General features: G+C 70.9%; 113 protein-coding genes, 2 pseudogenes and 2 riboswitches (1 of these 117 running past the window's edge). Of the genes and pseudogenes, 58 read left to right on the forward strand and 57 right to left on the reverse strand.

Features of this window, described 5'->3' with window-relative positions:
- The coding region (locus tag AB0N03_RS03000; RefSeq protein WP_364364452.1) for a DUF3027 domain-containing protein at positions 1-1316 on the reverse strand (1316 nt) is incomplete at its 3' end.
- A gap of 50 nt (positions 1317-1366) precedes the next feature.
- Between AB0N03_RS03000 and AB0N03_RS03005 the strand changes: the two genes are divergently transcribed.
- The 3 genes from AB0N03_RS03005 to AB0N03_RS03015 are packed head-to-tail and all read left to right on the forward strand — an operon-like array spanning position 1367 to position 4577.
- Entirely contained in the window at positions 1367-2134 is a 768-nt protein-coding gene (locus AB0N03_RS03005) for a glutaminyl-peptide cyclotransferase (protein WP_364364455.1), read from the forward strand.
- A 49-nt stretch (positions 2135-2183) separates the two neighbouring features.
- Positions 2184-4091, forward strand: a complete 1908-nt coding sequence (locus AB0N03_RS03010; protein ID WP_364364458.1) for an MFS transporter — start codon at positions 2184-2186, stop codon at positions 4089-4091.
- 9 nt (positions 4092-4100) lie between these two features.
- Entirely contained in the window at positions 4101-4577 is a 477-nt protein-coding gene (locus AB0N03_RS03015; RefSeq protein WP_284743009.1) for a DUF2771 family protein, read from the forward strand.
- 4 nt (positions 4578-4581) lie between these two features.
- Here the strand turns inward: AB0N03_RS03015 and AB0N03_RS03020 are convergent, their stop codons facing one another.
- Complete coding sequence (locus AB0N03_RS03020) at positions 4582-4971, reverse strand: cold-shock protein (RefSeq protein ID WP_364365340.1); 390 nt, start codon at positions 4969-4971, stop codon at positions 4582-4584.
- A gap of 132 nt (positions 4972-5103) precedes the next feature.
- On the opposite strand from AB0N03_RS03020, the gene AB0N03_RS03025 reads away from it, so the two are divergent.
- Positions 5104-5346, forward strand: a complete 243-nt coding sequence (locus AB0N03_RS03025; RefSeq protein ID WP_364364462.1) for a hypothetical protein — start codon at positions 5104-5106, stop codon at positions 5344-5346.
- Here the strand turns inward: AB0N03_RS03025 and AB0N03_RS03030 are convergent.
- The gene (locus AB0N03_RS03030; protein ID WP_364364465.1) at positions 5343-5966 is read right to left on the reverse strand and encodes an HAD family hydrolase; all 624 of its coding nucleotides are present in this window, start codon (positions 5964-5966) and stop codon (positions 5343-5345) included. The genes AB0N03_RS03025 and AB0N03_RS03030 overlap by 4 nt on opposite strands.
- Before the next feature lie 95 nt (positions 5967-6061).
- On the opposite strand from AB0N03_RS03030, the gene AB0N03_RS03035 reads away from it, so the two are divergent.
- Together AB0N03_RS03035 and AB0N03_RS03040 are read left to right on the forward strand one after the other, a co-directional pair.
- Entirely contained in the window at positions 6062-6661 is a 600-nt protein-coding gene (locus AB0N03_RS03035) for a TetR family transcriptional regulator (protein ID WP_364364468.1), read from the forward strand.
- Positions 6658-7638, forward strand: coding sequence for a R2-like ligand-binding oxidase (locus AB0N03_RS03040; protein WP_364364471.1), 981 nt, complete (start codon positions 6658-6660; stop codon positions 7636-7638). Before AB0N03_RS03035 ends, AB0N03_RS03040 begins: the two co-directional genes overlap by 4 nt.
- A gap of 59 nt (positions 7639-7697) precedes the next feature.
- Here the strand turns inward: AB0N03_RS03040 and AB0N03_RS03045 are convergent, their stop codons facing one another.
- The gene (locus AB0N03_RS03045) at positions 7698-9356 is read right to left on the reverse strand and encodes an AMP-binding protein (protein ID WP_364364474.1); all 1659 of its coding nucleotides are present in this window, start codon (positions 9354-9356) and stop codon (positions 7698-7700) included.
- Positions 9357-9485: 129 nt separating this feature from the next.
- On the opposite strand from AB0N03_RS03045, the gene AB0N03_RS03050 reads away from it, so the two are divergent.
- From AB0N03_RS03050 to AB0N03_RS03105, 12 genes and pseudogenes are all read left to right on the forward strand, one after another.
- Positions 9486-10667: an AAA family ATPase gene (locus tag AB0N03_RS03050; protein WP_364364477.1), complete on the forward strand. Its 1182-nt coding sequence runs from the start codon at positions 9486-9488 to the stop codon at positions 10665-10667.
- Between the two features lie 73 nt (positions 10668-10740).
- Positions 10741-10842: pseudogene (locus AB0N03_RS03055) on the forward strand (ribonucleoside-triphosphate reductase activating protein); the annotation flags it as partial.
- A 28-nt stretch (positions 10843-10870) separates the two neighbouring features.
- Positions 10871-11314: pseudogene (locus tag AB0N03_RS03060) on the forward strand (4Fe-4S cluster-binding domain-containing protein); the annotation flags it as partial.
- Positions 11311-11754 (forward strand): hypothetical protein, encoded by a 444-nt coding sequence (locus tag AB0N03_RS03065; protein ID WP_364364480.1) that lies wholly within the window; start codon positions 11311-11313, stop codon positions 11752-11754. The pseudogene AB0N03_RS03060 and the gene AB0N03_RS03065, both read left to right, overlap by 4 nt.
- The gene (locus tag AB0N03_RS03070) at positions 11751-12368 is read left to right on the forward strand and encodes a hypothetical protein (RefSeq protein WP_364364483.1); all 618 of its coding nucleotides are present in this window, start codon (positions 11751-11753) and stop codon (positions 12366-12368) included. Before AB0N03_RS03065 ends, AB0N03_RS03070 begins: the two co-directional genes overlap by 4 nt.
- Entirely contained in the window at positions 12341-12979 is a 639-nt protein-coding gene (locus AB0N03_RS03075; protein WP_364364485.1) for a hypothetical protein, read from the forward strand. The genes AB0N03_RS03070 and AB0N03_RS03075 overlap by 28 nt, the downstream gene beginning before the upstream one ends.
- 33 nt (positions 12980-13012) lie before the next feature.
- Positions 13013-13705: an ESX secretion-associated protein EspG gene (locus AB0N03_RS03080; RefSeq protein ID WP_364364488.1), complete on the forward strand. Its 693-nt coding sequence runs from the start codon at positions 13013-13015 to the stop codon at positions 13703-13705.
- A gap of 44 nt (positions 13706-13749) precedes the next feature.
- A complete protein-coding gene (locus tag AB0N03_RS03085; RefSeq protein ID WP_364364491.1) occupies positions 13750-14274 on the forward strand; it encodes a hypothetical protein in 525 nt (174 codons plus the stop codon).
- Complete coding sequence (locus AB0N03_RS03090; RefSeq protein ID WP_364364494.1) at positions 14271-14828, forward strand: DUF3558 family protein; 558 nt, start codon at positions 14271-14273, stop codon at positions 14826-14828. Before AB0N03_RS03085 ends, AB0N03_RS03090 begins: the two co-directional genes overlap by 4 nt.
- Before the next feature lie 14 nt (positions 14829-14842).
- Positions 14843-16243, forward strand: a complete 1401-nt coding sequence (locus AB0N03_RS03095) for a hypothetical protein (protein WP_364364497.1) — start codon at positions 14843-14845, stop codon at positions 16241-16243.
- Between the two features lie 65 nt (positions 16244-16308).
- Positions 16309-17058 (forward strand): PhzF family phenazine biosynthesis protein, encoded by a 750-nt coding sequence (locus AB0N03_RS03100; RefSeq protein WP_364364499.1) that lies wholly within the window; start codon positions 16309-16311, stop codon positions 17056-17058.
- Complete coding sequence (locus AB0N03_RS03105) at positions 17058-17432, forward strand: YccF domain-containing protein (RefSeq protein WP_364364502.1); 375 nt, start codon at positions 17058-17060, stop codon at positions 17430-17432. Before AB0N03_RS03100 ends, AB0N03_RS03105 begins: the two co-directional genes overlap by 1 nt.
- Here AB0N03_RS03105 and AB0N03_RS03110 read toward each other — a convergent pair.
- Together AB0N03_RS03110 and AB0N03_RS03115 are read right to left on the reverse strand one after the other, a co-directional pair.
- Positions 17429-18229, reverse strand: a complete 801-nt coding sequence (locus tag AB0N03_RS03110; protein WP_364364505.1) for a metallophosphoesterase — start codon at positions 18227-18229, stop codon at positions 17429-17431. The genes AB0N03_RS03105 and AB0N03_RS03110 overlap by 4 nt on opposite strands.
- Before the next feature lie 37 nt (positions 18230-18266).
- Positions 18267-19061, reverse strand: a complete 795-nt coding sequence (locus tag AB0N03_RS03115; protein WP_364364508.1) for an HAD-IIA family hydrolase — start codon at positions 19059-19061, stop codon at positions 18267-18269.
- Between the two features lie 191 nt (positions 19062-19252).
- On the opposite strand from AB0N03_RS03115, the gene AB0N03_RS03120 reads away from it, so the two are divergent.
- The gene (locus AB0N03_RS03120) at positions 19253-21034 is read left to right on the forward strand and encodes a multicopper oxidase domain-containing protein (RefSeq protein ID WP_364364511.1); all 1782 of its coding nucleotides are present in this window, start codon (positions 19253-19255) and stop codon (positions 21032-21034) included.
- 103 nt (positions 21035-21137) lie between these two features.
- Here AB0N03_RS03120 and AB0N03_RS03125 read toward each other — a convergent pair whose 3' ends face one another.
- Genes AB0N03_RS03125 through AB0N03_RS03145 form a run of 5 tightly spaced genes read right to left on the reverse strand, consistent with a single transcriptional unit; the run spans position 21138 to position 24772 of the window.
- Positions 21138-22205, reverse strand: coding sequence for an ATP-binding cassette domain-containing protein (locus tag AB0N03_RS03125; protein ID WP_364364514.1), 1068 nt, complete (start codon positions 22203-22205; stop codon positions 21138-21140).
- Complete coding sequence (locus tag AB0N03_RS03130; protein WP_364364516.1) at positions 22202-22969, reverse strand: ABC transporter permease; 768 nt, start codon at positions 22967-22969, stop codon at positions 22202-22204. The genes AB0N03_RS03125 and AB0N03_RS03130 overlap by 4 nt, the downstream gene beginning before the upstream one ends.
- 58 nt (positions 22970-23027) lie before the next feature.
- Positions 23028-23858 carry a molybdate ABC transporter substrate-binding protein gene (gene modA / locus AB0N03_RS03135; RefSeq protein WP_364364519.1) on the reverse strand — a complete coding sequence of 277 codons (831 nt, stop codon included), beginning with the start codon at positions 23856-23858 and terminating at the stop codon, positions 23028-23030.
- A complete protein-coding gene (locus AB0N03_RS03140; protein WP_086675206.1) occupies positions 23855-24259 on the reverse strand; it encodes a helix-turn-helix transcriptional regulator in 405 nt (134 codons plus the stop codon). The genes modA and AB0N03_RS03140 overlap by 4 nt, the downstream gene beginning before the upstream one ends.
- 33 nt (positions 24260-24292) lie before the next feature.
- A complete protein-coding gene (locus AB0N03_RS03145) occupies positions 24293-24772 on the reverse strand; it encodes a MarR family transcriptional regulator (RefSeq protein WP_364364522.1) in 480 nt (159 codons plus the stop codon).
- 150 nt (positions 24773-24922) lie between these two features.
- On the opposite strand from AB0N03_RS03145, the gene moaA reads away from it, so the two are divergent.
- The 3 genes from moaA (at position 24923) to AB0N03_RS03160 (ending at position 27801) form a co-directional block, all read left to right on the forward strand.
- On the forward strand, positions 24923-25930 hold the full coding sequence (gene moaA, locus AB0N03_RS03150; protein WP_364364525.1) for a GTP 3',8-cyclase MoaA: 1008 nt from the start codon (positions 24923-24925) through the stop codon (positions 25928-25930).
- Between the two features lies 1 nt (position 25931).
- Positions 25932-26192, forward strand: a complete 261-nt coding sequence (locus AB0N03_RS03155; protein ID WP_364364528.1) for a MoaD/ThiS family protein — start codon at positions 25932-25934, stop codon at positions 26190-26192.
- Between the two features lie 976 nt (positions 26193-27168).
- Positions 27169-27801 (forward strand): transglycosylase family protein, encoded by a 633-nt coding sequence (locus tag AB0N03_RS03160; protein WP_364364530.1) that lies wholly within the window; start codon positions 27169-27171, stop codon positions 27799-27801.
- 358 nt (positions 27802-28159) lie between these two features.
- On the opposite strand, the gene AB0N03_RS03165 is transcribed toward AB0N03_RS03160, so the two are convergent.
- The gene (locus AB0N03_RS03165; protein WP_364364532.1) at positions 28160-28615 is read right to left on the reverse strand and encodes a MarR family transcriptional regulator; all 456 of its coding nucleotides are present in this window, start codon (positions 28613-28615) and stop codon (positions 28160-28162) included.
- A 54-nt stretch (positions 28616-28669) separates the two neighbouring features.
- Between AB0N03_RS03165 and AB0N03_RS03170 the strand changes: the two genes are divergently transcribed.
- The gene (locus AB0N03_RS03170; protein ID WP_364364534.1) at positions 28670-29116 is read left to right on the forward strand and encodes a nitroreductase family deazaflavin-dependent oxidoreductase; all 447 of its coding nucleotides are present in this window, start codon (positions 28670-28672) and stop codon (positions 29114-29116) included.
- On the opposite strand, the gene AB0N03_RS03175 is transcribed toward AB0N03_RS03170, so the two are convergent.
- From AB0N03_RS03175 to AB0N03_RS03195, 5 genes are all read right to left on the reverse strand, one after another.
- Complete coding sequence (locus AB0N03_RS03175) at positions 29103-30023, reverse strand: molybdenum cofactor biosynthesis protein MoaE (RefSeq protein ID WP_364364536.1); 921 nt, start codon at positions 30021-30023, stop codon at positions 29103-29105. The two genes, AB0N03_RS03170 and AB0N03_RS03175, sit on opposite strands and share 14 nt — an antisense overlap.
- On the reverse strand, positions 30020-30490 hold the full coding sequence (moaC, locus tag AB0N03_RS03180) for a cyclic pyranopterin monophosphate synthase MoaC (protein WP_364364538.1): 471 nt from the start codon (positions 30488-30490) through the stop codon (positions 30020-30022). The genes AB0N03_RS03175 and moaC overlap by 4 nt, the downstream gene beginning before the upstream one ends.
- A gap of 158 nt (positions 30491-30648) precedes the next feature.
- The gene (locus AB0N03_RS03185; RefSeq protein WP_364364540.1) at positions 30649-32145 is read right to left on the reverse strand and encodes an alpha/beta hydrolase; all 1497 of its coding nucleotides are present in this window, start codon (positions 32143-32145) and stop codon (positions 30649-30651) included.
- Positions 32146-32242: 97 nt separating this feature from the next.
- The gene (locus AB0N03_RS03190; protein ID WP_364364543.1) at positions 32243-33631 is read right to left on the reverse strand and encodes an NAD-dependent malic enzyme; all 1389 of its coding nucleotides are present in this window, start codon (positions 33629-33631) and stop codon (positions 32243-32245) included.
- 204 nt (positions 33632-33835) lie between these two features.
- A complete protein-coding gene (locus AB0N03_RS03195; RefSeq protein WP_364364546.1) occupies positions 33836-34015 on the reverse strand; it encodes a hypothetical protein in 180 nt (59 codons plus the stop codon).
- 91 nt (positions 34016-34106) lie between these two features.
- Between AB0N03_RS03195 and AB0N03_RS03200 the strand changes: the two genes are divergently transcribed.
- Positions 34107-36353 (forward strand): helicase-associated domain-containing protein, encoded by a 2247-nt coding sequence (locus AB0N03_RS03200; protein WP_364364548.1) that lies wholly within the window; start codon positions 34107-34109, stop codon positions 36351-36353.
- On the opposite strand, the gene AB0N03_RS03205 is transcribed toward AB0N03_RS03200, so the two are convergent.
- From AB0N03_RS03205 to AB0N03_RS03230, 6 genes are all read right to left on the reverse strand, one after another.
- Positions 36350-37267 (reverse strand): DUF742 domain-containing protein, encoded by a 918-nt coding sequence (locus tag AB0N03_RS03205; protein WP_364364550.1) that lies wholly within the window; start codon positions 37265-37267, stop codon positions 36350-36352. The genes AB0N03_RS03200 and AB0N03_RS03205 overlap by 4 nt on opposite strands.
- A gap of 108 nt (positions 37268-37375) precedes the next feature.
- Positions 37376-37798 (reverse strand): roadblock/LC7 domain-containing protein, encoded by a 423-nt coding sequence (locus tag AB0N03_RS03210; RefSeq protein WP_364364552.1) that lies wholly within the window; start codon positions 37796-37798, stop codon positions 37376-37378.
- 493 nt (positions 37799-38291) lie between these two features.
- On the reverse strand, positions 38292-38900 hold the full coding sequence (locus AB0N03_RS03215; RefSeq protein ID WP_155540652.1) for an ATP/GTP-binding protein: 609 nt from the start codon (positions 38898-38900) through the stop codon (positions 38292-38294).
- Positions 38881-39663, reverse strand: a complete 783-nt coding sequence (locus AB0N03_RS03220; RefSeq protein WP_364364554.1) for a DUF742 domain-containing protein — start codon at positions 39661-39663, stop codon at positions 38881-38883. Before AB0N03_RS03220 ends, AB0N03_RS03215 begins: the two co-directional genes overlap by 20 nt.
- Positions 39664-39688: 25 nt before the next feature.
- Complete coding sequence (locus tag AB0N03_RS03225; RefSeq protein WP_364365342.1) at positions 39689-40150, reverse strand: roadblock/LC7 domain-containing protein; 462 nt, start codon at positions 40148-40150, stop codon at positions 39689-39691.
- A gap of 14 nt (positions 40151-40164) precedes the next feature.
- Entirely contained in the window at positions 40165-43410 is a 3246-nt protein-coding gene (locus tag AB0N03_RS03230) for a nitrate- and nitrite sensing domain-containing protein (RefSeq protein ID WP_364364557.1), read from the reverse strand.
- Between the two features lie 715 nt (positions 43411-44125).
- On the opposite strand from AB0N03_RS03230, the gene AB0N03_RS03235 reads away from it, so the two are divergent.
- From AB0N03_RS03235 to AB0N03_RS03255, 5 genes are read left to right on the forward strand one after another with little or no spacing between them, the layout of a single operon-like run.
- Complete coding sequence (locus AB0N03_RS03235; protein ID WP_364364560.1) at positions 44126-45133, forward strand: ABC transporter substrate-binding protein; 1008 nt, start codon at positions 44126-44128, stop codon at positions 45131-45133.
- 1 nt (position 45134) lies between these two features.
- The gene (locus tag AB0N03_RS03240) at positions 45135-45905 is read left to right on the forward strand and encodes an ABC transporter permease (RefSeq protein ID WP_364364563.1); all 771 of its coding nucleotides are present in this window, start codon (positions 45135-45137) and stop codon (positions 45903-45905) included.
- A complete protein-coding gene (locus AB0N03_RS03245; RefSeq protein WP_364364566.1) occupies positions 45902-46735 on the forward strand; it encodes an ABC transporter permease in 834 nt (277 codons plus the stop codon). The genes AB0N03_RS03240 and AB0N03_RS03245 overlap by 4 nt, the downstream gene beginning before the upstream one ends.
- A gap of 20 nt (positions 46736-46755) precedes the next feature.
- A complete protein-coding gene (locus AB0N03_RS03250) occupies positions 46756-47631 on the forward strand; it encodes an ABC transporter ATP-binding protein (RefSeq protein WP_364364568.1) in 876 nt (291 codons plus the stop codon).
- 18 nt (positions 47632-47649) lie between these two features.
- Positions 47650-48594, forward strand: coding sequence for an ABC transporter substrate-binding protein (locus AB0N03_RS03255; RefSeq protein WP_364364571.1), 945 nt, complete (start codon positions 47650-47652; stop codon positions 48592-48594).
- Here AB0N03_RS03255 and AB0N03_RS03260 read toward each other — a convergent pair.
- The 9 genes from AB0N03_RS03260 to AB0N03_RS03300 all read right to left on the reverse strand — a co-directional run bounded on the left by AB0N03_RS03260 (position 48591) and on the right by AB0N03_RS03300 (position 58613).
- Positions 48591-49025, reverse strand: a complete 435-nt coding sequence (locus AB0N03_RS03260; protein ID WP_364364574.1) for a hypothetical protein — start codon at positions 49023-49025, stop codon at positions 48591-48593. The genes AB0N03_RS03255 and AB0N03_RS03260 overlap by 4 nt on opposite strands.
- A gap of 30 nt (positions 49026-49055) precedes the next feature.
- Positions 49056-50642 carry a benzoylformate decarboxylase gene (gene mdlC, locus AB0N03_RS03265; protein WP_364364577.1) on the reverse strand — a complete coding sequence of 529 codons (1587 nt, stop codon included), beginning with the start codon at positions 50640-50642 and terminating at the stop codon, positions 49056-49058.
- Positions 50643-50651: 9 nt separating this feature from the next.
- Positions 50652-50813, reverse strand: coding sequence for a DUF397 domain-containing protein (locus AB0N03_RS03270; protein ID WP_364364580.1), 162 nt, complete (start codon positions 50811-50813; stop codon positions 50652-50654).
- A gap of 1 nt (position 50814) precedes the next feature.
- Positions 50815-51657, reverse strand: a complete 843-nt coding sequence (locus AB0N03_RS03275; protein ID WP_364364583.1) for a helix-turn-helix transcriptional regulator — start codon at positions 51655-51657, stop codon at positions 50815-50817.
- Between the two features lie 81 nt (positions 51658-51738).
- Positions 51739-53385 (reverse strand): S53 family serine peptidase, encoded by a 1647-nt coding sequence (locus AB0N03_RS03280; protein ID WP_364364586.1) that lies wholly within the window; start codon positions 53383-53385, stop codon positions 51739-51741.
- A gap of 167 nt (positions 53386-53552) precedes the next feature.
- Positions 53553-54515 (reverse strand): hypothetical protein, encoded by a 963-nt coding sequence (locus AB0N03_RS03285; RefSeq protein WP_364364588.1) that lies wholly within the window; start codon positions 54513-54515, stop codon positions 53553-53555.
- Positions 54516-54556: 41 nt separating this feature from the next.
- Positions 54557-54769, reverse strand: a complete 213-nt coding sequence (locus AB0N03_RS03290) for a hypothetical protein (RefSeq protein ID WP_364364591.1) — start codon at positions 54767-54769, stop codon at positions 54557-54559.
- Positions 54770-55184: 415 nt separating this feature from the next.
- Positions 55185-55862 (reverse strand): copper homeostasis protein CutC, encoded by a 678-nt coding sequence (locus AB0N03_RS03295; RefSeq protein ID WP_364364594.1) that lies wholly within the window; start codon positions 55860-55862, stop codon positions 55185-55187.
- Between the two features lie 12 nt (positions 55863-55874).
- Positions 55875-58613: a nitrate- and nitrite sensing domain-containing protein gene (locus AB0N03_RS03300; RefSeq protein WP_364364597.1), complete on the reverse strand. Its 2739-nt coding sequence runs from the start codon at positions 58611-58613 to the stop codon at positions 55875-55877.
- A 186-nt stretch (positions 58614-58799) separates the two neighbouring features.
- On the opposite strand from AB0N03_RS03300, the gene AB0N03_RS03305 reads away from it, so the two are divergent.
- Entirely contained in the window at positions 58800-59765 is a 966-nt protein-coding gene (locus AB0N03_RS03305; RefSeq protein ID WP_364364600.1) for an ABC transporter substrate-binding protein, read from the forward strand.
- A gap of 19 nt (positions 59766-59784) precedes the next feature.
- Here the strand turns inward: AB0N03_RS03305 and AB0N03_RS03310 are convergent, their stop codons facing one another.
- Positions 59785-60411 carry a hypothetical protein gene (locus AB0N03_RS03310; RefSeq protein ID WP_364364603.1) on the reverse strand — a complete coding sequence of 209 codons (627 nt, stop codon included), beginning with the start codon at positions 60409-60411 and terminating at the stop codon, positions 59785-59787.
- 88 nt (positions 60412-60499) lie between these two features.
- Between AB0N03_RS03310 and AB0N03_RS03315 the strand changes: the two genes are divergently transcribed.
- The 3 genes from AB0N03_RS03315 to AB0N03_RS03325 all read left to right on the forward strand — a co-directional run bounded on the left by AB0N03_RS03315 (position 60500) and on the right by AB0N03_RS03325 (position 64482).
- Positions 60500-62146 carry a DNA repair helicase XPB gene (locus tag AB0N03_RS03315; protein ID WP_364364606.1) on the forward strand — a complete coding sequence of 549 codons (1647 nt, stop codon included), beginning with the start codon at positions 60500-60502 and terminating at the stop codon, positions 62144-62146.
- 184 nt (positions 62147-62330) lie between these two features.
- A complete protein-coding gene (locus AB0N03_RS03320; RefSeq protein WP_364364609.1) occupies positions 62331-63092 on the forward strand; it encodes a DUF4253 domain-containing protein in 762 nt (253 codons plus the stop codon).
- Positions 63093-63636: 544 nt separating this feature from the next.
- Complete coding sequence (locus AB0N03_RS03325; RefSeq protein WP_364364612.1) at positions 63637-64482, forward strand: DUF72 domain-containing protein; 846 nt, start codon at positions 63637-63639, stop codon at positions 64480-64482.
- Between the two features lie 109 nt (positions 64483-64591).
- Here AB0N03_RS03325 and AB0N03_RS03330 read toward each other — a convergent pair whose 3' ends face one another.
- Together AB0N03_RS03330 and AB0N03_RS03335 are read right to left on the reverse strand one after the other, a co-directional pair.
- On the reverse strand, positions 64592-66394 hold the full coding sequence (locus tag AB0N03_RS03330) for a tetratricopeptide repeat protein (RefSeq protein ID WP_364364615.1): 1803 nt from the start codon (positions 66392-66394) through the stop codon (positions 64592-64594).
- Entirely contained in the window at positions 66395-67378 is a 984-nt protein-coding gene (locus AB0N03_RS03335; RefSeq protein ID WP_364364618.1) for a BTAD domain-containing putative transcriptional regulator, read from the reverse strand.
- 72 nt (positions 67379-67450) lie between these two features.
- On the opposite strand from AB0N03_RS03335, the gene AB0N03_RS03340 reads away from it, so the two are divergent.
- The 3 genes from AB0N03_RS03340 to AB0N03_RS03350 all read left to right on the forward strand — a co-directional run bounded on the left by AB0N03_RS03340 (position 67451) and on the right by AB0N03_RS03350 (position 69261).
- On the forward strand, positions 67451-68380 hold the full coding sequence (locus AB0N03_RS03340; protein ID WP_364364621.1) for an o-succinylbenzoate synthase: 930 nt from the start codon (positions 67451-67453) through the stop codon (positions 68378-68380).
- Positions 68381-68481: 101 nt separating this feature from the next.
- Positions 68482-68697, forward strand: coding sequence for a PspC domain-containing protein (locus AB0N03_RS03345; protein ID WP_364364624.1), 216 nt, complete (start codon positions 68482-68484; stop codon positions 68695-68697).
- A gap of 240 nt (positions 68698-68937) precedes the next feature.
- Positions 68938-69261 (forward strand): hypothetical protein, encoded by a 324-nt coding sequence (locus AB0N03_RS03350; protein ID WP_364364627.1) that lies wholly within the window; start codon positions 68938-68940, stop codon positions 69259-69261.
- 51 nt (positions 69262-69312) lie between these two features.
- Here AB0N03_RS03350 and groL read toward each other — a convergent pair whose 3' ends face one another.
- The 5 genes from groL to AB0N03_RS03375 form a co-directional block, all read right to left on the reverse strand.
- Positions 69313-70941 carry a chaperonin GroEL gene (gene groL / locus AB0N03_RS03355; protein WP_364364630.1) on the reverse strand — a complete coding sequence of 543 codons (1629 nt, stop codon included), beginning with the start codon at positions 70939-70941 and terminating at the stop codon, positions 69313-69315.
- Positions 70942-71364: 423 nt separating this feature from the next.
- Positions 71365-72846: a serine/threonine-protein kinase gene (locus tag AB0N03_RS03360; RefSeq protein WP_364364633.1), complete on the reverse strand. Its 1482-nt coding sequence runs from the start codon at positions 72844-72846 to the stop codon at positions 71365-71367.
- Between the two features lie 57 nt (positions 72847-72903).
- Positions 72904-73119: a cold-shock protein gene (locus tag AB0N03_RS03365; RefSeq protein WP_364364636.1), complete on the reverse strand. Its 216-nt coding sequence runs from the start codon at positions 73117-73119 to the stop codon at positions 72904-72906.
- Between the two features lie 112 nt (positions 73120-73231).
- Complete coding sequence (locus AB0N03_RS03370) at positions 73232-73855, reverse strand: AIM24 family protein (RefSeq protein ID WP_364364639.1); 624 nt, start codon at positions 73853-73855, stop codon at positions 73232-73234.
- Positions 73855-74532, reverse strand: a complete 678-nt coding sequence (locus AB0N03_RS03375) for a TIGR00266 family protein (RefSeq protein ID WP_364364642.1) — start codon at positions 74530-74532, stop codon at positions 73855-73857. The genes AB0N03_RS03370 and AB0N03_RS03375 overlap by 1 nt, the downstream gene beginning before the upstream one ends.
- 74 nt (positions 74533-74606) lie before the next feature.
- On the opposite strand from AB0N03_RS03375, the gene glp reads away from it, so the two are divergent.
- Positions 74607-75800: a gephyrin-like molybdotransferase Glp gene (glp, locus tag AB0N03_RS03380; RefSeq protein ID WP_364364645.1), complete on the forward strand. Its 1194-nt coding sequence runs from the start codon at positions 74607-74609 to the stop codon at positions 75798-75800.
- Here glp and AB0N03_RS03385 read toward each other — a convergent pair.
- Together AB0N03_RS03385 and AB0N03_RS03390 are read right to left on the reverse strand one after the other, a co-directional pair.
- A complete protein-coding gene (locus tag AB0N03_RS03385) occupies positions 75754-77007 on the reverse strand; it encodes an MFS transporter (RefSeq protein WP_364364648.1) in 1254 nt (417 codons plus the stop codon). The genes glp and AB0N03_RS03385 overlap by 47 nt on opposite strands.
- Positions 77004-77564 (reverse strand): helix-turn-helix domain-containing protein, encoded by a 561-nt coding sequence (locus AB0N03_RS03390; RefSeq protein WP_364364651.1) that lies wholly within the window; start codon positions 77562-77564, stop codon positions 77004-77006. The genes AB0N03_RS03385 and AB0N03_RS03390 overlap by 4 nt, the downstream gene beginning before the upstream one ends.
- 73 nt (positions 77565-77637) lie before the next feature.
- Between AB0N03_RS03390 and AB0N03_RS03395 the strand changes: the two genes are divergently transcribed.
- Positions 77638-77922, forward strand: coding sequence for a GlsB/YeaQ/YmgE family stress response membrane protein (locus AB0N03_RS03395; protein WP_364364654.1), 285 nt, complete (start codon positions 77638-77640; stop codon positions 77920-77922).
- A gap of 39 nt (positions 77923-77961) precedes the next feature.
- Here AB0N03_RS03395 and AB0N03_RS03400 read toward each other — a convergent pair whose 3' ends face one another.
- A complete protein-coding gene (locus tag AB0N03_RS03400) occupies positions 77962-78174 on the reverse strand; it encodes a hypothetical protein (protein ID WP_364364657.1) in 213 nt (70 codons plus the stop codon).
- 259 nt (positions 78175-78433) lie between these two features.
- Here AB0N03_RS03400 and AB0N03_RS03405 point away from each other — a divergent pair, with 259 nt between their 5' ends.
- From AB0N03_RS03405 to AB0N03_RS03415, 3 genes are all read left to right on the forward strand, one after another.
- Positions 78434-79159 carry a phosphatidylserine decarboxylase gene (locus tag AB0N03_RS03405; RefSeq protein WP_364364660.1) on the forward strand — a complete coding sequence of 242 codons (726 nt, stop codon included), beginning with the start codon at positions 78434-78436 and terminating at the stop codon, positions 79157-79159.
- A gap of 3 nt (positions 79160-79162) precedes the next feature.
- Entirely contained in the window at positions 79163-80113 is a 951-nt protein-coding gene (gene pssA, locus AB0N03_RS03410; RefSeq protein ID WP_364364663.1) for a CDP-diacylglycerol--serine O-phosphatidyltransferase, read from the forward strand.
- A 294-nt stretch (positions 80114-80407) separates the two neighbouring features.
- Positions 80408-82675: an AAA family ATPase gene (locus AB0N03_RS03415; protein WP_364364666.1), complete on the forward strand. Its 2268-nt coding sequence runs from the start codon at positions 80408-80410 to the stop codon at positions 82673-82675.
- A 41-nt stretch (positions 82676-82716) separates the two neighbouring features.
- Here the strand turns inward: AB0N03_RS03415 and AB0N03_RS03420 are convergent, their stop codons facing one another.
- Together AB0N03_RS03420 and AB0N03_RS03425 are read right to left on the reverse strand one after the other, a co-directional pair.
- Positions 82717-83340: a LytR C-terminal domain-containing protein gene (locus tag AB0N03_RS03420; RefSeq protein ID WP_364364669.1), complete on the reverse strand. Its 624-nt coding sequence runs from the start codon at positions 83338-83340 to the stop codon at positions 82717-82719.
- Positions 83337-83645, reverse strand: coding sequence for a DUF3263 domain-containing protein (locus AB0N03_RS03425; RefSeq protein WP_364364672.1), 309 nt, complete (start codon positions 83643-83645; stop codon positions 83337-83339). Before AB0N03_RS03425 ends, AB0N03_RS03420 begins: the two co-directional genes overlap by 4 nt.
- Positions 83646-83800: 155 nt before the next feature.
- Here AB0N03_RS03425 and AB0N03_RS03430 point away from each other — a divergent pair, with 155 nt between their 5' ends.
- Positions 83801-84379 (forward strand): peptide deformylase, encoded by a 579-nt coding sequence (locus tag AB0N03_RS03430; RefSeq protein WP_364364675.1) that lies wholly within the window; start codon positions 83801-83803, stop codon positions 84377-84379.
- A gap of 73 nt (positions 84380-84452) precedes the next feature.
- Here AB0N03_RS03430 and AB0N03_RS03435 read toward each other — a convergent pair whose 3' ends face one another.
- Positions 84453-86618 (reverse strand): glycoside hydrolase family 15 protein, encoded by a 2166-nt coding sequence (locus AB0N03_RS03435; RefSeq protein ID WP_364364678.1) that lies wholly within the window; start codon positions 86616-86618, stop codon positions 84453-84455.
- Positions 86619-86822: 204 nt separating this feature from the next.
- On the opposite strand from AB0N03_RS03435, the gene AB0N03_RS03440 reads away from it, so the two are divergent.
- From AB0N03_RS03440 to thiD (AB0N03_RS03450), 3 genes are all read left to right on the forward strand, one after another.
- Positions 86823-87734: a trypsin-like peptidase domain-containing protein gene (locus tag AB0N03_RS03440; RefSeq protein WP_364364681.1), complete on the forward strand. Its 912-nt coding sequence runs from the start codon at positions 86823-86825 to the stop codon at positions 87732-87734.
- A 48-nt stretch (positions 87735-87782) separates the two neighbouring features.
- A riboswitch (TPP riboswitch) is annotated at positions 87783-87904 on the forward strand.
- The gene (gene thiC / locus AB0N03_RS03445; RefSeq protein ID WP_364364684.1) at positions 87898-89532 is read left to right on the forward strand and encodes a phosphomethylpyrimidine synthase ThiC; all 1635 of its coding nucleotides are present in this window, start codon (positions 87898-87900) and stop codon (positions 89530-89532) included. Its footprint overlaps the riboswitch before it by 7 nt.
- Entirely contained in the window at positions 89529-90326 is a 798-nt protein-coding gene (gene thiD, locus AB0N03_RS03450; protein ID WP_364364687.1) for a bifunctional hydroxymethylpyrimidine kinase/phosphomethylpyrimidine kinase, read from the forward strand. The genes thiC and thiD (AB0N03_RS03450) overlap by 4 nt, the downstream gene beginning before the upstream one ends.
- Here thiD (AB0N03_RS03450) and AB0N03_RS03455 read toward each other — a convergent pair.
- A complete protein-coding gene (locus tag AB0N03_RS03455) occupies positions 90323-90718 on the reverse strand; it encodes a helix-turn-helix domain-containing protein (protein WP_364364690.1) in 396 nt (131 codons plus the stop codon). The two genes, thiD (AB0N03_RS03450) and AB0N03_RS03455, sit on opposite strands and share 4 nt — an antisense overlap.
- Before the next feature lie 91 nt (positions 90719-90809).
- On the opposite strand from AB0N03_RS03455, the gene AB0N03_RS03460 reads away from it, so the two are divergent.
- Positions 90810-91733, forward strand: a complete 924-nt coding sequence (locus AB0N03_RS03460; RefSeq protein WP_364364693.1) for an NADP-dependent oxidoreductase — start codon at positions 90810-90812, stop codon at positions 91731-91733.
- On the opposite strand, the gene AB0N03_RS03465 is transcribed toward AB0N03_RS03460, so the two are convergent.
- Entirely contained in the window at positions 91730-92740 is a 1011-nt protein-coding gene (locus AB0N03_RS03465; RefSeq protein ID WP_364364696.1) for a phosphatidylinositol-specific phospholipase C domain-containing protein, read from the reverse strand. The two genes, AB0N03_RS03460 and AB0N03_RS03465, sit on opposite strands and share 4 nt — an antisense overlap.
- A 112-nt stretch (positions 92741-92852) precedes the next feature.
- On the opposite strand from AB0N03_RS03465, the gene thiD (AB0N03_RS03470) reads away from it, so the two are divergent.
- Positions 92853-93680 carry a bifunctional hydroxymethylpyrimidine kinase/phosphomethylpyrimidine kinase gene (gene thiD, locus AB0N03_RS03470; RefSeq protein ID WP_364364699.1) on the forward strand — a complete coding sequence of 276 codons (828 nt, stop codon included), beginning with the start codon at positions 92853-92855 and terminating at the stop codon, positions 93678-93680.
- A 58-nt stretch (positions 93681-93738) separates the two neighbouring features.
- The gene (locus AB0N03_RS03475; protein ID WP_364364702.1) at positions 93739-94545 is read left to right on the forward strand and encodes an ion transporter; all 807 of its coding nucleotides are present in this window, start codon (positions 93739-93741) and stop codon (positions 94543-94545) included.
- Here AB0N03_RS03475 and AB0N03_RS03480 read toward each other — a convergent pair.
- From AB0N03_RS03480 to thiO, 4 genes are all read right to left on the reverse strand, one after another.
- Positions 94542-94970: a MarR family transcriptional regulator gene (locus AB0N03_RS03480; RefSeq protein ID WP_364364705.1), complete on the reverse strand. Its 429-nt coding sequence runs from the start codon at positions 94968-94970 to the stop codon at positions 94542-94544. The two genes, AB0N03_RS03475 and AB0N03_RS03480, sit on opposite strands and share 4 nt — an antisense overlap.
- A 161-nt stretch (positions 94971-95131) precedes the next feature.
- Positions 95132-95890, reverse strand: coding sequence for a thiazole synthase (locus tag AB0N03_RS03485; protein WP_364364708.1), 759 nt, complete (start codon positions 95888-95890; stop codon positions 95132-95134).
- Between the two features lies 1 nt (position 95891).
- Entirely contained in the window at positions 95892-96092 is a 201-nt protein-coding gene (gene thiS / locus AB0N03_RS03490) for a sulfur carrier protein ThiS (RefSeq protein WP_364364711.1), read from the reverse strand.
- The gene (gene thiO, locus AB0N03_RS03495; RefSeq protein WP_364364714.1) at positions 96092-97168 is read right to left on the reverse strand and encodes a glycine oxidase ThiO; all 1077 of its coding nucleotides are present in this window, start codon (positions 97166-97168) and stop codon (positions 96092-96094) included. The genes thiS and thiO overlap by 1 nt, the downstream gene beginning before the upstream one ends.
- Positions 97163-97268, reverse strand: a riboswitch (TPP riboswitch). It overlaps the preceding gene by 6 nt.
- 133 nt (positions 97269-97401) lie before the next feature.
- Between thiO and thiE the strand changes: the two genes are divergently transcribed.
- Complete coding sequence (gene thiE, locus AB0N03_RS03500; RefSeq protein ID WP_364364717.1) at positions 97402-98061, forward strand: thiamine phosphate synthase; 660 nt, start codon at positions 97402-97404, stop codon at positions 98059-98061.
- A 56-nt stretch (positions 98062-98117) separates the two neighbouring features.
- Here thiE and AB0N03_RS03505 read toward each other — a convergent pair whose 3' ends face one another.
- Entirely contained in the window at positions 98118-98840 is a 723-nt protein-coding gene (locus AB0N03_RS03505) for a hypothetical protein (protein WP_364364720.1), read from the reverse strand.
- A gap of 147 nt (positions 98841-98987) precedes the next feature.
- On the opposite strand from AB0N03_RS03505, the gene AB0N03_RS03510 reads away from it, so the two are divergent.
- Positions 98988-99938 carry a threonine/serine dehydratase gene (locus AB0N03_RS03510; protein WP_364364723.1) on the forward strand — a complete coding sequence of 317 codons (951 nt, stop codon included), beginning with the start codon at positions 98988-98990 and terminating at the stop codon, positions 99936-99938.
- Between the two features lie 94 nt (positions 99939-100032).
- On the opposite strand, the gene AB0N03_RS03515 is transcribed toward AB0N03_RS03510, so the two are convergent.
- Together AB0N03_RS03515 and AB0N03_RS03520 are read right to left on the reverse strand one after the other, a co-directional pair.
- Entirely contained in the window at positions 100033-101559 is a 1527-nt protein-coding gene (locus AB0N03_RS03515; RefSeq protein ID WP_364364725.1) for an MFS transporter, read from the reverse strand.
- Positions 101560-101601: 42 nt separating this feature from the next.
- A complete protein-coding gene (locus tag AB0N03_RS03520; RefSeq protein WP_364364728.1) occupies positions 101602-102357 on the reverse strand; it encodes a GntR family transcriptional regulator in 756 nt (251 codons plus the stop codon).
- A gap of 148 nt (positions 102358-102505) precedes the next feature.
- Here AB0N03_RS03520 and AB0N03_RS03525 point away from each other — a divergent pair, with 148 nt between their 5' ends.
- Together AB0N03_RS03525 and AB0N03_RS03530 are read left to right on the forward strand one after the other, a co-directional pair.
- Positions 102506-103552 (forward strand): SIS domain-containing protein, encoded by a 1047-nt coding sequence (locus AB0N03_RS03525; protein WP_155540596.1) that lies wholly within the window; start codon positions 102506-102508, stop codon positions 103550-103552.
- Positions 103549-104505 (forward strand): BadF/BadG/BcrA/BcrD ATPase family protein, encoded by a 957-nt coding sequence (locus AB0N03_RS03530; RefSeq protein WP_364364732.1) that lies wholly within the window; start codon positions 103549-103551, stop codon positions 104503-104505. The genes AB0N03_RS03525 and AB0N03_RS03530 overlap by 4 nt, the downstream gene beginning before the upstream one ends.
- Positions 104506-104614: 109 nt before the next feature.
- Here AB0N03_RS03530 and AB0N03_RS03535 read toward each other — a convergent pair whose 3' ends face one another.
- A complete protein-coding gene (locus tag AB0N03_RS03535) occupies positions 104615-105277 on the reverse strand; it encodes a DUF3159 domain-containing protein (RefSeq protein ID WP_364364735.1) in 663 nt (220 codons plus the stop codon).
- A 252-nt stretch (positions 105278-105529) separates the two neighbouring features.
- On the opposite strand from AB0N03_RS03535, the gene AB0N03_RS03540 reads away from it, so the two are divergent.
- The 6 genes from AB0N03_RS03540 (at position 105530) to AB0N03_RS03565 (ending at position 110411) form a co-directional block, all read left to right on the forward strand.
- Positions 105530-106348, forward strand: a complete 819-nt coding sequence (locus AB0N03_RS03540; RefSeq protein WP_364364737.1) for an SGNH/GDSL hydrolase family protein — start codon at positions 105530-105532, stop codon at positions 106346-106348.
- A 573-nt stretch (positions 106349-106921) separates the two neighbouring features.
- Complete coding sequence (locus AB0N03_RS03545; protein ID WP_364364740.1) at positions 106922-107659, forward strand: OmpA family protein; 738 nt, start codon at positions 106922-106924, stop codon at positions 107657-107659.
- A gap of 4 nt (positions 107660-107663) precedes the next feature.
- A complete protein-coding gene (locus tag AB0N03_RS03550; RefSeq protein ID WP_364364742.1) occupies positions 107664-108077 on the forward strand; it encodes a hypothetical protein in 414 nt (137 codons plus the stop codon).
- 57 nt (positions 108078-108134) lie between these two features.
- A complete protein-coding gene (locus tag AB0N03_RS03555) occupies positions 108135-108611 on the forward strand; it encodes a hypothetical protein (protein ID WP_364364745.1) in 477 nt (158 codons plus the stop codon).
- Entirely contained in the window at positions 108608-109492 is an 885-nt protein-coding gene (locus AB0N03_RS03560; RefSeq protein WP_364364748.1) for a hypothetical protein, read from the forward strand. The genes AB0N03_RS03555 and AB0N03_RS03560 overlap by 4 nt, the downstream gene beginning before the upstream one ends.
- A gap of 250 nt (positions 109493-109742) precedes the next feature.
- A complete protein-coding gene (locus AB0N03_RS03565; protein ID WP_364364751.1) occupies positions 109743-110411 on the forward strand; it encodes a DUF4190 domain-containing protein in 669 nt (222 codons plus the stop codon).
- 304 nt (positions 110412-110715) lie between these two features.
- Here AB0N03_RS03565 and AB0N03_RS03570 read toward each other — a convergent pair whose 3' ends face one another.
- Positions 110716-111664: the end of a BTAD domain-containing putative transcriptional regulator gene (locus AB0N03_RS03570; protein WP_364365345.1), read on the reverse strand. The gene runs 1799 nt beyond the window's last position; the window shows 949 of its 2748 coding nt (coding positions 1800-2748); the start codon falls outside the window, past its right edge — the gene reads right to left on this strand; the stop codon is at positions 110716-110718.

The raw sequence follows: 111664 nt of genomic DNA on the forward strand, positions 1-111664 counted from the left end.
GGAACCACCGGCACAGCGGCCTCAGCCGACTGCGGCTCGACGACCGCATCAGTCACCTCAGCCTGAGTCGGCTCAGCCTCGGCAGGCTCAGGAACCACCGGCACAGCGGCCTCAGCCGACTGCGGCTCGACGACCGCATCAGTCACCTCAGCCTGAGTCGGCTCAGCCTCGGCAGGCTCAGGAACCGCCGACACAGCGGGTTCAGCCTGCTCCGCAACCACGGGTGCGGCGGCTTCAGCCTGCTGCAGCTCGGCAACCGCATCGGTCACCTCGGCTTGCTCCGGCTGCGCCTCCGCCGGCTCCGCCGCGGCAACTTCGACCGGCTCGGCCTCGGCGGCCGCCTCGCTCCGCTCAGCCTGGTCGGCATCGGCCGCAACCGGCTCGGCGACCACATCGGCCACCGCGACCGGCGCGGTGTCAGACTCAGCCGCAGCCTCCGCGATGACCTCCGGCTCCACCTCCGCCGGCGAGACGTCCGCCTCCGCGATCGCCGTCTCCGGCTCGGCCGCCGCCGTCTCCACCACCTCCGACGACGACGATGACGACGCCGCCGACGCCTCCACCGGGGTGTAGTCCAACAGCGAGTCGTCGTAAACCAGCTCTGCCACCGGGACCGACGACGTCACCTCGACCTCGACCTCCGAGTGCGCTCCGCACCCGTACTCCACGTCCACCACGTGGCCGTCCGCCGGGGCGATGTCGTTGCTGCACACTCCGAACACCCCGCGCAGCGAGCCCGCCAGCGGCACGAAGAACCCGCACGTCCCGCACACGTCCGGCGCACTGCGCGCCATGTCCGAGCGCGGTCCGAACTCGCCGCCGTGCCAGCGGGACGCCGCCTCGGTACGGCCATAACGAGACAACACGTGGACGCGCCCCAGGCCGGCGTCGCGGGAGACCTCCTCCACCGCCGGGTCGTCCGACTGCAGGTACGCCGGGGCCAGGCGGGGGTCGTTCTCGTCCGTCGGGAAGATGTCGCCGACGCCGAGGTCGCCCGCGCGGACCCGGCGCCCCCACGGCACCCACGCCGGGGCGACCAGCGCCTCGGGCCCGGGCACCAGCACGACCTCGCTGACCGTCACCGGCTCGTCGTCGCCCGCCAGGGCGACCGTCACCGACCAGCGCCAGCCGCGATGGCCGGGCACCTGGGCCTCGAACAAGTGACTCGCCGTGACTGCGTCCTCACGAGAGACACCCACGTGGGTGCCGATCTGCTCCCCGGGCGTTTCGTCGAGCACTGCCGCGCGCGCGAACTCCACCGCATCGGCGAGCTTGCGCTGCACGGAACCGTCATCGAGGGTCAGCAGCAGCGTCATGCAGCCAATTGTGCCGCACGCATCATCGGCGCCCGTGCCAGGCTGTTCATGTGCGCACGCCGATCATCACCACGCTGCTGGTGGCCGCCGCGCTCGGCGGCTGCGCCGGTGCCCCCGGCCAGGAGACAAGCCCGGAACAGCTCACCGTCCAAGTGGTCGCGACCCTGCCGCACGACCCCGCCGCCTTCACCGAAGGCCTCGAGTTCGCCGGCGACACGCTCTACGAGAGCACCGGCCTCGCCGGGCAGTCGACGCTCACCGCGGGCCCGCCCGGCGGACCGCCGAAAACCACGGCCACGCTCCCCTCGCCCCTCTTCGGCGAGGGCGTCACGGTGCTCGGGCCGACGCTGTGGCAGCTCACCTGGCAAGACGGCTTCGCCATCGAACGCGACTCGCAGACCCTCGCCGAGCTGCGCCGGGTCAGATACGAAGGCGAAGGCTGGGGACTGTGCCACCAGGCCGGCGGACGGCTCGTCATGAGCAACGGCTCCGCCCGGCTGACCTTCCGCGACCCGAAGACCTTCGCCGTCACCGGCGGCGTCGACGTCGGGCGCGACCAGCTCAACGAACTCGAGTGCGTCGGTGGCGACGTCTACGCAAACGTTTGGCACACCGACACCATCCTCCGCGTGGACGCCGCCACCGGACACGTCACCGGGACGATCGACGCAGGTCAGCTGCGCGCACAGCTGAACAGAACCGGCTCCGAGGACGTGCTCAACGGTATCGCCGCCGTGCCGGGCACGGACGAATTCCTCCTCACCGGGAAGCAGTGGCAGGTCACGTTCCGGGTGAGGTTCGTCCCGAAGAACCCGTAAAGCACGGATGAGCAGGCGGAACCGACCCCCGGTAAGGCAGGATTGAGACGTGGCACTCTTCGGCTCCCGCTCCGACGGCTCCGGCTCGCAGCAGCGCGGCCGGAAGTCGAAGCGACGCTGGACGCCGGAGCCGGGCGCGGCGCAGGCCAAGCCGTGGCGGGAGGCCGTCGCCCCCACCCGGGCGGAGCCCACCCGCGCCGAGCACCGGAGCGCGCCGCCGCCCACCCGCGTCGAACGGCCCGTCCCGCCGCCGCCCCCGCCGCGCGGCGGTTACTACGGCGACCCCGGGCCGAACGCGAACGAAGCCCCGACCGCCGCCGCGCCGATGGGGCACCGGCCACCGCCGCCGCCGCCACCTCCGCGCGGCGCCCGGCCGTATGACCCGAACCGCACCGAGCCGGTCCGCCGCGAGCAGCCCGGCTTCTACCAGGGCGAACACCGTCCCGGCAGCGGTGAGTACGAGCACTACGACACCGGCGGCTACGCGGGCGAACCGCGGCCGCCCGAGCCGGAGCCCCAGCCGCCGCGGGAGGAACCGCGCACGCCGGGCGGCACGCCGAAGCTGCCGAAGAAGATCACCGTCACGCGGGTCGCGGCGATGCGCAGCCGGCAGCTGACCGGCCAGGCCGTCGGCGCCTTCCAGCGCGCGACGAAGGCCGACGGCGCCGAAAAGTCCGGCCTCACCTCGCTGACCTACGCCGTGATGCTGAACTACGCCAGCGACGCGGCGATGGCGATCGCGCTGGCCAACACCCTGTTCTTCGCCGCGACCAGCGGCGAGAGCAAGGGCAAGGTCGCGCTCTACCTGCTCATCACGATCGCGCCGTTCGCGCTGGTCGCGCCGGTGATCGGCCCCGCGCTCGACAAGGTGCAGCGGGGCCGGCGGCTGGCGATGTGCGCGTCTTCGGTCGGCCAGGGGCTGATGGCCGTCGTGATGGCGCTGCACTTCGACGACTGGCTGCTCTACCCCGCCGCGCTCGGCATGATGGTGCTCTCGAAGTCGTTCACCGTGCTCAAGGCCGCGGTGACGCCCCGGGTGCTGCCATCGGAGATCACGCTCTCCAAGACCAACGCCCGGCTGACGACGTTCGGCCTGATCGCCGCCGGCTCGTTCGGCGCGCTGGCCAGCGGCATCAACGCGATCTCCGGGGCGGCCGGCGCGCTGTGGTTCACGGCGCTGATCTGCGTCGCCGCCGCGGTGCAGTCGATGCGGATCCCGGCCTGGGTCGAGGCGACCGAGGGCGAGGTGCCGACGTCGCTGTGGGCGCACCCGACGGAGAAGAAGCGCCGCCAGCCGATGGGGCGCCACATCGTCGTCGCGCTGTGGGGCAACGGTTCGGTGCGCATCCTCACCGGTTTCCTCATGATGTTCGCCGCGTTCGCCGTCAAGGCCCAGACCGAAGGCAGCGGGCAGACGCCGTTCATGCAGCTGCTGCTGCTCGGCGTGATCGGCGCCGCCGCGGGTACCGGCGGCTTCCTCGGCAACGCCCTGGGCTCGCGGCTGCACTTCGGCAACCCGGACCAGGTGATCGTCGGGTGCGTGGCGGGCTGCGTGCTGGCCGCGCTCGTCGCGACGATCCTGCCCGGCCTGGCCACGGCCGCGCTCGTCGGCCTGGTCGGCGCCACGGCCAGCGCGCTGGCCAAGATCAGCCTCGACGCCGTCATCCAGGAGGACCTGCCCGAGGAGTCACGCGCGTCGGCGTTCGGCCGCTCGGAGACCGTGCTGCAGCTGGCCTGGTGCCTCGGCGGCGCGGTCGGCCTGCTGCTGCCGCCGACGTACTGGATCGGCTTCCTCGTGATCACCGTCCTGCTGGCGGTCGGGATGACCCAGACGTACCTGGTGCGCCGCGGCGGCTCACTCGTGCCGGGCCTCGGCGGCGACCGGCCGCTGCGCCCCGAGCCGACCGGGAGCTTCCCGGTCCAGGGCCTGCCCAGGGACCCGTCGGCCCGCCGGTAGGCTCCGGCCATGCGACGTTCCCGGGTGGTGGCCCTGCTTGCGGCCGGTGGGTTCGCGGTGGCCGGCTGCTCGGCACCCGGCCCGGCCGAGGTCACCTTCTACGCCGACGGCCACACGATCAACACCACGCCGGTGCTGTCGTGCGACTACTCCCAGCAGCTCGCGCAGCCGTGCAGCGCCAAGGGCGACACGCAGACGCTGAAGGTCCGCCCGGGCAAACCCGTGCAGATCTCGGTGCCCGGCGAGGTCGCGGACGCGCCGTGGCAGATCGTCTACGAGTACGTCACCCCGCAGGGCGAGTTCAAGCAGAGCGACCCGATCCCGTTCACGTCACTGGACCGGTACGCCTACACGGTCACGCCGCCGACGCCCGCCGACCGCATCTCGGCGGTCGACGTGCAGAAGTACACCGCCGTGCTGAACTCGAGCACCGGTGAGTCGGGCCTGCTGCCCAGTGACGTGTGGGGCCTCCGGCTGGAGGCCTAGCGGTTTAGGGGTCCAGGTCCCGGGCCACCCCGCGCAGGATCTCGCCGACCTGCTTGGTGTGCTTGCGGTCCGGGTAGCGGTTGCGCCGCAGGTCCGGCTGCACCTTCAGTTCGAGGAGCTTGATCATGTCCTCGATCAGGCCGTGCAGCTCCTCCGCGGGGCGGCGACGCGCTTCGACGACGGACGGCGGCGCGTCGATCAGCCGGACGGAAAGCGCTTGCGGGCCGCGACGGCCGTCGGCGACGCCGAACTCGAGCCGCTGCCCGGCCTTGAGCCCCTCGACGCCGTGCGGCAGCGCGGCCTTGCGGATGTAGACGTCGGCGCCACCGTCGTCCTGCGTGACGAAACCGAACCCCTTCTCCGCGTCGTACCACTTGACCTTGCCGGTCGGCACTTCCCTCACCAATCCTTCTGCTGTCCCGCTCACGACGAACGCGCCCGGGGGCGTACCCAGGGCGCGCTCCTGAAAGGGTATCTCGCCACAGGCCCTGGGGAGAAGTCGATACCGGCGGATATCCTCTGGGGCATGACGACCGCGACGAAGGAGGCCACCGTGGCCGCCCCCGGCAAACCGTTCCTGATGCGGATCGGCATCGGCCTGTTCGCCCTCGGCATGATCGCCGTCCTGACGGTGTTCATCATGTTCGCCGCCGGTCTGGAGAACCTGCCGATCTGGCTGTCCGTCGGCGCCGGCGTCGTCACCCCGCTGGGCCTGCTGCTTGGCTTGCTTGCGCTGGTCTTCGAGGCGCGCGCCAAGAAAACCGACTAGGGCACCACGCTCCTCGCGAAGGTCCGCTCGAACCAGTCCGGGAACTCCGTCAAGGAGTCGAACACCACTTCGGCGCCTTCGCTCAGCAAGAGCGTGCGATCACACGGACCGGTCGTGACGCCGACCGCGATCGCCTTGGCGGCCAACGCGCCTCGGATGTCGCCGGCGTGATCTCCGACATACACCTTCGCGTCGTGGGCCAGGAGCGCCTCGGCCTTCCGCGTCGACCACAGCTCGCCGACGACCTCGTCGACGTCCAGGCCGAGCGCGTCCACGTGCAGCTGCGCGTTGGGCGCGTACTTGCCGGTGACGACCAGCGTGCGCCCGCCGGCTTTCCGGACCGCCTGCAGCGACTCGACCGCGCCGGGCAGCGCGACCGTGCTCGGCACGACCATCTCGGGGTACAGCGCGCGGAACCGGTCGACCAGACCGGGGATGCGTTCCTCGGGTGCTTCGAAACCGCGCAGGATGTCGTCGAGGGGCGGGCCGAGGTTCGCCGCGAAGGCGTCACCGTCCAGCGAAAGGCCGGATTCGACGCCGAGCGCGTTCATCGCCGCGGCCATGCCCGGCCGCGCGTCGATCAGTGTCATGTCGAGGTCGAACCCCACCGTGATGCCCACGCCTGACACGGTAGCCGTCACCACCGACAGATTTACACGTCAACCGATCATGTACAGCGCCTTGACAGCGGAGACATCTGTGTCAAGGTGAAGGTGTGACCAGCTTCACTGACCGGACGAAGGCGTCCCTCCGGGAAGCCTTGCTCGACGCCGCCGCGGACCTGCTGCCCGAGGGCGGCTACGCGGGGCTGCGGATGGCCGACGTCGCGGCCCGGGCCGGGGTGAGCAGGCAGACCGTCTACAACGAGTTCGGCAACAAGGCGGCGCTGACCCAGGCGGTGGCGCTGCGCACCGCGTCGGAGTTCCTCGACGGGATCCGGCAGCGGTTCGAGACGGCGGACAGCCTGCTGGCCGGGATTCACCACGCCGTCGTCTACACGATCGAGCACGCGCGGGAGAACCGCCTGGTCGCGGCGGCGCTCGGCACCGAAGCGGGCGAGGACCTGCTGCCCCTGCTCACGACCAAGGGCGAACCCATCCTCACCGCGGCCGCCGACCTCGCCGCGGAGCAGTACCGGGAGTTCGAGCCGGGACTGTCCGCCGAAGCCGCCGCCCTGCTCGCGGAGACCGTCGTGCGGCTTTCGCTGTCGCACCTGGTGCTCCCCACGCACTCGGCGGCCGAGGCAGCCGACGCCGTCACCGCCGTGCTGGCTCCCACCATCCGCCAATTCGGCCACAATGGAGTGAAACGATGACCGACACGCTCGCCGAACTGCGCACCGGTTTCTCCTCGCTGCGCAAGGGCGGCCTGAACTGGGACTCGTTCCCGCTGCGCCTGTTCGCCAAGGGCAACAAGAAGTTCTGGAACCCCGCCGACATCGACTTCAGCCGCGAACGCGAAGGCTGGGACACCCTCAACGACGAGCAGAAACGCAGCACGACGTACCTGGTCGCGCAGTTCATCGCCGGCGAAGAGGCCGTCACGGAGGACATCCAGCCGTTCATGCGCGCGATGTCGGCGACCGGCCGCTTCGGCGACGAGATGTACCTGACGCAGTTCTGCTTCGAGGAAGCCAAGCACACCGAGGTGTTCCGGCGCTGGATGGACGCGGTCGGGCTGACCGAGGACCTACACCCGTACGTCGCGGAGAATCCCCACTACCGCAAGCTGTTCTACGAGGAACTACCGCAGTCGCTGCGCGCGCTGGAGGACGATCCCAGCCCGCTCAACCAGATCCGCGCGAGCGTGACGTACAACCACGTGATCGAGGGCAGCCTCGCGCTGACGGGCTACTACTCGTGGCAGCTGATCTGCACCCAGCACGACATCCTGCCGGGCATGCAGGAGCTGGTCCGCCGCATCGGCGACGACGAGCGCCGCCACATGGCGTGGGGCACGTTCACCTGCCGCCGGCACGTCGCGGCGGACGACTCCCTGTGGGACGCCGTCCAGCAGCGGATGGGCGAGCTGCTGCCGCACGCGCTCAGCATGATCCAGTGGGTGCAGGACCAGTTCGAGGAAGTGCCGTTCGACAACGACCCGGAGGAGATCATCCAGTACGCGGCCGACCGCGCCCAGCGCCGCCTGGGGGCGATCGAGTCGGCGCGCGGGATGCCGGTGGAGCAGATCGACGTCGACTACTCACCGGAGCAGCTGGAAGACACGTTCGGCGAGGAAGACGCGAAGGCGATCGCGGCGGCGGCCGCGGCGGTGGCCGCGGCGGTGGGCTGACGTGCCGTGAAGGCCACCTTGAGGAACTTGAAGTTCGTCAAGGTGGCCTTCACGAAGTTTCAGGCGTGCTTGGCCGACGCCGCCTTTTCCAAGCCCAGCAGGCTGATCGACTTCTCGCGCATCTCCACCTTGCGGACCTTGCCGGTCACCGTCATCGGGAATTCCTCGACGACGTGCACGTACCGCGGGATCTTGTAGCGGGCCAGCTTGCCTTCGCAGAACTCACGTACCTTCTCCGCGGTCAACGGCGAAGCGCCTTCGCGCATCCGCACCCAGGCCATCAGCTCTTCGCCGTACTTCTCGTCCGGGACGCCGATGACCTGCGCGTCGAGGATGTCCGGGTGCGTGTAGAGGAACTCCTCGATCTCCCGCGGGTACAGGTTCTCCCCGCCGCGGATGACCATGTCCTTGATGCGGCCGGTGATGTTGAGGTAGCTGTCGGCGTCCATGACCGCCAGGTCGCCGGTGTGCATCCAGCGGGCCGCGTCGATCGCCTCCGCCGTCTTGTCCGCCTGCTCCCAGTACCCGAGCATCACCGAATACCCGCGCGTGCACAGCTCCCCCGGCTCGCCGCGCGGCACCGTCAGCCCCGTCTCGGGGTCGACGACCTTGACCTCCAGGTGCGGCCCGACGCGCCCGACCGTCGACACGCGACGCTCGATCGAGTCGTCCGCGCGGGTCTGCGTCGACACCGGTGACGTTTCGGTCATGCCGTAGCAGATCGACACCTCGGACATGCCCATCCGGTCGATGACCTGCTTCATCACCTCGACCGGGCACGGCGAGCCCGCCATGATCCCGGTCCGCAGCGACGACAGGTCGAAGCTCGCGAAGTCCGGGTGGTTCAGCTCGGCGATGAACATCGTCGGCACGCCGTAGAGGGACGTGCACTGCTCGGCGGCGACGGCGTCGAGGGTCGCCTTCGGGTCGAACGCCGGCGCCGGGATCACCATGCAGGCGCCGTGGCTGGTGCACGCGAGGTTGCCCATCACCATGCCGAAGCAGTGGTAGAAAGGCACCGGGATGCACACCTTGTCGGCTTCGGTGTAGTTGCACAGCTCGCCGACGAAGTAGCCGTTGTTGAGGATGTTGTGGTGGGACAGGGTGGCGCCCTTGGGGAAGCCGGTCGTGCCCGAGGTGTACTGGATGTTGATCGGGTCGTCGGCCGACAAGCCCGCCTGCAGGTGCGCCAGCTGCGCCGGATCGCCCTGCCGGCCGGCGCCCACCAGCGCCTGCCAGCTCTCGCCGCCGAGGATCGCGACGTGCTCCAGCGCGGCGCACTTCTCGCGGACCTCGTCGACCATCGCCGGGTAGTCGGACGTCTTGAACTCGTCCGACGCGACCAGCAGCCGGATGCCGGCCTGGTTGAGCACGTACTCCAGTTCGTGCGAGCGGTACGCGGGGTTGATGTTGACGAGGATCGCGCCGATCTTCGCCGTCGCGTACTGCAGGAACGTCCATTCCGCCCGGTTCGGCGACCAGATCCCGACCCGGTCGCCCTTCCCGATGCCCTGCGCGACGAGGCCCAGCGCGAGCGCGTTCACCTCGGCGGCCAGCTCCCGGTAGGTCCACCGGCGGCCGGCGGTCCGGTCGACCAGGGCATCCCGTTCCCCGAACGCGGCCACCGTCCGATCGAAGTTGTCACCGATGGTGTCCCCGAGCAGTGGAACCTCGGAGATCCCCGAGGCGTAGCTCGGCAGGGCGGGCGCGTCAGGCATGGTGCCTCCCGTAGACGTCTTCGTCGGGCCACGTGAGTCTAGGAACCGAACCCGCCGGTGGCGACTGCTCGGAGCCGTTTCGAGAGGGAAGCGCTGGTAGTGTCCGGACGGATTCCGAGGGGGCGATCGATGGCCGGCCAGGGGTTTCGTGACGAGCTGACCGAGTTGCTGCAGGCTCGCTACCCGCTCCTGGTCGTCGAAACGCACGAAGAGCAGCGGGTGCTGCGAGAGATCCGCGCGGTGGCCGAAGACCAGAATCGCCTGCGCACGCCCCGCCGCGTCTACGTCTGGTCGAGCACCACCGGGCTGGCTCCCGCCGGCGGTCCGCCGATCAGCGAGACCCGCGCCGCGGCCGCCGCGCTCGAACGCGTCTACGGCTGGGGCGAGCCCGCCGTCTTCGTCTTCGTCGACCTGCACCCGTCGCTCGTCTCCGAAGGCGGTCACCGGCCGGACCCCGACGTCGTGCGCCGGCTGCGGGAGCTCGCCGCCGCGTTCAAGACGCGTCCGGTGCCGCTCAGCCTGATCCTCGTCTCGCCGTCGCTGCCCGTGCCGCCGGAGCTGGAGCACGACGCCACCGTCGTCGACTTCCCGCTGCCCGACCAGCGCCAGATCGGCGAGCTGCTCGACGGCATGGTCGCCGCGCACCGGCAGAACGTCCGGATCAGCATCGACCGCGACGACCGGGACATGATCGTCGCCGCCGCGCGTGGGTTGACGCTGCCGGAAGCCGAGAACGCGTTCGCCCGGGCGCTCGTCGAAGGCGGCGGGCTCGACCCCAGCGACCTGGAGCTGATCCTCGCCGAGAAGCGCCAGGCCGTCCGCCGGTCCGGGATGCTCGACATCGTGCCCGCGGAAACGAGCTTCGACGCCGTCGGCGGCCTCGACCGGCTCAAGCGGTGGCTGACCAAGCGCACCGGCACCTGGACGCCGGCCGCGTCGGCGTACAACCTCGCGGCGCCGAAGGGCCTGCTGCTCACCGGCGTCCCCGGCTGCGGCAAGAGCCTGTCCGCGGTGTGCGTCGCGAACATGTGGCGGCTGCCGCTGCTGCGCCTGGACCTGGGCCGCGTCTTCGCCGGCCTCGTCGGCTCCAGCGAGAAGAACATCCGCACGGTCATCCGCACCGCGGAGGGCATCGCGCCGTGCGTGCTGTGGGTCGACGAGATCGAGAAGGGCCTCGCCGGCGCGGGCGGCGGTGGCGACGGCGGCACCGCGCGCCGCGTGTTCGGCACGTTCCTGTCCTGGATGCAGGAGAAGACGGCGCCGGTGTTCGTGATGGCCACCGCGAACCAGGTCGGCTCGCTGCCGCCGTGACGTCGGAGTTCACCGAGGACTACCGGCGAACGTCGGCTTCAGCCGAGAACACGGCGTCGCAGCAGCAGTCGCAATGGAACTCCTGAACCTCCACCGGATCGTCGACGTCACCGCGGCCGAAGGCCCGGGACTGCGGTGCGCGGTGTGGACGCAGGGCTGCTCGGTGCGCTGCCCCGGCTGCTTCAACCCGCAGACGTGGACGACCCGCGGCGGCACGCTCTTGCCGTGGCAGGACCTGGTTTCGCGCGTCCTGGCGATCGGCGGCATCGAAGGCGTCGCTGCTGGGCGGCGAGCCGTTCGACCAGCCGGGGCCGCTGGGGCTCTTCGCTTCCGCCGTGCGCGAGGCGGGGCTTTCGGTGATGACGTTCACCGGGCACGTCCTTGAGGAGCTACCGCCGTCGAAGCTGCTCGATTCGACGGATCTGCTGGTGGACGGCCCTTTCCTGGCCGACCGGCCGGAGCCGTCACGGCCGTGGGTCGGCTCGGTGAACCAGCGGTTCCACTTCCTGACCGGCCGCTACGACGAGTCGATCTTCACCACCCCGAACCGGCTGGAACTGACGATCGCCCCGGACGGCGCGATCGAGCTGAACGGCTTCGCCACCACCGAAGTACTCGAAGCGCTGCTCGAAGGGGACTACCGATGAGCGTCACGCTCAAGCTGCGCAGTGAGGCGCTGGCGCAGCTCAACGCCGCCACGATCGCGGCGCACACGCAGGCTCGGCCCGGCGTCGTCACCGTCCGGACCCGGATGCGCCACCGCGATCTGCTGGCCCGTGCGCTGACCGGGCTGCGGGCACAGGTCACCGACGACGGCGCGTCCGTCGTCGCCGCGTGGGAAGGACGGCGGATCACGTTCGTCTACGGCCCCGAGGGCGTCCAGATGGCGCACGTCGACGGCCCCGGCCTCGCCGAGGCCGAAGCCCAGCGGCTGGTGCTGTCGGTCGACGACGCTTACGCGGCCGAGGTGCAGCGCGCCGTCCTCGCGCGACTGAAGGATCGCGCGGCTTCGAACGGGATGGTCGTCGAGTCCGAGCGCGTCAACGCCGACCAGTCGATCAGCGTCACGCTGGCCGCCACGTCGTGACCGAGGTCAGGGTCGGGCTGATCGAGTTCGGGAAGGCGCTCAACGACTCGATCACCCTCTCCGGCCTCGGGGAGCTGCCCGGCGGCCAGGTCAGCATCGGGCGCGCGGTCCGCGGCGCCCGCGCGCGGCTGAAGCGCGCCGACCGGATCCTGGCGGACAACCTGCGCCTCGGGATCATGGTGCGGAAGAAGTTCTTCTCGAGCGACATCGAGCCGGTGACCGACGCCGGGTTCCTCAAGGACGTCTTCGTCGCGGTGGGGCGGCGCGACCTCGGGAACGGCGACGCGCTGGAGCTGTACACCGACGACGCCGTCGGACCGGACCTGAGCCGCCAGGACGGTGTGGCGCAGGTGGTCGCGCCGGCGTACGACCAGCTGACCGGGTTCCACGTGCAGGTGCTCGTCCGGGAGGGCATGCTGCGCTTCGGGGCGTTGACGGCGTTGTCGCGCGGAGGCCAGCCGATGCGGGTGCTCGGGCTGTTCGGGCCGGCCGGGCCTCTCGAAGAGCTGCCGGCGGGGCAGCCGGGCCTCTCGAAGAGCTGCCGGCGGGGCAGCCGGGCACGGTACTGCTCGGCTTCCAGTGCGACGTGCCGCCCACGGCGGGCGACGCGCTGACCGCGTTCCACGAGCCTTCGCACGACCACCTGGAGCGCCGGGAAGGTGTCGCGGTCGTGCACGGTTTGAACGACCTCGGCAACGGCTCGGTGGTGGCGGCGGTCGAGGTCCCGGAGGGGCGCGGCTCGCTGTTCACGGTGGGCACGCGGGCGCGGGTGCTGCGGCCGGCGGGGACGACCTTCAACGAGCGGAGCACGGTCATCGCGTCGGACCTGCGGATCCTGTCGCTGGCCCGGGGCGGGGTGGCGGTGCGGACGAACGGCGGGGTGCGGACGTTCACCGTCGGGCTGGCGTTCCGGGATCTGCGGCAGAACGACGTCATCGAGGCTTACGTCCCGGCTGATGTGGCTCCGCTGGCGCCCCCGCCTCCTGCTCCTGTGCCGCTGGTGGACGTCAACGCGGCTTCGGGGCCGGAGCTGGCGGGTTTGCTTTCCCCGGAGCAGGTGGCCAAGGCGCTGGAGCTGCGGCAGCGTCAGGGCGGATTCCCGGACGTGGAGGCATTCGGCGTCGCGATCGGGTTACAGCCACACGAAATCGTCCGCTTGCGCGAACGGGCGACGGCTGGCCGGGTGGCGTTGCGCGAGACGGGTGTGCGGCAGCTCGACATCTGAGCGCGGGGTGGCCGTTCCGCTACGCTCGGGGACGTGCCGGAGGAATTTTCACTGGGCCTGGCTGAGGTCGACACGGCGATCCGGCGTACCGGTCTTCCGGCGAACTGGCACCCGTTCGAGATCCGCAGCCCCGGCCGCACGCTCGCGGAGAACGAGCGCATCGCGGCTCTTTCGTGGGAGTCCATGCGGTCGCGGGGGCTGGCGGGTCCGGACAAGCTGGACATCGAGGTCGAGCAGACGCTCCGGGCGTGGACGCAGCCGGACGTGCTGGTCATCGTCCGCGCGGCGGAGGAGGGCCGCCAGGTGTTCTACCGCGCGGCCATCGGCCACGGCCTGGGGGTGTTTTCGGAGCTGGCGGGCGAGGAGGTCCTGTTCGCCCAGGCCCGTCCGGACCGCCTGGCCGACCTGGTGGTGGGCATGCTCCCGGCGTACCGCCCGGTGCCGCTGGCGGAGCTGACGTTCATCGAGCCGGGCACCCGCCGCGACGCGGACGCGGCGACGCAGTTCTCGTCGTGGCCCCTGCACAGGTACGGGACGTTCGAGCTGTCGGTCCGCGTTTCCGACGTCTTGAGGCCGGCCGGAACGGTGACGTTCGTGGACAACGCGGGCGGCCGGTTCCTGATGTTCAGCGAGGCCCTACCGGGCGGCGAAACCCGGGTGACGTTCACCCCATCGGATGGTTCTCACCTGCGCACGTGGCTCCACGAGCGTGGCCGGAACCACTGACGCGGCCGGTTCGTCACTAGTACAGTGCGGAGGGACCACGCAGGGTGGTGCCGGACGACTGGGAGGGCGTCATGGGCGGTTCGCAATTCGGCGCGCCGGGATCGTTCACGCCGCCGGCCGGTGAAGGTGACGCGGGGTCGAACTTCCTCTCGGGGTTGCTCGACGGTCCCACTGACTCCGAAGCTGCCAAGCGGGTCTCCGAGGGTGGGCACCACCTCAAAGACCTCGCCCAGAGCGGCCAGTTCGCGGTGAACGAGGAAGGGTTCCAGGCGTACATGAAGGCCTGCGACTTCTTCCTCGATGGATACAACCGCATGATCGTCGATGTCGGCCTTCTGACGACAGCGGCCAACATGGGCGGCAGCGAGTACGCCAAGGCCGTCGCCACCTTCAACGTGAAAGTGGCCGACGGCGACGAGGAATCCCTGATCCCCAACCTGATCCGGATGCGCGATGGCGTCTTGCAAGCTCGCGAGGCGATGGCGATCGCCCGCAAGAACTACCGTGAGACCGAGGACGCCCACAGCATGACGTTCGCCCAGCTCAACAAAGGTCTGCAAGAGCAGTGAGGGTACGAGGATTTCCGGTCGCGCTCGCCGCACTGGCTCTCGCCTTCGGCGTTACCGCCTGCACGAGCCAGGTCGGGGGCCAAGCAAACCCCAGTTCCACCACGTCGGTATCGACCGCACCGGAGTCGAACTCAGCCGGTAGCAGTCGCTTCGCGGACTTGGACTCGTGCGTCTTGCTCGACCAAGCTCTCGCCGGGCAGGGTTTTCCGAAGTCCGAGCCGACTGTCGCCCGTTCGAAGGAGTCTTGCCGCGCCACCAAGGCAGCTACCGTCGACACACCGGGCTCCGACGTGGCCTTATCCCTGCAGGTCGGCCAGAACTACAGGGACAACGTGGGCAATCCGAGCCAAGCGAGCGAGGGAAACGTCAACGGGCGCCCCGCGGTCGAAGAACGCGAACCACAGCACTCCTCAGGGCAATGCGGTGTGTGGATGGAAGTGAAGCCGAATTCCCGCGCTCTGATCCTGATGAGCGCCAGCACGGATACCGCCAGTGCCTGCAAACAGGTCGAGGAAATTGCCGCGAAGGTCGAGCCCCTGCTGCCGAAGAACTGAGACGGAGTCCTGCCATGAGTCAGCCGCACCGGGCGCAGCATCGCCAGTCCGAGGGTGACTACTACGCGGAAACCGCCCAAAAAACCCAAGGGCACGGTGCGGACGGACAACGAGCGACCCAGCAAGCGGCTTCGGACTACTCGGTAGCGCAAGGCAAGCTCCTCCAAGAGGGACAAAACCTTCGAGGCGACTCGCCGGCACCGGGCGAGAACTACGCGAACAGTCCGCACGAAGTGCTGTACGACATGGTGCACAAAGACCTCGACATCGAGGGCATCAACGACCGCAGCCGCGTGGCCAATGTTTACGGCAACTGGCTCGCCGACGCCTCCAACCAATTCCGCGACGCGGCGACCGCATCCGGCGGTTCCTGGCAGGGGCCCGCCGCCGACCAGGCGAACGGGTTCTTTCAAAACACCGCGGGCCACACCGAGCAGACCGGCAACGCCATGCAGCTGGTCAGCAACCATTACTCCCAGCAGTCCGCCGCCGCGTCCTACGCCAAGAACAACATGCCCGAGCCCACCGGTTTCAACCAGCAAGCCGAGCTCGACAAGGCCAAGCAGCAGTACAACTCCGGTGACCTCATCGGCATGAGCGGCACCATGGCCGGCATCCAAGCCAAACAACAACAGTCCGACGCGGCGCACCAACAAGCCGTCCAGGTGCTCCAAAACCTCGACGGCACCTACCACGAGACCGCCAGCTCCCAGCCCACCTACGCGCCGCCGCCGCAGCTCGGCGGGAACGACTCCACCTCCGTCTCCGGGTTCCACGGCACCAGCAGCACCAGCTTCACCGGCACCCCCACCATCGGAGGCGGAACGACCACCGGGCCCGGCGGAACGAGCGGGAGCTTCGTCCCTGGAGGAACCACCGGCGGCACCACGCCACCCGGCACCACACCGCCGAACTTCGTTCAGCCCGGGGTCACCAGCGGTACCGGAAACTTCAGCGGTGGCAACACCGGCTTCCGCGGCACGCCGTCCCCGAGCGCCTTCCCGCGCATGACCCCGGACGGCCTCGCCATGCCCGGAACGGCCGGCGGCGGAACCGGTGGCAGCGGCGACATCACGCGCGGCAAGTCCGGTGCCGGGCGCGCCGGGACCGGGTTCGCCGGCTCGCGCGTCTCCGGTGGTGGCTACACCGGTGATCCGAAGGAAGCCCCCGGCGAAGGCAAAGCCAAAACCGGCGGAAAAGCACCGGGCGAACGGCTCGAACGCGGTGCCACCGCCGCCGCGGCCGCGAAGGGCAAAGGCGGGGGCGCTGCGGGGGCCGCCGGGGCCGGCAAGAAAAAGGAAGACGACAAAGAACACAAGAACAAGTACGCCGTCGACGAGGACGTCTTCGACCTCAAGCCCGAACGCGGCCCGGACGGCGAAAAAATCGTCAAGCCCACCATCGGGGAGGCGTAGGGGACAACCCCTGAATCTCCCTGAGAAAAGATCAACACACCCAGGTCGCGGGCTACATTGGGAGCATGCGCTTCTTCGTGGTCGATGCCTTCACCGACCGGGCTTTCGCCGGGAACTCCGCCGGGGTCGTCCTCCTGGACGAACCCGCCGACGCGGCCTGGATGCAAGCCGTCGCGGCTGAGATGAAGCACGCCGAGACCGCCTTCGTCGTCACGAACACCGACGGCCCGAAGTCGCTCCGCTGGTTCACCCCCGCCGTCGAGGTCGCGCTGTGCGGGCACGCCACCGTCGCCGCCACGCACGTCCTCGGCGGCGAGCAGACGTACACGACGAAAAGCGGCGAGCTGCGCGCCAAGGCCGACGGCGGCTGGGTCGAGCTGGACTTCCCGTCCGACCCGCCGACCCCGACCGACGACGACCTGTCCGGAATCCTCCCCGGGATCGAGATCGAGTACGTCGGACGCGGCGTCGAAAACCTCTTCGCCGTCCTCCCCGAGGCTGAAACGGTCAAAAAGCTCGAACCCGACCTCGCGAAGCTCAAGGCGACCTGGACCGGACGCCTGCTGGTCACCGCGAAAGGCGACGACTACGTCAGCCGCTTCTTCGCGCCGGGCGTCGGCATCGACGAAGACCCCGTCACCGGCTCGGCCCACTGCATCCTGTCGCCCTACTGGTCCGAAAAACTGCGAAAGACCGAACTGACCGGCCACCAGGTTTCCGCACGCGGCGGGATCGTCCGGACCCGCCAGGACGGCGACCGCGTCCACCTCGCCGGCCAAGCCGTCACCATCGTGAGTGGGGAGCTGCACGTCTGATGCGCACGCTGCTGAACATCATCTGGCTCGTCCTGTCCGGCTTCTGGATGGCCCTGGGTTACCTGCTCGCGGGCGTGCTCTGCTGCATCCTGATCGTCACGATCCCGTTCGGGCTGGCGTCGTTCCGGATCGCGCGCTACGCCCTCTGGCCCTTCGGCCGCACGGTGGTCGAACGCCGCGACGCGGGCGCGGCGTCCTGCCTCGGCAACGTCATCTGGTTCGTCTTCGCCGGGCTGTGGCTGGCGATCGGGCACGTGTTCACGGGCATCGCCCTGTGCGTCACGATCATCGGCATCCCGCTCGGCGTGGCGAACTTCAAGATGATCCCGATCTCCCTGATGCCGCTCGGCAAGGAGATCGTCGAGATCGCCTAGGACTCCGGCTCGTACGGCAGCTCCACCACCAGGCACGGCCCGCCGACGAACAGCCCGCCGTCGACGCCCAGCGCCTTGCCGCCCGCGTACAGGAACGGCCCTTCGATCTGTGTCGGGTGGATTCCCAGCTGGTCGGCGATGACGCTGTGCCCGTGCACGATCCGGGAGCCGCCCAGCGCGTCCATCAGCTTCTGCGCGTTCTCTTCCCCGTCCGGGCCGCGGAACGCGTAGCGCGTCGTCATGCGGCGCCACACGTCCCACCACGCCTCGATGTCCGAGCCCGTCAGGATCTCCGCGGCCGCCTCGTTGATCTCCGGGACCGTCGACCCCCAGTCGAGGTACTCCAGCGTGTCGGAGTGCAGCAGCAGGTGATCCGCCGCCACTGCCGCCAGCGGGCGCGCCGCCAGCCATTCGATGTGCTCGGGCGTCAGCCGGTCCTGGTCCGACAGGAGGCCGCCGTTGATCTCCCAGCTGCGGGCGAAGCTGCGCGGGCCGAAGTCGGACGGCACCGGCTCGTCGCCGAAGTGGTACATCCCCAGGGCCAGGATCTCGTGGTTGCCCAGCAGCGTCTGCACCTGGCCGCCGGCTTCGGCCGCCTGCGCCTCGAGCTGCATGACCAGGTCGATCGCGCCGACACCGTCCGGGCCGCGGTCGACGAAGTCACCGAGGAACCACAGCTGGTCCTCTTCCCCCGACCAGTTGTCTTCGTCGTCGACCAGACCCTCGGCGCGCAGTGCCTCGGCCAGTTCGTCACGGTGGCCGTGCACGTCGCCCACAACGTAGGTGGACTTGCTCATCCGGTGACGATAAGCCCTCCGGCCACCCGGCCCACCGTCAGCCTTCGCCGAACGGGTCGCCGGTTCGCCCGATCAGGTCGGCGATCGAGTCGAGCACCAGAGTGGGCCGATACGGATACCGTTCGGCCGACTCCCGGGTGGAGATGCCCGTGAGCACCAGGATCGTCTGCAATCCGGCCTCGATGCCCGAGTGCACGTCGGTGTCCATCCGGTCGCCGATCATCAGCGTCGACTCCGAATGCGCACCCAATCGGCGCAACGCCGAGCGCATCATCAGCGGGTTCGGCTTGCCGACGTAGTACGGCGAGCGCCCGGTGGCCTTCTCGATCAGCGCCGCGACGGACCCCGTGGCGGGCATCGAGCCTTCGACGCTCGGGCCGGTCGCGTCCGGGTTGGTCGCGATGAACTTCGCGCCGCCCTCGATCAGCCGGATCGCGCGCGTGATCGCGCTGAAGCTGTACGTGCGGGTCTCGCCCAGCACCACGTAGTCCGGGTCGCGCTCGGTCAGCACGTAGCCGACTTCGTGCAGCGCCGTCGTGAGGCCCGCTTCGCCGATGACGTACGCCGAGCCGTTCGGGCGCTGCGACGAGAGGAACTTCGCGGTCGCCAGCGCCGACGTCCAGATCGACTCCTCCGGGATGTCGAGCCCGGTGCGCTCCAGCCGGGCCCGCAGGTCGCGCGGGGTGTAGATCGAGTTGTTCGTCAGCACCAGGAAGTCGATGCCGTTCGACTTCAGCTCGGCGAGGAACTCGTCAGCCCCGGGGACGAGGTGCTCCTCCTTGACCAGGACGCCGTCCATGTCGGAGAGATACGTCCACCGGCGTTCGTTCATGCGCGGAACCTATCACGCGCGCGAAGCACCTGCGGTTCTCGGCGAAAAGGGCTACAGTGGGAATTGCCGGTATCGCGAGGGGAGTCGCGTTCCCGGCCACCGAGGGGGTTCGGGGGAATACTTTTAGACGTCACCGGCGTAATCGCCGGGGCGCAATTCGTCCTGCCCCCGAACGCGAAGGGGGAAACCGCATGACCGAAATCATCGAGCGTCCGGCCACGGCCGGGCCCGTCACCGGGCCGAACTGGGGACTCACCAAGTTCCTCGACCCACTGCCGATTCCGCCGGTGCTCCGGCCGCATTCGTGGTGGGGCCAGGACATGATCACCATTCCGATGGTGGCCAAGCAGCAGCGGCTGCACTCGCAATTGCCGCCGAGTACGTTGTGGACGTACGCGGGCCATTTCCCGGGTCCGACGATCGAAGTGCGCAGCGGCAAGCAGCTGCGGATTTCGTGGTCGAACGAAATCGACGGCGAGATCCCGTTGGTCGCCGTTCAGGGCCCGGTCACCGACGCGCCGACCAGCCGCCCGGGCCGCGAGCTGGCCAAGCCCGGCTACTCGATCGTCGAGGGCGTCGCCGACCTGCCGGCGTGGACCGTCGTGCACCTGCACGGCGCGCGCACCAACGCGGGCAACGACGGCTGGGCGCACAACGCGGGCCTCAAGGGCACGTCGCAGCTGGCCGAGTACCAGAACCGGCAGCCGGCGATGCCGCTCTGGTACCACGACCACGCCATGGCGATCACGCGCTTCAACGTCCACACCGGCCTGGCGGGGATGTACCTGATCCGCGACGACGAGGAGGACGCGCTCGACCTGCCCCACGGCGACCGCGAGCTCCCGCTGATCATCACCGACCGCAACCTCGACACCGACCCGGCGACCGGCGCGCTCACCGGGCAGCTGCTGTTCAAGTTCCCGTACGTCCCGAACGGCCCGATGATCCCGTTCTCCGGGCCGTTCAGCCTGGTCAACGGCGTGATCTGGCCGCACCTGGACGTCGACGCGAAGTGGTACCGCTTCCGGTTGCTCAACGCCGCCAACTCGCGGTTCTTCACGCTCAACCTCGTCGACGAGAACAACACCCCGGTCAACGACGCCGTCCGCCTGATCGGCACCGACGGCGGCCTGCTGCCGGCACCCGCGGCGCTGCCGGCCGGCGGCCTGACCGTCGCCCCGGCCGAACGCTTCGACGTCTTGATCGACTTCAGCCGCTTCAAGGGGCAGAAGCTCAAGCTGCGCAACGCCGACCCGCGGCTGGGCGGGATCGAGCCGGACCTCATGGAGTTCCGGGTCGACGGCCGAGCGAAGCACGACTCCTTCACGCTGCCGGAGAAGGTCTCGACGTCCTACACGCGGCTGGTGCACGGCTCGACGCTGCCGGAGGACCACGACCACGTCTGGATCGCGCTGCTGCTCAACGCCGAGGGCCACCCGGAGATGTGGGACCTCGAACAGGTCGACGCGGACCCGGGCGGCGAGGGGATCATCCAGGTCCAGGACCCGGCAGGCGGGCTCAAGACGTTCCGGATGATCGGGCGGCTCTTCGACGACACGACCGGCATCTTCATCGACCACGACCGGTGGGCGGTGTGGAACATCGTGCACGTCGCGAACGGCGGCCCGGCGCACCCGGTCCACATCCACCTGACGGAGTTCCAGGCGCTGTTCCGGCGGAGCTTCACCACGACGTTCGACCAGGCTTCGGAGCGGACGACGGCGCCGATCAGCGGGTTCACCGACGTCCCGCTGGAGAAGTACGAGGAGGGCTGGAAGGACACGATCATCGTGAACCCCGGCCAGTGGGTCAGCGTCGCCGGCAAGTTCGGCGGGGGTACCGGCGAGTTCATGTACCACTGCCACATCCTCGACCACGAGGACGAGGGCATGATGCGGCCGTTCGTCGTGCATCCGCCCGAGGTGGCGAAGTTCCACGTCCACCCGGGCGGCGGCCACCACCACGAGGGCTGACGCCGGCTCCCATGCGCCCCAATGTGGCCTTCGGTGCGTTCAACGCAACCAAGGGGCCCTTCGGTGCGTTCAACGCACCCAAGGCCACCTTGGGGCGCTGGAGTCAGGAGGCCGCAGCCGGATGCACCACCACGGTCGCGGCCTTCACCGACAGCGTCACCGCCGAGCCGGGCTCCAGGGCGAGCTCGGCCACGGCGGCCGGGGTGAGGTCCGCGGTCAGGCCGTGCGCCCAGCCGTCGCCCTCGGCCCGGACGCGGATCACCGGCCCGTGCGGCTCCAGGGCCGCGACGACGGCGTCGGCCGTGTTGCGCGGGCTGCCGCGGTGCTCGCCGTCACGGGAGTACACGGCGACGGCGTTCGGCGGGAACACCGCCACCGCGGGCTCCCCCAGCACCACATCGGCTGCCGGGATCCCGCTCACGATCGAGCCGGACGCCGTCCGCAGGCCGTCGTCGACCGCCGTCCCGGCGACCAGGTTGAGCCCGGCGATCCGCGCGGTGAACGCCGTCCGCGGTGCCGAAAGCACTTCCTGGGTCAGGCCGCGTTCGACGATCCGGCCGCCGTTCATCACCGCGACGTGGTCGGCGAGCGCCAGCGCGTCCAGCGGGTCGTGCGTGACGAGCACGGTCGTCGGCCCGGTCTTGAGCACCCGCCGCAGCAGGCCGCGGATCGCCGGTGCGGCGTCGACGTCGAGGGCGGCGAACGGCTCGTCGAGCAGCAGCAGGTCCGGCTCGGCGGCGAGCGCCCTGGCGATGGCGACGCGCTGGGCCTGGCCGCCGGACAGCTGCCCGGGCCGCCGGTCGGCGAGCGCGACGGCGTCCACTTCGGCCAGCCAGTAGAAGGCGCGTTCGCGCGCGGCGCGGCGGCCGGCACCGGTCGAGCGCGGCGAGAACGCGACGTTGTCGGCCGCGGACAGGTGCGGGAAGAGCAGCGCGTCCTGCGAGAGCAGGCCGATCCCCCGGCGGTGCGGCGCCACCCCGGCCAGCGCGCGCCCGGCCACGGTGATCTCCGCCGACGTCGGCGTGATCAACCCGGAGAGGCAGCCCAGCACCGTGGACTTCCCGGAGCCGTTGGGGCCGAGCAGCGCGAGGACTGTCCCCGTGGGCACGTCGAGGTCCACGTCCAGCGAGAACGAGCCGCGGACGGCCTCGATCCGGGCGGTCAGGCTCACCGCAGGCCGCCTTCCCACGAGCGCGGGCGCGCGACCGCGATGACGATGACCGCCACGACGATGAGCAGCAACGACAGCGCGACGGCGCTGTCGATGTCCACTTCGGCCTGCGTGTAGACCTCGAGCGGCAGCGTGCGCGTGACGTCTTCGAGGCTGCCGGCGAAGGTGATCGTCGCGCCGAACTCGCCGAGCGCGCGGGCGAAGCTGAGGACGACGCCGGAGCCGAGCGCGGGCAGCAGCAGCGGCAGCGTGACGCGCCGGAAGACGGTCCACGGGCGCGCGCCGAGGGTCGCGGCGACCTGCTCGTAGCGGTCGCCGGCCCCGCGCAGCGCGCCTTCGAGGCTGACCACGAGGAACGGCATCGCGACGAACGTCTGCGCGATCACCACCGCGGTCGTGGTGAACGGCACCGTCTCGCCGGTCAGCGTGGTGATCAGGATGCCGAGGAAGCCCTTGCGGCCGAGCAGGTAGAGCAGCGCGAGGCCGCCGACGACCGGCGGCAGCACCAGGGGCAGCAGCACGATCGAGCGCAGCAGCCGGACCCCGCGGAACCGGGCCCGGGCGAGCACGACGGCCAGCGGCACGCCGAGCAGCACGCAGGCCAGGGTGGACAGGGCCGCCGTGATCAGCGACAGCCGCAGCGCGTGCCACGACGACGGCGACACGACCAGCGACGGCAGCCGCGTCAGGTCCGAGCGCACCAGCAGGCCGACGACCGGCAGCACGACGAGCGCCAGCGCGAGGGTGGCGGGGATGGCGAGCACCCACGGGACGCTCGAACGGCCGGCCGGGACGGATCCCGGCCGGCCGTTCGCGAGACGCTTACTGCGCAGGGCCGAACCCGACCTTGCTCAGCTCGGTCTTGCCCTCGTTGCCGAGGACGAACTCGTCGAACTCCTTGGCCAGCGCGCTCTGCCCGCCCTTGACCACGGCGATCGGGTAGTTGTTGATCGCGCCGCTCGCCTCGGGGAAGTCGACCTTGTCGACCTTGCCCGCGGCCGAGGTGGCGTCGGTCACGTAGACCAGGCCCGCGTCGGCGTCGCCGGACTGGACCTTGTTCAGCACCTGCTTGACGTCCTGCTCTTCGCTCTTCGGCTTGAGCGTGACGCCGGTCGCGGTCTCCACCTTCTTGGCGGCCGAACCGCACGGCACCTGCGGCGCGCAGGTGACCACGCTCAGGCCGGCCTTGTTCAGGTCCGCGAAGGACTTGATGCCCTGGGGATTGCCCGGGGCGACCGCGATGGCGAGCTTGTTGGTCGCGAAGACCGTCGGCTGGCCGTCGATCACGCCACCCTGGACGGCTTTGTCCATATTGGCCTGATCGGCCGAGGCGAAGACGTCGGCCTTCGCGCCGTTGGTCAGCTGCTGGACCAGGCCGGACGAGCCCGCGAAGCTGAACTTCACGGTGACGCCGGGGTGCGCGGCCTCGAACTCCTTGCCGAGCGCGGTGAACGACTCGGTGAGGGACGCGGCGGCGAACACGGTGAGCGTGCCGGTGCCGGCGTCACCGCTGCCCTTCGGCGCGGGCGCGGCGACCGACGACCCGCCGGACTGCGTGCTGGGCTCGTCCGAGCTGCTGCACGCGCCCGCGAACAGGGCGACGGCCGCGACGGCGAGAGCGAGTTGTGACAACCGCGGCTTCGGCTTCTTCATCGACTTCCTTCCGGTGTTTCCACCACGACAGTGGTCGCCTTGACCACCGCGACCGCGAGCACCCCAGGGCGCAGGCCCAGCTCGCGGACGGCTTCCGTACTCATCAGGGACACCACCCGGTGTGCCCCGCACTGCAGTTCCACCTGGGCCATCACCTTGTCGGCGATGACCTCGGTGACCAGCCCGACGAACCTGTTGCGGGCGGAGCGGCCGACGGTGGAGGGGTCTTCGGGGCCGGAGGCCTGGGCCCGGGCGAACCCCGCCAGCTGGGCGCCGTCGACGACCTTGCGCCCGGCGGCGTCGTCGGTCGCGGTCAGCTGCCCCGCGCGCACCCACCTCCGGACGGTGTCGTCGCTGACGCCGAGCAGGCGCGCGGCCTCGGACAACCGAAATTGCGGCATGGCGAAGACATTATCTCCGCAGTTGAGGAAAAGCTACGCGGGGCGTGAATTGTGCATGATCTCGGCGCGCAGCTGTTCGAGCATGACATTCTGATAACGCTCGATGGCTTTTCGCTCGACCGGGGAGAACTGCGCCAGCGTCTCGCGAAGGGCGTCGAAGGCCGACTCGAAGAGCGGCGCGAAGCGCTCGGCGGCCCCCGGGACGACCTCGACGAGGACCTTGCGGCGGTCCTCGGGGTCACGGACACGGCGGACCAAACCGACCTTCTCGAGGCGGTCGATGACGCCGGTCACAGCGCCGGTCGACAGGCCGGTCAGCTCGGCGATCCGGCCGGCGGTCAACGGTCCGCCCGATTGGATGACCAGGTCGAACGTCTTGTGGTCGGTGCCGGACAGGCCCATCCGCTCGGCGATCCTGGCGTGCCGGAGGACGGTGAACGTGCTGCCTTGGCGGCCCAATTCCGCGAAGCGGAACAGCTCCTCATCGGTGACCGGGTAAGTCTTTTCCGTCACGAGTCCTCGTTAGTTCGGCAACTGAACCACTCATTCCGCAAAGTATCCTAGCGAGCGGGCCGGTTCGCGCGTTCCGGAGCTACGCTGGGCGTAATGACGGCAGTGGATCTCGGGTTTCCTCGCGTCCCCGGTACACGAGGGTCATCTCGCGTGCCCAGGCCCGAGAACCCGCAACTCATCGACACCTTCGGCCGGGTGGCCACCGATCTCCGGGTTTCCCTCACGGATCGGTGCAACCTGCGCTGCACCTACTGCATGCCCGCGGAGGGCCTCGACTGGATGCCGGGCGAGCAGGTGCTGACCGACGACGAGCTGGTCCGGCTCATGCGGATCGCCGTCGAGCAGCTCGGCGTCACCGACATCCGGCTCACCGGCGGCGAACCGCTGCTGCGGCCCGGGCTCGAGGACATCATCGCGCGGGTCACGGCCCTGTCGCCGCGGCCGCGGCTGTCCATGACCACCAACGGGATCGGGCTCGCCAAGCGCGCGGCCGGCCTCGCGGCGGCCGGGCTGAACCGGATCAACGTCTCGCTCGACACCGTCGACCCCGAGACGTTCGTGACCATCACCCGGCGCGACCGGCTGTCGCACGTGGTCGCGGGCCTCGCGGCCGCGCGGGACGCCGGGATGACGCCGGTCAAGGTCAACGCCGTGCTGATCCGCGGGCTCAACGACACCGAAGCCGTGCCGCTGCTGAAGTTCTGCCTCGACGAGGGCTACCACCTGCGGTTCATCGAGCAGATGCCGCTGGACGCCCAGCACGGCTGGAACCGCGGCGAGATGATCACCGCGGCCGAGATCCTGGAGATGCTGGGCACCTCCTTCTCTTTGACGCCGTTCCCGGTGGCCCGGGGCGGCGCGCCGGCCGAGCGCTGGCTGGTCGACGGCGGACCCGGCGACGTCGGCGTGATCGCGTCGGTGACCCGGCCGTTCTGCGCGGCGTGCGAGCGGACGCGGCTGACCGCGGACGGCGCGGTGCGCTCCTGCCTCTTCAGCAACGACGAGACGGATCTGCGCTCCCTCGCGCGCGCGGGCGCGCGTGATGAAGAAATTGCCGACGCCTGGCGCGCCACGATGTGGGGCAAGCTCGCGGGACACGAGATCAACGACGCCGGGTTCGCGCAGCCGATCCGGCCGATGAGCGCGATCGGCGGCTGAGATGACCACCTTGACGATCGTGGTGAAGTACTTCGCCTCGGCGCGGGCCGCGGCGGGCGCGGAAGAGGAGAAGGTGCAGCTGCCGGCCGGCGCTCGCGTGTCGGACGCCGTGGCCGAGCTGCGCCGGCTCCACCCCGCCGGGCTGCCGCGGGTCCTGGACGCCGCCAGCTACCTGCTCGACGGCTTCGCGGTGCGGGATCTCACCCGCCCCCTGGTGGACGGCGCCGAACTGGACGTCCTCCCGCCCTTCGCCGGCGGCTGACACCGGCGTGTCGCGTGATTTAGAGGTCAACTCGCGTGATCGAGGGGTCGACACGCGTGTTTGAAGGGTCGACACGACCCGGGCCTGCGCGCTTCGTCGTGTCGACCCGCTGATCACGCGAGCCGACCTTCCCATCACGCGAGCCGACCCTCCAGGCACGCGAGCCGACCCTCCGGGTACGTGAGCCGTCCGGCCGGGGGGCGCGAGTTCGTCCTCTCTATATACGGACGACCGCTCGGGCGCCGCCGCCGACCGCTCGGCGACGTCGCTCCGAGCCCTCGGCGTGGCACGTCACCGGATCCGGGTGTTCGCGAGAAGCTGATCGCGTCCCGCCGCCACGCCATCCGGTGACCTGTTTCGCCTGGTCCGTCGCGGTGCGTGGTCCCAGCTGGGCGTCGACGCCGTCCGGAGTCGCTCCAGGTGTGACTTCAAACCCCACGAAGAGGTGGGGCCAGAGTGACTCAAGGGGCACGTGAGGCGAAGTTGTCAAGTCTGGCGTGCTTCTGCCACTGGTCATAAGATGCGCGCTTCAATCGCCACCACGACGTCGCGAACGGTCCATTCGCCACGCAAAACACGTGATGCAAGCCTCACGATCCGTGTTTTATCTCGACAAGGAAACGGGCAGATAACGGCCCGCTGACCTGCACAAACAACCGCATCGACACGGGTTGCGTGCTGTTACTGTGACGTAGGTCACGCCTCGAATAATTTCCGATCACGGCTCTCGTTACGTACCGTCGCTAATCGGCTGGCCCCGACCAGTCACGCAACACCGGGAATCCGTAGCGCCTAGCCCTGTCCAACGGATCCCCGGACCCATACCCCGAGCGAAAGCATTTCCGGACAGGGACGAGGGGACGAAGAAGACGCGCCGTGCGTCGGACTCGCCTGCCGGCCTGAGACGGCCGGCGCCAGGACCCCGATCCTGACCCTCAGCACAGACTCGTAGGCGCAGGGAGCGAGATACATTCAGATGTCTTACCGAGGCAAGCACCGCAAGATGTCCGCTGCCACCCGCACCGTCGCTCGCGTCGCCATCGCGGGCATTGCGGTCGGCGCGCCCCTCGCTATCGCCGCGACCCCCGCGTCGGCGACCAACTGGGACGCCGTCGCGCAGTGTGAGAGCAGCGGCAACTGGAACACCAACACCGGCAACGGCTACTACGGCGGCCTGCAGTTCTCGCAGAGCACGTGGAAGGCCTACGGCGGCACCGGCAGCGCGGCGAACGCTTCGCGCGAGCAGCAGATCGCCGTCGCCGAGCGCGTCCTGCAGGGTCAGGGCATCGGCGCGTGGCCGGTCTGTGGCAAGAAGGGCGGCGGCGGTTCGTCGGCCCCGAAGGCCACCCACAAGACGACCACCAAGCAGTCGACGCCGACGAAGAAGACCACGACCGCCCCGAAGAAGGCGGCCGCGGCTCCGGCGGCGACCGGTGTGGCCAGCTCCAACCCGGCCGGTGACTACACCGTCGTGGCGGGCGACTCGCTGTCCAAGATCGCCAAGCAGTTCAACGTCCAGGGCGGCTACCAGAAGCTGCAGGACCTGAACGCGAAGTACATCCCGAACGCGGACCTGATCCTCGTCGGCCAGAAGATCGCCACCAAGTGACGATCGCGCAGTGATGCGTAGGTCCGGCCTCGAGCCGTGACACCACGAGCCCTCCACCGCCAATCCCCCGGGCGGTGGAGGGCTCGCGTGTATCCAGTGGGCGGCCGAGGTCCGCGCCGGGTACGCCGCGAAGCACCGGTACGGGCTGCCTCCCGTGATCGCGAGCCGCCGCCGCGACCCCCCAGACGCGAGCCGCCCCGCGCACCGCCGCCGCGACCCTCAGGCGCGAGCTGCCCTGAGCAGCCGCCCACCGCGACCCCTCAGCCCCGTGCAGCCGCCCACGTGACCCGTGAGCGCGAGCCGGTCGCCCGGTGAGCCCTCCACGCGTCGGCCCGTCTGCCGGCCCCCTCACGCCCCCTCAGAGCCCGCGGATCCTCTCCGCCTCCTCCAGCTGCATCCGCTCGCCCCGGCGCAGCACCTCGACCACCAGCGCCAGCTGCTCCGCCGAGTAGTCCTCCAAAATCGCCCGGCCGGCCCGCTCGATCGGTGCGTAGACGTCCTCCAGCAGCCTTGCCGCCTCCGGGGTCAGCTCCACCACCGCCCGGCGGCGATCGTCCGTCGCCGTCCGGCGGGTCAGGTGGCCCGCGTGCGTCAGCCGCTGGATCGCCGTTGTCGTCGCCGCCGGGCTCAGGTGCGCCCGCGTGGCCAGCTGCCCCGCCGTCAGCGTTCCCGCCGCCGCGATCAGGCCGATGATGCGCAGGTCCGTCCGGTTCACCCCGAACGCCGACGCCGCGGCTTCGTCCACCACGTCGCTCGCCGCGCCGGAGGCCGCCGCGGCTTGGGTCGCCTCCGTGACCAGAGATTGCTTCGACACTCGAAGGAGTCTACCGTGACGGCGGATACTTCGATAATCGAAAGGATTGCCGTCGTGGTGACCCGTCAAACCCTGCCTCGCTGGCTCCGCCCCGCCAACCGGCTCGTCCGCCTGCTGACGCGGCTGGGGCTGCGCCTCGGCACCATCCACGTCCTGACCGTCCCCGGCCGCCGGTCGGGCGCCCCGCGGCCCACGCCGGTCTCTCCGCTGACCGTCGACGGCCGGCGCTACGTCATCGCCGGCGTTCCCCACGGCGATTGGGCGCGCAACGTCCGTGCCGCGGGCCGGGGCGAGCTCGCCCACGGACGTCGCAAACAAGCCGTGACGCTCGACGAGGTCACCGACCCCGACGTCCGCGCGAGGGTCATGCGTGCCTTCCCGCGCGAGGTGCCGCACGGGGTGCCGATGTTCGTCCGGCTGGGCCTGGTCAGCGGCGGGAGCGAAGACGAGTTCGCCGCGGCTGCCGAGCGCGTCGCCGTCTTCCGGATCACGGCGAGTTGACCCACTCGTCCGTGCCGTCGGTGAAGTGCTGGTGCTTCCAGACCGGCAGCCGCGCCTTCACCTCGTCCACCAGGTCCGAACACGCCGAGAACGCCTGGCCGCGGTGCTCCGCCGCCACCGCGCACGCCAGCGCGACGTCGCCGATCGTCAGGTGACCGACGCGGTGGCTCACCGCCACCGCCCGGACGCCGATCCAGCGCGTCGCCAGCTCCGCGACCACGTCCGCGATCACCTGGCTCGCGCTCGGGTGGCCCTCGTACGTCAGGTCGCGCACGCCCTTGCCGCCGTCGTGGTCGCGGACCACCCCGGCGAAGGTCACCACCGCGCCCGCGGCGTCGTCCTCGACCAGGCGAGCGTGCTCCTCGACCGACAGCGTTTCCTCGGTCACCAGCGCCCGCGCGACGCGTACGGAAGGCGCGGCCGCAACGGGACGCGGGTGGTCGCCGCCGGCCAGCTGGTCGACCGCGTGGTCCAGGATGCCGTCGAGCACGCCGAGGCCGTCCTTCACGCCGCCGCTGGAGCCCGGCAGGTTCACGACCAGAGTCCGCCCCGCGACACCCGCGAGGCCGCGCGAGAGCACCGCCGTCGGGACCTTCGGCAGCCCGGCCGCGCGGATCGCGTCCGCGACGCCCGGCAGCTCGTGGTCCAGGAGCGCGCGCGTGACGTCCGGGGTGCGGTCGGTCGGCGAGATGCCGGTGCCGCCGGTGGTGAGCACCACGGCGACGCCGTCGGCCAGCGCGGCCCGCAGCGCGACGCCCACCGGGTCGCCGTCCTCGACGACGACCGGCGCCGGCACGTCGTACCCGCGTCCGGCCAGCCAGGCGACGATCACCGGGCCCGTCTTGTCTTCGTAGACGCCCTTCGCGGCGCGGTTGGACGCCACGATCACGCGTGCGGTGCGCTTCACGGCCGCTCCCAGGTCCCGGTCTTGCCGCCGTCCTTGCGGAGCAGGCGGACGTCGTCCAGCGTCGCCGCCGGATCGACGGCCTTGATCATGTCGTGCAGCGTGAGCCCGGCCACGGCCACCGCGGTCAGCGCTTCCATCTCGACGCCGGTGACGTCGGTGGTCTTCGCGGTCGCGCGGATCCCGACCTCGGCCTGGCCGAGGGTGAACTCGACCTTGACCCCGGACAGCGCGATCTGGTGGCAGAGCGGAATCAGCTCGGGCACCCGCTTGGCGCCCATGATCCCGGCGATGCGGGCGGTGGCCAGGGCGTCGCCCTTGGGGAGGCCGTCGGTGGCCAGCAGCCGGAGCACCTCGGCGGTGGTCCGCACGGTGCCGGCCGCGAGCGCGGTGCGCGCGGTGGCGGTCTTGCCGGAGACGTCGACCATCCGGGCGGCACCGGTCTCGTCGACGTGGCTGAGTTCACTCACACGCCGAGGCTACTTCCGGCGGCAGCGGAGGGTGTGGCCGCCACCGCGGGCGGGGTGGGAACGGCGGGCCGGTCATCGTCACCGGCGATGATGGTCCACCGGAAGACCAGCCGGCGAACGCGGCTCGGTGCAGGACCACTGGGCCGAGCCGCCGAGGCTCAGAACACGCGGCCCGCGAACGCCGCCGATGCCGCCGCTGGAACGGGTTGCGCCGGCTCCGCCGCGCACGCCGTATCCCGGAATGGCCGGACTCCCGAGGTCAAGAACGCCGTTGCCGCGTTGTTCGCGCAGGCATTGGACCCGAACAAGTACGTCCCGTGGCCGCCTTGGTCGGCGGTCACCATCCGGGCGCGGTTGCCGAATGCCTCCCGCAGCCGGCGCGCGCCCGCCAGCGGGGTTGCCGGGTCGCGGAGGTTCTGCAGCATCAGGATGTCCGATGGACCTCGGTCGCCGATGCGGACCTGGGGTTCGGCCGGCTCGGACGGCCAGAACGCGCACGGCCAGACGTTGGCCGCCGCCGGGCCGAACATCGGGTGGCGGATGCGGTCGATCGCCACGTTCCTCTGGTACGTCCACACCGATTCCGGCCAGTCCGAGTCGCCGCAGACCACGTGCAGCTGGCTCGACAGCAGGTTGTCCGGGTCCGGGACCGTTCCGCCCGGCGGCTGCGAAATCGGCGCCCCGGTGTCGAGCGCGTGCCACGCCGAGGCCAGGTACGGCAGCGTCGCGTCGTAGTAGAGCATCCCGAACGTGACCTGACGGAACAGCTTGCCGTCGACACCTTGCGGGTTCGGCTGGGCGTCCAGTCGCCGGGCGATGTCGAAGTACTTGGCCCTGACCTCGGACGGCGTCCGGCCGAGGCCGAACTCCGGGTGCGCGACGGCGAACGCCGCGAAGTCCGGGAAGCGGTCGTCGAAACCTTGGGCCAGCAACCGCGACGCGGTGACGTCGAGGCCGCCCGGTGCCAGGTTGCTGTCCAGCACGATCCGGTCGCTGCGCTCCGGGAACAGCGTCGTGTACACCGCGCCGAGGTACGTGCCGTAGGAAACCCCGTAGTACGACAGCTTCGGCTCGCCCAGCGCCGCGCGGATCCGGTCCATGTCGCGGGCCGTGTTCGCCGTCGTGATGTACGGCAGCATCGACGCCGTCCGCGACGCGCCGCACTGCCGCGCGACGCCCTTCGCGTACTCGGCCTGCGCCATGACGTCCGCCGGCCCCAGCGCGTACGGCGGGACGTTGCTCCGCAGCTGCGCCGGTGTCAGGTCGCACGTCACCGGGGTGCTGTGGCCGACGCCGCGCGGGTCGAACCCGATGACGTCGTAGGTGTCCAGCACGCTCTTCGGCCACCCGATCTGCGCGAGCGCCGCCGGCAGGTCCAGGCCCGGCCCGCCGGGCCCGCCCGGGTTGGTCAGCAGCACCCCGCGGCGGTGCGCCGGGTCCGCGCTCTTCAGGCGCGAGACCGCGACCTCGATCTGCCGTCCGCCGGGTTTCCGGTAGTCCAGCGGGACGTCGAGCGTCGTGCACTCCAGGCCCGGCGCCGTGACGTCCGCCGGGCACGCACCCCACTCCAGCGCGTCCGGCGCCGCCTGCGCCACCCCCGGCATCACGGACGCCACCACGACGGCCACCGCCGCGACCAGCAAAGTCCTCCGCATCAGGCTTCCCCCAAACGTGTCGGGATCCAGCCTAGGACGCCGCCGGGTCTCCGGTCGTCCGTCGAAAGAACGATTCCCGGTCCGCCGAACCGACGACTCAGCGCTCGGCGCGCACGGCCTTCCGCACGGCCTCGGCGACCGCGGGCGCCACGGCGTTGTCGAACACGCTCGGCACGATGAACGACGCGTTGAGCTTGCCGTTGTCGACGACGTCGGCGATCGCGTCGGCCGCCGCGAGCAGCATGTCGTCGTCGATGTTGTGGGCGTTCGCGTCGAGCAGGCCGCGGAAGACGCCCGGGAACGCCAGCACGTTGTTGATCTGGTTCGGGAAGTCGCTGCGGCCGGTCGCGACGACGGCCGCGTGCTTCTGGGCCTCCAGCGGGTCGATCTCCGGGTCCGGGTTGGCCAGCGCGAAGACCACCGCGTCGGACGTCATCGTCGCCACCTGCTCGGCGCCGAACAGGTTGGGCGCCGAGACGCCGATGAACACGTCCGCGCCGGAAAGCGCTTCGTGCAGGGTGCCGCTGACCTGCTGCTTGTTGGTGTGCGACGCGATCCACGCCAGGTTGTCGTCGAGGTTGCCGCGCGCGGGGTGGACGATGCCGTCGATGTCCGCGGCGACGATGTCTCCCGGGTTCTTGCGCAGCAGCAGCCGGATGATCGCCGAGCCGGCCGCGCCGACGCCGCTGACCACGATCTTGCAGTCCTCGATGTTCTTCTTGACCACGCGCAGGGCGTTGCGCAGCGCGGCGACGACCACGATCGCGGTGCCGTGCTGGTCGTCGTGGAACACCGGGATGTCGAGCTGCTCGCGCAGCCGCTTCTCGATCTCGAAGCAGCGCGGCGCGGCGATGTCCTCGAGGTTGATCCCGGCGTACACCGGCGCGATCGCCTTGACGATCTTGATGATGTCCTCGGTGTCCTGGGTGTCCAGGCAGACCGGCCAGGCGTCGACGTCGGCGAACTTCTTGAACAGCGCCGCCTTGCCCTCCATCACCGGCAGCGCGGCGGCCGGGCCGATGTTGCCCAGGCCCAGCACCGCGGACCCGTCGGTCACGACGGCGACGGTGTTGCGCTTGATGGTCAGGCGGCGCGCGTCTTCGGGGTTCGCGGCGATCGCCTGGCAGACGCGGGCGACGCCCGGCGTGTAGGCGCGGGAGAGGTCGTCACGGTTGCGGAGCGCGACCTTCGGCGTGACCTCGATCTTGCCGCCGAGGTGGATCAGGAACGTCCGGTCGGAGACCTTGCGGACCTTGACACCGGGCAGCGAGTCGAGCGTCTGGGTGATGTCGTTCGCGTGGTTCTCCGACAGCGCGTTGGCGCTGATGTCGACCACGATCGAGTCGGAGTGGGACTCGACGACGTCGAACGCGGTCAGGACGCCGCCGACCCGCCCGACGGCGGTGGTGAGGTCACCGGCCGCGGTGGACGAAGCCGGGGCCTCCACCCGGACGGTGATCGAATATCCGGGACCGGGAACCGGCATGGTGCTTACCCCCGCGTGGGAAAGGTCGGGTGGGACGGGAGCGAACCTACTCCCGTGACCGCCCTCACGAGGCCCCGATACCGGTACTGACCAGTAACTCTGTCGCTGGTTGCCACCCCGGCCACAGTCACGGCCGCATGGCTTCGTAGCAATGGTTACCCGCCGCTCCGAGGCGGCCTGCTTGGGGTCGGGGGTCGACCGGGGTCAGCGGTTGATCTCGGTCTCGGGGTGCACGTAGGGCACCGTGTCGAGCGGGAACGTGAGGTCGCCGAACGGCGACAGCGCACCCTGGCGGTCCGACGACAGCTCGGTCACGGGGTGCTCGCCGTCCTCGCCCGGCCAGGTCGGGTCGACGCCCTTGTGCTTCTTCTCACCCTTGGCCACAACGTCCTCCACAGCCGTACTCGGTTCCGTGCCACGTCAGTCTGCCTGAGCCCGGGCAGCCTGTCGCAACCGCCCGGTACCCTGGCCTTCTATGCCCGCGACCTCCTTGGCGGACTGGCTGCGCGCGGAGTCCGACGCCGCTCTCGAAGAGCTGCTCCGCACGCGGCGCGACCTGTCCACGCCCCCGCCCTCCGACAGCACGGTGCTGGCCACCCGCGCCGGCACGCCGGGCTCGGTCGCGCGCGCCTGCGAAGACCTCGACACGCTCACCCTGGCCGTGCTCGAGGCTTGCCTGCTGGCCGGCGCGGACCGTGACCCGGTGCCGGTCCACGAGGTCGCGGACCTCCTCGGCGCCGACCTCGCCGCGCCACTGGCCCGGCTGCGCGCGCGGGCGCTGGCCTGGGGCCCGGACGACGCGTTGCGCGTGCCGCCCTCGGTCCGGGAGGCGCTCGGGCCGTTCCCGGCCGGGCTGGGCGCGTCGTCGCCGTCGCTTGCCGGCGAAGACCTCGAGGCGCGGCTCGCGGAGCTGTCCGACGACGAGCGCGGCGTGCTCAACGCCCTCGCCGCGGGCCCGCCGATCGGCCGCACCCGCGACGCCGGGCTCGACCTGACGCTCGAGAAGGCCGGGACACCGGTGCAGAAGCTGCTCGCCCGCGGGCTGCTGCTGCGGCGCGACGACCAGACCGTCGAGCTGCCGCGCGAGCTCGGCATCGCGGTGCGCGGCGGGGTCTTCGCCCCGGGCGCGCTCACCGAGCCCGAGCTGCCGCTCCACCCGCACCAGCCGTCCACTTTGGACGAGGCCGCGGCCGGCGAGGCGATGGAATTCCTGCGCCACACCGAATCCCTGCTCCGCGCGTGGTCCGCGGCGCCACCGCCGGTGCTCAAGTCGGGTGGCCTCGGCGTGCGTGAGCTGAAGAAGCTGGCCAAGGACCTCGAGATCGACGAGGCGCAGGCGATCCTGCTGGCCGAGCTCGCCGTGGGCGCCGGGCTCGTCGCGGACAGCGAGGCGACCGCGCCCGAGTGGGTGCCGACGACGCTCACCGATTCGTGGCTCGCGTCGCCGACCGCGCAGCGGTGGATGACGCTGGCCCAGGCGTGGCTGGAGCTGCCGCGGCTGCCGGGGATGGCCGGCGGGCGCGACGCCAAGGACAAGCCGATCGCGCCGCTGTCGGAGGACCTGCGCCGCCCGCTGGCGCCGGTCGCGCGGCGGCGGATCCTGGCCGCGCTGGCCGACCTGCCCCGGGGCGCCGGGGTGAAGAGCGTCGACGAGTTCGTCGCGGTGCTGGCCTGGCGGGCCCCGCGCCGCGGCGGGCGGCTGCGGGACGAGACCGTCCGCTGGACGATGTCCGAGGCGTCGGCGCTGGGGATCGTCGGGCTCGGCGGCCTCACGACGGCGACGCGGGCGCTGCTCGCCGACGACCGGCCGGGCGCGGTCGAGGCGATCCTGGACGCGCTGCCGGCGCCGGTGGACCACGTGCTGCTGCAGGCCGACCTGACGGTCGTCGCCCCCGGCCCGCTGGAGCCCGAACTGGCCGCGGAGATCGCCGCCGTGGCGAACGTCGAGTCGGCCGGGCACGCCACGGTCTACCGGATCACCGAAGGGTCGGTGCGGCGGGCGCTGGACACCGGCCGGACCGCGGACGAGCTGCACGCGCTGTTCAAGAAGAAGTCGGCGACGCCGGTGCCGCAGGGCCTGAGCTACCTGATCGACGACGTCGCCCGGCGGCACGGCCGGCTGCGCGGCGGCGTCGCGGCGTCGTTCCTGCGGTGCGACGACGAGGCGTTGCTGACGGAGGTGCTCGCCCACCCGGTCGCGGCGGACCTCGACCTCCGGCTGATCGCGCCGACGGTCGTGATCAGCCCGGACCCGCTGCACGAAGTCTTGGCGGGCCTGCGCGCGGCGGGGTTCGCCCCGGCGGCGGAAGGCCCGGACGGCCGGGTCGTCGACATCCGGCCCGGCGGACGGCGGCTGCCGGCGAAGGCCCGGGCCGCCCGCCGGAGCCCGGGTGAACAGGCCGTGCTGACGTCCGACCAGGCGGCCCGGATCGTCTCGAACCTGCGGGCCGGCGACGCCGCGTCCGCTCGACGCCGGGGGTCCGCGGTGCGGGCGCCGGTCGGCGGCGGGGCGGACACGTCGGCGACGCTGGAGCTGCTGTCTCGGGCAACGCTGGAACGCCGTGAGGTCTGGATCGGGTTCGTCGACTCGCGCGGGACCGCCAGCCAGCGGGTCGTGCGGCCCGTGCGCGTCGGCGGCGGGATCCTCGAAGGCGCCGACAACGAGCGGTACTCGCTGCACCGGATCACCTCGGCCGCACTGGTCGAGGAGGAACGCGGCTAGAGGGCCCGCAGGCCGGCGAGGACGCGTTCCATGAACTCGCGGGACGAGCGGTCCCCGAGGATCAGCTCCGTCTGGTGGATCAGCACCAGCCCGATGTCGGACATGTCGCCGACCAGGACCTTCACCACGCCCAGCGGCAGCCGCAGGTGGGCGGCGATCTCGGCCACCGATCGCGTGTCCAGGCACAGGTCGCAGATCCGGCGGTGCTCGACCGATCGGACGCCGCGATACCGGCGCCCGTCGTCGGACGTCGAGACCAGGGCCTCCAGCGCCAGGTTGTGATCGGACCGCGTGCGACCGCCGGTCCGCGTGTACGGGCGCACCCGGGAGCCCACCGAAGCGACCGGTGCCGGGCTCAGGACGCGGGCCGCCGGCTGCTCCCACGGCTCCGGCTGCGGGATCCAGCGGGTCTCCGGGTCCGGCGGGGGCGTCCAGCCGGTCCTCGGGTCGATCGGCGGGGCCCACGAAGGCGGGGGCGCCGCCTGGGGTCTGGACACCGGGGGCCTCGGCGCCGGCGGCCGGGGCGCCGGCGGGGCCGGGGGCCGCGGGGGCATCGGCTGCCGTGGCGGGGCCGGCGGGCGCGCGCCGCGCGGGGGCGTCCACGCCGGCTCGAGCGGCGGGGGCTCCGGCTCGTAGGTCTCTTCGTCCTGCCACTCCGGCTCGGCGGGGTCGTAGCCCTGGTCGTAGCCCTCGTCGAAGTTGGCGGGATCGGACGGCGAACCCCACTCGCGGGTGTCCTCGTCCGTGTAACCCTGCGGATCCGGCTGCGGCCGCGCCGGCTTGCGCTTGGGCATGATCGTCGACAGCGTCGACATGTCGAACTTGCTGGGCGAATCGAAACCCTCGCGCTCGGTACCGCGGTGCAGTGCGTCCCAGCCGCTGGAGTCCGGATCGTCGAATCCCGAAATCCTCATCGTGTCCTACTGTGCCGGTCGTTACTGATCCGGCCACAGTCACGGCCGGAAGACTTGGCGGCAACGGTTGCGTTCCGCTTGGGGGCCGGCCTGCTTTTGGCCGGATCACTAACCACGCACGCCGCCCTGCAGCTGGGCGCGCAGCTCGGGGGTGATCTGCTGGCCGACCCGCTCGACGAGCAGCGTCATCTCGTAGGCGACCGTGCCGATGTCGCACGTCGGCGCGGCCAGCACCGCCAGCGACGAACCGTCCGAAACGGACATCAGGAACAAGTAACCGCGCTCCATCTCCACCACGGTCTGGTTGACACCGCCCGCTTCGAAGCAGCGCGCGGCCCCGAACGTCAGGCTGATCAGCCCGGACGCGACCGCGGACAGCTGCTCGGCGCGTTCCTGCGGCAGCCCTTCGGACGGCGCCAGGAGCAGCCCGTCGGCGGACACCAGAACGGCGTGCGCGGCACCGGGCACCCGGCGCACGAAGTCCGTGATGAGCCAGCTGAAAGTGCCCTGCTGCTGGCCGGAAGCCGTCACTACTGCCCCTCCTCGTTCCCGCGGCGCCGCACGCCGCACCCCGGAGTGGCCGGCACGGCCGGTCGACGACGCCGAGGTCAAGCGTATGCGCCCCGCCGGCGGTGTCGAGCCGACCACCGGCCGACCGCTGCGCACCCTACGTGTGCGCGCGACTCCGCTCCGCGTCGACCCGGTCCGGGCCGCGCGGACGGAACTCACCCCGCGGCCCGCGGTGGCGGGGTGTCCGCGCAGGTCAGCCCGGTGGACGGGCGGCCGCACGGGCGACGCCACCCTCGACGTTACCGAATCGCGGCGACCGCTTCGTGCTCCGGACGGCGGCAGGACTCCCCGAAGTGGGTGAAGCACGCGGAGTTCACTCCAACGGCCGCATCCGGTTCGGGGCGTCATACTGCGCCGGTCGGTGCTGATCCGACCACAGTCACGGCCGAACGGCTCTCGTAGCAACGGTTACCTGCCACTCGGGGTCGGCCTGCTTTTGGTCGGATCAGCACCCTCAGCCCGCGCGCAACGCCGAATCGTGCGCGATCGCGTGCTGGACGACGGAGATCAGCACCTGCTTGGCGGAGTCGCGCTCACGCGCGTCGCACGCCATGATCGGGACCGACGGCGCGATGGTGAGCGCGTGCCGCACGTCCTCGATCTGGTGGTGCAGAAGCCGGTCGAAGCAGTTGATGGCCACGACGTAGGGCAGCTTCCGGTTCTCGAAGAAGTCGATCGACGGGAACGCGTCGGCGAGCCGCCGCGTGTCCACCAGCACGACTGCCCCGATGGCACCGACCGCGAGGTCGTCCCACATGAACCAGAACCGGTGCTGACCAGGGGTGCCGAAGACGTACAGCACCAGGTCCGAGTCCAGCGAGATGCGCCCGAAGTCCATCGCCACGGTGGTGGTGGTCTTGTTCGGCGTGGCCGTGGTGTCGTCGTGCCCGACGCTCGCCTCGGTCATCATGGCCTCGGTGGTCAGCGGGTCGATCTCCGAGATCGCCCCGACCATCGTTGTCTTCCCCGAACCGAACCCGCCGGCGACCACGATCTTGGCCGACGAGGTCGGACCCGTCACCTGCGGCGCGTTCGCGTCGGAGTCAAATTCTCCGAAGCCCACTGAGCACCCTTTCCATGAACTCGATACTCGGCCGGTCACCCACGGTCTGGCTGCTGGAGTGCACCAGCACCAGCCCGAGACCCGCCACGTCACCAATCAACACCCGCACCACGCCGAGCGGCAGCCGCAACAGCGCCGCCACCTCGGCCACCGACCGGGTGTCGAGGCACAGGTCGCAGATCGACCGGTGCTCGGGTACCCGGACCCGGTCGAGCATCCGGCCCTGTTCGCTGGTCGAGATCAGCGCCTCGATCGCCAGGTCGAGGGTCGCCTTCGTCCGGCCCCGGGTCCGGAAGTACGGCCGGACCAGGCCCGAAGTCTCCATCTCGGTCGGCGCCGGCTCGTCGACGTACTCCTGGTGGGCCTGCCGCGGCAGCGCCGCGGCCAGCTCACCGGAGTCCGGCCCCGACGAGTAGTCGCGATCGTTGCTGTACGCGGCGAAGTCGTGCGCGTCGTACAACGGCCCGCTCGACCCGCCGAACAGCTCCGCTCCCGGGCCGCCCAGCAGCCGGTCGCGGTATTCGCCGCTCCCGGGCTGGATCGGCCGGATCGGCTCCTGACCGGCGTTGCTGTCGGTCAGCCAGTTCGGTGGTTCCCGCACAGGGTCGTTGTCGGACGCCTGCACCCGGCGTGACCGCCATTCGCGGTCGACCCGTTCCCGGAACGACTGCCAGTCCTCCCGGCCGTCGTCCGAGTGTTCGGACCACCCGCCGGAGAAGTCGTCACCGAGCCGGCCATCGCCCCTCAAGCGCCCGTCGTCCACGGCTCTCTCCTCGGTTCCCGGGTCCTCAGCGGCGGACTGCCGAGCCCTGCAGCTGGGCCCGCATCTCCGGTGTCAGCTGCTGACCGACCCGCTCCACCAGCAAGGTCATCTCGTAGACGACCAGGCCGATGTCGCTCTCCGGCGAACCCAGCACCGCAAGACAGGAACCGTCGGAAACCTGCATGAGGAAGAGGAAACCGTTGGCCATCTCGACCACGGTCTGCGCCACCGTGCCGCCTTCGAACACCTTGGCCGCGCCACGCGCGAGGCTCGTGAGCCCCGACGCCACCGCGGCCAGCTGGTCCGCCCGGTCCTTCGGCAAGCCTCGCGAAGCCGCGAGGAGCAGGCCGTCGGCCGACACCACGACCGCGTGGGCCGCGCCGGGCACCCGGTGCACGAAATCCGTGATCAGCCACGCGAAGCTGCCGGCATTGCTCGCCTTGGCATGCGCCTGGCCGTTCGGCTGCGCGGAGCCACCCGGCTGCATTGCACCCGCCCGTGTCACTTTCGCTCCTCACTGCTGTCTGTGGTGTTGCCACGCCCCGGAACCCTGCTGCTTTCCAGCTGTTCTTCGGCCGGGAGCTCCTTCAACGCATGCCGTCCCGAGGTGTAGCCCCGCTGGAAGCTTGCCATCCTGCTCCGCGCCGCGGACGCCGAGCGGGTGATCGCACCCGTTCCGGGCATGCCCGCGGTGTTGTCCGCGAAGTTGTTCTGCGCCGGTCCGTCGGACGAAGGACTGTTGATCGACCCCGGCACCAGGTAGGCGTTCGGGACGCGCTTGGGCAGCCCGGCCGTGGTGATCTCCTCGTTCTTGGCCTCCAGCAGCGACTGCGCCTTCTGCCAGCCGTCGTCGGAGGCGCTGTGCCAGCCGTCGTCGGGCGGGAGGAGCGGGTGCCGGGTCGCCGCGGTCGGCTGCAGCTCGTCGACCGGCTCGCGCTCCTGGTGCCGGGTGACCGGCTCGCGCTCCTGGTGCCGGGTGACCGGCTCGCGCTCGCGGTGCCGGGTGACCGGCTCGCGCTCCGGGCGCCGGCTGACCGGCTCGGCGACGACGGTCCGCTCCGCCACCGGCTCGTCGGAGCCGGTGAGCGGCGGGAGGTTCGGGTCTTCACCCTCGCTCTGCGCCGGCACCGGGTCGGCCGACGAGTCGTCGCCTTCACTGAACCAGCGTGACAGCACCGACTGGTAGATGGGCAGCCGCCGGGTGGGTACATCGTCCTCGAGGGCCGACGAACCGACCTCCTCCACGCGCGGAGGGGGTGGTGGTGGCTCCTCCGGCGGGACGTACTTCGGCTCGCGCTTCGGCAGGACCAGCGGCGCGAACTGCGTGTCGGCCGCCCTGGAGCTGGCGCCCTCGCCGTTCGTCGACGGCGTGAGCGGCGCCAGGTCCTCGGCGGTCGGCCAGGCCGGCACGTCGGGCTTCGGCAGCTCGGGCGACAGGAACGGGCCCGCCGCGCGGCCGCCGCTGACCAGGTCGTCCAGGCTGATCGGCTGGTCGAGCGGGACCAGCCCGCCCTGGTTCGCCACCGGCTCGTGCGCCGGCGGGGCCGGGGGCGGCGGTGCCGAAGGCGGGATCGGCGTGTGGGACTGCGTCTGGTCGAAGTCCGAGCGGGCCGACGGGATCGGGATGCTCGGCATCGACATCGACGTCTCGGACCGGTTCGCCGGCAGCGGGGTCTGCCGCGCCATGCCCGGGCGGAGGTGCGTGAGCAGCTCGGCCGGGACGACGACGCGGGCGATCACGCCACCTTCGATGTCCTCGTTCTCGCGCAGCCGGACCTCGATGCCGTGGCGCTTGGCCAGCCGCGAGACCACGTACAGGCCCATCCGGCGGGTCACCGACACGTCCAGGTCCGGCGGCTCGGCGAGCCGCGCGTTGACCTCGGCCAGCCGCTCGTCGCTCATGCCGACACCGTGGTCGGTGACCTGGATGGCGAGGGCCTTCCGGCGGGTGACGACCGCCCGCACGATGACCTTCGTCTCCGGCTCGGAGAAGTAGGTCGCGTTGTCGAGCAGCTCCGCGAGGACGTGCACGAGGTCGTGGATCGCCAGGCCCTGGACCGCGACGTCGGGCACGATGCCGACCTCGATCCGGGCGTACTGCTCGATCTCGGACACCGCGGCGCCGATGACGTCGGCGGCGGGCACCGGCTTGGGCACGGACTTGGCCAGGCCGGCGCCGGAGAGCACCAGCAGGGACTCACCGTTGCGCCGCAGCCGGGTGGCCAGGTGGTCGAGCTCGAACAGGCTCGCCAAGTGGTCCGGGTCCTGCTCGTCGGCCTCGAGGCGGTCGATGACGCCGAGCTGGCGTTCCACCAGCCGCTGCGACCGCCGGGAGAGGTTCACGAAGATGCCGTTGACGTTCTCGCGCAGGAGGGCCTGCTCGGCGGCCATCTTGACGGCTTGTTCGTGGACGATGTCGAACGAGCGCGCGACCTCGCCGATCTCGTCGCGGGTGTTGACGGGGACCGGCTGGACGGCCCGCCTCGAGGCACCGACGGGGTCGGGGTCGTCGAGGATCGCCTGCACGGTCTCGGGCAGCCGGGTGTAGGCGACGTCCAGCGCGCTCTTCCGCAGCACCCGCAGCGGGCGCAGCATCAGGCGGGCGACGACGAGCATCAGCGCGATCGCGGCCGCCAGCGCGGCGAGCACGATGGCACCGCCGACCCAGGCCGAGTTGACCGCCGCCGTGGCGAGGTCGTCGGCGCGGGTCTTGAGCTGGGCCAGCAGGTTCGACTCGACGGCGTGCAGCTTGTCCGCCGACACGGTGCTGTCCTTGCCGAGCGCCGCGGGGTCGATGCTCGGTGCCTCACCCAGCTGGGCGAAGGAGAACCCCGCGGTCAGGATCCGGCGGCGGTCGTCGACCTCCGGGCCGGAGTAGGTGTCGTTGTAGAGCTGGCGCTGGTCGTCGTCGGCGTTCGCGAGGAAGGCCGCGACCGAGGCGTCCGCACTGGACGCCGACGCGCGCGTCTGGTCCAGGAGGTCACCGGGGAAGCTGCCGCGGTACGCGGCGATCTGCAGCTCGGCGTCGGAGCGGGTGGTGAACTCCTTGGCCTCGCTGATCGCCTGCGTGCTCGTGCCGAGGCGCAGCACGTCCCGGTCGGTGACCGCCGTGGTCACCTCACGGCCGAGCTCGATCAGTGCGTCCAGGACGCCGGAGTAAGCGGTCATCACCGTGATGTCGGGCAGGCCGTTCGCGGTGTTGAACGCCGCCCGCAGCGGGCGCAGCGCGTCGAGGCGCTGGATACCGCGGGCGTAGCGGTCCTTGGTCCCCTGGTCGTCGTAGCTCAGGCCCGCCGCCGCGTTGCGCAGGTCGGTGACCTCGCGGTCGACCTTGGCGATCTGCGAGTCGAGCCCGGTCTGCAGGAGCGGGTTCGCCGACGAGATCCGCGCGACGGCCAGCGACCGCTCGTTCTGCAGCTCGTGCACCACCGTGGTGACCTTGACCGCGAACGCGACCTGGTCGGCGGTGTGCTGGAACTCCGTCGCCTGCTGGGCGTCGTCGACCACGCGCAGCGTGCCGAGCACGAGCGCCGTCAACGTCGGGATCAGGAGGATCGCGGCCAGCTTGGACCGCACCCTCCAGTCGCGCATGCCGGAGAACAACCCGGCCTTCCGGCCCGGAGCATCTCCGGGCGACTGCGCGGGGGTCCCTCCTACCCCCGCGGCGTCTTCGTTCGGCACCGCCGCACCACCATCATCGTTCGTGCTCGTGAAACCCTGGTCGGTCCAGCGCCCGCCAGGGCGCATCGCGTTCTCCTCAGCCACTCGTCAGCACGCTCCCGGCGCTCCGGCTCATCGGCCGATCGGCAGGAGCCCAGCGCGAGACGCTACCCGTACGGGTGAAAAGATCGTCTTCGACGGGGGTTCCTGAACCCCGCCCGGTCGGGCGGAATCGGTTCAGCTGGAGCATCACGGTCCGGTCCCTGCGCTGGTTCTGCATCGGTCGGTTGGTCGGCCTAGCCCGCCGGCACGGCGGCTGAGCCCGGCCGGGCGGTGGTCTCCGCGGGGGAGAATCTCTCAGGAAAAGCACAGCGTGCCCTGGTAAACCGAGGATCGACTTGATCGGCCATCCAGGCACTCTCTCTCACTACATCGGAGGTTGATACCTCCCCGCAGGTGCAGAGGGTAGCGAACGCCCGGAGAAGATGTAACCCTCCCGACGCTTCGTGCACGATGTTGCACAGCGTTCGCTCAGCCGACACACAGCTGGTGATCCGTTATTTCGGAACTAGGCCCTACGCTGGGTGAACGGCTACGGCGAGTGGAGCAGTGGGTCTAGACCAGAGGCCGAAAGAGTGACGTGCGCCACCCTCTTGGGTATTGATCCCACCCGTTGTGAGCGAGCTGTCACCTTCTCTACAGTGACCCGCGTACTCCCGAGAATGAGTTACCTACTTCCCCGGGAATCGGTCCACCAACCGTCACTTTCTTCACCAAGGAGCAGGCCTTGCTTGGAAACGCCATGAGCAGTGGCCGGGTTCGCACTCGCCGCGCCGCGCTCGGGCTCGCCCTCACCGTCGCAGCGGCCACAGCCCTCACCGGCTGCAGCGCGCTCGGCTCGGACGACTCGAGCACCGCGTCGAACGGGGGCGGCCTGGAGAAGTCGAAGATCAAGGTCTCGATCATGCCGACCACGGACCTCGCGCCGTTCTGGCTGGCCTTGGACGGTGGCTACTTCAAGTCCGAGGGCCTCGAGGTCGAGCAGGTCGTCGCCAAGAGCGGCCAGGAGTCGATGACGAAAGCGCTCTCCGGCGAAGCCGACATCGCCCTCTCGACCTACACGCCGTTCTTCGTCGCCAAGAGCAAGGGCGCCGCGGACGTCCAGCTCGTCGCCGACGGCACGTCGGTGAACGCGAAGAGCAACGCGATCGTCACCGTGCCGTCCTCGAACGTGAAGACGGTCAACGACCTGGCCGGCAAGCGGATCGCGATCACGGCGATGAACACCGCGTCCGACATCCTCACCAAGTCCGTCATGAAGGACCACGGCGTCGACTTCAGCACGGTCAAGTGGACACTGGTTCCGCTGCCGAACATGGCGGCGGCGCTGAAGGACAACCAAGTGGACGCGGCCTACATGCCGGAGCCGATGCTCTCGCAGTCGGCGAAAACCGTCGGTGCGACGCCGGTCATCGACATCAACACCGGCGCCAGCCAGGACTTCCCGCTGACCGGCTACGGCGCGACCACGAAGTGGGTCCAGTCGAACCCGAAGACCCTCGCGGCCTTCCAGCGCGCCATGAAGAAGGCCACCAGCGACGCGATCAACGACCGCTCGAAGGTCGAGCCGCTGCTGGTCAAGTACGCCAAGATCGACGAAGACACGGCCAAGCTGCTCACGCTGCCCGGTTACGGCTCCACTCTGGACGCCCGGCGCCTGCAGCGGGTGCCCGACCTGCTGCTGCAGATGGGCGTCATCACCAGCAAGGTCGATGCCGCGCCGATGATCGCCCCGCAGGCGACCAGCTAACGTGAAGAAACTGCTCCGCGGCCTGGCCGGCCTGGTCGGCTTCCTCCTGTTCTGGGAGGTCGTCGTCCAGGTCGGCCTGGTCAGTAAGACGTTCACCCCGCCGCCGAGCGTCGTCCTGGTCACCGTCGGCGACCTGCTGGGCGACCCCGAATTCATTCGCGACATCATCGCGACGATGCTGGCCTGGCTGATCGCGGTCGCCATCGCCATCGTCATCGGCGTGCCCGGCGGGCTGCTGCTCGGCAGCGTCCCGGTGCTGCGCACCGCCACCGCCGCGATCGTCGAATTCCTCCGCCCGATCCCGGTCACCGCGCTCGTGCCGCTGGTGCTGCTGGTGATCGGCTCCGGCCCCGACGCGAAGATCAGCCTCGCGGTGTACGCCTCGCTGTGGCCGATCATGTTCAACACCATCTACGGCATGGGGGAGATCGACCCGGTGCTGATGGAGACCGCGCGGGCGTGCGGAACCAGCCGGTTCCGCATCCTGTCTTCGGTCGCGCTGCCGCAGACCGCGCCGTTCGTCTTCACCGGCGTCCGGCTGTCGGCGACCATCTCCCTGATCGCCGTCGTGAGCGTCGAGTTCCTGGCCGGCTCCCAAGTCGGTCTCGGCAGCTTCATCCTGGTCGCCAGCACCGGTTCGATCCGGTTCGACCTGGTGCTGGCCGGTACCGTGGTCGCCGGGGTGCTCGGCTACCTCATCAACGAAGGGCTCGAACAACTGGGCAAGCGGCTGTTCCGCTGGAGCAGCGTCGACCGGGAGGCGATCGCGTGACCGCGGCAACTCTTTCCGGCCGGGTGGGCCGCCGGGCCGCCCGCGGCGCCGCCGCCGTCGTCCGCAACTGGCTGCTCTTCGCGATCCTCGTCGTCGTCTGGGAGTTCGCCGCCCGCGCGGGCGGCAGCAAGTTCTTCCCGCCGCCGACGGAGATCGCCGTCGCCGCGGCGAAGCTGTGGTTCACCGGTCCCGCGTCGCACCTCTTCCTCACCGACGCCGTCTTCGACAACGTCTTCCCCAGCCTCGGCCGGATGCTCGGCGGCTGGGGACTGGCGGCCATCGTGGCCATCGTGCTCGGGCTGCTGGTCGGCCGGTCCGCCAAGGCGATGGACTACGTCGGCCCGCTGTTCGCGTTCTTCCGCTCGATCCCGCCGCCCACGCTGATCCCGGTGTTCGCGGTGCTGTTCGGGCTGAGCTCGGGCATGCAGATCGGGTCGATCATCTTCGGCGCGATCTGGCCGGTGCTGCTCAACGCGGTCGACGGCGTCCGCTCGGTCGACCAGGTGAAGGTGGAGACGGCGCGGTCGTTCCGCACGCCCCGCCGGTACTGGGTCGGCCTGGTCGTCCTGCCGGCCGCGGCCCCGAAGATCTTCGCCGGCCTGCGGGTGAGCTTGTCGATCTCGCTGCTGCTGATGGTCGTGTCCGAACTGGTCGGCGCGTACAACGGGATCGGCCGGTCGCTGCTGAACGCCCAGCAGGACTTCGACTTCCCCATCATGTGGTCCTGGCTGGTGCTGCTGGGCATCCTCGGCTACGTCTTCAACACGATCTTCCTGGTCGCGGAACGGCGGGTGCTGGCCTGGCAGCCGACCCGCCTCGGCCGCGACTGACGCTGGAAAGGCCTCTCCCCATGTCCACCATGCTCGAAGTTTCCGGCCTCAGTCACCGGTACGGCACCGGCGCCAAGGCGCACATCGCGGTGAACGCGCTGTCGTTCACCGTCGAAGCCGGGCAGCTGGCCAGCATCGTCGGCCCGTCGGGCTGCGGGAAGTCGACGCTGCTGCGCTGCATCGCCGGGCTGACCCCGCCGACCGAGGGCACGGTCAGCCTGCACGGCGACCGCGTCGACGGTGTGCCGGACGACCTCGCCGTCGTGTTCCAGGACTACAGCCGTTCGCTGTTCCCCTGGCTTTCGGTGCAGAAGAACGTCGAGTTCCCGCTGCGCTGGCGGCCGATTTCGAGGGCCGAGCGGCGGAAGCGGGCGGCCGAGGCGCTGGAGCAGGTCGGCCTGTCCGCGGTCGGCGGGAAGTACCCGTGGCAGCTCTCCGGCGGCATGCAGCAGCGGGTGTCGCTCGCCCGCGCGCTGGCCAGCCGCCCTTCGCTGCTGCTGATGGACGAGCCGTTCGCGTCGGTCGACGCGCAGACGCGGTTCGAGCTCGAGGACCTGACCCGCCGCGTGCAGCGCGAGCAGGGCAGCACGATCCTCGTCGTCACGCACGACATCGACGAGAGCGTGTACCTGTCCGACCGGGTGCTGGTGCTGTCGAAGTCGCCGGCGTCGATCGTGGCGGACCTGCCGGTCGGCCTGCCCGCGGAGCGCAACCAGATCACCACGCGCGAGTCGGCGCAGTTCGTGACGTTGCGCAGCGAAGTGGCGCGGCTGCTGAGCGGCGGCACTGTTTCTCCGGAAGAGCCCACTGCGTCGGCCACGGCCGCTTCCGACGCCGCGGAATGGGACCTGGCCGAGCATGCCTCGGACGTGACGGAGACCAAGACCAGGAGCTGACCGACCGCAGGGGGGACCATGGCGAGGGCGGCACTGGCGGTACTTCTGGCGTTGCTGTTGACCGGTTGTTCGGCGCTGAGCGGCTCGTCGCCTCCCCCCGTGGCGCGGGAAAAGCTGCGCGTGTCGATGATGTCCACCATCGACACCGCGCCGTTTTGGCTGGCGAAGGACGGCGGGTACTTCGAACGCGAAGGCCTCGACGTTTCGACGACCGAAGCCGCGACAGGGCAGGCGTCGCTGACGAAACTGGTCAGCGGCGAAGCCGACATCGCGTATTCGAGCTACACGCCGTTCTTCGTGGCGCGCAGCAAGGGAACGGCGGACATCCGGCTGGTGGCGGACGCGTCGTCGGCCGGCCCGCGGTCGACGGGCGTGGTCGCGCTGCCGGCGTCCGGCATCCGTTCGGTGGCCGACCTGGCGGGCAAGCGGATCGGTATCTCGGCACCGAACACGATCGCCGACACGCTGACGAAGTCCGTGCTGGCCGACAACCACGTCGACGCCTCGGGCATCAAGTGGGTCCCGCTGCCCCTGCCGAACACGGTGGCGGCACTGAAGAACGGCGACATCGACGCGGGCTTCCTGACCGAGCCGTTCATCACGCAGGCGTCGCGGTCGGCGGGCGCGGTGCTGGTGGCCGACACCGGCACGGGGTCCACAGTGGACTTCCCGACCGCCGGCTACGGCACCTTGGGCTCGTTCGCCTCGGCTTCCCCCGGTGCGGTGACGGCGTTCCAGCGCGCGATGGCGGCGGCGACGCGGGACGCGGCGGCGGACCGCAAGAAGATCGAGCCGCTGATGGTGAAGTACGCGAAGATCGACGCGGACACCGCCGCGAACACCGGACTGCTGACGGTGAAGTCCACTTTGGACGCGCGGCAGCTGCAGCGCGTGCCGGACCTGCTGCTGAAGACGGGAGTCCTGGCGAAACCGGTGGACGTCTCGGCGATGGTTTTGCGCTAGCGGTCCGCGGAGTCCGGGAAGACGACGTGGTTGTCGGTGTGCCAGTCGAACAGCCGCCACTGCTCGACGTCGCGCCCCGCGCACGCCGGGAAGACCTCGATCAGGATCGGGCCGGACAGCCGCACCGACAGCGTCCCGGCGGTGCCCAGGGCCGCCGCCTCGACGCGGCATTCGTGCTCCGCGACCATCCCGGTCAGCTGCCGGGCTTGGCGGTCGTACTTCGTCCGGTACTCGTCGAACGCCGTCTCCGGGTCGCCGGTGTCCCGGTAGCGCATGTCGACCGAGCCGAACAGGATCTGTTCGCGGTGCGTCACGCGGAACGGGCACTGCGCGTGGAGGCGCTTTTCGACGTCCTCGCCCTGGAACCCCACGATGGCGATGTTCAAGGTCCGGGAGAACTCGGTGACCCGGCATCCCGCCAGCCGGGCCACCGCCGCTTCCAGCTCTTCGTTGTCGACAAGTCAGTACAGCGTCTTGTCGGACGGGGCGACCCGGACGTGCACCAGCGTCGGACGCGGGTCGGCGAGGGCCGCCGTCAAGCCGGGGACCAGGCCCGACGGCTCGGTGATCGTCACGCCCTGGCAGCCCATGCTCGCCGCCAGCGCCGCGAAGTCGATGCCACCCAGCTCGGTGCCCGGCAGCTTCGCGCCGCCGATCTTCTCGCCGAGGATGCGGACCGCCGCGTACTCCGTGTTGTCCATGATCACGATCGTCACCGGGAGCTCCTGGCGCGCGGCCGTCCACAGTGCCTGGATGCCGTACATGCTGGAGCCGTCGCCGACGACGCCGACGACCTTGCGGTCCGGCCGGGCGAGCGCCGCGCCGACCGCGCCCGGGACGCCGTAGCCGAGCGTGCCGCTGGCCATCGTCAGGAAGCCCGTGTCGGTCGCGGTGATCGGCAGGTGGTCGTGCAGGACGCCGCGGTGGCTCGGCGTCTCCTCGACGACGATCGCGTTGTCCGGCAACAGGTCCGCGAGCGTCGAGTAGACGAGTTCACCGGTGAGCTTCTCATCGCCGGGCTTCGCGGGGCGCTCGATCGGCTCCGGCGTGGGCCGCGTGCTCCGGTCGACGACGTTCAGGAGGGCACGGACGCCGAGCTTCGGCGTCGCCCGGATCCCGGTGCCTTCGAAGGCGCGCGCGAGGATCTGCTCGTCGTCGCTGACGATGAACAGCGGCGGCATCGGAGCTTCCCCGCGCCCGCGGTCGACGTGGTAGGTGAAGGCGGGCGCCCCGAGCACGACGACGAGGTCGTGCCGCGCGAGCTTGTCCGAGACGGCCCCGCGTTCGGGGTCGAGGAAGCCCTGGAACAGCGGGTGGTCCTCGGGGAACGAGCACCGGAACGACATCGGCGCGACGTACACGCCGGCCTGGAGGCGTTCGGCGAGCGCGACGGTCTCCACGACAGCGGCGTCCTGGTCGACGGCTCCCCCGACGACGATCGCCGGCCGCTCACTCGTTTCGAGGGCGGCAACGAGTTCGTCGATCGCCTCGGGATCCGGCGCGAAGCCGCGGATGCGGGGCCGGGAGACGACGGGCCGTTCGGTGGTGACGGTCCAGTCGTCGGCCGGCACGGACACGAAGACCGGCCCGGACGGCGCCTGCGTCGCGACGTGGTACGCCCGGGCGAGCGCGGCCGGGACGTCCTCGGCGGACGCGGGCTCGATCGACCACTTGACGTACGGCTTGGGGAACTCGGGGGCTTCCATGGCGCCCAGGAAGGGATCGTGCGGCAGCAGAGCGCGGTTCTGCTGCCCGGCGACGACGATGATCGGCGTCCGGTTGCGGTAGGCGCTGAAGAGGCTGCCGAGCCCGTGCCCGACGCCGCCGGCGGAGTGCAGGTTGACGAGCACGGCCTCGCGCGTGGCCTGGGCGTAGGCATCGGCCATCGCCACGACGGCGGACTCCTGCAGGCCGAGGACGTATTTGAAGTCGTCCGGCCAGTCGGTGAGGAACGGGACCTCGGTGGTGCCGGGGTTGCCGAACACCGTGGTGAGGCCGAGTTCGCGGAGGAGTTCGCGGGTGGCGTCCAGCACCGTGCGCTTGATCATGCCCCCAGACTAATGCTTAGTCTTGCGAAGGAAAGCCCCCCAAGCGGCCGCACTGACGGCGAGGGTGCCCCCGGAGCGGTCCTTGGTGTCGCGGATGCGCGACACACTGCCGAGCGAGACCTCGACGCAGTTGGTTTCGTCGGTGTAGCTCGACTTGCGCCACTCAGGCATCTCACTCCAGTTCGGCGATCACCCCCTGGATGAGTGCGAGCGACTCCTGCTCACCCAGCGCCAGGCCCGACAGGGTTTCCGCGGCCGCCCGGAAGGCGGCCACGTGGTCTCCATCGTAGACGTGGGCGCTGCCCCGGAGGTGCTCGATGTGGACCACCGACGGGAGGTGGGCGAAGTCGAAGATCACGAAGTGCCCGAACAGCCCCGGGTGGTAGCCCGCATCCGCGCGCACCACGCGGATGCTGCTGGTGCGCGGCTGCGCCGCGCGCACCAGCAGCCGCAACTGCTCGGCCATCACGGCGGGCTCGGCGATGGACCGGCGGAGAGCTTCTTCGCCGAGGAAGAGCTTGAGCGCCAGCGGATCGCGGCGGGTGAGCACCTCTCGCCGCCGCAGGCGGACCGCCACCTCCCGCTCGAGCATTCGCGGCGGAAGCCGGTGGGACTCCAGGATGGCTTCGGCATAACCGGGAACCTGGAGGAGGCCCGGCACCACGAAGGGCTCCCAGTCGACCATCTCCGTCGCCGTGCGCTCGTACTCGACATACGTCGACAAGGCCGGCGAAACTCCCGGCACTGTGCGCTCGAGCCAGTTGGGCTCCTTCGCACACTCCGCCAGCTCCAACAACCTCCGTCGCTCCACCGGCTCAACCCGCATCGCCCCGAGCAGCAACCCCACTTCCTCCACCCTCGGCACGCGCGTCCCGCTCTCCCAATGCGACAGCACCTGCGGCGCGACATCCACCAGCCGGGCCAGTTCGCGCATGCCCAGCCCGCGCGCCACCCTGGCCGTGCGCAGGCCGAAACCCAGCGCACGGGACCGGGGTGTTGCCACTCGTGTTGACATGTGCGCAGTCTGTCACCGGCCACCGACAAAAACGGGAACCGGGGCTGTCGCACGGATGCGACAGCCCCGGTCCGACCACACTCAGCCGATCAGGCCCGACAAGCCGCTGCCCTTGAACGACCCCCAGCCCGTCACCTGGTCATACCCGGTTCCCGCGCTGAAGCCCGTCGTGCCGTGCAGGGTGTTGTTGCCCGTCGTCACGTCGTGGAAACCGGTTCCGTACGACGATCCGTTCCCGATCGAGTAGAACTTCGGGTTCAGGTTGCCCAGCCCGCCGCCGTGGACCTGGTTCTGCAGCGTCGCGAACGCCGCCCACAGCGGGGCCGCGCCCGACGTGCCCCACACCGTCTCCCACGAGCCCGCCGTGTAGATGTAGTAGCCCGAGCCGCTCGCCGCGTCGGCCGAAACATCCGGGACCTTGCGGTACGTCGTGCTCTGCGAGGACTGCCACGACGGCGCCGTGAACACCGTCGAGATGCCGCCGCCCGTCGAACCGCTGGACGCGCCGTCGTTCCACGCCTTCTCGCTGCTGTACGCGTTCGCCGAGGTCACCGTCAGCTGCGTGCCGCCGACGCCCGTCACGTTCGGGCTCGACGCCGGGAAGTCGACCGCCTTAGCCGCCGAGCCGGTCTGGCGGTAGCAGTCGGTCGTGCCGTCGTCGCCCGCGGCCGCGAAGTACGAAATGCCCTCCGCGGTGCCCGTCGCGATCGCGTTGCCGACGCTCTTCGCCGCGCTCGAACCCTCCGCGGATTCACAGGCGCCCCAAGAGATCGAGACGACGTTGACCGTGTGGTCCGACGCGATCTTCTGGTACATCGCCAGTTCGCCGGCGCTGGTGTTCGGGGCCTCGTACACGTAGTCGTTCGCCGCGGCCGCCAGCGCGTGCACGACCTCGATGTCGAGCTCGACCTCGATCTGGCCGTCGCCCGGCGCCGAGTCGTAGTTCGCCCCGCTCACCGGAACCGTGGTCACCGAGCCCGCCGAAAGGCCGTACGTGCTGTCGTACTTGGTGACGTCGGCCTTCTTGTAGCCGTCGAACTCGACGAAGCCGACCTTCACGCCGCTGCCGGTCGCCGAGAGACCACTTGTCCCATAAGCGGTCTTGAGCACCGGCGGGGTCACCGCCTTGACGGCGTTCGGCTTCGCGACGGCGGAAGTGTGCGTCCGCAGGGCGTGGTTGTCGAGGCCGACGACGTTGCCCACGACGCTCGAGACGTCCGCCGGCACGGTCGGCGCGGCGTCGTTGGCGAAGAAGTCCCGGCCGGACGTCCGGTCGTGGTAGGTCCCGATCCGGGTGCGGAACGCCGATTCGAGCTGCGCCGCCGAACCGGTGAACGTGACGGCCTGGCGGTTGCCGGAAACCTCGATCCCGGTGGCGCCCGATTTCTCGAGGAATGAGACGGCCTTGCCGACGTCGGCCTGGGTCGGACCGAACTCGGTATTGAACTGCGCCGGGGTCAGAAAGTGATGATATTGCGGCGAGGCGGGGTTCTGCACGTCGGCGAGGAACTTTTCCAGCGCCTGCTGGTTGTGCAGTTTCAGGGACAGCGCCGCGGTGATCCGCTGCCCGCCCGCGACGTCGCCGATGCGGAGGCTGCTGACGAGTGGAGCGGCGCTGTCGGCCAGGGTGACCAGGGGTTCCGTCGCCGCGGCGGCGGGGACGGCCACGGCGAGGCCGAGCAACGCCGGCAGCGGCACGGCGGCCGCGACGAGCTTGCGCAAGCGCATGGGGAATTTCCTCTCGGCGGTGGGGACCGGGCCTGCGCTTCAATGGTCGCCGCAGGTTGCCGAGAAGCATAAGAAACCGCTGTCACACCGAGGAACCTACTTTTGTCTGCCCTTTCGCGGTTCCCATTTTCATTTTCCGGGCGGTTTACCTTTTCATGGCCATTCGATTATCGTCCGGAATGCCCGAGATCGTCGAGACGGTCGACGATCTCCCTTGCGTCCGCATTGCCGGAAAACCGGCGGGCCGCCGCCGACAGCGAGTTCAGCCGCTGCCACGTCCGCGGTGACCGCAGCGCGGCCGCCAGCTCGATCGCCTCCTCGCCGACGGCGGTGGCGACGTCGAGATCGCCGTCCAGCGCGTGCACGGTGGCGAGCCAGATCAGGGTCAGCGAGCGGCTGCGCGTCATGCCCTGGCCGTAGCCGGCGATCGCGTCGGTGAGCGCGGGGATGCCGTCGCGGCCGTGCCGGATGTCGACCACCTGGGCCAGCTCGCCGTGCACCGTGCCGACCATCGCCGCCATGTCGGTGGCCCCGAAGAACGAGTCCCACGGCGAAGGCTCGCGCCCGCCGGCTTCCGCGAACTCCTCGCGGGCGCGGCGCAGGTAGGTCAGCGCCTCGCTCACGTCGGCCTTCTTGGCGTGCGCCCACGCCTGGTTGGCCGACAGGATCGCCTGCGCGAGCTTGGAGTGCGCCAGCAACGCGGCCTCCCGGCCCCGTGCGAACTCCTCCAGCGCCGCGTCGACGGCGCCGTAGTGCAGGTGCAGCCGCCCGATGCGGTACCGGAGGTTGGCCTGGAGATCGTCGTTCTCGGCCCGGATGGCGAGCTCCAGCCCTCGCCGGAACGCGGCCAGCGCGGCCGCCGGGCGGTCCTGGTCGAAGTTCGTCCAGCCGGCCAGGTTGTACAGATCGGCGACGGCGGTGCAGAGCCGCGCCAGGACGACGGTCTTGGTCACGCCGTCCAGCAGCGCCACGGCGGCGGGCAGCCGTGACTCGACGGCCACCCGGCAGGCGCCCCCGCCGTAGCGGTAGTCCAGGCTCCTGAGCTCGGCGACGACGTCCTCGAGCCGCCGCACGTCGGCGAGACCCACGCGTGCGCCGCGCCGGTCGTCCCGCCCTCCACTGCCGTCCATGGCAGCCCTCCGTCCGTAGAGAGCTGCCGGGCAGCTCCCGTTCATTCCCCGCCGGGCCAGGCCGGAGCCCGCTCCTTCGAGGGACTGGCGCCGGGCAGTACCCCGGCGGCGGTCAGCACCACGCCCGTGGCGGTTTCCGCGATCTTGACGGCGGCCAGCAGGCCGGTGAGGGCGAGCGAGCCGCCGAGGCCCAGTTTCGCGAACTCGTCTCCGGAGGTTCCGGTTCCGCGTTGCCGCGGTATCGCGCCGGTCACGATTCGGCCTTCCGGCTCGTTCCGGGCACATTCGGGCGATACTCGCGGGGAATCAGCCGCTCCACCGTGACGGAAATCCACCGCATGGTCGAACTCCTCGTTTCCCGTTGTCCACGTAACGAGTTCTCGAACTGAATACGCGCGCACACGGCGCCGCCTCCCGCACTGCAGATCGATTCCTGAAGATCGCCCGGATCGCGAAATGCGGGACTACCGTAGCCAGCCGAACGACCCGAAATCAGCCGCCAACCAGGTCAAAGCTTGAAAAGCTCGTGCAGCCGCACGCGCAGTGCCGGCTCGGCCCCTGCACGGCACGAATGCAATTTCGTTGCACAGGGCAAGATTACCTCGCATGCGAAAACATCGGCGGAAATCGTTCTATCCCGCCGATGTCCCGAGGAATTCCGGAAGACGATCAGGATTTGACGAGATCGACCCAGGTGCGCACCGTTTCGGCGTCCACGGAAGCCTGCCAGCCGCCGGGCCGGACCGCACTACCGACATGGAACCCGCGCACCCCGCCCGCGCGCAAGAGGTGCACCTGCTGCGCCCGCAGGCCGCCGCCGACCAGCAGCGACGGCCCGCTGTCGCGCTGCGCGAGCCGCTGCAGCACGGAAAGCCCACTGCCTACCCCGTTCGGGTGCCCGGCCGCGAGCACGGTGTCACAGCCGAGCGCGGCCAGCTGGTCGTACGCGCGCAACGGGTCCCGCGTGCGGTCGATGGCGCGGTGGAACGTCCACGGCAGGCCGTCGACCTCCTTGATCAGCGCTTCGCAGGCGTCCAGGTCGATCTCGCTGTCGACGGTGAGGAACCCGAAGACGAACTCGCGCGCGCCCGCGTCGATCAGCCGGGCGGTGTCGGCGCGCAACCCCTCGAGGTCGCCGACGGCGAAGGAACCGTTGTCCCGCAGCATGACCCGCACCGGGAGGTCGGTCGCCGAAAGCACGTCACGCAGGGTCTCCACCGTCGGCGTCAGGCCGTCCTGCGCCATGTCCGTCACCAGTTCGAGGCGGTCGGCCCCGCCCGCTTGCGCGCCTTCGGCGTCCGCCGCGTCCAGCGCGATCACTTCCAGCAGGGGCGTCTTCGAGCTCATGCCTCATCCGTTTCACTGGTTCCGGGTGTCGTCTCCCCTCGCGTGCCGCCCTCGCCGGAAGCCGCCTTGAAGGCTCGTCATCCGCTCGCGTACCGCTTCCGGGGAAAGAGAGAGTATCGGCCGCTGCTCCGGCACCGCTCCCGGGCTCGCCGCCGAATCGGCGGCCTTCAGGAACGGCCAGGTGTCCTCGGCGCCGTCCTCCTGCTCCAGCTCGGCCGGTGTCGGCCACTGGTAGGCGGGCTCGATCGCGGCCGGCGGTGCGACGGGCGCGAACTGCGGGTCGGTGTCCTCGTCGTCCGGGTTCGGCTCGGCCGCCACCGGCGCGATGACGGGCGGCGGTGGCGGGGGCGGCGGTGGCGGAGCCGCGGCGAGCGCGTGGCGCGGCTCGGGCCGGACCGGCCGCGGTTCCTCGGCCACCGGACGCGGCTCCACCGGCTGCCGCGGCGCCTCCGACCCGGTGGCCGGCGCCGCGGGTGCCGCGGGTGCCGCGGACGCGTCGAACCAGCGCGACAGGACGTCGCGGTAGGCGGGCATCCGCTCGGTCGGGGCGTCGAGGTCCAGGTGCGAGTCGTCGTCCGCCGTCGGCCACTGCGGGCTGTGGTCACGGGCCACCACCGGGGCCCGGCGCAGCGGGCCGGCCTCGATCGACGGCGGCGTCAGCTCCTCCGGTTCCGGCTCCGGCTCGGGTTCCGGCGGCGTGAGCGGGGCCAGCGGCGCCAGCAGCTCCGGCTCGGGGGCCGCGGCCGGCTCGGCGGGCGGCGGCGGGCCCGGCATCGGCGGCAGCTCGACGATCAGCGCGGACGGCACCAGCACGGTGGCGATCAGCCCGCCGTCCTGGCCCGAGCTCAGGCTGACGTCGATGCGGTGGCGCGTGGCCAGCGTCGCGACCACGAACAGGCCCATCCGGCGGGACACCTCGACGTCGACGTCCGGCGGGTGCGCGAGCCGCGCGTTGGTGCGGTCGATCTCGGCCTGCGGCATGCCGGCGCCGTGGTCGATGATTTCGATCTGCCAGTCGCCGTCGTGGGTTTCGGCGCTCGCGACGGTGACCGTCGTGTTGCCGGAATAGCTCGTCGCGTTCTCCAGCAGCTCCGAGACGACGTGCACGAGGTCGTTGACGGCCTCCCCGCGGACGGCGACCTGGGGCGCCGGGCCGAGCTCGATGCGCTGGTAGTGCTCGACCTCCGAGAGGGCGGCGCCGATGATCTCGTCGGCCGAGACGGCGCCGGCGTCCTCGCGCGCCGAGTCCTGGCCGGAGAGCACCAGCAGGTTCTCGCTGTTGCGCCGCATCCGCGTCGCGAGGTGGTCGAGCTCGAACAGCCCGGCGAGGGTGTCCGGGTCCTGCTCGTCGGCCTCCATCCGGTCGAGCACCGACAACTGCCGTTCGACGAGGTCCTGGCTGCGCTGCGAGAGGTTGACGAACATCGCGTTGACGTTCTCGCGCAGCATCGCCTGCTCGCCCGCCAGCCGGACGGCTTCGCCGTGCACCGCGTCGAACGCGCGCGCCACCTGGCCGAGCTCTTCGCGCGTGAACACCGGGACCGGCGCGACGGCGAGCCGTTTCCGCAGGTTCTCCGGCGCGGGTTCGGGGTCGGTGAGCAGGTTCTGCACGGCCGCGGGCAGCCGGTGCTCGGCCACTTCGAGGGCGGTCCGGCGCAGGATCCGCAAGGGGCGCAACAGGGACCGCGCGATGACGACCGACAGCACGCCCGCGACGAGCAGGACGCCGAGCACGACACCGCCGTCCCAGATCGCCGACGCGCGCGCCTGCGCCGCCAGCGCGTCCGTGCGTTCCTGCAACTGGACCAGCAGCGCCTGCTGCACCTGGTAGGCCAGGTTCACCGTGTGCGTCGCCGAGACGTCCCACTGGTTCGGGTCGAGACCATTGAGGTTCTGGCCGTTCTCGGTGCGGGTGAGGGCGGACTCGACCATGTCGTTGCCGATGTCGACGACCAGGCCGATGACGGTGTCGTCGAACATCCGCTGCTGTTCGGGCGTCGCGAAGGTGCGGTAGTCGTTGCGCGCGGCGGCGAGCTCGGCTTCGGCGCCGAGCAGCGCGCGCGTGCGGTCGCGGTTGAGGCTGCCCTCGGCGAGCGCCTCGGCCAGCACCGCGCGCTTGACCGACATCTGGTCCTTGATCCGGGCCAGCGCGTTGCCGGCCAGGCGCAGCCGCGCGAGCTCCGGGTCCGAGACGTCGGCCGCGGCCGAGTCGCTGATGTCGAGCAAGCCGGAGATCAGCTCGCTGTAGGAGCGCAGGACGGCGTCGGCGGGGAACGCCGAATGCTCCGCGGAGAAGCGGAGGCCGCCGAGGACGCGCAACCTGTCATCGGTCTGTTGCAGGCTTTCCGCCGCTTTGGCGTCCAGCCGGGGTTTACTGTCGGCGAGGGTCCGTTCGAACGTGCCGATCGCCTGGTCGACGCGTTTGCGCTGACCGGTGAGGTCGGCGGTGTCGCCCCGGCGGTCCTGGGCGACGAACCGGACGGTGAGATCGCGTTCGCGCTGCAGCTCGTGCAGGGCTTCGGCGACCGTGCTGTCGACGCGGTCGTGGGTGGCGAACTCCGCGAGCTGCCGGGCGTCCCCCAGGTCCGAGCTGATGCGCAGGCCGACGAGGGCGATCACCGCGAGCGCGGGGATGAGGAGGACGGCGAAGAGCTTCGTGCCGAGACGCCAGTTCCGGAGCCGCCACCGGCCACCGGCCGGACGTGGATCCGCCGCGTCGCCCTTGGGGGGACGCTGATCGCGACGGGTCACCTGGTTTCCTCTTCCACCGCGGGCGGCAACCCGCGGACCTGACGACACTCGAACCTACTGAACGGTAGCCCGCTCCATGAAGATCCGAAAGCCGCGCTGGCGCGATACGGCCCTGCCCGCGATCGTATGGGGCGCGGACCATACGATCCAGCACGAGAACCAGATTCTCACAGTAGGTGAAGGTTCATGATCAGACGCGGACGGCTGATTCCGCTGGTAGCGGCGCTTCTGGCGACCGCGGGGTGCAGCGTGTTCTCTTCCGGCGCGCCGGCCGCCCCACCGCCATTGGAACGGACCACCCTGCGCGTGGGTGTGGGCAACGCCATCGACACGGCCCCGCTGCGGATCGCCGTCGCGGCCGGGAAGTTCGGCGCCACGGGGCTGAACGTGCAGCTCGTCGAGCTCGGTGGCGAAGACGGGCTGGCCAAGCTGACCGCCGGTGACCTCGACGTCACGTTCGGGTCCGACATCGCGCTGTTCCGCGCCGCGGCCGGCGGGACGGCCCTGCAGCTGCAGGGTGAGGCCTACACGTCCGGCCCCAACACGGTGGCGCTGGTCACCCTGCCCGGCTCCGACTACACCGTGCCGACGTCGAAGAAGGCGCCCGACATCGCGGTGAACATGCTCGACGACATCGGCGCGCTGGCCGCCCGCTCGGTGCTCGGGACGGCCGGCGTCGACGTGACGAAGATCAAGTTCAAGCAGGTGGCGTTCGACGCGATGCCGCAGTCCCTGCAGGCGGGCGACGTCGACGCGGCCCTGATGATCGAGCCGTACATCACCCGCGCCGAGAAGGACCTCGGCGCCCACATCCTCGCCGACGGCGCCCGCGGCTCGACGCTCGACTTCCCGCTGTCGGCCTACGCGTCGGCCAAGCCGTTCGCCCAGGCCAACCCCCGCACGCTGGCGGCGTTCCGCACGGCACTGGGCGTGGCCCAGCAGAGCGCGACCGACCCGGCGATCATCCGCGACGCGCTCCCGAAGTTCTCGGACATCGACACGACCACGGCCGCCCTGATCTCGCTCGGCTCGTACCCGGCGTCGCTCAACGGCATCCGCCTGCAGCGCGTCGCGGACCTGATGCACAACTCCGGCCAGCTGGCGAACCGCCTCGACGTCCAGAGCCTGCTCCCCGACCGGAACAGCTACTGACCGCGCCCCGGGGGTTCGGCTAGATGTTCTCCCCCGGCGGCGCCAGGCACACGGTCCGGCGCGGCGGCCCGGGGTAGCTCAGCACCTGGTCGGCGCCCTCGCAGCTCTCGTCGCCGCGGTAGCCGGTGATGACCTCGGCGCGTTCCTTGGCCGCCGGGTCGCTGCAGCTCACCTTGCCGACCGCGGCCTGGTCGTCGACGTCGCGCAGGCAGTCGCCGGTGCTGACGTTCAGCGCCAGGCAGAGCGTGCGCTGGGCGGCCGACCCGGTTCCGGTGATCTGGAACCGCACGTAGTCGCCGGAGCCGCAGCGGAAGGTCCCCGTGTAGCTGTCGTCGACCTTGTAGGTAGCGCTGTCCGTCCCGCAGCCGACGCGGTGGTAGGCGAGCTTGCCGCCGCTCTCGCGAGACAGGTACAGGCAGTCGCCGTCCGACGGCGGCCCGGCGCGGTCGATCCAGTGGATGCTCAGCGCGCCCAGCGAGCCCAGGGCCAGCGCCAGGACGACGCACGCGGCGAGCGTGATCTTCACCTTCGTCGTGAACCAGTGCGGGATCGGCTGCTGACCGGGCACCGGCGGCGGCATCGGCGGCGGCGACGTCGCGTAGTCCGGCGACCGGAACGGGTTGTCGTTGAACGGTGGTGTGGTCAACGTGCCCTCCAGTGATCCCCTCGGCAGATCGTCCCACCGGCGACCCGCGACGGGAGCGGGCCGGAGCGAGCCACGTATAACAGTAGTTGTGACTGATGGCCCGCTGATCGTCCAGTCCGACAAGACCGTGCTCCTGGAGGTCGACCACCCCCAGGCCGGCGACGCGCGCGTCGCGATCGCGCCGTTCGCCGAGCTCGAACGGGCGCCGGAGCACGTCCACACCTACCGGATCACACCGCTGGCCTTGTGGAACGCGCGCGCCGCGGGCCACGACGCCGAGCAGGTCGTCGACGCGCTGACGACGTACTCGCGCTTCCCGGTGCCGCAGCCGCTGCTGATCGACGTCGTCGACGTCATGGGCCGGTTCGGCAGGCTGCAGATCGCCCACCACCCGGCGCACGGCCTCGTGATGTCGACCACCGACCGCGCGGTGCTGACCGAGGTCTCGCGGAACAAGAAGATCAGCCCGATGCTGGGCGCGAAGATCGACGAGGACACCGTGCTCGTCCACCCGTCCGAGCGCGGGCGGCTCAAGCAGGCGCTGCTGAAGGTCGGCTGGCCGGCCGAGGACCTCGCCGGGTACGTCGACGGCGAAGCGCACCCCATCGCGCTCGACGAGCGGGACTGGCACCTGCGCGACTACCAGCGGATGGCCGCGGAGGCGTTCTGGGCGGGCGGCTCGGGCGTCGTCGTGCTGCCCTGCGGCGCGGGCAAGACGCTCGTCGGCGCGGCGGCCATGGCGAAGGCGCAGGCCACGACGCTGATCCTGGTGACGAACACCGTCGCCGGGCGGCAGTGGAAGCGCGAGCTCATCGCACGGACGTCGCTGACCGAGGAGGAGATCGGCGAGTACTCCGGCGAGAAGAAGGAGGTCCGGCCGGTCACCATCGCGACGTACCAGGTGGTCACCCGCAAGACCAAGGGCGAGTACCGGCACCTGGAGCTGTTCGACTCGCGCGACTGGGGCCTGGTCGTCTACGACGAGGTGCACCTGCTGCCGGCGCCGGTGTTCCGGATGACGGCGGACCTGCAGTCCCGGCGGCGCCTCGGCCTGACCGCGACGCTGGTGCGCGAGGACGGCCGCGAGGGCGACGTCTTCTCGCTGATCGGGCCGAAGCGCTACGACGTGCCGTGGCGCGACATCGAGGCGCAGGGCTGGATCGCGCCGGCGGAGTGCACCGAGGTCCGCGTGACGCTGACCGACGCGGAGCGCCTGGAGTACGCCACGGCCGAGGCTGACGAGCGGTACAAGCTCGCGGCGACGGCGCTGACGAAGACCCCGGTGATCAAGTCCATCGTGGCGAAGCACGCCGGCGAGCCGACGCTGGTGATCGGCGCGTACCTCGACCAGCTCGAGATGCTCGGCGACGAGCTCGACGCGCCGGTGATCCAGGGTTCGACCCGCAACAAGGAGCGCGAAGAGCTGTTCGACAAGTTCCGGCGCGGCGAGATCAAGACGCTGGTGGTGTCGAAGGTGGCGAACTTCTCGATCGACCTGCCCGAGGCGTCGGTGGCGATCCAGATCTCGGGGACGTTCGGCTCGCGGCAGGAGGAGGCCCAGCGGCTCGGCCGGCTCCTGCGTCCGAAGGGCGACGGCCGCCAGGCGCACTTCTACTCCATCGTCTCGCGCGACACGGTCGACACGGAGTACGCGGCGCACCGGCAGCGGTTCCTCGCGGAGCAGGGGTACGCCTACCACATCGTGGACGCGGACGACCTGCTCCGGCCGCTCTGAGCGCCCCGTTCGGCCCAGTGGATCGTCACAGGAGCAACTTCCGCCACTTCAATCATCGATGACCCTCTGACCTGCGCTTTTCGGGATTCACTCGAACGGATGAGCGGGTAGATCGCTGGAAATTGTCAGACCCTCGAACTACTGTTCGACATGCACCAGCCGAACACAAGTTCGAGGGGACGTCATGACGATCGCACCGCTCCGCCCCGGTACGCCCGCGCCGCCGGTCCAGACCCTGCCACCGGGGTCGTGGCACGGCCGGCTGTGGGTGTCCGACCTGCCGCTGACCCGGCCCGAGCGCTACCTCGGCTGCGTGGCCGAGTTCGAGCGGTCGGGGCTGTGGCCGGTGCTGATCCCGCACGACCAGCGCTTCGCGGCGAACGGCGAAGACTGGATCGACGACCGCGGCCGCCTGGCCCCGGCGGGCCACCGGGTCCCGTCGGCGGACGCGGCGGGAGCGTTGGCCCGCTGGTGGGACACGTCCTGCTGCGACGGCGCGTGCCTCCGCCCGTTCGGCGCGCGGTTCCCGGGCCTGGCCAAGCGCAGCCCCCGCCGGTCCGACCCGCTGGCGGAGGCGGGCAACACGGGTTCGATCCTGGCGTCGCGCGCCCCCCACCGCCTGGGCCTGGTCCAGACCGAGCGCCCGGCGGACATCCCGGCCCTGCTGGGCTGGACGGGCATGATCAAGTGCACGGACCAGGTGGCCGAGCTGTCAGCGGTGCTGCGCAGCTGGGAGGACCGCTTCGGGGCGACGCTGGTGGGGCTGGGGTTCGACACGCTGGAGCTATCGGTGTCGGCACCGCCGAGGAACCAGGCGCGGGCGTTGACGGTGGCGGCGGAGCACCGGGCGTTCAGCCTGCCGACGTTCGCGGCCCAGCCGGGAAACCTGCGCGAGTACGCATCGGGGCTGGTGCAGTCGAGGCTGTGGCGGTTCTCCTGGGCGTGAGGGCGGTGCTGGGGCGGACTTGTCCGCGCCCGGCGGTGGTCCCTGCCCGGCGGTGGTCTCCAACCCGGCGGTGGTCTCCAGCCCGACGGTGGTCAGCCCGGCAGCGGCCCAGCCGAGGGCCAGGCTGCCCGAAAAACGAGCTGGCTGGTCATCCCGTCGCCTGAGGCCGTCAAATCACTTTGAGCCAGGCCCGCAACCACCAAGCCAAGGCGAGAAGAGAGCGCAAGCTTGCGGGCCTGGCTCAAAGTGATAGGCCTCGGGCAGGCGACGGGATGACCACCCAGCAACCCCACGCAAAGGTGAGCCACCAGCGACCCCCAAGGCCATCCCAGAGCCTGCCGGTCCGGCGAGGACAGTCTTTCGACTGCGGCAGAAGCAGGCCCCCAACGGAGGCACCATGAGCAAACGCCTCAAAGGCCCCCTCAGACGACCGTCCACAAAATCAGGTCACCTGTCCCGCCCGGCGGTCCACCCGTCCGGACGCCGCCCCCGCAGCCGTGTTTGGCCGCACCGGCGAGCGGGCATCACCCACCGCGGAAAGGCGGTGAGAACGATCGCCGAAATCCGGATCGGCACGTCGGGCTGGCGCTACCCCCCGTGGCGCGGCGTGTTCTACCCCCGCGGACTCGTGCAGCGACGGGAGCTCGAATACCTGTCGCGACGGATGAACGCCGTCGAGATCAACGGTTCCTTCTACTCGCTCCAACGCCCGGAGCGGTACCGAGCCTGGTTCGACGAGACCCCGGCGGACTTCCTCTTCGCGGTGAAGGGCGGCCGCTTCATCACGCACATGAAGCAGCTCCGAGACGTCGAAACCGCGCTCGCGAACTTCTACGCCTCCGGAGTCCTCGCCCTCGGCGCGAAACTGGGCCCGTTCCTCTGGCAGCTCCCGCCAAGGCTGACCTTCGACCCCGACCGGCTCGCGAACTTCTTCGCCCTCCTGCCCCGCACCACGACCGACGCGGCCCAGCTCGCGACCAAGCACGACGACAAGTTGAAGGGCACTCCCTACCTCGAAGCCGGGCCGCGAAGGCCACTGCGGCACGCGCTCGAGGTCCGGCACCCGAGCTTCGCCGAGCCCGCGGCGAAGGAACTGCTGCGAGAACACGGGATCGCCCTCGTCACCGCCGACACCGCGGGCAAGTGGCCCTTCCTCGAAGACCAGACCGCGGACTTCGCCTACGTCCGCCTCCACGGCGACGAGGAGCTGTACGTAAGCGGTTACTCGGACCGGGCCCTGCTCGGGTGGGCGGACAAGATCCGGGCCTGGCACGACGGCGGGAAGCGCGACGTCCACGTCTACTTCGACAACGACGTGAAGGTCGAGGCGCCCCGCAACGCCGAGACCCTGGCCGACCTGCTCGGCGTCGCCCCGCCGACGAGACAGTGAGTGGACAGTGAGCGCGATCGGCTTGAGTGGACACGCGGGCCGGACCGGCTTGCGTGCTGTCGCTGGGGGTCGGCACGCGGGCGGTCCGCCACGCGCAACCCCACACGCATCAGCTCGCGGCGCCCACCAGAGCCGCCAGCTTCGCGCGCACGTCGTCCGCGTCCGGGTGCCCCAGCTCGGTCAGCAACCGCACCGACCGGACCCAGCACTCCCGGGCCACCGCCCGATCCCCGTACCGCAGGTGGATCGTGCCCAGCTGGGCCAGCACGTCCGCCGCCTCGTACTGCTCGCCCATCTCGAAGAACATCGAGACCGAGTCGCGGATGCACGCGATCCCCTCGTCCACCCGGCCCAGCCCCACCAGCGCCAGGCCGCGCGTGTGCTGGGTGAACCGGGTGTCCACCGGCTCACCGTCCGGGCCGAGCACCGCCAGCGCCGCGTCGGCCAGCCGCAGCGCCTGCTCGTGGTCGCCCATCGACGTGCAGATGTCGCCCAGCGCCCGCAGCACACTCGCCTCGAACGCCCCCAGCCCCAGCTCGCGGACGATCTCCAGCGCCTGCATCCCGTGCTCGTACGCCCAGGCGTAGTCGTCGAGGTTGTGCGCCGCCATCGCCAGGTTGTACTGCGCCCGCGCCTCGCCCTCCCGCGCGCCGAGCTCGCGCTGGATCGCGAGCACCTGCTCCAGGAACCGCCGCGACTCGGCGTACTGCCGCGCGACGCCGTTGACCACGCCGAGCCCGCTCAGGATGCCCGCCTCGCCCGGCCGGTGGCCGCCGGCCCGCGCCGCTTCGAGCGCCACCGCGAACACCGAGCGCCACTCGTCGAGCCGCGAGCGCGTCACGAAGTAGCTCTGCAGCAGCCAAGCCAGCTTCCAGCAGACGTCGTCACGCCGGCGCCGCGCCAGGTGCACCGCGGCGATCAGGTTGCCGGCTTCCTCGTCGAACCAGTCCAAGGCGTCGTGGTACGACGTGAACGCCAGGCCGCCGTCGAGGCCTTCGGGGTCCAGCAGCCGGTAGTAGCGCTCCGGCCGCATCCGCCGTGACGCGTTCAGCGCCGACGCCAGGTACCAGTCCAGCAGCCGAGCCAAAGCGGCGTCGCGCTGCGAAGCTGTGTCGACCTGCGAAGCGATTTCGCCGGCGTACGCCCGGATGAGGTCGTGGAACTGGTAGCGGCCCGGCCGCGGCTGGGCGAGCAGGTGCGCGGCGGCCAGCGTCTCCAGCATCGGCCGGGTCGTCGCGACGTCCAGCCCGGCGATCGCGGCCGCCGCCGGCGCGGCGAAGTCGACGCCGGTGAACAGCCCGAGCAGCCGCAGCAACCGGGCCGTCGGCGCCTCCAGCGCCTGGTAGGAGTACGAAAACACCGAGCGGATGTTCGTCCCTTCGCCGTCGGCGAGGTCGAACGAGCCGAGCAGGTCGGCCTCGAGCGAGTCGACGAACTCGTCGAGCGCCAGGTCGGGGAACTGCGCCGCCCGCACGGCGAGGATCCGGATCGCCAGCGGCAGCCCGCCGCAGTGGCGCACGAACCGCTCGGTCGCGGCGGGGTCGCGCGCCACCCGGTCGAGGCCGATCGCGGACGCGAGCAGCTCGACGGCGTCCTCTTCGCCGAGCTCCTCCAGCGCGATCCGCCGCGCGCCGTGCGTCGCGACCAGTGCCCGCAGCTGCCAGCGGCTCGTGATCACGACCAGGCAGCCCGGCCCGGGCAGCAGCGGCCGCACCTGCTCGGTGCGGTTCGCGTTGTCGAGCAGGATCAGCAGCCGGCGCCCCGCGCTGTGCGTCCGCCAGCTCGCCGCGCGGCCGTCGAGGTCGCCCGGGATCGCTTCGCACGGCACGCCGAGCGCGGTGAGCATCGCCTCCAGCGCCGCCGACGGCTCGACCGGCTCACCCGGCCCGTAGCCGCGCAGGTCGAGGTACACCTACCCGCCGGGGAACCGGTCGGCGATCTCGTGCGCGAAGTGCACGGCCAGGGTCGTCTTGCCGATGCCGCCCATGCCCTCGACGGACGCGATCGGCGTCGACGTGTCGGCATCGATCGCCTCCGGCAGCAGCGCGTGCAACGCCTTGAGGTCGGACTCGCGCCCGGAGAAGGCCCGCGGGTCGGCGGGCAGCTGGTGCGGCACCTGCGGCTCGACGCCGAGCCGGTACCGCGGGACCGCGTGACCGCTCTCGCTCCCGGTGAGGATCGCCTGCCGGGTGCGCTGCAGCGAAGGCCCGGGGTCGAGGCCCAGCTCCTCGGCCAGCACGTCGCTGATCCGGCGGTGGACGTCGAGCGCCTCGGCCTGGCGCCCCGACCGGTACAGCGCGACCATCAGTTGCTCGTGCAGCCGCTCCCGCAGCGGGTTTTCCCTGGTCAGCCTGACCAGCTCGGGGACGACGGTGCCGTACTCGCCGACGTCGAGCAGGGCGTCCGCCCACTGTTCGCGGACGCGCAGCCGTTCTTCGGCCAGCTGACCGACCTCGTCGCGGTGCAGCGCGTCCGACTCGACGTTCAGCAGCGCCGCGCCACGCCACTGGCCGAGCGCCTCGGCGAAGTGCGCGGCCGCGCGACGGCTTTCGCCGCGGTCCATCGCGGCCTTGCCCCGGGTGGCGAGGGCGCGGAACCGGGAGAGGTCCAGCCGGTCGTCGTCGAGCTCGATCAGGTAGCCGCCGCTCTCGGTGCGGATCGCGACCTGGTCGCCGAGGGCGCGGCGCAGGCGCAGCACGTACGTCTGGAGCGCGCCCTTGGAGCGGCGGCGGTCGTCGTTCCAGAGCCAGCGGCCGAGCTCGTCGACCGGCACGACCCGGTTCGCGCGCAGCAAAAGCCCGGCCAGGACGATCAGCGGCCGGCTGCCCCCGAGCGGCACCGGGTGGCCGTCTGCCGTGACCTCGGCCGGACCCAGCACGCGGAAGTCGAGGACCACGGAGTCATTCTGGCCGGAAAAGCGCTGTTCGGCACCCGTTCGCCGAAGTCGGGGATGGCATGATCGGCGGCGATGAAGGTTTACGCGATCCCCCTGCGCAACCGTTTCCGCGGCATCACGGTCCGGGAAGGCGTCCTGCTGCCCGGCCCGGCGGGCTGGGGCGAGTTCTGCCCGTTCGCCGACTATTCGGACGCCGAGAGCGTCCCCTGGCTGCACGCGGCGCTCGAAGCGAGCGAAACGGGCTGGCCGGCGCCGGTCCGCGACCGCGTCGAGGTGAACACGACGGTGCCGGTCGTCGGCCCGGAGAAGGCGTACGAACTGGTTCGGGCCTCCGGCTGCCGGACGGCGAAGGTGAAGGTGGCGGACCCGCGATCGTCGATCGCGGACGACTGCGAGCGGGTGGCGGCGGTCCGCGACGCGCTCGGCCCGTCCGGCGCGGTGCGCGTCGACGCGAACATGGCGTGGGACGTCGACACGGCGATCCGCGCGATCATCGACCTCGACAAGGCGGCGGGCGGCCTGGAGTACGCGGAGCAGCCGTGCCCGGCGATCGAGGACCTGGCGGCGGTCCGCCGCCGGGTGCCGGTCCGCATCGCGGCCGACGAGTCGATCCGCCGGGCCGAGGACCCGCTGAAGGTGGCGGTCGCGGGGGCGGCGGACATCGCGGTGCTGAAGGTGTCCCCCCTCGGCGGCGTCCGCCGGGCGCTGGAGGTCGCGGAGGCGTGCGGGCTGCCGTGCGTGGTTTCGTCGGCGGTGGAGACGAGCGTCGGCCTGGCGGCGGGCCTGGCACTGGCCGGGGCGCTGCCAGAGCTGGAATTCGCCTGTGGACTGGGGACGATTTCGTTGCTGGAAGGCGACGTCTGTGCTTCCCCACTGTCCCCTGTGGACGGATATCTACCAGTGCCGCGCCAGGCTCCGGAGCCGACCGAAGCGTACTCGGCGTCACCCGAGGTCGAGGCGGCGTGGCAGGCCCGGCTCGAGCGGGTGCGCGGCTTGTCGTGAGACTCGTCCCAGCCCCGGAGAACATCCCCGAGGGCAAGTTCAGGGTCGGGGTCCGGGCCGTTCCGGATGTGGCGGCACCCGCCCGGAAGCACCATTGAGCCATGACGAACAGCGTGTACACCCCGGAAACCAAGAAGCTCCGCCGCAGCACCAGCGACAAGATGCTGACCGGCGTCTGCGGTGGCTGGGCCACCTACCTCGGCATCGACGCCGGCGTTCTCCGCATCGGCTTGGTCGCCGCCGTGTTCCTTTCCGTCGGCATCGCCATTCCGGTCTACGTCGCCGCCGCGATCCTGACCCCCGAAGAAGGCTCCTGACCCCGGGCGGGCGCCGGCTCGCAGGGGGAGCCGGTGCCCGCCGGATGACCGGGGGTTCGCTGAACACCCACGCCGGGGGCGTGGGTACCCGCCGCGCGCCGAAGGGACGCGGACGCGGCACCGCCACGGGGGAACGGCCCGGACGCCAAGGGGACGTCCGGGCCGTTCGGCGTAGCACCGTAGGCCGAGCGGCCCAAAAGCTCACCGCGAACCCCGTACGAGGGGTTAGGGTTCGCGGTCGTGGATCAAGGGAGCAGACAGGCCGCGAAGATCGTGGTCGGGATCTTGGGCGGGCTCTACCTGATCGCCGGGCTGGGGCTGACCGCCTTCTCCGCCTTCTTCGCGCTCGCCTTCAACGACACCGGCAGCACGAGCGTCACCAAGACCGTGCTGTACACCGCCGCCGGGCTCGCGATCTGGATCCTGCTCACCGGGATCGGCGCCATCGTCGTCGCGCTGGAAGCGGAAGAAGCGAGCACCGCCTGGCTCGGGGGCCTCGGCGTGCTCGCGCTCGGCGTCGTCATCCTCGGCGCCTACGCCGTGTGGTTCTTCACGAAGCCATGAGAAAAGCCCGGCCCGCCGAAGCGGACCGGGCTTCCCGGAGAAGCGCGTGGATCAGAAGTCCATGCCACCCATGCCACCGGACGGGTCGGCGGGAGCGGCCGAAGCCTTCTCCGGCTTGTCCGCCACGACGGCCTCGGTGGTCAGGAACAGCGCCGCGATGGAAGCGGCGTTCTGCAGCGCGGAGCGGGTGACCTTCGTCGGGTCCGGCACGCCGGCGGCGAGCAGGTCCTCGTATACACCCGTGGCGGCGTTCAGGCCGTGACCCAGGGGCAGGCCCTTGACCTTCTCCGCGACAACGCCGCCTTCGAGGCCGGCGTTGATCGCGATCTGCTTGAGCGGGGCCTCGACGGCCACCTTGACGATGTTGGCGCCAGTGGCCTCGTCGCCCTCGAGCTTCAGACCGGCGAAGGCAGCCTCGGCAGCCTGGATGAGAGCGACGCCACCACCGGCGACGATGCCCTCTTCGACGGCGGCCTTGGCGTTGCGCACCGCGTCCTCGATGCGGTGCTTGCGCTCCTTCAGCTCGACCTCGGTCGCGGCGCCGGCCTTGATGACGGCCACGCCGCCGGCCAGCTTCGCGAGCCGCTCCTGCAGCTTCTCGCGGTCGTAGTCCGAGTCCGAGTTGTCGATCTCGGCGCGGATCTGGTTGACGCGACCCTGGATCTGGTCGGCGTCGCCCGCACCCTCGACGATGGTCGTCTCGTCCTTGGTGATGACGGCCTTGCGGGCCTTGCCCAGCAGGGACAGGTCGGCGTTCTCGAGCTTGAGCCCGACGTCCTCGCTGATGACCTGGCCACCGGTCAGGATCGCGATGTCCTGCAGGATCGCCTTGCGGCGGTCACCGAAGCCCGGGGCCTTGACGGCGACGGACTTGAAGGTGCCGCGCATCTTGTTGACGATCAGGGTGGCCAGCGCCTCGCCCTCGACGTCCTCGGCGATGATCAGCAGCGGCTTGCCGGACTGGATGACCTTCTCCAGCAGCGGCAGCACGTCCTTGACCGTGGAGATCTTCGAGCCGAAGAGCAGGACGTACGGGTCCTCCAGCTCGGCTTCCTGACGCTCCGGGTCGGTGACGAAGTAACCGGAGATGTAGCCCTTGTCGAAGCGCATGCCCTCGGTGAGCTCGAGCTCGAGACCGAAGGTGTTGCTCTCCTCGACGGTGACAACGCCTTCCTTGCCGACCTTGTCCAGCGCCTCGGCGATCAGCTCGCCGATGGTGCGGTCGCCGGCCGAGATCGAGGCGGTAGCAGCGATCTGCTCCTTGGTCTCGATCTGGACGGCCGCCTTGTGCAGCTGCTCGGTGATGGCCTCGACGGCCGCCTCGATGCCGCGCTTCAGGCTGATCGGGTCGGCGCCGGCCGCGACGTTGCGCAGGCCTTCCTTGACCAGGGCCTGGGCGAGCACGGTGGCGGTGGTGGTGCCGTCACCCGCGACGTCGTCGGTCTTCTTGGCAACTTCCTTGACGAGCTCGGCCCCGATCTTCTCCCACGGGTCTTCGAGCTCGATCTCCTTGGCGATGGAGACGCCGTCGTTGGTGATCGTCGGCGCGCCCCACTTCTTCTCGAGCACGACGTTCCGGCCCCGCGGGCCGAGGGTCACCTTGACGGCATCGGCGAGGATGTTCAAGCCACGCTCAAGACCGCGGCGGGCGTCCTCGTCGAACGCGATCAGTTTGGCCATTGCGGTGTGGTCCTCCGATATTGGGCGCCACCGCCGCGCTGGTGCTTTGCAGCGGCGGCAGCAGGACTCTTTCCTCGGCCAGGCTCGGTGCCCGCGACGGACGACTGGACCCTGTGGGGGCCAGCCTCACCGTCCCGACCTTTGGCACTCGACGGCGTCGAGTGCCAAGTCCGTTTTTAGCACTCTGCGGGGGAGAGTGCAAGAAGGCCAGCTCAGCGCGGCACGATCACGCGAGGCCGGGCGAGGTCATGAACGACTCGTTCAGGGCGCCGGACGTCATAGCCCGGCAAAGTCCCGGCCCGCGCGGGGTCGGGTGTCGCGAATGAGTCATTGGGGGCGCCGGAGGTCCCGAATGGGTCATTCGCGACGTTGGGCGGGGGTGGGCGACGTCATGAACGACCCGTTCATGACGTCCGCCCGGGGTCAGTTGCCCGGCTTGATGGAGATCGACGTCGGCGGGGCGTTCAGCGACGACGTCGGGTTGCTCTGCGAGTCACCGGGGCCGACCGGGATGTTCGGGGCCGTCGTCGTGCCGCCGCCTCCGCCGCCGCTGTCGCTGAACAGGAAGATCGCGCCCACGACCAGGCCCGCCAGGACCAGGAGGCCGAGGATGAGGAAGATCCACTTCTTGCCGCCGCCGCTCTGCGGCTGGTGGAACGCGCCCGCGCCGGCGGCCGGCATCGGGGGACGCAGCCGCATCGGGTCCTGGCCGTAACCCTGCGGGGGCATGCCCTGCTGAGGCGGGTAGCCGTAACCCGGCGGCGGACCCTGCGGCATCCCTTGCGGCGGCCCCTGCTGGGGGTAGCCGTAGCCGGGCGGCGGGCCCTGCGGTGGCATGCCCTGCGGTGGCATGCCCTGCGGTGGCATGCCCTGGGGCGGCCCCTGCGGCCCCGGCTGCTGGCCGTAGCCCGGCTGCTGTCCTCCGTACGGGTGCACGGGGGCCCCCTCTCCCTGCGGTGCGCTGTTCTGGTGCGGCCCCTGTTGTACCTGACCGTGGCGCTGCGGCGCGGGGATTCCACCCGAATTGGACCCGGGAGGACCCGGTGGGGTGTCCGACGCCGCTTGGGCGCCGAGCGCGCGGCGGGCGGCCGCGATCAGCTCGACGCAGCTCGGGTAGCGGTCGGCCGGGTTCTTGGCCATGCCGCGACGGATGACCTCGTCGATCGCCGGCGGCAGCGCGACGGCGCGGGAGATCGCCGGCGGTTCGCCGTTGAGGTGGCCCTTGATCACCGTCGGCACGTCGCCCTTGAACGGCGGGCTCCCCGTCAGGCACGCGTACAGGACGCACGTGAGCGCGTACTGGTCGGTGCGTCCGTCCAGCGGTTCGCCGCGCAGGTGCTCGGGCGCCGCGTACGTCGGCGAGCCGAGGAAGTCGCCGCCGCGCGTCCGGTGGCCCGTCGCGCCGCGGCGGGTCAGCCCGAAGTCGGCGACGTACACGTGCTCGCGCGAGGTCTCCTTCTTCGTCACGAGCACGTTGGCCGGCTTGACATCGAGGTGGACCAGACCACGGTTGTGCAGGGTGTCGAGGGCGTCCGCGACCTGGTCGAGCATCGTCAGGGTGCGCGCGGGCGCGATCGGGCCGCCCGCGATCAGGTCGGCGAGATCACCACCGTCGACCATGCGCATGGCGATGTAGAGCATGCCGTCGAGCTCGCCGAAGTCGTACAGCGGCACGACGTTGGCGTGGTCGATCGCGGACGTGTTGCGCGCCTCGTCGACGAACCGCTCGCGGAACTCGGCGTCGGCCCCGAGGTGGTCACCGATGACCTTCAGGGCCACTTTGCGGCCCAGCCGCACGTCCGTGGCCTTGTAGGTCACGCTCATGCCGCCCTTGCCGAGCACCCCGTCGATGCGGTAGTTGCCCAGCCGGCGACCGGTGAGGTCCCCCGACACATCGCCTGTCACGCCCGGCAGCCTAACGTCCCTGGTTCGGAGCCTGCCGGGGGTTCGCCAATCGGGTGATCAGGGTGTCGACGCCACCTTGCGCACGTCTGCTGCCTGACTCCGGCCGTCGCGCCCGGACTGGACTTCGAACTCGACGCGGTCACCTTCGTCCAAAGTGCGGAATCCGTCGGCCTGAATGGCCGAATAGTGGACGAACACGTCCGGTCCTTCGGTGGATTCGATGAACCCGTAGCCCTTTTCCGAGTTGAACCATTTGACGGTGCCGACAGCCACGGCGCCCTCCCTCAGCACAAAGGATCCGCTGGCCCGAGCGGATGCCAGCGGCGGAAGTGCCAATCACGCTACCGGAATTATTCCCCTCGGCAATGGGCAATTCGTCTGAAGATCACGAGCGGGAAAGGCGGCTGTTGCGCGCTTGCACGAGCACCGTCCCGGGACCCGCGAAGTCGACCGCGAGCCCTTCACCCGTGCGCAGCGACTGCGGCCCACCGGGATCGAGCGCCCGCAGCCGGCACTGCACGGTGTCGGGGTAGGCCAGCAGGTAGTCCGGCCGGACGGTGACCAGCTCGCCCTGGCCGAGCTCGAACGCGTCGACCGGGCCGGGCGCGGCCAGCACGAGCGGCCCGGTCCCGCTGTAGTGCTCGAGGAACCCGGAGTCGGCGCCGAAGAGCTGCTGCAACGGCGTCCAGTTCGGGTCGTGCCGGGCGGTCGAGGGCCGCACCAGCACGGCTTCGCGGTGCACCGCCCAGCCCGTGCCGCCGCCCAGCTCGAGCGGGTAGACGTCGCCGGGGCGCAGCGGCGCGAAGTCGATCCAGCCACCGTCCGAAGGCGCGGTGTAGACGACGGCCGCGGACTTGCCGGCCCGGACGCCGCCGCGGCCCGCCGCCGCCTCGGTGACGCCGAAGCGGCTGGCGAGCAGCGTCTCGGGCGCGGCCTGCACGGACTCGCCCGGATCGAGCAGGACGCGGGCGACGCCGAAGCCCGGGGTGTGCCGGGTCTGGACGCGCATCAGCGGGACGGGACGTGCGAGACGATCCAGCTGACCAGCGCGGACGGGTTGCGCGTCTGCGTCATGACCTGGCCGGGACCGACGAAGTCGAACACGAGGCCTTCGCCGCTCTTCATGGACTGGATGATGCCCGTCGCGACCTTCCGGATCTGGTACTGCACGGTGTCGGCGTACGCGACGACGTGCCCGGTGTCGACGGTGACCATCTCGCCCTGCTGCAGGGGGACGGTCTCGACCGCGCCGTAGCAGGCGACGAGCAGCTGGCCCTGGCCGGTCGCGTGCGTCAGGAACCCGCCTTCGCCGCCCATCAGGTTCTTCATCCCGCCCCACTTGGTCTCGGTCTGCACGCCGTGCGACGACGCGAGCCAGCAGCCGCGGGTGACGGCCCAGCCGGTGCGGCCGTCGAGGGGGATCACCTGGATGTCGCCGGGCAGGTTGGCCGCGACGTCGACCCAGCCGCCGTTCTGCGGCGCGGTGAAGGTGGAGATGAAGAAGGACTCGCCGGAGAGGAACGCACGGCCGAGGCCCTTCATGATCCCGCCCTGGGACTGCGACTGGACCTGCACGCCGTAGCTGGTGGCCATCATGGCGCCGGACTCGACCTGGCACGGCTCGCCGGGCGCCAGCATCAGCCGGGCGACGGCGAACGAGGGCTGTTGACGGACTCCGACCTGCATGCGTGCTCCCCTGTGGCGTGCTCTCGAACGACGCAGAGTCTTGCACGCCCCCTACAGGGGTGGAGGATGGTCCGGTGATCTCCGTCGACGACTACCGCGACCGGGTTGCCGCGCTTCTCGGCACCTCCCCCGCGACCGCCCTGCCCCTCGCCGCCGCGGCCGGCCTCGTCCTGGCCGAGGACGTGCGGGCCGGCGTTTCCCTCCCGCCCTTCGACAACTCGGCGATGGACGGCTACGCGGTCCGCGCCGCCGACGTCTCGCGGACGCCGGTGACCCTGCCGGTCGCCGACGACATCCCCGCGGGCCGCGTCGACGTCGGAACGCTCGAACCGGGCACGGCGCACCGGATCATGACCGGCGCCCCGCTGCCGCCCGGCGCGGACGCCGTCGTGATGGTCGAGGACACCGACGGCGGCACCGAGACCGTCACGATCTCCGCCGCCGCCAAGGAAGGCGCGCACATCCGGCACTCCGGCGAGGACGTCCTCGAAGGCAGCGTCGCGCTGGCCGCCGGGACCGTCCTCGGCCACTCGCAGCTGGGCTTGGCGGCCGCGGTCGGGCTCGCCGAGGTGCTGGTGCACCGGCCGTTGCGAGTGGTGGTCGCCTCGACCGGCACCGAGCTGGTCGACGCGCCGGCGCCGCTGCGCCACGGCCAGATCTACGAGTCCAACAGCGTGATGCTCGCGGCGGCGCTGCGCGACCTCGGCTGCGAGGTCGACGTGGTCCGCAGCGTCGTCGACGACGTCGAGGAGTTCCGCAAGGTCATCGAGCCGAAGCTGGCCGACGCCGACCTGCTGGTCACTTCCGGTGGGGTCAGCGCGGGCGCGTACGAAGTGGTGAAGGACGCGCTGACCGGCCAGGGCGTCGAGTTCGCGAAGATCGCGATGCAGCCGGGCGGGCCGCAGGGCTGCGGGCGCTGGCACGGCGTGCCGGTGGTGACCCTGCCCGGCAACCCCGTGAGCGTCCTCGTGTCGTTCGAGGCGTTCCTGCGCCCGGCGCTGCTGACGGCGATGGGCCACACCGACGTCTCGCGACGGCGCGTGCGGGCCCGGCTGACCGAAGCCATGTCCTCGCCCGGCGGACGCCGCCAGTACCGCCGGGGCGTGTTCACGCCGTCCGATCGGGAGGTCACCGGGGTCGTCGGGCCCCGCGGCGGCCCCGGTTCGCACCTGCTGGCCGCGTTCACCCAGGCCAACTGCCTGATCGTGGTGCCGGAGGACGTCACATCGGCAGCGGATGGCGAGGAAGTGGACGTTCTGCTGCTCTGACCGGGAAGTCGCGCAGCTTCCGGTACGGCGCGAGCAGCGGGAGCGCCGCGATCAGCAGCACGGCGGCGACCCAGAGCGTCTCGCGGACGCCGATCACCTCGCCCAGCACGCCGGCGAGCACCCCGGCCAGCGGGATCGTGCCGTAGGCGACGAGGGAGGCGCTCGAGGTGATCCGGCCGAACAGCTCGGGCGGGCAGTAGCGCTGCCGGAACGTCGCGGTCAGCACGTTCGAGGCGACGACGCCCGCGCAGACGCCGAAGTCCGCGAGCACGAACAGCACCAGGCCCGCGCCCGGTCCGGCGAGCGGGCCGAGCAGCATCATCGGGGCCGCGAAGGCCTCGCAGAGCAGGAACGCCCGCGCGGCGCCGAAGCGCGCGCCGAGCCGTCCGGCCAGCGCCGCGCCGAGCACCCCGCCCGTCGCGGCCAGGGCCAGGACGAGGCCGACGAGGCCGGGCCCCGCGCCGAGCGTGCGGGACAGGAAGACGATCTGGATCGACGTGTACCCGGTGAGCGCGAGGTTCGAGGCGGCGGCGAAGGCCATCATCGACCGCAGGTACCGGTCGTGGGCGACGAACCGCAGCCCTTCGGCGATCTGGCTGCGCAACGGCGTGCGCTCGGTCGCGGCGACGGTCTCGCGCACCCGGATCGCCCGCACGCACAGCACGGAGATCCCGAAGCTGACCGCGTCCGCCAGGATCCCGCTGACCGGGCCGAACGCCTGCGCCAGCAGCCCGGCCAGGCCCGGGCCCGCGACCTGCGTCGCGGACTCGCTGCCTTGGATCTTCGCGTTGGCGCCCAGGAGCTCGTCCTGGCCCACCAGTGCCGGCAGGTACGCGCGGTAGGCGAGGCTGAAGAAGACCTTGGCGGTGCCGCCGAGCAGCGCCGCGCCCAGCAGGTACGGCATCGTCAACGCGCCGAAGGCCGCCACGACCGGGACGCTGCCGAACACCGCCATCGACACCGTGTTGCAGACCAGCATCACCGGCCGCTTCGGGAGCCGGTCGACCCACGCGCCGGCGGGCAGCCCGACCACCAGCCACGGCAGCCACGCGACCGCGGTCAGCACGCCGACTCCGAAGGTGCTCGCCTGGAGCGTGAGCACCGCGACCAGCGGCAACGCCGTGCTCGCGACCATGCTGCCGAGCATGCTCGTGGTCTCGCCGGTCCAGAGCAGCCGGAAGTCCCTGTTCCCCCAGAGCCCCTTCACGGCTTGCCCAGCGAGGCGCGCGCGACGAAGAAGACCGGGTGACGCTCGACGCCGTCACCGGGTTCGGTGCGGTTCTCGAAGTCGGCCAGCAGCAGCAGGACCCGTTCGTTCAGCTCTTCCAGCTCGGCGGCGGAGAGGCGCATCCAGGTGTCCGTGCTGAACGCCACACCCCGCCACTGCGGCGGGTAGGTGTCGCGGGTCGCGAGCCATTCGCGGGCGACCGCGTTCTGGTGGTCGAGGGTCAGCACCTCGGCGGCCTCGGCGATCGGGTCGTCGGGGAAGTCCGCGGACGCCCACCGGAGGGTCTTCACGCTCCGCTTCCACCAGCGTTCCCGCTGGTCACGCGCCAGTTCAGGCGCCACTTCGACCAGCTTGGCCGCGGCCAGCACCTTCATGTGGTGGCTGATGTTGCCCACCGCCTGGTCGGTCTTGCCCGCCAGCATCGACGCCGTGGCCGGGCCGTCCAGGTGGAGCAGTTCCATCAGCCGTCGCCGCAGCGGGTGCGAAACCGCCGCCAGCACCTTGGAATCCCGGATGTCCCGGACCTCGTCACTCATGACGCACAAGAGTAGTTGTACAATAGTTCTTGTGCAATGACTCTTGTACAACTGCTCGCGTAAGCTCCGGATCATGGGTTTCGTCGCATGGGTGATCTTCGGGGCGATCGTCGGCTGGGCCGGGAACCTCGTCGTCGGCGGCCGGGACCGGCAGCGGCAGGGTTGCCTGGTCAGCGTGCTCGTCGGCGTGGTCGGGGCGGCGCTGGGCGGGCTGGTCTACCGGCTCGCGACCGGCCAGGCGAAGACGTTCGACTTCGACTTCCCCAGCTTCGGCGTGGCCGTCCTCGGCGCCGTCGCGCTGCTGGCGATCCTGCGGCTCGTGAGCGGTCTCGGCCGTCGTCCGAGTGACCGTTCGTAACTTTTGCCGGACGAATCGTGATCGATGCCGCTCCGGCGGCTAAACTGCTTCCTCACGCGCATCGCCCGGTGGCCGGGTGCCTGCGCCGTCGGGGGGCGCAGGCACCCGGCCGCGCTTCTTCGCCGCGATGACGACATCGACGGCACGCACCGGGTCCACCAGCCGCGGCACCGGCACCTCGTCGATCTCCCGGCACCACGCGCCCAGGAGCTCGTCGAGGCGAGCTTCGGCGGGATCGCGGTGATCCTTCATCGTCCCCTCACAGGTCGGGTGGGCAGGTCGGCGGCAGCGCCCCGAACGGCGTCAACTACTCGGTGTTGTCGATGAATTCGACTTTCCGTTACCGCGATGTGGTCGTTCCCACCCGCTGCGGGGACACCCTCACGAGGGAGCCGACCAGGGGCGCGCGCCGACCCCCACCTGGGGCAGCGGTAGCGTGGTGACGCCCGTGCGCGGCCGCCGGACCCCGGCGCCGACGCCTCCTTCCGACACGAAACCAGGGGACCCGACCATGAGCGGCACCCGGCCGGAGCCCGCCGGCAACCCCGTCGCGCACGCCCTCCAGCTCGCCCGCGAGACGCTGCCGCCGATGCACCCCGCCGGTCGCCCGTTCGTGGCGGGCGGCGCGGTCGCGACGCTGGTCGCCCGCCGGTTCTCCAAGCGCCTGGGCGTCCTCGGCGCGCTCACGACCGTGGCGATGGCCGCGTTCTTCCGCGAGCCGAAGCGGGTCCCGCCGCCGCGTGACGGCGTCGCGCTCGCCTCGGCCGACGGTCTCGTGTCGCTGATCGAGGAAGCCGTCCCGCCCGCCGAGCTCGGCCTGCCGGCCGAGCCGCGGATGCGCGTGTCGGTGTTCCTCTCGGTGTTCGACGTGCACGTCCAGCGCGTGCCGGCGAACGGCGTGATCGAGCGCGTCGCCTACCGCCCGGGCAAGTTCCTCTCCGCCGACCTCGACAAGGCCAGCGACGACAACGAACGCAACTCCGTGCTGATGCGCACCGAAGACGGCCACGAGCTCGTCGTCGTGCAGATCGCCGGGCTGGTCGCGCGCCGCATCCTCTGCGAGATCCGCGAGGGCGACAAGGTCGGCGCGGCCGCGACGTACGGCATCATCCGCTTCGGCTCGCGGGTCGACCTCTACCTCCCGCCGGGCTCGCGCGTGCTGGTCGCCAAGGGCCAGCGCACGGTCGGCGGCGAGACCGTGATCGCGGAACTCCCTGCCTCGCCTGCGAAGGGCTGATCGATGGTCCGCGTGACCACCCCCGGCGTCCGGCTGCTCCCGAACGCCATCACCGTGCTCGCGCTGTGCGCGGGCCTGTCGGCCGTGCAGTTCGCGCTGACCAAGAACTTCGCGATGGCGATCGCCTCGATCGGCATCGCGGCGGTGCTCGACAGCCTGGACGGCCGGATCGCCCGCCTGCTCGACGCGACGTCGAAGATGGGCGCGGAGCTGGACTCGCTGTCCGACGGCATCTCGTTCGGCGTGGCGCCGGCGCTGGTCATCTACGTGTGGCAGACCGGCGCGGACCGGATCGGCTGGGTGGCGTCGCTGATCTTCGCCGTCTGCATGATCCTGCGGCTGGCCCGCTTCAACACGCTGCTGGACGACACCGAGCAGCCGGCGTACGCGAGCGAGTTCTTCGTCGGCGTCCCGGCGCCCGCGGGTGGCCTGCTGGCGATGCTGCCGCTGGTGGCCTGGCTGCAGTGGGGCAGCGGCTGGTGGTCGTCGCAGTGGGTCGTGTGGGCGTGGACGGTCGCCATCGCGGCCCTGCTGATCAGCCGCATCCCGACGCTCTCGCTGAAGACGGTCAAGGCACCGGCCAAGGCGATCGCGCCGCTGCTGATCGGCGTCGCGCTCCTGGCCGCGGCGATCATCCAGTTCCCGCTGGTCGCGCTGATCGCGGCGATGATCCTGTACCTGGCGCACATCCCGTACTCGGTCTACCGGCACCGCTGGCTGGCCGCGCACCCGGAGGCCTGGACGGTCCCGTCGCGCGAGCGCCGCGCGATCCGCCGGGCCTCTCCGCGCCGCCTGGGCCTGCGGCGCCCGCTGCGCCGCCGGGTCGCGGGCGCGGCGATGCGCGCGGTCAGGCTCCCCCGTACCGGCGAGACGGTCCGCACCCCCCGCGGCAGCGAAAACGGCCAAGGCCCGCGGCGCCGCTCGTGGCGCCAGATCGGCCTCCGCCGCAAGTAGCCGTGTCGACCCGCCAATCACGCGAGATGCCCCTCCAATCACGCGAGTTACGCCCCCGATCACGCGAGATCGCTCCCTGATCACGCGAGCCGACCCTCCAGGTACGCGAACCCGCCGTCCGGGTACGCGAGTTCGCCGTTCCGGTACGGCGATCACCCGTGATTAGTGGGGCATCACGCGTGTTCGGAGGGGCATCGAGCGTGATCGAAGGGTCGACACGCGTGATTGGGGGGTCGACACGGGGCAGCCGTCCGGGCGCCCCGAGGGACGCGCCGGATCGCTAGGGTGAACGGCGTGAGCCACCCGCAGATCACGCTGACCGTCCGGCACACGCCGTCCGCGCTGGACACCCGCCGCGGCGTCGTCCGGCTGCACCCCGAAGTCCTCGACGCGCTCGGCCTGCGGGCCTGGGACGCCGTGCACCTCACCGGCGCCCGGGTCAGCGCCGCCCTCGCCGCGCCCACCGACGAGGCCGACGTCCCCGGCATCGTCCTCACCGACGACGTCACCATGTCGAACCTCGGCGTCACCGAAGGCGCCGAGATCGTGGTCGCGCCCGCCGAGGTCTCCGCGGCGAAGACCGTGACCGTCGCCGGGTCGCGGCTGGCCAGCGTCTCGGTCAGCCCGCACATGCTGCGGCTCGCCCTCATCGGCAAGGTGCTCACCGTCGGCGACGCCGTTTCCCTGCTGCCGCAGGACCTCGCGCCGACGCCGGGGTCCGACCCGGCCGGCCTGCGCGGCCAGCTGTCGCGGGCGATCGGCGCGACCTGGACGAACGAGCTGCTCACCGTCACCGCGACCGAGCCGGCCGGCACCGTCGCGGTCGGACCGTCCACAGTGGTCGTCTGGCGCGACGGCGCGCGGCCGGCGCCCGAGGCCGCCGCGCCCCGGACGGCGACCGCGCTCGTCCGCACCTCCGCCGTCACCGCGGCCGAGGAGTGGATCGACGCGGAGATCGTCGAAGACGAGGTCGTGCTCGAGGAGATCGTCGAGACGGCCGTGCCGCTGGCCGACCTCATCGGCGCCGAAGCGACCGCGCGCAAGCTCGCCGAGTGGTTCGACCTGGCGTTCCACCGGCCCGAGCTGCTGGCCCGGCTGGGCGCGCCCGCGCACCTCGGCGTCCTGCTGTCCGGCCCCGAGGGCGTCGGCAAGGCGACGCTCGTCCACTCCGTCGCCACCGAATCCGACATCCGCGTGGTGCCGGTGGCCGCGCCGAACCTCGCGGTGCTGGACCCGAACGTCGCGGTCGCGCGCCTGCGCGAGGCGATCCGCGCGGCGGAGGGGCCGACGGTGCTGCTGCTCACCGACGTCGACGCGCTGCTGCCCGCGGCCACGCCGCCGCCGGTCGCGACCGTCGTGCTGGAGGAGCTGCGGACGGCGCTGCGGCGAGAGCGCTTCGCCGTCGTCGCGACGACGGCCCGTGCGGAGTCCGCCGACCCGCGGCTGCGCGCCGCCGACCTGCTGGATCGCGAGCTCAGCCTCGCGCTGCCGGACGCGAAGACGCGCCGCGAGCTGCTGAACGTCCTCCTCCGCGACGTCCCGCTCGACACGGGCATCGACTGCGGCGTCCTGGCCGAGCGGACGCCGGGGTTCGTCGCCGCCGACCTGATCGCGCTGCGCCGGGACGCGGCACTGCGGGCCGCGCTGCGCCAGCGTGAGGCCGACGAGCCGCGGATCTCCCAGCAGGACCTCCTCGACGCGCTGGCCACCGTCCGCCCGGTGTCGATGTCCACTTCGGACACCCTGGCCACCGGCGGGCTGACGCTGGACGACGTCGGGAACATGGTCGACGTCAAGCAGTCGCTCACCGAAGCGGTGCTCTGGCCGCTGCGGTACCCGGACTCGTTCGCCCGGCTCGGCGTCGAACCGCCGCGCGGCGTGCTGCTGTACGGCCCGCCCGGCGGCGGCAAGACGTTCCTGGTGCGCGCGCTGGCCGGCACCGGCGCGCTCAACGTCTTCGCGGTCAAGGGCGCCGAGCTGATGGACAAGTGGGTCGGCGAGTCCGAACGCGCGGTGCGCGAGCTGTTCCGCCGGGCCGCCGAGGCCGCGCCGTCGCTGATCTTCCTCGACGAGATCGACGCGCTGGCCCCGCGCCGCGGCCAGTCGTCGGACTCGGGCGTCGCCGACCGGGTGGTCGCCGCGCTGCTGACCGAGCTCGACGGCGTCGAGCCGATGCGCGAGGTCGTCGTGCTGGGTGCGACGAACCGGCCGGAGCTGGTCGACCCGGCGCTGCTGCGGCCGGGCCGGCTGGAGCGTCGCGTGTACGTGCCGCCGCCGGACGCCGAAGCCCGCACGGCCATCCTCGTGGCCAGCTCGAAGAACACCCCGCTGGCCTCCGATGTGGACCTCGCCCAGGTCGCGTCCACTCTGGACGGTTACTCGGCCGCCGACTGCGCGGCGCTCATCCGCGAGGCGGCGCTGACGGCGATGCGCGAGTCCCTCGAGGCCCGCGAAGTCACCGCGGCGCACCTGGACGCGGCGCGCAAGACGGTCCGCCCGAGCCTGGACCCGGCCCAGCTCGCGACCCTGGAGGCCTACGCGAAAACCCAGGCCGGAGAGTGAAGGAGCGGCCGTCACCCACGGGGGACGGCCGCTCCCACACCTCAGCTGCCCTTGTGGCCCGACTCGTATTCCTTCGTCACGATCACTATCACGCCCGGGCTCGCGCTCTCGATCCCCGGGAAGCGGGGCTCGGCCTTGATCCCGAACTCCTGCGCGAGCTGCTTGGCCGCGGCTTCCTCGTCGGTGCCCGGGCGGTAGAACGCCGTCGTCGTCGGGATGGTGCCCTGCGAGTAGTTGCTGACCTCGTTGATGGTCCAGCCGCTACCGCGGAAGTCCTCCGCCGCCCGATCCGCCAGGCCCTTGATCGTCGAGTTGTTGAACACCCGGACGGTCACCCACTTGTTGCCCGCCTGCTGGTCACCGGGCTGCCCCGGTTGGCCGGACGTCGGCCGGCCCGGTGTCGGCGAAGTCGGCGGCGGCGGTGTGGGCGACGTCGGATTCGTCGAAGTCGAGGCCGGCGGCGTCGTCGTCGGAGTCGAACCCGAGGGCGGCTGCGCCCCGGTGGACGTACCCGGCGGCGTCGTCGTGCCGCTCGGCCCGGCTTCGTTCGACCCGCCGCCGCTCAACGCGGAGATCCCGCCGATCACCGCCGCGATGATGGCCACCCCGATCAGGGCGACGCCCGCGGCCTTCATCGGCCGGGACATTCCCGAAAACACGCTCATTTCAGCTCGATCCCCAGTCGCCGGGCGCCACGCTTGCGCTGGCGGGTGGCACGCGTCTTCTGCAGCCGCCGCACCAGCATCGGGTCGGCTTCGATCGCTTCCGGCTTCTCCAGCAGCTTGTTGAGCAGCTGGTAGTAGCGCGTGGCAGACAAATCGAAGCGCTCGCGGATGGCGTTCTCCTTCGCCCCGGCGTGTCGCCACCACTGGCGCTCGAAGGCGAGGATCTCCACCTCGCGTTCGGTCAGGCCGGGCACGGGCTTCGGCGGCGACGGCTGCGGCTCAGCCATCGACTCCGCGGCGTCCATCCGAGTCCCTCTCAATCGGGCGTCATGGCGAATCAGACCTTGCTCTTCCGCGGGCGCCATTCAACCACGGAAGCGCACGCCGACGTGGGCATCCGCGTCGGCGCGTCACGGTCTGATGCAGGTCTACCAGAGGGGTCCGACTAAACTGCGTGGTCGTGACCATCCACCCCATCGTGATCGCCGGCGAACCGGTGCTGCACCAGCCGACTCGGGAGATCACCGAGTTCGACGAGAAGCTGCGCACGCTCACCGACGACATGTTCGAGACGATGTACGCCGCCGAAGGAGTCGGTCTCGCGGCCAACCAGATCGGCCTCGACCTGCGGGTGTTCGTGTACGACTGCCCGGACGACGAAGGCGTGCGGCACACGGGCCTCGTCGTGAACCCGAAGCTCGAGACGTCGGAGATCCCGGAGACCATGCCGGACCCGGACGACGACTGGGAGGGCTGCCTGTCGGCGCCCGGCGAGTCGTACCCGACGGGCCGCGCGAAGTGGGCGAAGGTGACCGGCTACGACGTCGAAGGCAACCCGATCGAGGTCGAGGGCACCGGCTACTTCGCGCGTTGCCTGCAGCACGAGACCGACCACCTCGACGGCTTCATCTACCTGGACCGCCTGGTCGGGCGCCACGCGCGTGCGGCGAAGAAGATGCTGAAGTCCAACAAGTGGGGCGTCCCGGGCAACTCGTGGCTGCCCCCGAAGACCTCCGAAGACGACGGCGCCGTCCTCTGACCCGATGTTCGTGAAGGCCACCTTGAGGAACTTGTAGTTCCTGAAGGTGGCCTTCACGGCTTTTGGCGACGCGTCAGCAGCCGAGGAAGTGGCAGCGGACGACGCGGGGCGTCTCCAACACCGAACCCGCCTTGACGTCCCAAGCCAGCCGGACGTACTGCGCGTGCGTCCAGGCCAGCGGGGTCGCCGACGTGTTCGGCGTGCCGGTCGGGAACTCCGGCCGGCCCGACGGCGGGTTCTCGTCCCACACCTGCTCCGGCATGGTCTCCGCCGAGCTGCTCACCCGGCCGAGGTCACGCAGCCGCCGCGCGGCCGACGACGGGTCGCCGAGCGTCAGCTCGTACTCCCCGCGCTCCCCGGCGAGCAGCGGCCACAGCCGCCCGAACGTCGTGCGGCTCTCGGCCGGGAACGTGTAGTCCCACGGCGAACCGTCGGCCTGCTCGCCGTAGCCGTCCTTGGTGTAGCGGTGCCAGAACTGGCCGGTCGGCGTCGTGAACGCGATCTCCTTGTCCGTGACGCGCACGCTGTTCTTGACGACCGGGTCGTCGGCGCGGTAGATGCCGAGCCGGACCAGGTCGAGGAAGCCCGCGTCGGTGACCGCGCGCTGGTCCATCGTCACGCTCGAGTTGCCGAGGTTGTACGTCGTCGGAGCGTTGGCGTTCGCGTCCTTGGTGAGCCGGACGAAGTACGGGTCCTTCGACAGCGGCCCGTTCGTGGTGATCGTCTGCTTGGGCAGGTCGGCCTTCATCTTGTCGGCCGCGGCGAGGTACCGGGCCGCGTCCGCCGGGGCGCCGCTGTGCGACGCGAGGTCCGCGGCGCAGACGAGCCCGGCGATCACCGAAGCGATGGTCGACGGGGACCAGCCGTCCTGCTCCTCCCAGCGTTCCTGCTGGGTGTACGGCGACGCCTGCCCGTTCGGGCCCTGGTACCCGATGATGAAGTCGGCGGCCTTCCGGACGCCGGGCCACAGGTCGGTCCGGCCGAGCTGCTGCGCCAGCACGATCGGGAAAGCGGTTTCGTCGAGCTGGATCGACGTCCAGTACGGCACGCCGTCGACGCGGCTGTTCTGCGGCATGTGCCCGTCGGCCTGCTGCTGGGTGCCGAACATGTAGCTCACCGCGCGGTTCGCGGCGGCCTGGTCGCCGCCGGCGGCCAGGCCGGTCGCGATCTGGTAGAGGTCACGCGGCCAGACCAGGTGGTAGGTACCGGACGGCGACCACTCCGGGTCGTTGTTCCCGAACCGCCACGGCATGCTCGGGGACGCGATGAAGGCGCCCGGGTGGTGCTTGTCCTCGCTCGCGGCGAGCGTCAGCATCGACGCCTTGTAGAGGTCGCGCTCGGCGTCGGTCTTCAGCGACGACGGCGGCTTGCTGATCCCGCGCAGGTACTGCTCCCAGCCGCGGTCGTAGGCCCGCGTGATGTCGCGGACGCCGCGGCGCTGCGACGCCTGCGCGCTGCCGAGCGCGTCGGCGGCCTTCGCGCCCATGCCGAGCGCGAGGGTGACGTGCCGGTTCCGGACGCCGTCGGCGCTCGTTTGCCCGGTCAGCACGACGTTGCCCTTCGCAGCGGTGTCGTAGGTGTTCAGCTTGAAGGTCGTCATGAGCTGCGCAGTGCCGTCGGAGTTGCCCGCGTAGCCGACGCTGGTCTTCGTGAACGCGGGCTTCGCGATCAGCGCGGCGGCGTTGGTCGCGTCCTGCGCGGTGACGGCGTTCCCCTTGCGCGCGGCCGAGTCGTCGGAGCCATCGTTGGTCAGGTCGGGGTCGGCGACCGCGTAGAGCTGGTAGGGGCGCCCGGTGAGCGACTGGAAGTCGACGTCCACCAGCACCGTCGTGGCGGCCGGGTCGGTGACGTAGGTCTTGCGCAGGCGCCAGCGGTGCTGGTCGTCGGTGATGGTTTGCTCGTAGGTCAGGCTGTCGTCGTCGGTCCGCCGCACCTGCTGCGCCTTGGCGGCACTGTCGATGTCGGCGAAGCTGCGGCCGTCCGTGACGACGAAGTTCATCGACCGGACGCTCGGCGTCGACAGGTCCGGGTAGTAGACCTCGGACAGCTGGCCGCCCTGGAGGGTGAACCAGACGTTGCTCGACCGGTTGTGAGCCGTGCCGAAGCCGGTCTTGTCCGCCGGGAGCCAGCTGGGATGGGCGCCCGGGGCGCCGGGAGCCTCTCCCTGGGCCGCCGCGATCCCCGGGATCAGTCCGGTGACCAGCAGCCCGGCGAGGGCGCCGAACATGAGTTTGCGCATATCAACCCCACAGAAAGTCACCTCTGCACCGTTACAGAAGCGCCTGGAAGTGTCTCGCCGATCCTCCACCGGCGCATGGTCCGATCCGGTGAACCACTGACCGTCACTGGTCCGGTCACGCCGCCGGTTCACCAGCAGCGAACGGACTTCCGGGCCGACCGAGCGCACACTTGTAGTACTTGCAACGGTGTAATCGAGGTGCCCATGGAAGACGCGATGGACGCGTACTCGCGCGCCGTCAGCACGGTCGCCAAGACCGTCACCCCGCACGTCGCCGGGATCCAGCTCTCGCGCGGCAGCGGCTCGGCCGTCGTCTTCGCCGACGACGGCCACCTGCTCACCAACGCCCACGTCGTCACCGACCACCGGCGCGGCGTCGCGACCTTCGCCGACGGCAGCGAGGTGCCCTTCGACGTCGTCGGCGCCGACCCGCTGTCCGATCTCGCCGTGTTGCGGGCGCGTGGCGAGACGCCGTCGGCCGCTCAGCTGGGCGACGCCGATCAGCTCGTCGTCGGGCAGCTCGTCGTGGCCATCGGGAGCCCGCTCGGCTTCTCCGGCACCGTCACCGCGGGCGTCGTCAGCGCGCTCGGGCGGGCGCTGCCGGTGCGCCACGGCCGGGCCGGGCGCGTGATCGAGGACGTCATCCAGACCGACGCCGCGCTCAACCCGGGCAACTCCGGTGGCGCGCTCGCCGACTCCGCCGGCCGGGTCGTCGGGATCAACACCGCGGTCGCCGGGTTCGGGCTCGGGCTCGCGGTGCCGATCAACGCGACGACCCGGCGGATCATCGACACGCTCGTCGTCGAAGGCCGGGTGCGGCGCGCGTACCTCGGCGTCGTCGGCGTACCCGCCCCGCTGCCCGACGACGTCGCCGGGCGCACCGGGCAAAGCGCCGGGCTACGGGTGCACGAGGTCGTCTCCGGCGGCCCCGCGGACCGGGCGGGCCTCAAGTCCGGCGACCTCGTGCTGACCGTCGGGCGCACCCGCGTCTCGGACGCCCAGGGCATCCAGCGCCAGCTGTTCGGGGAAGTGATCGGCACCGCACTGCCGATCACCGTGCTGCGCAACGGAGCCATGGTCGACGTGTACGCGACACCGGCCGAACTGGTCGGGTGAGGTGATGCGACTTGAGTATCGCGCGCCGGCGTGGCATGGTCGGTGGCACAACACCAACGCGGGAGCTCGCGCCATGGCGGGCTGAGAGGGTGACTTGCGTTTCGCAGGCGTCACCGACCGCATGAACCTGACCGGGTAATGCCGGCGTAGGGAGTGAAAGTCGTTGACTACTTTAGAAAACAAGGACGTCTCCGTCACGACCGGCCCGATCACGGGCTCGCACAAGGTCCACCACCAGACCGAATCCGGACTGCGGGTTCCCGCGCGCCGGATCGACCTCTCCAACGGCGAACACTTCGACGTCTACGACACTTCCGGTCCGTACACGGATCCGGAAGCTTCGATCGACGTCCACAGTGGACTGCATCGGCTGCGGTCCGGGTGGGCTGACGGACGCGAGCACAACACCCAGCTCGGCTGGGCCAAACAGGGCGTGATCACGCGGGAGATGGAGTACATCGCCGCCCGCGAACGGGTTTCGCCGGAGTTCGTGCGTGACGAAGTCGCCGGCGGGCGCGCGGTGATCCCGGCCAACCGGCGCCACCCCGAGTCCGAACCGATGATCATCGGCAAGAACTTCCTGGTGAAGATCAACGCCAACATGGGCAACTCGGCCGTCTGGTCCTCGGTCGAGGAGGAGGTCGACAAGATGGTGTGGGCGACCCGCTGGGGCGCCGACACGATCATGGACCTCTCCACCGGCAAGCGGATCCACGAGACGCGGGAGTGGATCATCCGCAACTCGCCGGTGCCGGTCGGCACCGTGCCGATCTACCAGGCGCTGGAAAAGGTCGACGGCGAACCGGAAAAGCTGTCGTGGGAGATCTACCGCGACACCATCATCGAGCAGTGCGAGCAGGGCGTCGACTACGTCACCGTGCACGCCGGCGTGCTGCTGCGCTACATCCCGCTGACCGCGCGGCGCGTCACCGGGATCGTCAGCCGCGGCGGGTCGATCATGGCCGCGTGGTGCCTCGCGCACCACCAGGAGTCGTTCTTGTACACGCACTTCGAGGAACTCTGCGAGATCCTGCGGCAGTACGACGTCACGTTCTCCCTCGGCGACGGCCTGCGCCCCGGCTCGATCGCCGACGCCAACGACCGCGCCCAGTTCGCCGAGCTGGAAACCCTCGGCGAGCTGACGCACATCGCGCGTTCGCACGACGTCCAGGTGATGATCGAAGGCCCCGGCCACGTGCCGATGCACAAGATCAAGGAGAACGTCGAGCTCGAGGAAAAGCTCTGCGGCGAGGCACCTTTTTACACCCTCGGTCCACTCACGACGGACATCGCGCCGGGGTACGACCACATCACGTCGGCCATCGGCGCGGCGCAGATCGGCTGGTACGGCACGGCGATGCTCTGCTACGTGACGCCCAAGGAGCACCTCGGCCTGCCGAACCGCGACGACGTCAAGACCGGCGTGATCACGTACAAGATCGCCGCGCACGCCGCGGACCTGGCCAAGGGTCACCAGTACGCGCAGGAATGGGACGACGAGCTGTCGAAGGCGCGCTTCGAGTTCCGCTGGAACGACCAGTTCAACCTCTCGCTCGACCCGGACACGGCGCGGTCGTTCCACGACGAGACGCTGCCCGTGGAAGCCGCCAAGACGGCGCACTTCTGCTCGATGTGCGGGCCGAAGTTCTGCTCGATGCGGATCACGCAGGACGTCCGCAAGTACGCCGAGGAGCACGGTCTGTCCACTGTGGAGGCCATCGAAGCCGGCATGGCCTCGAAGTCGGCGGAGTTCGCCGAGTCCGGCGGCAAGGTCTACCTGCCCGTGGTGCAACCGTGACACCGCCCACCGCCCTCACCATCGCCGGATCCGACTCCGGCGGTGGTGCGGGCATCCAGGCGGACCTGCGCACGTTCTTCGCCAACGGGGTGCACGGGCTCGTCGCGCTGACCGCGGTGACCGTGCAGAACTCGTTGGGCGTACAGGGTTTCACCGAGATCCCGGCCGACGTGGTCACCGCGCAGATCAAGGCGGTGGCGTCCGACATGGGCGTGAACGCGGCGAAGACGGGGATGCTGGCGACGGCCGAGATCATCCGCGCGGTCGCGAAGACGCTGGACGAGCTGGAGATGGACTTCCCGCTGGTGGTCGACCCGGTGGCGGCGTCGATGACGGGCCACGCGCTGCTGCGGGAGGACGCCCTGGAGGCGATCCGCACGGAGCTGTTCCCGCGCGCGACGCTGATCACGCCGAACCTGGACGAAGTCGCCCTGCTGACGGGGATTTCGGTTTCCGATGCCGCTTCCCAGCGTTCGGCGGCAGAGGCGTTGCTGGAGTTCGGGTCGCAGTGGGTACTCGTCAAGGGCGGCCACATGACGGGGACGACGGAGTGCGTGGACCTGCTCACGGACGGCAGTTCGTACGTTTCGCTGAGCGGGCCGCGGTACATCACGGAGAACACCCACGGCGGCGGCGACACGATGGCGTCGGCGATCACGTCGTCCCTGGCGAAGGGCGCTTCGGTGCCGGACGCGGTGGCGGCGGGGAAGAAGTTCATCGAGCGCTGCGTGGCGGAGGCCTACCCGCTCGGCGCGGGAATGGGCCCGGTCTCGCCGTTCTGGGTGCTGGATTAGCGGACCGGCTGCAGCTCGCGGCCGTCGTACTCCTGCCGTGACGAACGAATGCGGTCGAAGTTCGCCTGGGACCACGTGCTCAGCGCCACCAGGTGCGCCCCGACCTCCGCGCCCATCTCCGTCAGCGCGTACTCCACCGTTGGCGGCGTGGTCGGGTACACCGTGCGCGTCAGGAAGCCGTCGCGCTCCAGCTGGCGGAGGTTCTGGGTCAGCATCTTCTGGCTGATGCCGTCGACCGCCCGGCGCAGCTCGCCGAACCGGTGCGGGCCGCGGGCCAGCGCGCCCAGCACCAGCGCCGTCCACTTGTTGGCCAGCAGGTCCAGCACATCCCGGCACGGGCAGCTGCGGAGGTAGACGTCCCAGGGTCCGTCCTGCTCGCAGGTAGTTTCCATCTGGTACCTACTTTACTTCGAAGTGCCTTCTAGCGAAAAGTGCCTGCCCGCCCGAGTATAGGAGGCGACCCCGGACAGAAGGAGCGAAGAGATGCGCATCGTGACCCAGGAGACCCTCGGCGGGCCGGAGGTGCTCCGCGTCACCGAAGCACCGCGCCCCGAACCCGGGCCGACGGAGGTTTTGGTGCGGGTGCACGCGGCCGGCATCAACCCCGTCGACTGGAAGGTGCGCGCCGGCGGCGGGTTCCTCGGCGAGCCGCCGTTCACCGTCGGCTGGGACGTCGCCGGCGTCGTCGAGCAGGTCGGCTTCGGCGCGACCGGTGTCCGGGAGGGTGACGAAGTCTTCGGCATGCCGTGGTTCCCGCGTCCGGCCAACGCCTACGCGGAGTACGTCACCGCACCTTCGCGGCACTTCGTGCGCAAGCCGGCCGGCCTGTCGTTCGCCGAGGCCGCCGCGTTGCCGCTGGCCGGATTGACCGCCTGGCAGGGCCTCGTCGACGTCGGGAACGTCCAAAGCGGACAGCGCGTGTTCGTCGACGCCGCCGCGGGTGGGGTCGGCCACCTCGCCGTCCAGATCGCCAAAGCGCGCGGCGCGTACGTCATCGGCACGGCCAGCGCGGGCAAGCACGGCTTCCTGCGCGAACTCGGCGTCGACGAGCCGATCGACTACCACGACGCGAACGCGACGACGTCCGATGTGGACGTCTACTTCGGACTCGTCGGCGAGGACAGCGACCTGCGCTGGCTGCCCGCGATCAAGGAAGGTGGCCTGCTGATCGGCGTGCCCGGCGGCGTCGCGGACCGCGTGGCGCGAAAAGCGGCCGAAAGCCGAGTACGGACCGAAAGGATCCTCGTCGAGCCGGACCGCGGCGGGCTGACCGGCCTCGTCGAGCTGATCGAGGCCGGTCAGCTGAAGGTCCGCGTCGAGCAGACCTTCCCGCTGGAGGACGCCGCCAAGGCGCACGAGCTGGGTGAGTCGGGCCGGGTGTCCGGCAAACTCGTGCTGACCGTCTAGCCCCGGGCGAGCACCTGGGGCAGCACCGTCGTGAGTCCGGTCCAGTCCGACGTGATGACCGACGCGTGCTGCTTCGCCAGGTCGGCGACGCGCTGGTTGGCCTGGTCGACCGTCGGGTTGTGCGCGTCGATCGCCGGCGCGACGTTCTGGCCGTCGGTCATCACGACGTAGTAGTGGTTGGCGTCGTACCACCACGGCCCGGTCTGCGTCACCCACGCGTTCGCGTCGCCGTCGAACACGACGAACCACGGCTTGAGGTCGGCGGTGTACTTGTCCCGCGGGTCACCGCCGGCCGCGCCGTGCACGGTCGGGAAGATGTTCGCGTCACCGAGCTTGCCGGCGTTCTTGAGCCCGATCAGGTACCGCGCGTACTCGACGTCCGTCTTGAGCGTGTCGGTCGAGTTCCCCTCTTCGACCGTGCCCGGGATGATCTCGGTGATCACCCGGCCCCGCAACGCGTCCACGGACGGCCAGTTGTCCGCCTTGGCCGCGTCGTCGAGCGTGGCGTAGCTCCCGAGCAGCTCGGCCGGGCGGAACGCGACGCTGCCGAGGTGCGAGCGGAACGTCGCGTCCAGCTCGTCCGCGCCCATGCCGGTGTTGTCCGAGAAGCCCGTCTTCATTTCGAGCTTGAGCGTGATCGGCGTGTGCCCGGGGTGGGCGGCCAGCCAGATCCGGATGTCGTCGAGGCAGTACTCGAGGTTCTTGTTCTTCCCGCCGGTGTACAGCTGCGACGCCGAGGTCGCCGCGACGCAGTTGTTGCTGTTGCCCAACGGGTTCGAGTGGCTGACCTTCCACTCGTGGGTGAAGAAGTCCGGCCAGACGTCGAGCTCGATCAACGACGACCCGGCGTCGAGCGCCTGGGCCAGGTAGTCGTAGGCCGCCGGGTCGTACGTGTTGTGCACGCCGACCGTCGTGACGTGGGAGAGCTTCGGGCTGTCCGCGTTGGCAGCGGTCGCCCCCGAGAACGTGAGAGCTGCCGTGAGGAGGACCACCGAGAAGAGCTTCATCCAGGCTCCTTCGCCCCGTGAACTGGTGAGTAGCCCACACAATGTGCCACCGTGGTGGACTGTTGATGAAGCAAAAGCGGCCGATTGGCCTAGACCAGAAGTCGGGAAGACCATGACGACCAGCCCTCCCTCCGCGCTCACCATCGCGGGGTCGGACTCCGGCGGCGCCGCCGGACTGCAGGCGGACCTGCGCACCTTCCTGACCTGCGGCGTGCACGGCCTGGTCGCGGTCACCGCCGTCACCGTCCAGAACACCCTGGGCGTGCACGACCGCGCCGACCTGCCGCCGCACATCGTGGCCGGGCAGATCGAGGCCGTCGCGGCGGACATGGGCGTCGGCGCGGCCAAGACGGGCATGCTCGCGTCGGCGGAGATCATCCACGCGGTCGCGGCCGCGTGCGACAAGGCCGCGATCGGGCGTGACGAGAAGATCCCGTTCGTCGTCGACCCGGTGGCGGCGTCGATGCACGGCCACCCGCTGTTCGACGACGCCGGCCTGCACGCCCTGCGGGACGAACTGCTCCCCCGCGCGACGGTGCTGACGCCGAACCTCGACGAGGTCCGGCTGCTCACCGGGATGACCGTGAAGGACCGCGAAGGCATGCACACCGCGGCCGTGGTGCTCCAGCGGATGGGCCCGAAGTACGTCCTGGTCAAGAGCGGGCACCTGCAGTCCGACCCGGAGTGCGTGGACCTGCTGTTCGACGGCTCGACGTTCGTGGAGCTCCCCGGGCAGCGCTACGCGACGCCGCACACGCACGGCGCGGGCGACACGATGGCATCGGCGCTGACGGCGGGCCTGGCCAAGGGCATGGCGGTGGTCGAGGCGGCGCGGTACGGCAAGTGGTTCGTTTCCCACGCGGTCGAGCACGCCTACCCGATGGGCGCCAAGGTCGGACCGGTGTCGGCCTTCTGGCGGCTGGCACCCGAGGAGCGCTGAGCACCCGTCCGGCTACCATCCAGCGTTTACTGATCCTTGAACTCAGCAGGGGGCGGCCTTGACCGGACGCGAGCGGGTGGCGAAGGTCCTCGAGGACCGCCGCTTCCAGAACTTCATCATCGCCGTGATCGTGTTCAACGCGGTCACGCTCGGCATGGAGACGTCGACGTCGCTGATCGACGGCTACGGAACCCTCCTGCACGCCCTCGACCACATCGCGCTCGGCATCTTCGTCGCCGAGCTGCTCGCGAAGTTCTACGCCTACCGCGGCGCGTTCTTCCGCGACAACTGGAACGTCTTCGACCTGCTGGTCGTCGGCATCGCGGTGATCCCGGCGACCGGGCCGTTCGCCGTGCTGCGGTCGTTGCGCGTGCTGCGCGTCCTGCGGCTGATCTCGGTCGTGCCGTCGATGCGCAAGGTCGTCTCCGGCCTGCTCGCGGCGATCCCCGGCATGGCGTCGATCGCCGCGCTGCTCGGGCTGATCATCTTCGTCGCCGGCGTGATGGCGACCAAGCTGTTCGGCGTCATCTCGCCGGAGAACTTCGGCGACCTCGGCACGTCGCTGTTCACGCTGTTCCAGGTCATGACCGGCGAAGCGTGGCCCGACATCGCGAAGGAGATCATGGTCCAGGCGCCGATGGCCTGGATCTTCTTCGTCGTCTACATCCTCGTGTCGAGCTTCGCGGTGCTGAACCTCTTCATCGCCGTCGTCGTCAGCGGCATGGAGGACGAGCTGCGCCAGGACATCCGCGAGGAAGAGGCGAAGCAGGCCGAGACCCAGGCCGCCGCGAACCAGGAAATCCTCGACGAGCTGCGCGCGGTCCGCGCCGAACTCGCCGAGCTGCGGCGAGAGCAGGCCGCTTAGTCGTCCGAGAGGAGGGCCTCGAGCGCCGGGATCGCCACCGTCAGGGCTTCGCGGTGCTCGGGCGTCAAGCGGTCGAGACGCCGGTTCAGCTCCTGCACCCGGGTCGACCGGACGCCCGAGACGAGCCGCTCGCCCTCCTCGGTCGCCTTCGCCAGCCACGCCCGGCGGTCGACCGGGTCGGACTCGCGGCTGACGTACCCCGCCTCGACGAGGGACGCGATGATCCGCGACATGGTCGCCGCGGCGACGCCTTCCTTGGCCGCGAGGTCGCCGAGCCGCAGCTGGCCCGCGTGCACGAGCGTCGCGAGGGCCGAGATGGCCCCGTGACCCGGCCCCGGCACCCCGGCCTGCCGCAGTGACCGGGACAGCCTGCCGACGGCGAGGTACAACCTGCCCGAGACGTCCTGGACGGAGGTGCTGGTCACGGCTGGCTCCTTATGCCTCACGCGTGCGCGGGTGCGCCGGAAAGTGCCGTCAACCTTACGGGTTCGCCGTGCACGTTCGGCGTTAAGCCACCCCGGTGTTGTACCGGGGCTCCGCCCCAGGCCGGGGGCTCCGCCACCCGGAGCCCCCGAAGAGCAGCAGTTCACCGGGGTGGACTCGACGCCTGCGCCCAGAACCGCTGCGGCACCCGCCCCGCGCCGCGGGCCAGGTGACCGGCGACGACGGCCGACCGCATCGCCGTGGCCATCCGTTCGGGGTCGGTCGCGCGGGTGACGGCGGTGGACAGCAGGACGGCGTCACACCCGAGCTCCATCGCCAGCGTCGCGTCCGACGCCGTGCCGATTCCGGCGTCGAGGATCACCGGCACGCCCGCTCGCGAAACGATCAGCTCGATGTTGTGCGGATTCCGGATGCCGAGGCCGGTGCCGATCGGCGCGCCCAGCGGCATGACGGCGGCGCAGCCGGCCTCCTCGAGGCGCAGCGCGAGAACCGGGTCGTCGTTCGTGTAGGCGAACACGGTGAACCCGTCGGCGGCCAGCCGTTCGGCGGCGTCGAGGGTTTCGATCGGGTCCGGGAGCAGCGTCCGGTCGTCGGCGTGCACCTCGAGCTTGATCAGATCGGTACCGAGGGCCTCGCGCGCGAGCTGCGCGGTGAGCACCGCTTCGGCGGCCGTGCGGCAGCCCGCGGTGTTCGGCAGCAGCTCGATGCCGAGCCTTCTCAGGAGTTCGAGGACGCCGGAGCCGCCTTCGGCGTCGGCGCGGCGCATGGCGACGGTCGTCAGCTCGGTGCCGGACGCGACGAGCGCACGTTCGAGCACGGCGAGGTTCGCGGCGCCGCCGGTGCCGATGATCAGCCGGGACGTCAGCTTGCAGGTGCCGATGACCAGCGGTTCTTCGTCCATTTCAGCCTCCCTGGACCGCGGTGAGCACGTCGACGCCGGCACCCTTGGGCACGGCGGTGGCCGGCCAGTCGCTCCGGCGGACGACGACGCCGTCGACCGCGACAGCGATGCCGGGCCGCTGCCCGCCGGACGCGTCGAGGACGTCGGCGACGGTCGCGCCGTCCGGGAACTCCGTCCACTTCCCGTTGAGCTTGATCTCCATCACACGTGCTCCTTCTGGTGCAGGCGGGTGGGTGAGGCCGCTTCGACGCCTTCAGGCGGCTTCTCGCCCTCGAGCCAGGCGACCACGGCGTCCGCGGTCACGGGGGCCATCAACAGGCCGTTGCGGTGGTGCCCGGTGGCGGCGAAGACGCCGTCGTCCAGGACGCCGATGTACGGCAGGACGTCCCGGCTGCCGGCCCGCAGGCCCGCGGCGGTCTCGACGAGCTCGTACTCGGTGATCGCGGGGAAGACGCGCTCGGCGCCCTCGATCAGCTCCCGGACGCCCCGCGCGGTGACGGCCCGGTCGAAGCCCGCTTCGTACTGCGTCGCGCCGAGGACGAGCTCCTGGTCGCCGCGCGGGACCAAGTAGATCGGCCGGCCCTCGACGACGGCGCGCACGGTGCGCGTCGGCGGGGGCAGGCAGCCGCGGCGGGGCCGGAGCCGGAGGATTTCGCCCTTGAGCGGGCGGACGGCGTCGGCGAGCTGCGGGTGCAGCCGGCCGGTCCAGGCGCCCGCGGCGAGCACGACGGCGTCGGCGTCCGGGATCCGTTCGACGCGCTCGCGGACGAACCGGACGTCTCGCTTCTGGCAGGCCGCGTAGAGAGCGTGCAGCAGTTTCCGGTTGTCCACGGCCAGGTCGCCGGGCACGTGGAGTCCACTTCGGACGGATCCGGTGCCGGGCTCGAGCCGCTTGGTCTCCCGGCCGGTGAGGCGTTCGGCCACGCGGCCGATCGAGTGCAGGTGACCGGCAAGGATGTCGAGGTGGCCGGCGTCGGCGCTGTCGAACGCGACGACGAGCGTCCCGTGCCCGGCCAGGCCGGGGTCGACGCCTTCCTGCACGAGGTCACTCGCGAAGCCGGGCCAAAGTCTCAACGACGCTTCGCCGAGGGTGAGAACGTCTTCTTCGCCGGGCCAGGCCTCGGTGACCGGGGCGAGCATGCCGCCGGCCAGCCAGGACGCGCCGCCGCGGACGGGTTCGGGGTCGTAGAGGGTGACTTCACGGCCGGTTCGCGCCGCTCGCCACGCCGCGGACAGGCCGATCACGCCGCCGCCTACGACGGCCAAGGTGTTCGTCATGGGAATCACGCTCCCTGCGCCGGCATGACCCGGATCAGGTTCCACGGTCGGAGCGGCAGCTCCCTCTCAGCCCGTCCCTCGGGCTCCCGTGCGGACTCGTCCACCCTACTGTGCCGTTCGTTGATAATCCAACCGCAGTCACGGCCGGATGGCTTTCGCGGCAACGGCACGTACCGCTCGACGGCCGGCCTGCCTTGGGTCGGATTATCACCTTGCGGGGTACGGTCGCCGCTATGCCCGCCCTCTCCGGTGACAAGATCCGCGCCCGCCTCGACAGCGCGCGCCTGTACCTGTGCACGGACGCCCGCTCGGCCCGCGGCGACCTGGCCGCGTTCGCCGACGCGGCGTTGGCCGGCGGCGTCGACATCATCCAGCTGCGTGACAAGACGGGTGTTTTGGAAGCCGCAGCCGAGATCGCGGCGCTGGAGGTGCTGGCCGAGGCGTGCGCCCGGCACGGAGCGCTGTTGTCGGTGAACGACCGGGCGGACGTGGCGCTGGCGGTCGGCGCGGACGTGCTCCACCTGGGCCAGGACGACATCCCGGTGCCGCTGGCCCGCCGCATCCTGGGCGACGACGTGGTGATCGGGCGCTCGACGCACTCGGTTTCGCAGGCTTCGGCCGCGGCTTCGGAGCCGGGGGTGGATTACTTCTGCACGGGCCCGTGCTGGCCTACGCCCACGAAGCCGGGTCGCTCGGCGCCTGGGCTGGACCTGGTGCGTTCCGTCTCCGCTTCGGCCGTCTCGCGGCCTTGGTTCGCGATCGGCGGGATCGACGGTGCTCGGCTCCCGGAGGTGCTTTCGGCGGGCGCGTCCCGGATCGTGGTGGTCCGGGCGATCACCGAGGCCGAGGACCCCGAAGCGGCAGCCCGCGCCCTGCGCGCCCGCCTCCCCTGAAGTCCGTGAAGGCCTCCTTACCGGCCATAAGAGCCGGTAAGGAGGCCTTCACGGCTTTACGGGGTCGGGGTGGTCGCCGCGCCCTGGCTGGTTGCCGGGGCCGAGGTCGTCGGCTGCTGGGCCGTCGTGCTCGGCGTCGGGGTCGTTGTCGGCGACTCGCTCGACGTCGTCGGCGGGGTTGATGTCTCCGTGGTCGTCGACGGGGTGTTCGTCGGCGAGTCCTGGGTGTCGTTCGTGCTGGTGGTGGGCGTCGTCGAGGGCGTGGGGTCCGTGTTGCCGCCGTTGCCGAAGATCTTGCCGATGCTCGAGCCCGTGCCGCCGCCGATCTGGGTGCCCGTCGCCGACTCGAAGCCGACTATCGCCAAGATCGCCACCGCGAACGCCGCCACGCTCGTCCCGATGATCAACGGCCAGCGCAGCTTGCGCAGCCGCGACGGCTCTTCCTCGGGAGGTGACTCCGGCCGGGGCAGCTGGACCGTCGGCTGCTCGGCCAGCGCCACTTCGGAACCGGTACCGCGCCGCCGGATCCCCGACGTCGCCAGCTGACGCGCCTTCAGCGCGGCCTCGCGAGTGCGCTGCAGTGAGCGCAGGTACACCTCGCCGCCGACCGTCGTGATCACGCTCGCCACGCCCGCGCCGACGACCGTGCCCGCCACGCCGAGCGTCGAACCCAGCAGCGCCGCCGTCACCGCCGCGAGCGCCGCCGCCATCACCTGCGCGATGCGCAGGCCGGACTTTTCTTCCTTCGCTTCGGAAGCCGCTGCGTTCTCCTTGCTCATGATCCCGATCCGGTAGTAAGTCTTCTCCCCTTGTCCAACGTGTAAGGCGCGCGAAGCACTCCCCGCGTTGCCGGAGCGTGAGGAGCGCCACTCCATCTGTCCACAATAGACACTCCAGAACGAACACTTTCTTGACATACTCGGCACATGGAACTGGTGACGATCTCTGACATCGAGGCCGCGGCGAAGCGCGTCCGAGGTGTCGCCGTGCACACGCCCCTGCTGCTCCAGACGTGGGATCCCCGCGGAACCCTGTGGCTCAAACCCGAAAGCCTGCAACCGGTCGGCGCGTTCAAGGTGCGCGGCGCGTTCAACGCGATCGGCTCCCTCGACGAGCAGCAGCGCTCCCGCGGGGTCATCGCCTACTCGAGCGGCAACCACGCGCAGGCCGTCGCCTACGCCGCGCAGCAGTACGGCGTGCGCGCGGTGATCGTCGTGCCGGACGTCGCGCCGCGGATCAAGGTCGAGGCCACCCGCGCGTACGGGGCCGAGGTGATCGAGGTGCCGATCGGCGAACACGAGGGCAAAGCGCACGAACTGGCCGCCGAACGCGGGCTGACCCTCGTCCCGCCCTACGACGACGCGGCCATCATCGCCGGGCAGGGCACCGCGGGCCTCGAGATCGCCGAGGACCTCCCGGACGTCGAGGTCGTGCTGGTGCCGGTGAGCGGCGGCGGGCTGGCCTCCGGCGTCGGCACGGCGATCAAGGCGCGCTGCCCGCGAGCGAAGGTGATCGGGGTCGAGCCCGCGTTGGCCGGCGACACGACCGAGGGGCTGCGCCTGGGGCGCCAGGTCGACTGGCCGCAGGCCGACCGCGCCCGCACGATCGCCGACGGCCTGCGGGCGCAGCCGTCCGAGCTGACCTTCGCGCACTTGCGGGAGGTCGTGGACGCCATGGTCACGGTCACCGAGGACGAGATCCGCGACGCCATGCGCACGCTCGCCCGCAAGGCCCGCCTGGTCGCCGAGCCCAGCGGCGCGGTGGCGACGGCGGCGTACCTGTTCCACGCGGACGAGCTGCCGGCCGGGCGCACGGTCGCGATCGTCTCGGGCGGCAACGCCGACCCGGCGCTGTTCGCCGAGATCCTCGCGAACTAGCCGGACCCCAGCGCCCCAATGTGGCCTTGGTTGCGCTCAACGCACCCAAGGGCCCCTTCGGTGCGTTCAACGCACCGAAGGCCACATTGGGGCGCTAGGAACCGGCCACCGGGGAGCCGCCGCGGATGTGCGTCGGCGGGCCCTCGACGCCGCAGTGGTAGCACTCGCCCAGGTGCGGGCACTCATCGGAGTCCCGAGGCGCGGGTGAAGACGGCGGCTCCAGGACGCCGTTGTGGATGCCCAGCGCGATCAGCCCGCCGGCGATCGCCAGCGCGGCGCAGATGATCAGCGCCGTCCGCCAGCCGGCCGTGAGCGCCACCGGGTCGGCGTACGCCTCGCCGGTCAGGCCCGCCGCCGCGGGCAGCACCGCCACCGCCAGGAGCCCGCCGGACCGCGCGATCGCGTTGTTGACCCCGGACGCGACGCCGGCGAAGCGGTCCGGCGCCGCGGCGAGCACCGTCGCGGTCACCGGGGCCACGACCGTCGCCAGGCCGAGCCCGAACACGACGACCGCGGGCAGCACCGCGCCGAAGTAGGACGCACCGGGCGCGATGCGCAGCATCAGCAGCATCCCGATGCCGACGACGATCGGGCCGATCACCAGCTGCGCGCGCGGCCCGATGCGCTGGGCCAGCGCGCCCGAACGGCCCGACAGCAGCAGCATGATCACCGTGAGCGGCAGCCCGGCGAGACCGGACGCCGTCGGCGAGTAGTGCAGCGATACCTGCAGCTGCATGACCAGCAGCATCATCACGCCGCCGAGCGCCGCGTAGACGACGAACGTCAGCGCGTTCGAGAGCGTGAACGTGCGGTCGCGGAACAGCGACGGCGGCACCAGCGGCTCGCGCGAACGGTGCTGGACGAGGACGAACGCGGCCAGTCCCGCGATCCCCAGCAGGCCCGCGACCAGCACGATCGGATCGCCGATGCCGCGTCCCGGCGCCTCCACCAGCGCGCCGGTGACCCCGGCCAGGCCGATCGCGCCGAGCGCCGCGGCGCCGAAGTCCGGGTGCCCGGTCGCCTCCGGGTCGCGGGACTCGGGGACGAACTTGCGGGCCATCAGCACGACCGCGACCGCGATCGGGACGTTGATCAGGAACGCGAGCCGCCACGACCAGACCTGGACGAGGAAGCCGCCGAGCAGCGGTCCGGCGGCCGCCGCGATGCCGCCGAGGCCGGACCACGCGCCGATCGCGCGGGCGCGGGCGTCGTGCGCGAAGGACGACTGGAGGATCGCGAGCGACCCCGGCGTCAGCAGCGCGCCGCCGATGCCCTGCAGGATCCGCATCGCGACCAGCATCTCGGTGGACACGGCGGCGGCGCACAGCCCGGACGCGACGCCGAACCAGACGACGCCGATGAGGTACATGCGGCGCCGGCCGTACCGGTCGCCGAGCGAGCCGGCGACCAGGATGAGCGCGGCGAGCGCCAGCAGGTAGCCGTCGAGGATCCACTGGAGCCCGGCGACGGAGGCGTTCAGCTCGGTGCCGATGCGGGGCAGGGCGACGTTGACGATGGTGCCGTCGAGCATCGCCATGCCCGATCCGAGGATGGTGGTGGCGAGCACGCCGCGGGCGGCGTGCGTCCCCCATCGGATCCCGGTGTCATCGGTGGCAGTCACCCCGCCACTTCACAGTGCGGGGTGATCGCCGTCAACACCGGGTCAGGGCATCAGCGTCGTGACGAACTTGTACCGGTCGCCGCGGTAGACCGAGCGCGCGTACTCGACCGGCTTGCCGTCCGTGGCGAACGAGTGCCGCGTCAGCCGGAGCACCGGCATGCCGACGTCGGCGCCGAGCATCTCCGCCTCTTCCGGACCGGCGAGCGAGGTCTCGATCGACTCTTCGGCGCGTTCCAGTTCCACTCCGTAGTACTCGCGCAGAACGGCGTACAACGAACCGCCGGCCGAGACGTGCTTGCGCAGCCCGCGGAACCTGCCGGCCGGCAGGTGCGAAGTCTCCAGCGCCATCGGCTGCGAGTCCGCGAGTCGAAGCCGTCGAAGGCGAAGAATTTTCGCACCAGTACGGATTCCGAGCAGTTTCGCGAGGTCGCCCTCGGCCGGCAGCTCTTCGAGCTCCAGCAGCTTCGAAGACGGCTTCAGGCCTTGGCGCCGCATGTCCTCGGTGTAGGACGACAACTGCAGCCGCTGCGCGAGCTTCGGCTCGGCCGCGAAGGTGCCTTTTCCCTGCACACGGTGCAGGCGGCCCTCGGCGGTGAGGTCGGCCAGCGCCTGGCGCACAGTGGTGCGGGAGACCGTGAACTCCCCGGCGAGCGCGCGTTCGGTCGGGATCGGCGACCCGGGCGGCAGCACGTCCAGGAGGTCGAGGAGGTGCTGTTTCAGTGCCCAGTACTTGGGCTCGCGCTGCCCGCGCAGCCCGGCGACGGCGCCCGCCTCGCCCGTGGTGGTGGTCTCCAACATGCCCGACTCCCTATGTCTTCCCTCATTGCGCGCCACGTCCCCGTAAGAAACGTACCCTTTTCCCCAAACGCGCCGCCCCGCTAAGATTGGTCTAGACCTGACCGACGCCGCCTGAGTCCGGTACATAATGCCGGAGGTGGAGAGGAAAATGATGACCGAACAACGGCCCGGCGAGCACATGGCCGCGGAGATCGCCCAGCAGCCGGACGTCTTGGCCGGACTGGTGGGGCGTCAGGCGGAAATCGCCGAGGTGGCGGAAAAGATCTCACAACGGCCTCCGCGCTTCGCTTTGCTCGCCGCGCGTGGATCGAGTGACCACGCAGCGTTGTATGCGAAGTACCTGATCGAGGTACTGCTCGGCCTTCCGGCTGGTCTTGTCTCCCCGTCCACGGCGACGCTGTACGGCGCGCGGCCCGATCTGCGGGACGTGCTGTTCGTCACGGTCAGTCAGAGCGGTGGTTCGCCCGACCTGATCGAGGTCACCGAGACGGCGCGCCGCCAGGGTGCGCTGACGGTGTCCGTCACCAACACCCCGGACTCGCCGCTGCGGGCGGCGTCCGAGCTCGGCGTCGACATCGGCGCCGGCGTCGAAAAGGCCGTCGCCGCGACCAAGACGTACTCGGCGACGCTGATGGCGCTCTACCTCCTGATCGACGCGGTGCGCGGCGGCAAGGCGGCCGACGCCGAGAAGATCGGCGAGCTGGCGCAGCAGACCCTCGACGGCGCCGCCGAGGGCGTCCAGCGCGCGGTCGACCGGTACCGCTTCGTGGACCGCGTCCTCACCACCGGCCGCGGCTACTCCTACGCGTCGGCGCTGGAGGGCTCGCTCAAGCTCGCGGAAACCAGCTACCTCGCCGCCCGCGCGTACAGCGGCGCGGACCTGCTGCACGGCCCGGTCGCGGCGGTGGACGGCGAGACCGCCGTGCTCGCGGTGACCAGCAAGGGACAGGGCGGCCAGGCGATGCACGAGGTCCTCGAGGCCGTCGGCAAGCGCGGCGCGGACGTCCTCGCCGTCGGTTCGGCCGCCTCGGAGGTGCCGGCGGCGCTGCGCATCGACGTCGCGCCGACGGTCGAGGAGCTCGCCCCGATCCTGGAGATCCTGCCCATCCAGCGGATCGCGCTCGGCCTGTCGCTCGCCCGCGGCGGCGACCCGGACAGCCCGCGCGGCCTGCTGAAGGTGACCAAGACCAGGTGACGTTCGCGATCGGCGTCGACGCCGGCGGAACGTCGACCAGGGCCGCACTGGTCGACGCCGCCGGCGTCGTGCTCGGCACCGGACGCGGCGACGGCGCCAATCCCAACGCGCACGCGCCCGAGGTCGCCGCGGGCCGGATCGCCGACGCGATCACCGCGGCGCTGGGCGCGCACGATCCGGGCGGCGTGCGGGCGTGCGTCGTCGGCATGGCCGGGGTCAGCAAGCTCAGCGACGTGCGCGTGGCGGCGGTGTTCGACGAGGCGTGGGCGCGAATCGGGCTCACTGCCGTCCGGGTCGTGGCCGACGCCGAAGTGGCGTACGCGTCCGCGACGTCGGCGCCGGACGGCACCGTGCTCGTCGCCGGCACCGGTTCCATCGCGGGCCGGATCCGCAAGCGCCGGCTGGCCGGCACCGCGGGCGGCTACGGCTGGCTGCTCGGCGACGAAGGCTCCGCGTTCTGGCTCGGCCGCGAAGCCGTCCGATCCACTTTGGAGGCTCTCGGGCGCGGCCTGCCCCTCGACGGGCTTCCCTCGGCGGTGCTCACCGCCGCGCTCGGACCGTCCGCTTTGGACGTCCGGACGGACGCGGAACGGCTCGCGGCGTCACGCGCGTTGATCACGAACGCCAACGCCGAGGCGCCGGTCCGGCTCGCCCGGTTCGCCCCGTTGGTGAGCGCGGCGCACGACGCGGGCGAGGCCGGCGCACGCGAAATCGTCACCCGTGCGGCCGAACTTCTGGTCGCGAACGCCCTCGCCGCGCGCGAACCCGGCGAATCGACCCCGGTCGTGCTCGTGGGTTCCGTGCTCACCGGAACCAGCCCGGTCGGCGCGCTCGTGCGCCGCGGATTGGCCGGGCTCGAGGTGCTGACCAGCTCCGATGGGGTGCTCGGGGCGGCCTGGCTCGCGGCCGTGGACGCCTTCGGCGAAGGGGTGGTTAGACCAGTATTTCCCTAAAAAAGTGAGTAAAACGCGATGTGAAGACGTCAAAGCGTCGACTGAACCCGGGTTGTCCGGGTAACGTAGGCAGTGGCCCCCGGACCCTCCCCCCTCGCCGGGGGCCGCCTTATGCCCTGGGTACGTCGTCCGGGCCGGTTTCGGGGGCGAGTCGCAGGCCGGGATGCTCCGGGGGCAACGCCCGGTAGAGCACCCACCCACTCACCGCCACGGTCAGCGCGACGAGCGGCCACGACAGCACCGTGCGGGCCACGCCGAGCGCGATCACCTGGCCCGACCACCACAGCAGGCCGTAGACGACCACCCGCAGCACGTACTGCCCGAACACCCACACCCAGCTGGCGCGCGAGTACGCCTTCAGCAGCACGGGGTCGCGGCGCCAGCGCGTCTTCTGGCCGAGCACCAGGCCGACGACGACGCCGAGCAGCGGCCAGCGGATCACGATGCTGGCCGCCCAGAGCAGCGCGCTGGCCACATTGGACATCAGCTGCAGGAGGAAGAAGTCCTGGGCCCGGCCGGTGTGCAAGGCGATCAGCGCGGCCGCGACGACGGCGGCCAGGCTGACGACCAGCGCGCGGATCTTCCCGCCGCGCGCGAACCGGTAGATCCCGAGGGCCACGGCGACCCCGATGGCGACACCGGCGCCCCAGGCGGTGGACTGCCCGGCGGCGAGCCAGCCGACGACGAAGCCGGCGGGCGGGATGCTGGCGTCGAGCGCGCCCCGGCGGCCACCGAGGATCTGCGCCAGCGACTCACGGGGTTCTGCGGACACGTCTCCAGCGTGCCGGATCGCGGCGCCGAGCCTCCAAGCAGGGAGATGTTCGCCACAGGAGTCTGGTGATTGCCTTCGAGTGTGCTGTGTCACGGCATGCGGAAGGTGAAGACTACGTAATAGAGAGGCGGAGAAGGCCGACAAGATAAGACACTGTTACCGCAGGCTGAACTCCGGTGGGGCCCGGACGGTTAGTTGTGGTGTACAACTACATGTCGGGGAGTCGGTCGCAGGACGGGAAGGGGACCCAGCGTGTACGGATTCGACAGCTATGTGGCGATCGGGGACAGCTTCACCGAGGGGCTCAACGACGAGCTCCCGGACGGCACGTTTCGAGGCTGGGCCGACCGGCTCGCGGAGATCCTGGCGGGTGGGCGACCCGGCTTCCAGTACGCGAACCTGTCCCTGCGGGGCAAGATGCTCGACGAGATCATGGACGAACAGCTCCCGATCGCCCTGGAACTGAAGCCCGATCTGGTCACGCTGTGCGCGGGCGGCAACGACATCATCGTCCCGGGGGCGGACGTGGACGCGGTGGCGGCCCGCCTCGAGGAGGGCGTGGCGAAGCTGCGGGCGGCGGGCATCCCGGTGCTGATCTTCAACGGGCCGGACACGAAGGTCCTGTCGGTGATGTCGGTCCTGCGCGGCAAGGTGGGGATCTACAACGCCCACCTGTGGGCGATCGCGGAGCGCCACGGGGCCCGGCTGGTGGACCTGTGGACGATGGGGCCCCTGCACGACAGGCGCGCGTGGAGCGACGACCGGCTGCACTTCTCGCCGGAGGCCCACCGGCGGATCGCGATGAAGTCGGCCGAGGTCCTGGGGGTGCCGATGGAGACCGACTGGCGGGAGCCGTGGTCCCCGGAACTGGTCCCGAGCCGCTGGATCGACTCGCGGCGGTCGGACTTGGCGTGGACGAAGGTGTACCTGCTGCCGTGGATCCGGCGGCAGCTGCGGGGCCAGTCCGTGGGGGACGGGTTGTCGCCCAAGCGGCCTCAGCTGGCACCTTATGTGCCTTTGGACGTGCTCGAGGTGCCCGACAACCCCCAGGCTCGGCAGCAGGCCAGCTGAGGCCTGTCGGGGTTCGCTAAAGGTGGTGCTCACGGCTTTGTGGGTCCGGCGGCGGTTGTCATGAACGAGTCGTTCATGTCGTCGGAGGCCCTGAACGAGTCGTTCATGAGGTCCGCGGCCCGGGGGTGCGGGCTGGGCCTTGGTCGCGCCGGCGGCTCCCACGGGCTGACACGCCAGGCCGGGCGGCGGCTGCCCACAGTCCGACTCCGCCAAAGCGCGCTTCCCGAACGTCGCGAATGACTCATTCGCGGCGCCGGAGGTCGCCAATGAGTCATTCGCGACGTTCGAACCCGACCACGCAGCCCCGGCGGACGAGCCGACCTCACCTCGCAAGCCATCCCGCGCGCCGACCACCCGGGCCAGACAAACCCCGCCGACCACCCGGGCCCGGACAGACCCCGCCGCTCCCTGGGGGGCCGCCCCGCTTCCAGCGTATCGGCCACCGCCGACGGAAAGTGCCCGAGCGATCACAGCGCAGCCAGTTGTCCACATGTCGACTTGCCTGGGGACAACTTGTGGACGACCACTCTTCTCCCGCTCGCCAACCCGCGTCACCCGGCTTACAGTCCCCTTATGTCCGGTGGTCGTCGCTGGATCCTCGTGGTCCCGATCGCGGTGCTTATCACCGCGCTGCTGGCGGGGGTCGTCACCTGGGCTCAGGGCGGGGACATCCAACGTGACCTGACCTCCGATGCCCAGGCCGCACTCGCCGAAGCCGGGCTCTCCAAAGGCAACGTCACCTTCGACGGCCGGGACGCCACCCTCAGCGGCTTCGCCCCCGACCAGGCGCTCAGAGCCCTCGAGGTCGTCCAGAGCGTCGACGGTGTCCGGGCCGCCCAGCTGCAAGGCGACGTCACCCCCGTGGCCCCGAGCAGCAGCGCGCCCACCACCAGCGCGCCCCCGCCGACCAGCAGCCCGCCGCCGACCACCAGTGCCACCGCTCCGCCGCCGCCCACCGACAAGGCCGGCGTGCAGGCCGAGATCGACCGGATGCTCGCCGAGGTGCCGATCGCCTTCGTGCCGGACACCGCGCGGCTCACCCCCGAAGGCGAGCAGGCCGCCCGCGCCGTCGCGGTCGCCCTCGCCAAGTCGCCCGCCACCTTCCGGTACCGCGTCACCGGCCACGTCGGCCGGGGTCCCGGCGGCGAGAGCGCCGCCCTGAAGCTCTCCCGGGACCGCGCCAGGGCCGTCGCGCGGATCCTCACCACCAACGGGCTGACGACCAAGCGCGTGACCTACCGCGGACTGGGCGACACCCGGCCCGACAACGGCGGCGAAGAAGACCGCCGCGTCGAAATCACGGTCGTCTGAAGGGGTGAGTGAACAGATGGTGTGGCTGTTCGGGCAGATCTGGCTGTGGCTGATCATCGCCTTCGCCCTCGGCGCGCTCACCTCGTGGCTCGTCTTGCGCACCACCCAGCGCCCCAAGCCCGAACCCGAGCCCGAACCCGAGTTCGTGGACGCCTACGACGAGCCCGAGCCCGAGCCGTCGGCGGCCGAGCAGACGCAGTTCATCCCCGCGGCCTGGATGCAACCCGGGGTCGAGCGGCCCGAACACGTCCACGACGACGAAGAACCCGAGCCCGTCGGGCACCGGGAAGGCCATCTCCCGCTGCCGCCGCAGCGCGGGGCGCAAGCCGAGGACTGGCCGGCCGAGGAGGAACCCGCTTGGCCGGAGGCCGACGAGGTCACCCCGCAGTGGCCGCACCAACCTGGGCGCGGTGGCTGACCCCCATCCTGGTAAGTTCGGCTACGCACTGTGAGCGAGGCCTGAGGAGGGGGTGGCGTGGCGCTCCCCCATTGGACGCCCCAGCTGGTTCTCCCGCCGGGCCGCCACGCGTGCGACCTCGCCGACGTCTACGAACGCCTGGTCTTCGACGCTCCGCACCAGAACGACCGCGAGATCCTCTTCAGCGCGCTCAACAGCTACCTCGGCGTGGCCCGCCGGATCATGCCGTCCGGGCGCGCGTGGATCGGCGGCGAGCTCGTCACGCGCACCGCGCACCCGCCGCAGAGCCTCGACGTCGTGCTCATCCCGGACGAGTGGGGCGCGCTGAAGCGGCTCGACGACGCCGGCCGATCGGCGCTGTACGGCCTGCTCACGCTGCGCGGCGTGATCGTCGGGCAGCCCGCGATGTACCTCGATCAGGTTCAGCCGGTCGGGGGCATGCTGGACGGCTTCCTGTGCCGTCCCGGCGACGAAGACGTCTGGGCCGAGGTCTGGGCCGACGGCGGCAGGGGCTACCCGGAGATGATCTGGTGAGGAACGAGTTCCGGCGCATCGCCGACGAGATCCCCGGCGGCACGTGGCTCGACGACCTCGCGCGCGCCTCGGCGATGGCGGCGAACGCCAAGTTCGAGCGGACGTCCCGGTCGCCGCTGCTGCACGTCTCGGTGATCGGCGAGCAGAGCATCGACGCCTACACCTTCTCCGACATCAGCCGCGCGCTGCAGGACGCGACGGCCAAGATCGGGCACATCATCCGGAACCCGTCCGGCGAGGTCACGATCGTCCAGCAGGCCGACCGCGACAAGGCGCCGCTGATCCAGCGCGGCCAGGCGGGCAACGCGATCTTCTTCGGCTTCCCCGAGCTCGACGTCTCCGACGACGCGCTGATCGTCGACGGCATCGAGACGCTGTCCGAGCGCGCCGTCAAGGAGCTCTGCGACTTCCTGCCGGCCAACGGCTCGGACGACGGCGCGCTCGACGCCGTGCTGCTGCAGCGCGACACCGTCCGCAACGCCGTGAGCGACATCGTCAACGCGGTCGCGAAGAACGCCGGCATCGGCATGGCGCTGACGCCGACCGCGGGCGAGCAGGTCACGCGCAGCATGACGACCGAGCAGGCGCGGATCCTGCAGGGCAGCCTCCGGGAGTCGCGCGAGGCCGTCGGCTACGAAACGGTGCGCGGGCGGCTCGACGGCGTCCGCACCCGGCGCCGGATCTTCTACCTCGATCGCGAATCGGGCGGGACCATCCAGGGCGCGGTGGCGCCGGACCTGCTCGACGAGATCAAGGAGAACCTCGACCGCCCGGTGACCGCCCGGTTGCGCGTCGTGCGGACGACGACGATCGACGGGCGCCGCGGCCGTCCCGTTTTCGAGCTCCTCGAAATCACCCCCGAAGTGAGCCTTTTCGACTGATAAGTCCGGTACGCGACTTTAGTCTTGAACACCGGAACCGACGGTCGTCGTAGGCCACACGGCCACGCGAACAGTGGGACCTCCGATATTCTTCCCATTGATCACCGGGCCACACCCTGCGCGCGTTGTCAGGAAATACCGATACCTGACGCAAAATGGTGGGACAATGACTTTTTCCAGAATGTAACAATTTCGTTCGTGGGCACTCTTATGGGTTAACGTCGTCGCACTCCCACCCGAAGGGGTTCGCATGATGACCGACCCGCAGTACCCGCCGCCGACCGCCGCCCGCCACGGACGGCCCGCGCCACCGGTGACGGCCTCGGAGCGTCGTCAGGCCAACGCGAAGCCCGGCCGCAACATCCTCGCGATCGTCGCCCTGGTGCTCGGTGTGGCCGCGCTGGTTGTCGCCTTCGTCCCGGACATCGGGTTCGTCGCGTGGCCGCTGGCCGGGATCGGGCTGGTCCTGGCGGTGGTCGGGCTGGTCCAGGTCAAGAAGGGCACCGCGGGCGATCGCGGGCTGGCGATCACCGCCACCGTGGTCTCGGTCGCCGCGCTGCTCTCGACGGCCGGGGTGCTGCTGTACTCGACCTTCCTCGGCAGCGGCGAGGCCGGGCTGCACCTGCCCGCGGTGGCCGCGGACAAACACGCTGTGACGTTCCAGGTGACCTCCGCCGGCGGCGCGACCGTGCGGTACGGCAGCCTGTCCGACCAGCGGACGGAAAACGCGCCCGCCAGCACCGACGCCTGGGAGGGCGAGGCGTCCTACAACAATGGTTCCTACCTGTTGACGCTCACCGCGGACACCCGCAATGCGCAGCTCAACAACGAAATCAGCTGCGCCATTCTGGTCGACGGCAAGAAGGTCGCGGAAAACAGCGGGACGACAATCGCGCTCTGCACGGCGAACGTGAGCTGAGCTGCGGTTTTCCGGGAGCCTGGCGACCGGCCGGCCTACCCCCACGTCGGCCGGCCGGGCCGCCACGAGCCGCTCCTGGCGGCTCCCGGCCCCGGCGGGGTTTTCCCGCGCGGGGCCTGGCGCCGGCGTCTCAGCCTGCCCCTCCCCTAGGGCTCAGCCGGCACTGCCGAACCTACGCGGACGCCGCCCGAGGGCACTAAGAATCCACTAAGGATTCACCGCCGGAGCCGGGCCGTGATCCATTCGCAACCGACATTCGCTCCACGAATGTGACTCGCCGCCGGAAAGTTGTCACGCGAAATCATCACTGCAGTTCGGCGAGCTCGGCCCGGACCTCACCGACGAGCTTCGGGTGCACCCGCTCGTAAATGCGCACCGACAAAGCCAGCTGCTCCCGCGCACCGTCGAGATCGCCCCGCGCCCGCAGCACCCGCCCCAGCGTCAGCCGCAGCGCACCCTCGCGGACCGTGAACTCACGGCTGATCGCCAGGTCGATCGCCTCCCAGACGTGGCGCTCCGCCGCCTCGAGGTCGCCCGCCCGGAGACTCAGCTCGGCCAGCTTGTCCAGCGAGACGACCACGCGGTCGTCGTCGCCGAGGGAGCGGTCGATCTCCAGCCCCGCGAGCTGGTGGGCGATCGCGTCGGGCAGGCGGCCGGCCCGCTTCTCCGCCTGCGCGCAGCTGCTCAGCGCCTGGCCGCGCAGCGTGACGTCCGAAGCGCCCGCGATCGCCCGCGTCAGGCGGCCGATGGCCTTCTCGTGCTCGCCGCGCCGGCTCAGCGCGCGGCCCAGCTGCAGGTCGACCGACGTGACCAGCCGGGACTCGGGGTGCCCGGCGGACAGCTCCAGCGCCCGCTCGGCGTCGGCCAGGCCGGCGCCCGGCAGCTCGAACGTCAGCGCGATCTCGCACCGCGCGAGCCGCAGCCAGCACTGCCCGGCGACGTCGCCCGCGGCTTCGGCGGCCGCGACGCCGAGGTCGGCCATCCGCGTCCACTCGTCCAGCAGCGGGCACACGACGCGGTAGCCGTGCCCGATCCGCGCCAGCCGCCAGACGTCGTCGTAGCGGCCCGCGGCGTACGCGGCGTCCAGCGCCGCGAGCAGGTTCGGCCACTCGGCCGCGAACCAGTCCTGCGCCTCGGCGAAGCCGGCCAGCGGCGGCATCGCCTCGTCGTCGAGCACGCCGGTGTAGTCGAGCGGGTCGGCGACGTGGCCCAGCCGGCGCCGCGCCCGATCGGCCACCGCCTGGTAGTAGCGG

The sequence above is a fragment of the Amycolatopsis sp. NPDC051061 genome, assembly GCF_040682935.1.
In the GTDB taxonomy this organism is placed as follows: Bacteria; Actinomycetota; Actinomycetes; order Mycobacteriales; family Pseudonocardiaceae; genus Amycolatopsis.

What these genes read in the sequence shown, in the direction of transcription:
- AB0N03_RS03050 (WP_364364477.1), top strand. Translation starts at nt 9,486, where the DNA reads ATGGCCGGCCAGGGGTTTCGTGACGAGCTGACCGAGTTGCTGCAGGCT.
- AB0N03_RS03235 (WP_364364560.1), top strand. Translation starts at nt 44,126, where the DNA reads ATGAGCAGTGGCCGGGTTCGCACTCGCCGCGCCGCGCTCGGGCTCGCC.
- AB0N03_RS03275 (WP_364364583.1), bottom strand. Translation starts at nt 51,657, where the DNA reads ATGTCAACACGAGTGGCAACACCCCGGTCCCGTGCGCTGGGTTTCGGC.
- AB0N03_RS03200 (WP_364364548.1), top strand. Translation starts at nt 34,107, where the DNA reads ATGCCCGCGACCTCCTTGGCGGACTGGCTGCGCGCGGAGTCCGACGCC.
- pssA (WP_364364663.1), top strand. Translation starts at nt 79,163, where the DNA reads ATGGTCCGCGTGACCACCCCCGGCGTCCGGCTGCTCCCGAACGCCATC.
- modA (WP_364364519.1), bottom strand. Translation starts at nt 23,858, where the DNA reads ATGAAGAAGCCGAAGCCGCGGTTGTCACAACTCGCTCTCGCCGTCGCG.
- AB0N03_RS03545 (WP_364364740.1), top strand. Translation starts at nt 106,922, where the DNA reads ATGTCCGGTGGTCGTCGCTGGATCCTCGTGGTCCCGATCGCGGTGCTT.
- AB0N03_RS03095 (WP_364364497.1), top strand. Translation starts at nt 14,843, where the DNA reads ATGAGTCAGCCGCACCGGGCGCAGCATCGCCAGTCCGAGGGTGACTAC.
- AB0N03_RS03370 (WP_364364639.1), bottom strand. Translation starts at nt 73,855, where the DNA reads ATGCGCGTCCAGACCCGGCACACCCCGGGCTTCGGCGTCGCCCGCGTC.
- AB0N03_RS03280 (WP_364364586.1), bottom strand. Translation starts at nt 53,385, where the DNA reads ATGCGCTTGCGCAAGCTCGTCGCGGCCGCCGTGCCGCTGCCGGCGTTG.
- AB0N03_RS03440 (WP_364364681.1), top strand. Translation starts at nt 86,823, where the DNA reads ATGGAAGACGCGATGGACGCGTACTCGCGCGCCGTCAGCACGGTCGCC.
- AB0N03_RS03425 (WP_364364672.1), bottom strand. Translation starts at nt 83,645, where the DNA reads ATGGACGCCGCGGAGTCGATGGCTGAGCCGCAGCCGTCGCCGCCGAAG.
- AB0N03_RS03465 (WP_364364696.1), bottom strand. Translation starts at nt 92,740, where the DNA reads ATGAAGCTCTTCTCGGTGGTCCTCCTCACGGCAGCTCTCACGTTCTCG.
- AB0N03_RS03455 (WP_364364690.1), bottom strand. Translation starts at nt 90,718, where the DNA reads ATGGAAACTACCTGCGAGCAGGACGGACCCTGGGACGTCTACCTCCGC.
- AB0N03_RS03505 (WP_364364720.1), bottom strand. Translation starts at nt 98,840, where the DNA reads ATGAGCAAGGAGAACGCAGCGGCTTCCGAAGCGAAGGAAGAAAAGTCC.
- thiD (WP_364364699.1), top strand. Translation starts at nt 92,853, where the DNA reads ATGACGACCAGCCCTCCCTCCGCGCTCACCATCGCGGGGTCGGACTCC.
- AB0N03_RS03025 (WP_364364462.1), top strand. Translation starts at nt 5,104, where the DNA reads ATGACGACCGCGACGAAGGAGGCCACCGTGGCCGCCCCCGGCAAACCG.
- AB0N03_RS03420 (WP_364364669.1), bottom strand. Translation starts at nt 83,340, where the DNA reads ATGAGCGTGTTTTCGGGAATGTCCCGGCCGATGAAGGCCGCGGGCGTC.
- AB0N03_RS03110 (WP_364364505.1), bottom strand. Translation starts at nt 18,229, where the DNA reads ATGAGCAAGTCCACCTACGTTGTGGGCGACGTGCACGGCCACCGTGAC.
- AB0N03_RS03185 (WP_364364540.1), bottom strand. Translation starts at nt 32,145, where the DNA reads ATGCGGAGGACTTTGCTGGTCGCGGCGGTGGCCGTCGTGGTGGCGTCC.
- AB0N03_RS03065 (WP_364364480.1), top strand. Translation starts at nt 11,311, where the DNA reads ATGAGCGTCACGCTCAAGCTGCGCAGTGAGGCGCTGGCGCAGCTCAAC.
- AB0N03_RS03160 (WP_364364530.1), top strand. Translation starts at nt 27,169, where the DNA reads ATGTCTTACCGAGGCAAGCACCGCAAGATGTCCGCTGCCACCCGCACC.
- AB0N03_RS03390 (WP_364364651.1), bottom strand. Translation starts at nt 77,564, where the DNA reads ATGAGTGACGAGGTCCGGGACATCCGGGATTCCAAGGTGCTGGCGGCG.
- groL (WP_364364630.1), bottom strand. Translation starts at nt 70,941, where the DNA reads ATGGCCAAACTGATCGCGTTCGACGAGGACGCCCGCCGCGGTCTTGAG.
- AB0N03_RS03255 (WP_364364571.1), top strand. Translation starts at nt 47,650, where the DNA reads ATGGCGAGGGCGGCACTGGCGGTACTTCTGGCGTTGCTGTTGACCGGT.
- AB0N03_RS03285 (WP_364364588.1), bottom strand. Translation starts at nt 54,515, where the DNA reads ATGGACGGCAGTGGAGGGCGGGACGACCGGCGCGGCGCACGCGTGGGT.
- AB0N03_RS03400 (WP_364364657.1), bottom strand. Translation starts at nt 78,174, where the DNA reads ATGAAGGATCACCGCGATCCCGCCGAAGCTCGCCTCGACGAGCTCCTG.
- AB0N03_RS03155 (WP_364364528.1), top strand. Translation starts at nt 25,932, where the DNA reads ATGACCACCTTGACGATCGTGGTGAAGTACTTCGCCTCGGCGCGGGCC.
- AB0N03_RS03270 (WP_364364580.1), bottom strand. Translation starts at nt 50,813, where the DNA reads ATGCCTGAGTGGCGCAAGTCGAGCTACACCGACGAAACCAACTGCGTC.
- AB0N03_RS03395 (WP_364364654.1), top strand. Translation starts at nt 77,638, where the DNA reads ATGGGTTTCGTCGCATGGGTGATCTTCGGGGCGATCGTCGGCTGGGCC.
- AB0N03_RS03345 (WP_364364624.1), top strand. Translation starts at nt 68,482, where the DNA reads ATGACGAACAGCGTGTACACCCCGGAAACCAAGAAGCTCCGCCGCAGC.
- AB0N03_RS03525 (WP_155540596.1), top strand. Translation starts at nt 102,506, where the DNA reads ATGATGACCGAACAACGGCCCGGCGAGCACATGGCCGCGGAGATCGCC.
- AB0N03_RS03340 (WP_364364621.1), top strand. Translation starts at nt 67,451, where the DNA reads ATGAAGGTTTACGCGATCCCCCTGCGCAACCGTTTCCGCGGCATCACG.
- AB0N03_RS03115 (WP_364364508.1), bottom strand. Translation starts at nt 19,061, where the DNA reads ATGAACGAACGCCGGTGGACGTATCTCTCCGACATGGACGGCGTCCTG.
- thiS (WP_364364711.1), bottom strand. Translation starts at nt 96,092, where the DNA reads ATGGAGATCAAGCTCAACGGGAAGTGGACGGAGTTCCCGGACGGCGCG.
- AB0N03_RS03565 (WP_364364751.1), top strand. Translation starts at nt 109,743, where the DNA reads ATGATGACCGACCCGCAGTACCCGCCGCCGACCGCCGCCCGCCACGGA.
- AB0N03_RS03190 (WP_364364543.1), bottom strand. Translation starts at nt 33,631, where the DNA reads ATGCCGGTTCCCGGTCCCGGATATTCGATCACCGTCCGGGTGGAGGCC.
- AB0N03_RS03045 (WP_364364474.1), bottom strand. Translation starts at nt 9,356, where the DNA reads ATGCCTGACGCGCCCGCCCTGCCGAGCTACGCCTCGGGGATCTCCGAG.
- AB0N03_RS03320 (WP_364364609.1), top strand. Translation starts at nt 62,331, where the DNA reads ATGACGATCGCACCGCTCCGCCCCGGTACGCCCGCGCCGCCGGTCCAG.
- AB0N03_RS03100 (WP_364364499.1), top strand. Translation starts at nt 16,309, where the DNA reads ATGCGCTTCTTCGTGGTCGATGCCTTCACCGACCGGGCTTTCGCCGGG.
- AB0N03_RS03015 (WP_284743009.1), top strand. Translation starts at nt 4,101, where the DNA reads ATGCGACGTTCCCGGGTGGTGGCCCTGCTTGCGGCCGGTGGGTTCGCG.
- AB0N03_RS03510 (WP_364364723.1), top strand. Translation starts at nt 98,988, where the DNA reads ATGGAACTGGTGACGATCTCTGACATCGAGGCCGCGGCGAAGCGCGTC.
- thiO (WP_364364714.1), bottom strand. Translation starts at nt 97,168, where the DNA reads ATGACGAACACCTTGGCCGTCGTAGGCGGCGGCGTGATCGGCCTGTCC.
- thiE (WP_364364717.1), top strand. Translation starts at nt 97,402, where the DNA reads ATGCCCGCCCTCTCCGGTGACAAGATCCGCGCCCGCCTCGACAGCGCG.
- AB0N03_RS03120 (WP_364364511.1), top strand. Translation starts at nt 19,253, where the DNA reads ATGACCGAAATCATCGAGCGTCCGGCCACGGCCGGGCCCGTCACCGGG.
- AB0N03_RS03520 (WP_364364728.1), bottom strand. Translation starts at nt 102,357, where the DNA reads ATGTTGGAGACCACCACCACGGGCGAGGCGGGCGCCGTCGCCGGGCTG.
- AB0N03_RS03405 (WP_364364660.1), top strand. Translation starts at nt 78,434, where the DNA reads ATGAGCGGCACCCGGCCGGAGCCCGCCGGCAACCCCGTCGCGCACGCC.
- AB0N03_RS03375 (WP_364364642.1), bottom strand. Translation starts at nt 74,532, where the DNA reads ATGCAGGTCGGAGTCCGTCAACAGCCCTCGTTCGCCGTCGCCCGGCTG.
- AB0N03_RS03435 (WP_364364678.1), bottom strand. Translation starts at nt 86,618, where the DNA reads ATGCGCAAACTCATGTTCGGCGCCCTCGCCGGGCTGCTGGTCACCGGA.
- AB0N03_RS03105 (WP_364364502.1), top strand. Translation starts at nt 17,058, where the DNA reads ATGCGCACGCTGCTGAACATCATCTGGCTCGTCCTGTCCGGCTTCTGG.
- AB0N03_RS03230 (WP_364364557.1), bottom strand. Translation starts at nt 43,410, where the DNA reads ATGCGCCCTGGCGGGCGCTGGACCGACCAGGGTTTCACGAGCACGAAC.
- AB0N03_RS03460 (WP_364364693.1), top strand. Translation starts at nt 90,810, where the DNA reads ATGCGCATCGTGACCCAGGAGACCCTCGGCGGGCCGGAGGTGCTCCGC.
- AB0N03_RS03485 (WP_364364708.1), bottom strand. Translation starts at nt 95,890, where the DNA reads ATGGACGAAGAACCGCTGGTCATCGGCACCTGCAAGCTGACGTCCCGG.
- AB0N03_RS03040 (WP_364364471.1), top strand. Translation starts at nt 6,658, where the DNA reads ATGACCGACACGCTCGCCGAACTGCGCACCGGTTTCTCCTCGCTGCGC.
- mdlC (WP_364364577.1), bottom strand. Translation starts at nt 50,642, where the DNA reads ATGATCAAGCGCACGGTGCTGGACGCCACCCGCGAACTCCTCCGCGAA.
- AB0N03_RS03305 (WP_364364600.1), top strand. Translation starts at nt 58,800, where the DNA reads ATGATCAGACGCGGACGGCTGATTCCGCTGGTAGCGGCGCTTCTGGCG.
- AB0N03_RS03205 (WP_364364550.1), bottom strand. Translation starts at nt 37,267, where the DNA reads ATGAGGATTTCGGGATTCGACGATCCGGACTCCAGCGGCTGGGACGCA.
- AB0N03_RS03250 (WP_364364568.1), top strand. Translation starts at nt 46,756, where the DNA reads ATGTCCACCATGCTCGAAGTTTCCGGCCTCAGTCACCGGTACGGCACC.
- AB0N03_RS03140 (WP_086675206.1), bottom strand. Translation starts at nt 24,259, where the DNA reads ATGCCGCAATTTCGGTTGTCCGAGGCCGCGCGCCTGCTCGGCGTCAGC.
- AB0N03_RS03295 (WP_364364594.1), bottom strand. Translation starts at nt 55,862, where the DNA reads ATGAGCTCGAAGACGCCCCTGCTGGAAGTGATCGCGCTGGACGCGGCG.
- AB0N03_RS03225 (WP_364365342.1), bottom strand. Translation starts at nt 40,150, where the DNA reads ATGCAGCCGGGTGGCTCCGCGCAGCCGAACGGCCAGGCGCATGCCAAG.